We start from the raw sequence: 115343 nt of genomic DNA on the forward strand, positions 1-115343 counted from the left end.
GGACGTGCAGGCCATCCTGAAGAAGGCGGACGCCTTCCGCCTGCCGGACGCCTCGGCGCAGCTGGACACGCTGGTGCAGACCTTCAGGAACGGCCAGCCGGACAAGGAAAAGCGCTACCAGGTGCTGGTGCGGCCCGGCGGCAAATCGCTGGTGCTGTCGCGCTCTCCCGGCGAAGCGGGCCAGAAAGTGCTGATGTCCGGCGACGATTTCTGGCTGCTGGTGCCGGGCAGCGCGCGGCCGATGCGCATTACTCCGATGCAGAAGCTGCTCGGCGAGGCCTCCACCGGCGACATCGCCAACATGACCTGGGCCGGCGACTACGCGGGCAGCGTGGTGCGCGAACTGGAAATGGACGGCGTTCCGTGCCTGGAGCTGGACCTGGCGGCGCAGCGCAAGTCGCTCAGCTACCAGCGCATCGTACTGCATGTGGCCAGGAGCGACTACCGGCCGGTGCACGCCGACCTGTTCGCGGCCTCTGACCGCAAGATCAAGCAGGCGCGCTTCAGCGTGGAGACGCGCAACGGTCGCGCATCGGTGACGCGCATGACGCTGATCGACGAGATCCAGACCAGCCGTGAAACCCAGGTTCACGTGCAGGGCAACAAGCCGCGCCAGTTCGGCGATGAGCTGTTCAATCCCATGTACCTGAGCCGCAACGACGTGGCGCCATGAACCTTGCACTGCCCTTCCTCGCCGGGCACACCAGCGCACCCGGCGTAGCGGCCAGCGCAAGGCCCGCCCCCATCCACGGCGCACGCTCGGGAGCGGTGGCATTCCCGCTGGCGGCCCTGGCGGCGTGCGCGCTCGCGTCCGCCGTCCTGCTTCCAGCCCCGGCCGCCGCGGAAGACAGCGCCGCGCTGAACCTGCGTGCCCAGGCGGAGTCGTTCGACACCCTTCACGGCCGCAGCACGCACACATTCGGCCATGTCGAGCTACGCTGGCAATACAACGCTTCCTGGCAAACCGCGCTGCGCTGCGCGCTGACCGCGCGCCAGGACAGCGATGGCGGCGCGCGCATGGCGGTCAATGAAATGTCCCTGGAACGCCCGCTCGCAGGCGGCTTCCTGACTGCCGGCAAGAAGGTGATGAGCTGGGACGTGGGCTACGCTTTCCGTCCGCTGGACGTGGTGCAGCAGGAAGACCGCCGTGCCCTCAATCCCGTTACGCTTGAAGGGGTTCCGATGCTGGCCTGGGAAGCGTTCGATACCGACCGCGCCCTCACGGTGGTGTTGTCGAACCCTGGCCGCAGCCGCGAAGGCCAGCCCCGCGACGACGGTTCGCTGGCCGTGCGCCTGTACCGCCAGAACGGCGCGCGCGACGAATACGCCGTGCTGCGCGTGTCGTCGCGTAACGGCATCGAAGGCGGCCTGTCGTTCTCGCAGGTGGCCTCGCTGGAACTGGAACTGCACGCCTCGGTGCTGCTTCAGCAGCGGCACGACATATGGCGCACCAGCCGCACCGCGCCGCCGCACTGGCAGCGCGGCGCGGGCGACAACGGCGGCGGCAAGGTGCTGGCCGGCTTCACCTGGACCAACGAAGCCAAGTTTTCCATGCTGGGAGAAGCGTGGCTGGACCGCACCGCGTCGGCGCGACAGCAACGCAACGTCCTGCTACGCGCAGCGCAGAACAGCGGCGACTTCGACGTGTCCGCCGACATCCTGTGGCAGCCGGAGAACGGCAGCAAGACCGCCAGCTTGGCCCTATCCTGGAAACCCGGCCCCTGGCTGTTCAGCGCCAGCGTGCGCCGCTACGGCGGCGTGCCCGGAGCCGCCGTGCGCAGCGCTGCCATCGCGACCGTGCAGCATGCCTTTTGACAAATCAGGCCGACGAGATCACCGGGCTGCTGCGCGCGGCGGCCGGTTGCCCCGTGCCAGCAGCGCTCATGGCGCTTTTTGTCACATCTGCCGGAACAGGTGGGCGTACAACGGACTGACCCGCACGCGCTCGGGCCGGTGCTTCAACTGGAGCGACAGCTTGCCCGCCTCGTCCCGCAAGGCGCTTTGCACGCAGGTGGAATTGACGATGGTGCCGCGATGGACCTGCCAGAACTGCTTATCGTCCAGTTGCGGCAGCAATTCCTTGAGACTCATGCGTATCAGCGCTTCGCTGTCCTGCGTTACCACGTTGACGTACTTGTCCAGCGCCTCGAAGTACACCACCTCGCCCACCGGGATCATGCGCACCTGGTTGCCCACCGCGGCACGGATCATGCTGAGGCGCTCGGGCGCGGGACCTGCCGAAGCGGAAGATGGCCCTGCCGGTGGCAGCAGCGCCCGCATCTGCCCCAGCAGCGCCTCCAGCCCCCCACCCGGCGCCGGCGCCGATAGCCGCGCCTTCAGGCGCTCGATGGTCTTGCCCAGCCGGGCATCGCTGATCGGCTTGAGCACATAGTCGGCCGCTTCGCGCTCGAAAGCCTGCACCGCGTACTCGTCGTAGGCGGTCACGAACACGATTTGCGGGAAGGGTTTGCCTGCCCTGCCGCTCCACTGCTCTGCCAGTTCCTCCGCCGCTTCCAGGCCGCTCATGCCGGGCATTTTTATGTCGAGGAACAGCACGTGCGGCTGCAGCGCCAGCGCCTTCTCCAGCGCGTCCGCACCGTGCGCACAGGTGGCCACCAGTTCGGCCTCCGGCCATAGCCGCTTGAGCGCATGCGCCAGCGTGGCGGCCAGGATAGGTTCGTCTTCGGCGATCAATACTTGAAGGGTCATGGTAGTCAGGCAGGAAGAGTAATGCGGGCAATGGCGCCTCGCGGCGCCGCAGGTTCCAGCGTGAGCGCGGCGCGCCCACCGTAAATGGCATGCAGGCGCTCGCGCGTATTGGCAAGGCCAACGCTGGTGCCGGCCTTGCCCGGCCCCGCGTCCAGGCCACGGCCGTTATCCTGCACGGTGAGCGCCAGCACGCCGTTTTCCAGCTGCGCGGCGATGGCCAGGTGGCCGCCTTCGATGCGGGGTTCGAGACCGTGCGCGATGGCGTTTTCCACCAGCGGCTGGAGCAGCATGGGCGGCAGCGCCACGCCGCGCAACGCCGGCGGCAGCGTGAACGCGTAGCTCAGGCGTTCGCCCATGCGGATGCGCATCAGGCCGAGGTAGGCTTCCATCAGCGCGAATTCCTGCGCCAGCGTGGTGCTCTCGGCGCGCGAGGACGTGAGCGTGGCGCGCAGGTACTGGATCAGCTGCTCCAGCATCTCCTGCGCGCGCGGCGGGTCGATGGCGATCAGCCCTTGCAGGTTGGCCAGCGTGTTGAACAGCATGTGCGGCTCGATCTGCGCCTGCAGCGACTGCAGTTGCGCCTGCACCGCCTGGCGCGCCACGGTCTCGGTGCGCGCGCGCTCCTGCGCCAGTGCCGCTTCGGCGCGCAGCACGCGGTCGCGGCTGGTGAAAAAGATGGTGGCCGCGCCTGCGGCCAGCAAGGTGAAAATCATCATCCCGGACGACATGCTGCTGCCGATGCTGCTCAGGCCGCCCATGTCGTATCCCAGCAGCCAGCCGCCCAGCCGCAGGCCCAGCACTTGCGCCACCGGCACGGAAATGGCCACGATCACGGCAAACGGCAGCCAGTGCGGACGCTGGTGCTGGCCCCACAGCGCCAGCCGCGCACCGTCGATCATCAGCAGGGCCATGCTGCCGATGCAGATGGAAATGAGCCAGTTGCCGAGAAAGCCGCCTCCCAGGCGGAGAATGTACGTGGTGGCCAGCCCGCAGACGAGGTTCAGCACCTGGCCGTACAGGAAGTCTGTCGCCAGGCGGCGATAAGGGAAGCCCGGCTTGGTGGCAATGGCGGCAGAGGTGGACATAGCGGCGCAACGTGGGGACGATGGCGCATTGTCCGGGTCTATTACGCAATTGGCAACCGCCTTGCGACGAAAGCCTTCGCGCGCGGAGCGAAAACGGACCGGGGCGGAGCCAATCACGTCAAACCACGTCGCGCGGCTTGACTAGAATTGTATTCTAGAACATTATTCTAGCCATGAACTTGACCGCCTCCCTCCCCCCCGCCGACCGCAAGTCGGCCATCCTGTGGGCCGCGCTCGCCGTGTTCTCGGAAAAAGGCATCGACGCCGCCACCATCGACGACATCCGCCAGCGCAGCCAGGCGTCGGTGGGCAGCATCTACCACCATTTCGGCACCAAGGAAGGTATCGCCGCAGCCCTGTTCATGCAGGGACTGGACGACTACTGGACGCAGCTCATCGAGCGCACCGGGCAAGCCGAGGATGCCGAGCGCGCCATCCACGCCATGATCGCCAGCCACCTGGAGTGGGTGACGGCCAGCCCTGAGCTGGCGCGCTTCCTGTTCTCGCGCCGCCAGGCTGTGGCGCCGGCGCACGAACAGGCGGTGCGGACGCTCACGTCCGGCCACTTCAAGAGCTTGCTCGATCTGCTCAAGCCCTGGTTCCGCCAAGGCATACTGCGCCGCCTGCCGCACGAGCTGTACGCCCCGCTGCTGCTGGGGCCTGCGCAGGAACTGGCGCGCCACTGGCTGAGCGGCCGCGTCACGCTGGACCCGCGCGCGGCGATAGACGAACTGGCCGGCGCCGCCTGGCGCAGCCTTGCCGCCGAACCGTCCCGCAGCTGGTAACTCTCTCCGCCCCGCTCCGCCGTTCCCCTTCCGCCTCCGCCCTTCCGCCCCGCTGCGCCCGAACGGCAATACGCTGGCGCATATCTGTTTTTCGCCTTTGCGTCCTTGTTTTTATTCGTTTTGTTTTGTTTCAGGCAACCGTACATTCACGTCAACGGCTGGCTGTTGTCTATCGCCATCAGAACAAATCATCCACGAGGTCCTTTATGTTAGTTGACGTAGTCCCGGAAGCCTTGCCCGACGAGCTGGCATCGATCAAAGAGCAAGCGGGGTCCGCAGGTTTGACGTACGCCGGCGGCGTGCCGCCGGCCTTGGCCTGGCGCCTGTTTTCCACCGGCCGCGTGCTGCTGGTGGACGTGCGCACCGCCGAAGAGCGCAAATTTGTCGGCCACGTGCCCGACAGCCTGCACGTGCCTTGGGCAACCGGCACCGCGCTGACGCGCAATCCGCGCTTTGTGCGCGAACTGGAGAGCAAGATCGGCGGCAAGGACGCCGTCGTCCTGCTGTTATGCCGCAGCGGCAAGCGTTCCGTGCTGGCTGCGGAAGCGGCCGGCAAGGCCGGCTTCACCGCCGTGTTCAATGTCCTGGAAGGCTTCGAGGGAGAAATCGACTCCCTGCAGCAGCGCGGCAAAGCCGACGGCTGGCGCTTCCATGGCCTGCCCTGGATACAGGATTAAGGGGACCGCATGAGCACCTTCGACATCTCCGGCATCGTGCAATCGCTGTATACGGCGCGCCACAGCTGGCGCCAGGCGCAAAGCGGCGCCAACGAACCCGGCGGACGGGAATTCCCGTCGCGCGATGCGCTGGCCGCCATCATCGGCTCGCTCAAGGGTGTGCTGTTTCCGATGCGCCTGGGCCCGCCCGAGCTGCGCCAGGAAAGCGAGGACTTCCACGTTGCGCACGCGCTCGACGCCGCGTTGCACGGCTTGCTGAAGCAGGTGCGCCGCGAACTCAAATACAACGCGGCGCTGACCCGCGCCACCAGCAGCGACATCGATGCCGATGCGCTGGCGGCGGTGCGCAGCTTCGCGGCGGAGCTGCCCGCCATCCGGCGGCTGCTCGACAGCGATGTGCTGGCCGCCTACCAGGGCGATCCGGCGGCGCGCAGCGTGGACGAAGTGCTGCTGTGCTATCCCGGCGTGCTGGCGATGATCCATTACCGCCTCGGGCATGCGCTTTACGCACTGGGCCTGCCGCTGCTGGCGCGCATTGTGTCCGAACTGGCGCACGGCGCCACCGGCATCGACATCCATCCCGGCGCCAGCATCGGCGCAGGTTTCTTTATCGACCACGGCACCGGCGTCGTCATCGGCGAGACTGCGGTGATCGGCCAGCGCGTGCGCGTCTACCAGGCGGTGACGCTGGGCGCCAAGCGCTTCCCCACCGATGCGGACGGCAAGCTGCAGAAAGGCCTGCCGCGCCATCCGGTGGTGGAAGACGACGTCGTCATCTACGCTGGCGCCACCATCCTGGGCCGCATCACGCTGGGCAAAGGCGCAGTCATCGGCGGCAATGTCTGGCTCACGCATGACGTGCCGCCCGGCGGACGTATTGCGCAAGCCGAATCGCGCAGCGGCGCCTTCGCCAACGGCATCGCCTCGGCATGAACACCAAGCGCCATGCCGGCCGGCCGCAAGCCGCCGCGCCCGACGACGTGCTGGCGCCGGCACCCGGCGGCGCCAGCGTACCCAGCGCGCTGGTACAGAGCTTTGGCATCGGCGTGCGGCGGCTGCGCCAACAGCGCGGCTGGTCGCAGGAACGGTTGGCCGAGAACTCGAACCTGAACCGCTCCTACATCGGTGAAATCGAGCGAGGCTGCGTCATCGCCTCGCTGCTGACTGTGGAGAAACTGGCCGCGGCGCTTGCCCTGACACCCTCGGCGCTGGTGACGCACGGCGAGGCCATCAACGAGATGAATTCACTGCCGGAAGGGAGAGTGATGGCGATAGCATGTTGAGCCGCCCGGCGAGTCACCGCACACTGTGCAAGTAACTAATTTCCTCAACTAATCTGAAATGGAGTCACGGATGTCTGCAACAATCGGCGGCACGACCGCACTGGGCGACAACGCAGCACGGCAATTGGCGAATGCAACCAAGACTGCGCCGCAGCTGGAAACCATCAGCCCGCGCTGGCTGACACACTTGCTGCAATGGGTGCCCGTGGAAGCCGGCATCTACCGCCTGAACAAGGTGAAGAACCCGGAAGCGATCAAGGTCACGTGCACCGCGCGCCAGGAAGAGAATCAGCTGCCGCGCACCTATGTCGACTATGAGGACAACCCGCGCGAGTACTTCCTCAACGCCGTCTCCACCATTCTGGACGTCCATACCCGCGTGTCCGACCTGTACAGCAGCCCGCACGACCAGATCAAGGAGCAGCTGCGCCTGACCATCGAAACCATCAAGGAGAACCAGGAAAGCGAACTGATTAACAACCCCGACTACGGCCTGCTGGCGCAGGTGACGGACGAGCAGCGCATCTTCCCGCTGACCGGTGCGCCCACGCCGGACGACCTGGACGAGCTGCTGACCAAGGTGTGGAAAGAGCCCGCGTTCTTCCTCACGCATCCGTTGGCGATTGCCGCATTCGGCCGCGAAGCGACCCGGCGCGGCACGCCGCCGCCCACCGTGAGCCTGTTCGGCTCGCAGTTCATCACCTGGCGCGGCATCCCGTTGATCCCGTCGGACAAGGTGCCCGTGGCCGACGGCAAGAGCAAGATCCTGCTGCTGCGCGTGGGCGACAAGCGCCAGGGCGTGGTGGGCCTGTTCCAGCCAGGCCTGCCGGGCGAGCAGAGCCCGGGGCTGTCGGTACGCTTCATGGGCATCAACAACCACGCGATTTCGTCCTACCTGATCTCGCTGTATTGCTCGCTCGCCGTGCTGACCACGGATGCGCTGGCCGTGCTCGACGACGTCGAAATCGGCAAGTACCACGACTATCCCGACACCTATAAATAAGGCGTCACGTGAGCTACCTTACGCCCCCCACTTCGCTGCCGGCGAACCGGCCCGCCGACGTGCCGGAACCGCCCGGCGCGCCATTCGATCCGGCCGTGCTGGCGCGCCTGGCGACCGAGTTTTTCGCCGCGCCGCCGTTCTCTCCGCGCGGCGTGCAGGCGCCCGGCAATATCGCGCCGGCCGGTTCGCCGCTGGCCAGCCCGGCAGGCTTCGGCCCGTCCGTGCCGGGCACGCCGATTCCGCAAGGGCAAATCCCGGGCGCCAACCTGATCCCGGCCTCACCCACCCAGGTGCTTTCGCTGGGCAACCGCGCGCCGGCACTGGCGCCGGCGGCGCCGGCCGGCAACGGCGTGCCGGACAAGGTGTTCAGCACCTTGCCGGCTTACGAACCGCGCATCGGCGGGGCCGCGCTCGGCGTGGCGGAAACGCTGGGCAATGCAGCGCCCGCAGCGGCTTCCGTCACCGCGCCCGCAGCGGCACCGTTTTCGGCACCGTTTTGGGCACCGGCTGCGGCGCCTGCTACGGTGCCTGTTGCCACGCCTGCCGCAGCGTTCCCGCCCCCGCCGGCGCCCTCGCAAGCGCCGCAGTACTACTTCATCGACTCGGTGGTCCTGCCCAGCGGCTACGTCACGCCCGCCAAGCCGGCGCCGCATGACGGCGTGCCGCTGGCAGGCGGCGGCCGCCACGCGCCGTTCGACGTGCACGCCGTGCGGCGCGATTTCCCCATCCTGCAGGAGCGCGTCAACGGCCGCCAGCTGGTGTGGTTCGACAACGCCGCCACCACGCACAAGCCACAGTCCGTGATCGACCGCATCAACTACTTCTACGAACACGAGAACTCCAACATTCACCGCGCCGCGCATGCGCTGGCGGCGCGCGCGACGGACGCCTACGAAGGCGCGCGCCAACGCGTGCAGCGCTTCCTGAACGCCCCGGAAGTAAACGAAGTGATCTTCGTGCGCGGCACCACCGAAGCCATCAACCTGGTGGCCAAAAGCTGGGGCGCGCAGCACGTGGGCGAAGGTGACGAGATCATCGTCTCCAACCTGGAGCACCACGCCAACATCGTTCCGTGGCAGCAGCTGGCCGCAGCCAAAGGCGCCAGGCTGCGCGTGATCCCGGTGGACGACAGCGGGCAAGTGCTGCTCGACGAATACCGCAAGCTGCTCAACGACCGCACCAAGCTGGTCGCGGTGACGCAGGTGTCAAATGCACTGGGTACCGTCACGCCGGTCAAGGAGATCGTCGAACTGGCCCACCGGGCGGGCGCGAAGGCGCTGGTGGACGGAGCGCAATCGGTGTCGCACATGCGCGTGGACGTGCAGGACCTGGGTGCGGACTTCTTCGTCTTCTCCGGCCACAAGGTGTTCGGCCCGACCGGCATCGGCGTGCTTTGGGGCAAGCGCGAAGTGCTGGAGGATATGCCGCCATGGCAAGGCGGCGGCAATATGATCGCCGACGTCACCTTCGAGAAGACCGTGTTCCAGCCCATCCCGAACAAGTTCGAAGCAGGCACCGGCAACATCGCCGACGCGGTGGGGCTGGGCGCGGCGATCGACTACGTCAACCAGATCGGCATTGAGAACATTGCCCGCTACGAGCACGACTTGCTGGTGTATGGCACGCAGCAGCTGTTGGGCATCAAGGGCGTGCGCCTGATCGGCACGGCACGCGACAAGGCCAGCGTGATGTCCTTCGTGCTGGACGGCTACAGCACCGAAGAGGTGGGCAAGGCGCTCAACGAGGAAGGCATCGCCGTGCGTACCGGGCACCATTGCGCGCAGCCGATACTGCGCCGCTTCGGCGTCGAAACCACAGTGCGGCCCTCGCTGGCGTTCTACAACACTTTCGACGAAATCGACCGCCTGGCAACCGTTGTCAGAAGGCTCGCCGGGGCCCGGGCGCACTAGTCGTACAGCGTTCCCACCGCCAGCGGCTTGCCGCGGGCAAGTACTTCGCCCTGCACTGGCCAGTCGGCAAAGCGGTAAATGGCGACCTGGTAGGTGCCCATGGTGGGATTCTCAAAGGGGTAGCCGCGCTCCACGGCGAGCGGCGTGAGCGCGCCGGCGGCATCCTTGTGCAGCACCTCGGGCACTGGACCGGACGCTGCGTACACGAACTTCACGCCTGCGCACTTCCTGCCGATCAGGCGCAGGCGGTAGCCGGACTCGCGCTGCGCGCTCAGCAACTGCTCGCAAGCGGCGCGCAGGCTGGCGCCGTCATACACGCCATCCTCGCGCTCGCGGATCGAATAGCGGCCGCTGAAGTGATAGTGGCCCTTCTGGCGGTTCAGGCGCAGCACCGCATCCTCGTCGAAGGCCTGCTTCAGCATTGGCAGCGTGAGGCGGCCGATGGCGTCCACCGGCAGCGTCATGTTCACGGTTTCCCCTGCCAATTGCACCTCCAGGCCGTCCAGTGGAAGCTCCGGGCGGTTCGGGCGAATCTGAAGGTGTGCCTGGATCAGGGGCCGCGTCTTCAGGTACGGCGCGAAAAAGCGCGCGGCCTTGTAGGCGTGGCGGTAGCTATGCCATTCGGCGTCGCGCTGGGCCGGAATCACCACCCGGGGCAAGGCCTCTTCCGCATCCGAGTCTGCATGCGCTTGCGCGGGCCACAGCGCGCAAGCCAGCAGCGGCGCCAGCATCAACATCGGCATTCTCATCGCGTCCCTCCCTTTGCATTCATTGCAGCCCGGCGGCATTCTACGGCATGGCGCGCGCGCCGCCATATGCCGGAAGTCAGGTAGGCATGACTTTCGGCACTTTGAAGCGTGGAATGGCTCAAGTAGAATGGCACCCGCTCAACCTTGCCAAATTGACAGGCCTAATGACACACATCAGCAACAGCCCACCGCGCGCCTCCAGCCGCTACCCCGCCGCCGCACTGGTCGCCAGCGTTACCCTGGCGCTGCTGGAACTGGCCCCACCATGGGCTGCGGGCCCCGGCCGCGCCGAACTGCACAATGCCGTCGGCCAATTGGCACGCTATCTGGCCAGCCTGTTCACGCCCGCGCCGTCGCTGTTGCGGGCTGGCTCCGACCGCGCGCGCATGGCCTACGAGCTGTTCCTGTGCGGCGAAGCGCTTCTGATGGCTGCGTTCATCTGCCTGCTGTGGTGGCGCATCCGCCCCGCAATCCGGGCGGCTACGTGGCTGGATACGCGGCTGCTGTCAATCCCGCTGCTGACCGTCCAGCTGCTGATTGGCGTGGCGCTCGATTCGCTGGCCTTCCACCTGATCTTCGCCATGCAGCTGGCAGCGCTGCTGCCGCTGCGCCGTGCGCTGGCCTGGCTGGCGCTGCAGCTGCTGCTTGGCATAGCCATGGACGCATGGGTACTGGCTCGCGCCGGCATCTACCTGAGCGACAACGGCATCGGCACCACGCTGGCCATACTCACCTCCGAACGCTGCGTGCTGCTGCTGGGCTTCGCCCTTGCCTACATGGTGCTGCAGGAGCAGCAAGGCCGCATGCGGCTGGCCGCCAGCAACGCGCAACTGCGCGCCACGCAGTCGCTGCTGGGCGACACGGTGCGCGCATCCGAACGCATGCGCATCGCGCGCGACCTGCACGACGCCGTCGGCCACCATCTGACCGCGCTCAACCTGCACCTGGACCTGGCGCTGCGCCAGTCCGCAAGCCAACTCGCTGGCCAGCCCGCCACCGCGCTCGCCACCGCCCGTGAGCTGTCGCTATCGCTGCTGGCGGAAGTGCGCGGCGTGGTCAGCACCGAACGCCAGGAAAGCGGAATCAAGGTGCGGCAAGCCTTACAGCTGCTGTGCGCCGGCATCCCCTCGCCCGCCATAGAACTGGCCATGGACAGCCGGGTGGACGAATGCCCGCCCGCCGCCGCGCACACCTTGCTGTGCTGCGTGCAGGAAGCCGTCACCAACACCGTGCGCCATGCGCGCGCCACGCTGCTGACGATAGACATCCAGGCCGACAGCCATGGCCTGCTGGCACGCATTGCCGACAATGGCCAGGGCAGCGGCGGTGCGCCGGAAGGCAACGGCCTGGCCGGCATGCGCGAGCGGCTGTCCGAACATGGCGGCATGCTGTGCACAGGCCGTAGCGATGGCAACGCAGGCGCCGTCCGGCACGGCTATTGCCTTGAATTCTCGCTGCCGCTCGCCGGAGCGCGCGCATGATCCGCGTGGTGCTGGTGGACGACCAGATGCTGGTGCGCAGCGGCATACGCGGCCTGCTCGACCTCACGCCGGACATCCGCGTAGTGGCAGAAGCAGCCGACGGCGCCGAAGCGGCCGCCGTGATCGCACAAGCGAACGCCGACGTGCTGCTGCTCGACGTACGCATGCCCCATTGCAGCGGCATCGAACTGCTGCGGCGCGAACAGGGCCGCCTGCCGCCCACCATCCTGCTCACCACCTTCGACGACGACGACGCGCTGTTCGACGGCATGCGCGCCGGCGCACGCGGCTTCCTGCTCAAGGATATTTCGCTGGAGCGCCTGGCCGAGGGCATCCGCAGCGTGGCCGCAGGCGCCACGCTGTTCCGCCCCGCTCTCACCGAACGCACCCGCGCGGCCTACCAAAAGCCGGCTGCAGCGCCGTCGGCCATGGCGCTGTGCGCCCCGCTCACCAGCCGCGAAACGGAAATCCTCGCGCTGATGGCGGCAGGCTTCAATAACGCCGAAATCGCCCAGGCGCTCGGCCCCAGCGAAGGCACCATCAAGAACCATGTCTCAAGCATCCTTTCCAAACTGGGCGTGCGCGACCGCGTGCGCGCCGTCCTGCGCGGCCTCGAACTGGGACATATCTGAGATGGCGGTGAAGATGGCGTCGAAGTTCGTAGCAGCAAGCTCGCTTGCCGTGGCCCTGGCGCCCGCGCTGGCGCAATCGGACCTGAGCCTGCTGCCGGAAGGATCGAAAGAACTGACGCTGGGCGCTACGCTGGGCAGCTCGCCCAGCCGCTACGGCAGCGCGGCGCGCTCCACCTATCTGCTGCCGCAGTTTTCCGTGGAATGGAGCAATGGCATTTTCGTGGAAGGTCTGGTGCTCGGCATGCATATGTCGGACGCGCCGCTGCTGCGCTATGGCCCGCTGTTGGCGCTGGACTTCGGCACGCAGCTCGCCGACGGCAGCACGGGCAAGTTCCGGCCGGTAGCCGGAGGCTTCATCAACTACGTGCCAGTGCAGGAGTTGTCGCTGCACGCGCACGTGTTCACACCGCTTGGCGACGCCGGGCGCGTGCGGCTCAACGCGCGAGCCGGCACGCAAGCGACGCTGGCGCCGCGCCACCAACTGTTCGCCGGCGTGGGCGCCAACCTGCTCGGCGGCGGCGCCATGCAGGCGGACTTCGGCACCGCAAACTACCGCCCATCCGGCGGCGTGCGCGACGTGTACGCGGACCTGCGCTGGCAATGGCAGTTCAGTGCCAAGTACACCCTGATCAGCGCGGTGCAGGCCAGCCGCCTGCTTGGCGACGCCGCCGCCAGCCCGCGCACCAGCGAGCGCACCGGCGTCACCACCTCCGTCACGCTCAGGTATGGCTACTGAAGCTCAGAAGCCCATCTTCACGCCCAGCTGCAAGGCGTTGTGCTTGACGTTCACGCCGTCCTTGCGGGTGCGGCCCAGGTTCTCGTATTCCACCGTCAGCGCAGCCTCTTTGGTGATGTTGTAGGCCATGCCCACACCGAGCAGAGGCTTGGTGGACGACACACTGCCGGAAGCGGCCGTGCCCTCGTAGCGGTTTCGCGTCACGCCCAGCTTGCCGAACACCGACCAGTCGTCGTTGAAATGATGCGTGGCGCGGCCGGCCAGGTAGAAATTGCTGGCCTTGAAGGTTGGTTCGCTGGCCATACCCAGCAGCGCCTTGTCGAAGCGCGCCTTGCCGCCCTGCGCATACCCCGCCTCCAGCGCCAGGTAGTCCGTCAGCGCAAAGCCTCCGTACACCTTGAAGATGGTCCCGGCGTCGTCGCTGGCGGTTTTGCCGTTGGCGGGATTGCGGTACGTCAGCGTGCCGCCCCTGGACGCGGTAACGCCAGCGTAATAGTTCTCTTCGGGAGCTGCCGCCGAAGCAGCGAACGGAGCCAGTCCGGCAGCGGCCAGCAAGGTGGAGATCAGTAATTTGGTCATACGGTTCCTTAAATTGAGAGCTGATTCCGGCAAGCTCGGAAGGCCGAATCAGTGCTGCAATTTTAGGAAGGCGCCGACAATGGCGCATGTGCCATCAGGCACAAAGCAGAACCATGACTTTAGACACGGTGCAGGCATGCGGCCGATGCGGCTGCGCGTGCCCGCAACGTGCATCAGCGGACAGTATGCACCGGATCGACGTGCGCGCGGATGGAAAGGAAGAATGCCTGCACCTCCGGCAGCGCATGCTGCAAATGGCGTTCGGTCAGTTCCGCTTGACGCGCCGGTCGAAGGTGCGGGGCTCGCTGGGGAGCCCGACGTTGGCAGCAACAGGAGGACTGGACCGTTTATGCATAAGCCCAACAATACGGCAAGCTTAGCGCGGCAGCGTTCGTTCGACGTTGATGCGGGCCAGCGCGAAGGCCTGCCGCAACACCGCCAGGTCGCCGATGTGGTTCGCCAGCAGCAGGATCAGCTGGGCGCTCAGCATCTTGCTTTGGCTCTCGTCCAGGCCATTGTGCGAGTCGCTCAGCATGTCATAGAAGTCGTCGAAGTCGTCGAGGTTGGAGCCCAGGGTGAGCGGCGCGTTGTGCATATGCCCTCCTTCAAGCGGTCAGGATGCGGCCGGTGGCCAGTCCATGCACGGTGCGGATGGCCAGCACGGCGACCGATACCGTCAGCAGGGCAAGCAGCAGCACCGCAATCCATTCCAGGCCTTGGCTGCCGGCCGACGCGGAGTACAGCAGCGCGGAGTTGCTCAGTGCCGCCATCGGGAAGCCGATGGCCCACCACGACGGCGAAAACGGCGCCGGCTTGGCGGCCAGGCGGTAGCAGACGATGACAAACAGGAACAGAGCGAAGTAGAACAGCAGCGCTGCGAACATGTCCACCTGCTGCACCAGGTTGACGTAAGCAATAAAACCCACCGCGAACGGCGCGACCAGGATCATTTTGGACGGGCGCATGCCGTCCGCCATGGGCGCGTGATGCACCAGCCGCGAGAAAATCAGGATGAAGAACACCACCGCGCTGACGCCGCCAACGGCTGCGGCAAGCAGGTTCACTTCGTGCGTCCAGCCAGCCGTCAGCGTGCTGCCGGTGACCATGATGTCGAGGCTGCCGACGCCTGCGATCAGCCACGCCGGCACCGCGCTCGCGGCGGCGGCATTGCCGTTCAGGAGGCGCGCAATCATCACCACGGCCAGCGCCAGCGTGACCGCCGCGCCGAAGGCCCAGACCACCAGCTGCGCATCGGCGCTATAGGCGCCTATCACGCTGGACAACAGCAAGATGCTGATGCCGACGGTGCCGAAAAAGCTGCCGATGACGGGATGCGAGAATTCGTCCCTCACCAGCTCGGGATGCCTGACCAGCTTGCCCAGGTAGGACAGGCTCAGCACCGCGAACACGGCCAGGGCGACCACGCCGATGGCGTTCGATACGGCGATATCGGCGCCATAGGCCTTGCTGGCAACGCGCCAGGCGAGAGACAGGCCGGCGATGCTCATGACCGAGCCGAACAGGCTCACGGGCAGGTAACGGATAGACGGACGTGCTTGGGCGGATTCCATGATGATGACTCCAGTTGTGATTGCGTGGAGGCATTGTGCATGAGCAAAACGGGTCCGTGAGCGGGGTTCCCCCGGCTTGGCCCAAAACCCGTTCCGCTTGTCCCAAAAGCGGCTATCGGGCTGCTACCTGGCCCTCGTCGGCAGCGCGAAAACGCTCGCGGTACAGCTTGGGCGTGGTGCCCATCTGGCGTGAAAAGCTCATGCGCATCTGCGTCGCGTTATTAAAGCCGCAACGGAACGCCACTGTTTTCAGCGGCACGTCCGTCTCTTCCAGCAGCTTGCGGGCGAAGTCGATGCGCACCTGGTCCACAAACACGGACGGCGTAACGTGGGCGTGCTTGGCGAAGGCGCGCGAGAACGTGCGGCGGCTCACGCCGACCGCATCGGCAATGTCCTCGATGGTCAGCGCATCGCCGATGTGGTCGGTTACATAGCGCAGCACTTTCGACACCAGCGAGTCCTCGTCCGCCCCTACTGCGAGATAGGGGCTGTATTGCGACTGGCCGCCATCCCGGCGTATGTAGACGATGAGGCGCTTGGCCACCTTCATCGCCAGCTCGTGTCCCCAGTCCTCGGCAATCAGCGCCAGGCACAGGTCGATGCCGGCGGTCACGCCGCCGCAGGTGAACAAATTGCCGTCGCGGACGAAGATTTTATCGGGCCGCACGTTGGCGTCCGGGAATTGCATGGATAGCCGTTCGGCGTGGTCCCAGTGCGTGGTGATTTCCCGGCCGGCGAGCAAGCCGGCATGCGCCAGCAGAAAGACGCCGTTGCACACGGCGCCGAAGCGGCCGGCGGCGAGCGCCCGGTCGTTCAGCCAGGCCAGGAAGGCCGGCTCCGGCTGGTATTCCGGATACCGGGGGCCGCCCGCAACCAGCAGCAAATCGCTCTCAGTGTGGAAATTGGAGTAGTCGCAATGGACTTTGAATTCCATCCCGCTCGAGCACATCACGCTATCCGGGCGGCCGCCCACCATCGTGGTGTGATAGTGGTCCTTCTCCGGCAGCAGGCGGTTAGCCTCCGCGAACACATCCAGCGGACCTGCCACGTCAAGCGCCTGCACGCCATCCAGTACAACCAAAGTCAATTTCATCGGATACTCACCTTTCAATGATGAGCATAATGCAAAAAAGCCCAACCGGTGAAGGCTGGGCTTTTTTATGTATTTTGGCTCCCCGACCTGGACTCGAACCAGGGACCTGCGGATTAACAGTCCGTCGCTCTACCGACTGAGCTATCAGGGATTAGAAGAAAGATTATATACGGGCCGAACGGATCTCACAAGTGCCGTTCGGCAAGTCGCGTTGACGGGAAACGGATCAAGCGAGTGGAATCTCACGTAGCGCGGAAGTGTCCGTGCCGCCTGAACAGCTCGGCTGCCTGCAGCAACACCTCCTGCATGCCGGGCTCGAAGGCGGTGTGACAGCCGTCTTCAATGATGCGCAACGCAGCGCCCGGCCACGTGCCGGCCACCCGAAAGGCCGTCAGCGGCACGCTAAGCGTATCGTGCCGTCCCTGAATCACCATGGCAGGCAGGTGGGCGATGCGGTGCATATTCCGCAGCAACTGGCCATCCTCAAAAAAGCCGCGGTTGCGGAAGTAGTGGACCTCCAGGCGCGCCAAATTGACGGCCAGCGCGTCCGATTGCGGCAAACCTGAGGCTGCGCCGCCGCGCAGCGAAGCGCGTGCCATCTCAAACCGGCACCAGCGCTGCGCTGCGGGGAGATACGTCGCCTCGTCTTCGCACAGCAACCGGCGCGCGTAAGCGCCCAGCAAATCTCCCCGCTCTTCAGCCGGAATAGGACCAGCCAGCTCCGCGTACAGTTCGGGATGGAACAGCCGCGCCCCCTCGAAAAACCACGCAATCTCCTCGCGCGTGCACAGGAAGGGGCTGCGCAGGATGAAGCCCAGGCAGCTTGCCGGATGCGCCTGGCCATAGGCCAGCGTCAGGGTGGCGCCCCATGAGCCGCCAAACAGCAGCCATTGCTCAATGCCGAGCAGCGCGCGCAGCGCTTCGATATCGGCCACCAGCAGCGGCGTGGTATTGGCGCGCCATTCGCCTGGCGGCGTCGAGTTGCCCGCGCCGCGCTGGTCGAACTGCACGATGCGGTAATGATCCGGGTCAAACAACTGCCTCCAGACAGGCGAACTCCCGGCGCCCGGCCCGCCATGCAGCACCAGCACCGGCGCGCCGTTCGGATTGCCGGATTCTTCCCAGTAAATGGCGTGCAGCGCGTCGACCGGCAGCATGCCGTGGCGGTACGGTGCGAGCGGAGGAAAAAAAGGCATCAGTTTGACCGTTTAAGACGTTGCCGAAATCACACTTACTTCGCCCTGCTTCGTACCCGGCCTTCCATCAGGTAGCCAAACAGAGGGCCGTTAGGATCCTGTCCGTGATAATGCGTGCATTTTTTATCTGGGCACAATGCTATCCTGAGTGCCGACGGCCGGGTTCGGCAAAATGCGGATCTTCGGCGACACACTCGCATCAGTGGGCAGCAAGCGGCCCCAATTCTCGCGTGCCCAATAAAATGAAAGAGAGTTTGCATGACTTCAGGCAGTCCAGCTACTAAATTTGCGCGCGTTGGCATACTTGCGTTGTTGGCTTGTGTTGCTTGCTCTACGATGAGTACGGCTGTCGCGGGAACATCTTCCAAGGAACTAATGGAGTGTATGGTCAGCAACGCTAGTCCGGCGGAACGCTTCGATACCGCTCTAGTGACTTGGGTCGCCGCTTCTTACCATCCATCGATGCCACCGGAGCTTAGGGTGCCGGAGCAGTCCAAGGAACTGATTTACCGCCGCGTGGGGAAGTTGCTAGACCGACTGCTGTTGGAAGTGTGCACTGACAAGGCACGAGCCACCATCCGTACTGAAGGAACAACAGGTTTGGCTGCGGCGCTGCATGCCTTTTGGGCGTCCGGCACCGTGGAGCTCAATCAAAGCAAGGAAGCCACGTCTGTTTTTGGGGAAATCTGGGGCTACGCGGACGGGAAGAAAATTTCGGGTGCTCTGCAGGGGAAGTAGCTGCTCGCCAGACATGCTGATGGCCGAAGTCGGCCGGGAGCTGCCGTTCGTACATTTCGGCTTACCCATCGACATGGAGAAATGGCAACGCTCCAACGCGTTCCCAGCGGCCCAATAAACTGGTCCTAAAACGCAAAAAGCCCAACCGGTTAAGGCTGGGCTTTTCTGTGTTCTGGCTCCCCGACCTGGACTCGAACCAGGGACCTGCGGATTAACAGTCCGTCGCTCTACCGACTGAGCTATCAGGGATCAATCGAACCAAGCTTTCGCTTAGCTCGAAGAAACAAGATTTTAGAGGACTTTGGCGATGGCGTCAACCACCTTGTCGATATTGGTCGAGTTCAGCGCGGCCACGCAGATGCGGCCGGTGTCCACGGCGTAGATCGATTCGGCGCGCAGCGCGTCCACTTGCGCCTTGGTCAGGCCCGAGTAGGAGAACATGCCCACCTGCTCGCGCACGAATTCGAAGTCGTGCGCCGGCGCTTTTTCCTTCAGCTTCTTGACGAAAGCATCACGCATTTCCTTGATGCGCACACGCATGGCGGCCAGCTCGTCTTCCCACAGCTGGCGCAGTTCCGGCGTGGTCAGCACGGTGGCCACCACCTTGCCGCCGTGGACCGGCGGGTTGGAGTAGTTGGTGCGCACCACGCGCTTGAGCTGCGACATCAGGCGCGCGGCTTCGTCGGCCGATGCGGCCACCACGCTCAGTGCGCCCACGCGCTCACCGTACAGCGAGAACGACTTGGAGAACGAGTTCGACACCAGCAGCGGGCCGCCGGTGGCTGCAAAGCGGCGCACCACGGCGCCGTCTTCGGCGATGCCGGAGCCGAAGCCCTGGTAGGCCATGTCCAGGAACGGCACCAGGCCGTTGGCGGCCACGACGGCGATAATCTCGTCCCACTGGGCCGAGGTCAGGTCGGCGCCGGTCGGGTTGTGGCAGCAGGCGTGCAGCAGCACGATGGAGCCGGCGGGCATGGCCTTGATGTCGGCCAGCATGCCGGCGAAGTTCACGCCGTGGGTGCCCGCGTCATAGTAGGTGTAGTTGTTGACCTTGAAGCCGGCGCTCTCAAACAGGGCGCGGTGGTTTTCCCAGCTCGGATCGCTGATGTAGACCTGCGCACCGGGGGCGAAGCGCTGCAGGAAGTCGGCGCCGATTTTCAGCGCGCCGGTGCCGCCGATGGCCTGCACGGTCACAGCACGTTTCTCTTGAATTACGGCGCTGTCGGCGCCAAATACCAGCTCTTGCACTGCCTTGTCGTAAGCGGCCAGGCCTTCGATCGGCAGATAAGTGCGCGGGGTGGGCTGGGCGATCAGCGCCGCTTCCGCCTTCTGCACGCACGACAGCAGCGGAACCTTGCCATTGTTGTCATAATAGACGCCTACGCCAAGATTGATCTTGGCCGGGTTGGTGTCGGCATTGAAGGCCTCGGTAATGCCGAGGATCGGGTCGCGCGGGGCCATCTCGATGGCGCTGAAAACGGAAGGGTTCGTCATGATAAGATTGGATTCGATTAGAAGCGGTTCGCAGCGGATACGTGTCAGCGCCCGAACAAAATCCGGTTTTAAGCGCCAACAATCGCATATTCTATCAAAGGTCTGACCTCATGGCTGATTCGCAACCTAATAATTCTGCAGCACCCACCGTCGTCACCTTCCCGGATTCGCCCTTCAAGCTGCACCAGCCCTTCCCTCCGGCAGGCGACCAGCCAACCGCGATCGACGGTTTGTGCGAGGGCATCAGCGACGGCTTGTTCTTCCAGACGCTGCTCGGCGTGACCGGTTCGGGCAAGACCTACACCATGGCCAACGTGATCGCCCGCATGGGCCGTCCCGCCATCGTGTTCGCGCCCAACAAGACGCTGGCCGCGCAGCTCTACAGCGAGTTCCGCGAGTTCTTCCCGGAGAACGCGGTCGAATACTTCGTGTCCTACTACGATTACTACCAGCCGGAAGCGTACGTGCCGCAGCGCGACCTGTTCATTGAAAAGGACTCGTCCATCAATGAGCACATCGAGCAGATGCGCCTGTCCTGCACCAAGTCGCTGATGGAGCGGCGCGACGTGGTGATCGTGGCCACCGTGTCGGCCATCTACGGTATCGGTAATCCGAACGAGTACCACCAGATGATCCTGACGCTGCGCCAGAAGGACCGCGTGGCCCAGCGCGACATCATCGCGCGCCTGATCCAGATGCAGTACACCCGCAACGAAGTGGACTTCGGGCGCGGCACCTTCCGCGTGCGCGGCGACACCATCGACATCTTCCCGGCCGAACACGCCGAACTGGCGGTGCGCCTGGAGATGTTCGACGACGAGCTGGAATCGATCCAGCTGTTCGATCCGCTGACCGGCCGCGTCAAGCAGAAGATCCCGCGCTTCACCGTCTACCCGGGTTCGCATTACGTGACGCCGCGCTCCACCGTGCTGCGCGCCATCGAGACCATCAAGGATGAACTGCGCGAACGGCTGGAGTTCTTCCGCAAGGAGACCAAGCTGATTGAAGAGCAGCGCCTGGAACAGCGCACCCGCTTCGACCTGGAGATGATGGCCGAAATCGGCTTCACCAAGGGCATCGAGAACTACTCGCGCCACCTGAGCGGCGCCAAGGCCGGCGAACCGCCGCCGACCTTGGTGGACTACCTGCCGCCGGACGCGCTGATGTTCCTGGACGAGTCGCACGTGCTGATCGGCCAGCTGTCGGCCATGTACAACGGCGACCGTTCGCGCAAGACCAATTTGGTGGACTACGGCTTCCGCCTGCCCTCGGCGCTGGACAACCGCCCACTCAAGTTCGAGGAGTTCGAAGCGAAGATGCGGCAAACCGTGTTCGTGTCGGCCACTCCGGCGGACTACGAGAACAAACGCGCCGACCAGGTGGTGGAACAGGTGGTGCGTCCCACCGGCCTGGTGGACCCGCTGGTCATCGTGCGCCCTGCCCGCACCCAGGTGGACGATCTGATGTCCGAGATCCAGGACCGCATCGCCAAGAACGAGCGGGTACTGGTGACCACGCTGACCAAGCGCATGTCCGAGCAGCTCACCGAATATCTGGGCGACCACGGCATCAAGGTGCGCTATCTGCACAGCGATATCGAAACGGTGGAACGGGTGGAGATCCTGCGCGACCTGCGCATCGGCACCTTCGACGTGCTGGTGGGGATCAACCTGCTGCGCGAAGGCCTGGACTTGCCGGAAGTGTCACTGGTGGCGATCCTGGACGCGGACAAGGAAGGCTTCCTGCGCTCCGAGCGTTCGCTGATCCAGACCATAGGCCGCGCGGCGCGCAATCTGAACGGCGTGGCGCTGCTGTACGCGGACCGCATGACCGATTCGATGGAGCGCGCCATCGGCGAGACCGAGCGCCGGCGCGCCAAGCAGATCGCCTTCAACGCGGCCAACGGCATCGTGCCGCGCGGCGTGCACAAGGTGATCAAGGACATGATCGACGGCGTTTACAGCCCGCAGGACGCGCGCGAGCAGCTGGAAGTGGCGCAGGAGGCGGCCAAGTACGAATCCATGAGCGAGAAGCAGATCAGCAAGGAGATCAAGCGCCTGGAGAAGGCCATGCTGGACCACGCCAAGAACCTGGAGTTCGAAAAGGCCGCGCAGGTGCGCGACCAGTTGCATGTGCTCAAGCAGCAGCTGTTCGGCGCGCCAGGGGCGGACGTGATCAGCTAATCAACTCATCCGATCAACTCCGCCAGTCAAAAAAGGCCGATCCGCGATCGGCCTTTTTGCTTACAGCGTCTTGACGAATTCCCGGATGCCGCCCAGCAGCATCTCGATCGACATGGCAGCCAGGATCAGGCCCATGAGGCGTTCGAAGGCCGTCATCACCTGCGGGCCGAGCACCTTCTGCAGGCGCTCGGCGCCCAGGAACACCGCCAGCCACACCACCACCACGGCGGCCAGCGCGGCCACGTGGATCAGCACTTCGCCGGTGCTCTCGCGCGAGAACAGCAGCACCGTGGCCAGCGCCGAAGGGCCGGCCAGCGCGGGGATCGCGAGCGGCACGATGAATGGCTCGCCGCCCTCATTCCGGCCCAGCACCCCATCCGGGTGCGGGAAGATCATGCGGATGGCGATCAGCAGCAGGATCACGCTGCCGGCGATGCGCAGCGACGCTTCGGACAGCTGCAGCGCCACCAGGAAGTGGCGGCCGAAGAACATGAAGACCAACAGCACCACGAAGGCGATCATGCATTCGCGGACCACGATGCGCGGCCGGCGCGCGGGCGGCACCGGGCCAAGCGCAGTGGCGAACAACGGGACGTTGCCGAAGGGGTCAGTCACCAGCAATAGCAGGATGAAAGTCTGGAAAAAATTCTGGGTCATTAAGGGCTTTCGGGTATGGGCAGGCCGGTCCGTGCGGCGCGCCAGGCCGGAGTTTACTACACGGCAAGGCCTTGGCCGCGAATGCCGCTCGATAATGCTGCTAGAATTAGGCCATGCGTAAATTGTTCCTGATTCTGCTGCTTGCCGTTCTGCCGCTCCAGTATGCCTGGTCTGCGGCAGCGGCCTATTGCGGGCATGAACAGGAACAAAGCCAGCATTTCGGCCACCACGCGCACCAGCACAACGCGCAAGCCGGCGCGCACGACGGCGACGACGCCAGCGGCGACGGCGATGGGGCCGCCGATGGCGGCGGGCATAGCGGCAAGCCGCCCGGCAACGCCAAAGTGCACGCCGATTGCGCCGTGTGCCACCACGCAGTACAGGCTTCCATCCTGGCAGGCATGGCCACGCCGCCGGATACGGCCAGCGCCGGCTATCCGCCCTCGTCCGATCTCCGCTTCACATCCCACATCGCCGACGGGCCGAAAAAGCCCGATTGGCATCCCGCTGCCTAGCGCGGCGGGACTCTTTCCAACTTACTGAAGTCCCGTCGAATTTCTTTTCCCGATACTGGAGAATTCGATGGTCAAATTCCTTTGGCCGCTAGCCATGGCAGCGCTTGTCGCGCCCATGCATGCGGCCGCACAACAAGCGGAGCCGGAGCAGCGGCCGGCCCTCACCTTGCGCGCCGCCCTGGCGCTGGCCGCGCAAGCCAATCCCGTGCTGGCGGCGGCCCGCTACGAAGCCGAGGCACAGGAGGGCCTGGTGATACAGGCGGCCGCCCGCCCCAATCCCACGCTGTCGTTTGAACGCGTGGGCCGCAGCGGAGGCGGCGAATCCGACGGCGAAAAAACCTGGCAGCTCAGCCAGCAGCTGGAACTCGGCGGCAAGCGTTCGGCGCGCTTGGCCGCCGCCGAACGCGGACGCGACGCCGCCGGCGCGGCGCTGGAAGCGCAGCGCATGGAACTGCACGCAAGCGTGGTGACTGCCTTTTACGACGTGCTGGTGGCACAGGAACGCCTGCGCCTGGCGCAAGATGGCAGCGAACTGGCGCGGCGCGCGACCGAGGCCGCCAACAAGCGCGTCGCCGCCGGCAAAGTGTCGCCGGTCGATGAAACCAAGGCGCGGCTGGCGGAAGCCAATGTGCAGCTGGAGCAGTCCAATGCGACGGCGGCGCTGGCCTCTGCGCGCCAGCGGCTTGCCGCGCACTGGCAGCAGCCTGGCGCCAGCGGTTCGCGCGGCGCTGAGCGCGCTGAGCGTGTGGAAGGCGATATCGGCTTGCTGCCGGAGCCGCCGTCGGCGTCGGCCATGGAAAGCTGGCGCGCGCAGTCGCCGGCGCTGATGCCGGCCCGGCTGGAGCTGGAGCGCCGCAAGGCGGTGTCGCAGCTTGAACTGGCCAACCGCGCACCGGACCTGACGCTCAGCGTCGGCAGCAAGCGCATGGCGGACCCGTCGCGCAGCCAGACCGTGCTGGGATTGTCGCTGCCCCTGCCCCTGTTCGACCGCAACCAGGGCAACGTCCTGGCGGCGCAGAGGCAGGCTGACAAGGCCGGCGCCGAACTGGCCGCCGCCGCCGTCAGGCTGGAATCCGAACTGGCGCAAGCGGTGCAGGAGCTGCGCGCGGCACGCCAGGCACTGGCGCTGCTGCGCGGCGAAATCCTGCCGGGAGCGCAGCAAGCGAGCGAAGCGGCCCGCAAGGGTTTCGAATTCGGCAAACACAATTTTATCGACGTGCTCGACGCGCAGCGCACGCTGCTGCAGGCGCGCGCGCAGTATCTGACGACGCTGTCGGACGGACACCGCGCTGCTGCCGCCATCGAACGCATCCTCGGCCACGGCACGCCGTACAACCAACACTGAACCATCATGAAACTGACTAGAAAACAAACCATCGCCATCGCAGCCATCGTGCTGTCGGGCGCGGTGCTCGCGGCCGCCATCGTGCTGCCGGGCGCGCAGAGGGCTGGCACGCAGGAAACGGCGCAAGGCGGCAAAGAGGAACACGGCGAAGAACACAGCGACAAGCACGGGCCCGCCGAAGCGGACGCCAAGGGCGGCGCCGCCGGCGGCAAGCCGGGCCAGGCCGCGCATGCGGAAGACGGGGACACTGCCGGGCGCGCGGACCATGCGGACGAGGCGCCGCAGGCAGCATTCAGCGACGCACAGATCAAGACCGCCGGCATCACGCTGGCGGTGGCGGGACCGGCGCCGATTGAACCGGCCATCGCCCTGTCGGGAGAAATCCGCTACGACGGCGACCGCACTGCGCACGTGGTGCCGCGCCTGGCGGGCATGGTGGAAACAGTGAACGCCGAACTGGGACAGCAGGTCAAAAAGGGGCAAGTGCTGGCCGTGCTGTCCAGCCGCGAACTGTCCGAACTGCGCAGCGAACTGCTGTCCGCCCGCCAGCGGCTGTCGCTGGCGCAAACGCTGCTGGCGCGCGAGCGCAAGTTGTGGGAAGAGCGCATCTCGGCCGAACAGGACTACCTGCAGGCGCAACAGCAAGCCAACGAGGCCGGCATCGCCGTGCGCAACGCGCAGCAAAAACTGGAAGCGCTGGGCGCCGCCTCCTCGGCCACCGTGCAGTCCGCGTCCGGTCCCCTGAACCGCTACGAAGTGCGCGCGCCGTTCGACGGCACGGTGCTTGAGAAGCACATCGCCGCCGGTGAAGCGGTCAAGGAAGACGCCAACATCTTCACGCTGTCCGACCTGTCGAGCGTGTGGGCCGAGTTCGCCGTCACTGCGCCCCACCTGGACGCGGTGCGCGTCGGCCAGCAGGCCTCCGTGCAGTCGGTGTCTTCCGGCGCCAGCGCCATGGGCACGGTGGCCTATGTGGGTGCGCTGCTGGGTGAGCAGACGCGCGCGGCCACCGCCCGCATCCGGCTCAAGAATCCAGGCACGGCCTGGCGTCCAGGCCTGTTCGTCAACGTGCGCGTGTTCCCGCCCGCCGCCGACGCGGCCAACGCGGTCACGGCGGCGGTGGCGGTGCAAAGCAGCGCGGTGCAGACGCTGGAAGGCAAATCCACCGTCTTCGTGCGCACGCCAACCGGCTTCACGGCGCGCGCCGTGGCACTCGGGCGCAGCGACGGCAAGCTGGTGGAAGTGCTGTCCGGCCTGGCGCCGGGCGCGCGCTACGCGGCGGACGGCAGCTTCGCCATCAAGGCCGAACTGGGCAAGTCCGGCAACGAACACGCCCACTGACGCGAGGGCCGACCATCATGTTTGAACGATTGATACGCGCCTCGATCGCGCAGCGCTGGCTGGTCATGCTGCTGGTGCTGGGCATGGCCGCCCTGGGGGTCTACAACTACCAGCGCCTGCCTGTCGACGCGGTGCCGGACATCACCAATGTACAAGTGCAGATCAACACGGCGGCGCCCGGCTACTCGCCGCTGGAAACCGAGCAGCGCATCTCGCTGCCGCTGGAAACGGCCATGGCCGGGCTGCCGCAGCTGGACCAGACCCGCTCCCTGTCGCGCTACGGCCTGTCGCAGATCACCGTCACCTTCAAGGACGGCACCGACATCTACTTCGCGCGCCAGCTGGTGAGCGAACGCCTGCAGGAAGCGCGCGGACGGCTGCCGAAGGACGTCTACCCTGCCCTCGGTCCCATCTCCACCGGCCTGGGCGAAATCTACCTGTGGACGGTGGAAACCAAGGAAGGCGCCAAGAAGCCGGACGGCACGCCGTACACGCCGACCGACCTGCGCGACATCCAGGACTGGATCATCAAGCCGCAACTGCGCACCGTGCCGGGCGTGACCGAAATCAATTCGATCGGCGGCTACGCCCGCGAATACCAGGTGGCGCCGCACCCGGACAAGCTGGCGTCCTACGGCCTGACCGTGCGCGACCTGGTGGGCGCGCTGGAGCGCAACAACGGCAACAGCGGCGCCGGCTATATCGAGCGCAACGGCGAGCAGCTGCTGGTGCGCGCGCCCGGCCAGCTGGCCACCATGGACGACATCGCCAACGTCGTGCTCACCACCGCCGACGGCATACCGGTGCGCGTGCGCGACATCGGCGAGGTGCTCGAAGGGCGCGAACTGCGCACCGGCGCCGCCACCGAGAACGGCCGCGAAGTGGTGCTCGGCACCGTGTTCATGCTGATCGGCCAGAACAGCCGCACCGTGTCGCGCGCGGTGGACCAGCGCATGGAGCAGATCAACCGCAGCCTGCCGCCGGGCGTGCACGCGGTCACCGTGTACGACCGCACCACCCTGGTCGACAAGGCCATCGCCACCGTGCGCACCAACCTGCTGGAAGGGGCGGTGCTGGTGATCGCGGTGCTGTTCGCCTTCCTCGGCAACCTGCGCGCCGCGCTGATCACCGCCATGGTGATTCCGCTGTCGATGCTGTTCACCTTCACCGGCATGGTGTCGTACAAGGTGAGCGCCAACCTGCTCAGCCTTGGGGCGCTCGACTTCGGCATCATCGTCGACGGCGCGGTGGTCATCGTGGAGAACTGCGTGCGGCGGCTGGCACACGCGCAGGCCGCGCTGGGCCGCCCGCTCACGCGCAGCGAGCGGATGGACGAAGTGTTCGCCGCCGCGCGCGAGTCACGCCGCCCGCTGCTGTTCGGGCAGCTCATCATCATGGCCGTGTACCTGCCCATCTTCGCCTTCAGCGGCGTGGAGGGACGCATGTTCCACCCGATGGCGCTCACCGTGGTGATCGCGCTGTTCGGCGCCATGGTGCTGTCGATGACCTTTGTGCCGGCCGCCGTGGCGCTGTTCATCGGCGAGCGCGTCAGCGAGAAGGAGAACGCGGTGATGCGCGCGGCCTCGCGCTGGTACGCGCCGGCGCTGGACCGGGCCATGGCCAACAAGCCGGTGGTGCTGGCCTTCGCGGCGGTGGCGGTGCTGCTGTCCGCGCTGCTGGCCACGCGCATGGGCAGCGAGTTCGTGCCCAGCCTGGACGAAGGCGACATCGCGCTGCAGACGCTGCGCATCCCCGGCACCAGCCTGACCCAGTCGGTGACGATGCAGCAGCAGCTGGAGCGCAAGCTGATGAAGGAGTTTCCCGAGATCGAGCGCGTGTTCGCCCGCATCGGCACCGCAGAGGTGGCCTCCGACCCGATGCCGCCCAACAGCGCGGACGGCTTCATCATGTTCAAGCCGCAACACCAGTGGCCCAAGCCGCGCAAGACGCGCCAACAGCTGGAGGCGGCCATCCGCGCCAGCGTGGAGCAGCTGCCCGGCAACAGCTACGAGTTCTCGCAGCCCATCCAGCTGCGCTTCAACGAGCTGATCTCGGGCGTGCGCAGCGACGTGGCGGTCAAGGTGTTCGGCGACGACATGGCGGTGCTGAACGGCACGGCGGAACGGATTTCGTCCGTACTGGAAAAGGTGCCGGGCGCCAGTGAAGTGAAGGTGGAGCAGACCAGCGGCCTGCCTGTGCTCACGGTGGCCGTGGACCGCGCCAGGCTGGCGCGCTACGGCCTGAACTCGGCCGACGTGCAGGAGACGGTGGCGGCGGCCGTGGGCGGCCAGCAGGCCGGCGACGTGTTCCAGGGCGACCGCCGCTTCGACATCGTGGTGCGGCTGCCGGAGCAGATGCGCAGCGACCTCGATGCCATCCGGCGCCTGCCGATCGCGCTGCCGGGCAAGGGTTTCATTGCGCTGGGCGAAGTGGCGGCGCTCGACATTGCGCCGGGACCGAACCAGGTCAGCCGCGAACAGGGCAAGCGGCGCGTGGTGGTCAGCGCGAACGTGCGCGGGCGCGACATCGGCTCCTTCGTGGCGGAGGCCGGGCAGGCCATACGGGAGCAGGTGAAGCTGCCGCCGGCCTACTGGATCACCTGGGGCGGGCAGTTCGAGCAGCTGCAGTCGGCCGTGCAGCGCCTGAAGCTGGTGGTGCCGGCGGCGCTGCTGCTGGTGCTCGGACTGCTGTTCGCCATGTTCGGCAACCTGAAGGACGGCCTGCTGGTGTTCAGCGGCATTCCATTCGCGCTCACCGGCGGCATCGCGGCGCTGGCCATGCGCGGGCTGCCGCTGTCGATTTCGGCAGCGGTCGGATTCATCGCGCTGTCCGGAGTGGCGGTGCTGAACGGGCTGGTGCTGATTTCCTTCATCCGCAGCCTGCGCGAGGAAGGCAGGACGCTGGACCAGGCGGTGCGCGAAGGCGCACTGGGGCGCTTGCGGCCGGTGCTGATGACGGCGCTGGTGGCCGCACTGGGCTTCGTGCCGATGGCGCTGGCCACCGGCACCGGTGCCGAGGTCCAGCGGCCGCTGGCCACGGTGGTCATCGGCGGCATCCTGTCCTCCACCGCGCTGACCATGCTGGTGCTGCCGCTGCTGTATCGGCTCGCGCACGGCGGCAAGGCGGGCGGGCCGAAGGCCGCCGCCGAGGCTTAGGCAGGCTTGCCAAAGCGCCTGTCGCACACGTCCATGGAGTAGGACGCGGGCCACAGCGCTTCGTAGACTGCGCCCTGCAGTGCGGTGCGCAGTTTCAGGTAAGTTTCCTTGTCATTCGCGCGACAGGCGAAGGAAGCGAATTTATTGGCGTTCCACGTGCTGTTCGGATAGCGCTTCAACAAGTCCTCGAAGCCGGCCTTCATCACCTTCCATTCCGGGCCGGTACCGTCGCTAGCGAAGGGCGGCGCCGAGTCGCAGTTGCAGTCCTCGCCCCAATACAGGCGCGCGTACATGCCCTGCCCTTCGGCACTGCGCGTGATGGCGGCGGCACGTCGCGCGAAGGCATCGAACTCGCGCGCGCTGCCGCCCCAGCGCGGGCTGTAGACGCGCGCCATTTGCGCATGGATCTGCAGGTCGAATGGGAAAGCGGCCACGGCCTGCTTGTAGGCAGCCTCGATGACCGCGCGCGGCGCGCCCGTTTCCATCAGATTGGCGATGCGCAGGCTGTGCCACAGCGGACAACTGTTCGATAGCGCCTTGCTCTCTTCCAGCCGCGCGCTGGCCATGGCCATGCGCTCATGGAACAGCTGCCAGGCTTCCTGCGGCACCCTGTGCGCGTAACCGCCACCGCGCGCTTTCCACGCGTAGGCACTCCAGTACATGGTTTCCGCCAAGGCCTGCGCCAGCGAATCGGGATACTGTGTGCGCCACTCCTGAAGCTGCCTGGGATACGCGTCCCAGGCGTTCCACGCGCCGAAATAGTGGTTCAGCGCCGATTCGTAGATCATTATTTTCGGCTGGCCGTCAGAGAAGCGCTCGCTGGCGCCGCACAGCGACTTGAAGCTGGCCTCCAGGCCACCATAGTCGCGTTCCTGCCATTGCGCCTCGATCGGCAGCACGGCCAGGTTCACGATCGTCTGCATGTTCTGCGACGCCGCATCCGGCAGCGGCGCCGGCCGCTGCCCTGCGGCCCCGGCGCTGCAGGCCGCTCCAAGCAAGCCCGCAATCGCACCCGCCCGCCACACGTTCATCCAGTCCATGCGCTCTCCCTGTGGCGGCACAGCGCCGCGTCAGGAGCAGTATAGGATAATTTCCCTTCTGCAATATACCCAATTGTCACGGGCGAAAAAAAACCGCCGCAAGCGCCGTGCGGCGAAACACCATCCCGGAAATCCGCGATGAACCAAAAAAAAAGCGGCCCGCAGGCCGCTTTGTACCGGGAACGCCGATTACTTCGACGCTTCGCCCTTCTTGATCCAGGCCGCCAGCTGGTGCGGGCGGATGCCGTCGTAGTCTTCGAACGGCTGGTGGATCCATGGATTGTGCGGCAGTTCTTCCATCTGGTAGTCCGGACGGAATGCCGAGCTGCCCTTGGTCCAGATCACAGCCGACTTCACCTCGGTCACGCCTTCGAAGTTCTGCTTCAGGTGCTCCATGACCTTGATCAGGGTCACGCCCGAATCGGCCAGGTCGTCCACCAGCAGGATGCGGCCCGACAGCGGGCCCTTGGTCATCGTCATGTATTTGGCAATGTCCAGGTCGCCCTGCACGGTGCCCTTGTCGGCGCGGTAGGAGCTGGTCGACAGGATCGCCAGCGGCACGTCGAAAATACGCGAGAACACGTCGCCGGGACGCACGCCGCCGCGCGCCAGGCACAGGACCATGTCGAACTTCCAGCCCGATTCATGCACCTTGAGCGCCAGGCGCTCGATCAGGCGGTGGTATTCATCCCAGGACACCCACAGGTGCTTGTCATCGGATTGAGGGGTGTTCATCAGTTCTATCCTTCTTACTCGTACGGATGGCGCAGTACGATGGTCTCTTCGCGGTCCGGGCCGGTCGACACCATATCCACTGGCACGCCAACCAGTTCTTCGATGCGCTTGATATAAGCGCGCGCGTTTGCAGGCAGCGCGGCCAGCGATTTTGCGCCGACCGTGCTTTCGCTCCAACCAGCCATCTCTTCGTAGATAGGCTGGCAGCGGGCCGCGTCCTCTGCGCCGACCGGGAAGATGTCCACGGTGCGGCCGTCCAGCGTGTAGCTGGTGCAGATTTTGATGGTTTCCAGGCCGTCCATGACGTCCAGTTTGGTGATGCACATGCCCGACACGCCGTTGATCTGGACCGAGCGGCGCAGCAGCGCGGCGTCGAACCAGCCGCAGCGGCGGGCGCGGCCCGTCACGGTGCCGAACTCGTGGCCGACCGACGACAGGTGGTGGCCAACGCCGGCATCGGTAGGCAGTTCCGACGGGAACGGGCCGGAGCCGACGCGGGTGGTGTAGGCCTTGGTGATGCCCAGGATGTAGTGCAGCATGCCGGGACCGACGCCGGCGCCGGCGGCGGCGTTACCGGCCACGCAGTTCGACGAGGTGACGAACGGATAGGTGCCGTGGTCCACGTCCAGCAGCGAGCCTTGCGCGCCTTCGAACAGCAAGTTGCCGCCGGCCTTGTGCGCGGCGTACAGGGCGCTCGACACGTCGGTGACCATCGGGCGCAGGCGCGGCACGTAGGCCAGCGCATCGTCCAGGGTCTTCTGGTACTCGATCTTCGGCGCCTTGAGGTAGTTCTCCAGCACGAAGTTGTGGTAATCCAGGTTTTCCTTCAGCTTCTCCGCGAAACGCTCTTCGTTCAGCAGGTCGGCGATGCGGATGGCGCGGCGCGCCACTTTGTCTTCATAGGCCGGGCCGATGCCCTTGCCGGTGGTGCCGATCTTGGCGGCGCCGCGGGCCGCTTCGCGGGCCGCGTCGAGCGCGCTGTGGTACGGCAGGATGACCGGGCAAGCCTCGGAGATCTTCAGGCGCGAAGCCACTTCCACGCCGACCGCTTCGAGCTTGTCGATTTCGCGCAGCACGTCCGGCACCGACACCACCACACCGTTGCCGATGTAGCAGGCCACGCCTGGACGCATGATGCCCGACGGGATCAGCTGCAGCGCGGTCTTCACGCCGCCGATGACCAGCGTGTGGCCGGCGTTGTGGCCGCCCTGGAAGCGCACCACGCCCTGGGCGTGATCGGTCAGCCAATCAACGATTTTACCTTTGCCTTCATCGCCCCATTGGGTGCCGATGACAACCACGTTCTTTGCCATATTTTTTTTCGACATCACACTAACCTAAGTTTTTAAGAATCCAGTTGCTACCACTATCGTCGAGCACCAGCGCGCGGTCGCACTCGAACTCGTCCTGTTCATTGCTGTGACCCGGCAGGCTCTGGATCACAACTTCGCCGGCTTTGCGCAGCTCGGCAATCTTGTCTTTCAGTTCAGGCGCATTGCCCCACGGCGCGCGGATCGAGTGCTTGCGCTCGGCCGTGGGCAGCAGGCGCGCCAGTTCGCGCAAGTCCATCGAGAAGCCGGTGGCGGGACGGGCCCGGCCAAACGCTTCGCCGACGTGGTCGTAGCGGCCGCCGCGCAGCACCGCGTTCGGCAGGCCCGGTACGTAGACGGCGAACATGGCGCCGCTTTCGTACTGGTAGCCGCGCAGGTCGGCCAGGTCGATCGCCACTTCGCGGCCGGTGGCCGGGTTGTCGGCGGTGGCGGCCAGGGCGGCCAGCTCGGCCAGCGCCTTGCTGATGCCCGGCAGTTCCGGCAGCACTTCGCGGGCGCGCTTGAGCACGTCCACGTCGCCGTACAGGTTCGGCAGGGCCAGCAACGCGGCGCGCACGGCCGGCGCGTAGCCGGCGGTTTGCAGCTCCAGGCCGGGCACGTCCTTGGCGCGCAGCAGCAGGTACAGCGCGGCCTCGTCCTTGGCCGCGTTGGCGTCCTCGGCCAGGATGGCGCGCAGCACGCCCACGTGGGACAGGTCCAGGCGCACGTCGGTGAAACCGGCCAGCGCCAGCGAGGCCAGCGCCAGTTCCTGGATCTCGGCGTCCGCTTCCAGGCCGGCGTGGCCATAGATTTCGGCGCCGATCTGCAGCGGCTCGCGGGTGGTGTGCAGACCCGACGGACGGGTATGCAGCACGCTGCCGGCGTAGCACAGGCGGGTGACGCTGGCGCGGTTGAGCAGGTGCGCGTCGATGCGGGCCACTTGCGTGGTCATGTCGGCGCGCAGGCCCAGCATGCGGCCGGAAATCTGGTCGACCAGCTTGAAGGTGCGCAGCTCGGTATCCTGGCCGGCGCCGGTCATCAGGGACTCGACGTATTCCAGCAGGGGCGGCATGACGAGTTCGTAGCCGTACAAGCGGAAGTTATCCAGCATCAGGCGGCGCAATTCTTCAATCTTGCGCGCTTCGGACGGCAAAACGTCCGCAATATGTTCGGGCAATAGCCAATTCGGCATGGAGAAAACCGGAAACGGTGTTGTTGAGATATCGATCATGCGTCCCGGCGGGAACGCACACGGCAATCGGAGGGCCGAACCGCATATTTTACGCGAAAATGCGGGCGGATGGAAATAAAAGCTGGTCGGGCGGCGCTGGCGGGTTACGCGGGCAGGCCGCCAACCCGCCCTGCGGGGTGTGCAGGGCGGGTGGCGTGGGACAGCTTACTTTTTGGCGGGCGCCGGAGCGGCAGCGCCGCCGGTGCCGCCTTTGAAGTACTTGAAGAACTCCGAGCTCGGGTCGAGCACCAGCACGTCGCTGCGGTTCTTGAAGGACTCGCGGTAGGCGCTCAGGCTGCGGTAGAACTTGTAGAACTCCGGATTGCGGCCAAACGCGTCGGCATAGATCTGGCTGGCCTTGGCGTCGCCCTCGCCCTTGATGGTTTCGGCGGCGCGGTAGGCTTCGGCCAGGATCACGGTGCGCTGGCGGTCGGCGTCGGCGCGGATTTTCTCCGAGTCGGCGGTACCGGTGGAGCGCAGTTCGTTGGCCACGCGCACGCGCTCGGCCTTCATGCGTTCGTACACGGAGTTGTTGATCTGCTCCACATAGTCCACGCGCTTCAGGCGCACGTCGATGATCTCGACGCCGATCTGCTTGGCTTCCACGATCACCTTGGTGCGCAGCGCTTCCATGACCTTGCCGCGCTGGCCGGAGATCACTTCGCGCACGGTGCGCTTGGTGATCTCGTCGTTCAGCGCCGCTTTCACGATCTGGTACATGCGGTCGCGGGCGCGGCTCTCGTCGCCGCCGAAGGACACGAAGTACAGGCGCGGCTCGACGATGCGCCATTTGACGAAGGCGTCGACCAGGATGTTCATCTTCTCGGCCGTGATGAAACGGTCGGCATCCGGCGAATCGATGGTCATGATGCGCTTTTCCAGGTACAGCACGTTCTGGAACGGCGGCGGCAGCTTGAAGTGCAGGCCGGGCTCGGAAATCACCTGCTTGACTTCACCCAGCGCGAACACGATGGCGTACTTGCGCTGGTCGACCACGAACACGGTCGAGGACAGCAGCATCAATGCGATGAAGCCGCCGATCAGGATGGTAACTATGCGATTCATTAACGGCTCTCCCGATCACGTGAGGACTCGCGCGTACGGCTGTCGCGCGGGCGGGTATCGACCGGCGGCAAGCCATCGGATGGCAGCATCACGGCGGTGGGCGGCGGCGGCGTCGCATTCGCTTTCGCGGCAGCGTCGGCGGCGGCCGACTGGGCGATCAGTTTATCGAGCGGCAAATACAGCAGGTTGTTGCCGGCGCGGGAATCGATCATCACCTTGCTGGTGCTGCTGAAGATCTGCTGCATGGTGTCGATGTACATGCGGTCGCGCGTGACGCCGGGCGCCTTCGCGTACTCGGCCTGCACCGACTTGAAGCGCGCCGCGTTACCCTCGGCGTTCTCCACCACCTGCGAGCGGTACGCCTCGGCGTCCTGGGTCAGGCGCGAGGCGGCGCCGCGCGACTCGGGAATGACCTTGTTGGCGTAAGCCTGGCCTTCGTTCTTCAGGCGCTCGCGGTCCTGCCCTGCCTTGACGGCGTCGTCGAAGGCCGCTTGCACCTGCTCCGGCGGCTGCACGCCCTGCATGGTCACGTTGGTGATCTGGGCGCCGGACGCGTAGCGGTCCAGGATCTGCTGCATCAGCTGCTGGGTTTCAAAAGCCACCTTCTCGCGGCCCTCGTACAGCACGAAGTCCATCTTGCTCTTGCCGACGATTTCGCGGATGGCCGTCTCGGCCACCTGCATCACCGTCTCCTCGGGATTGGTGTTGCTGGTGATCCAGGACACCGGGTTCTTCAGCGTGTACTGCACCGCGAACTGGATGTCGATGATGTTCTCGTCGTCGGTCAGCATCAGCGATTCGCGCAGCTGCTTGTTCTTGACGTTGTTGCGGTAACCCACTTCCACCGTGCGCACCTGCGACACATTGACGGTGACGTCGCTCTGGAAGGGATACGGCCAGCGCCAGTTCAAGCCGGCGGGCGTCACGTGCGAGACTTTGCCGAAGGTGAACACCACCCCGGTCTGGCCTTCCTGCACGATGAAGGCGCCACTGGCCAGCCACACCAGCGCGGCGATCGCACCGACCGCGCCCATGGTGAAGCCGGCGCCGCGCATGTCGCCGCCGCCGCTGCTGCCGCCACCGCCGCTGCCGTTGTTGTTATTGCGCTTCTGGCCGAACAGGCCGTTCAGGCGCTGGTTGAAGTCGCGCCAAAGCTGGTCCAGGTCCGGCGGACCTTCACCGGGTTTCTTGCCTTCTTGGGCCTGCTTGTTGCCGTCCTTGTTGTCCGAGCCCCAGCGGGGATCGTTCAAGTTCAGCTTCAAGCCTATTCTTTTTTTTAAGGAGGAGAAAGGCATACTAATGTGATCCAACTTGGGTGAAAGTGGAATGGCCATCGGAGTCCGGGTCCTGATCTTCATCGTGCAGATCCGGTTCCTCGTCGGGCGCCTCGTACAGATAAGCCTTGCCGGGTGCGGCCTTGGCCGCTTCGGTGATCGCGCTGCGCAGCAGGTCCAGCCCAGCGCCGGTGCGGGCGCTGGTGAAAACGCGAGAAATTTTAGCATATTCATCACGCTCGACCGCCGGCTCCAGGCCGGCCGCATCGATCTTGTTCCAGACCAGGATCTGGGGAATATGATCGGCGCCGATTTCGCGCAGCACCAGGTTGACCTGCTCGATCTGCTCCATGCGCACCGGGCTGGCCGCATCGACCACGTGCAGCAGCAGGTCGGCATGGATGGTTTCTTCCAGCGTGGCGCGGAATGCCGCCACCAGCTGGTGCGGCAGTTCCCGCACGAAACCGACCGTGTCGGAGACCACCACATTGCCCACTTCCTCGCCCATGTAGACGCGGCGCGAGGTGGTGTCCAGCGTGGCAAACAGCTGGTCGGCGACATACACGCCGGCCTTGGTCATCGCATTGAACAGGGTGGACTTGCCGGCATTGGTGTAGCCGACCAGGGACACGGAAAACGTCTGGCTGCGCCCGCGCGAACGGCGCTGGGTTTCATGCTGCTTGCGCAGCTTGGCCAGGCGGGCCCGCAGCGCCTTGACGCGCTCGCCGATCAGGCGGCGGTCGGTCTCGAGCTGGGTCTCACCCGGACCGCGCAAGCCGATACCGCCTTTCTGGCGTTCCAGGTGGGTCCAGCCGCGTATCAGGCGGGTGGCCAGGTGCTGCAGCTGGGCCAGCTCGACCTGCAGCTTGCCCTCGTGGCTTTGCGCGCGCTGCGCGAAGATATCCAGGATCAGGCTGGTGCGGTCCAGCACGCGGACCTGCAGGCGCTTTTCCAGGTTGCGCTGCTGCGCTGGCGACAAGGCGTGATTGAAGATGACGATCTCAAGCTTGAGATCCTGGACGGCAAAGCCGATCTCGTCGGCCTTGCCGCTGCCGACGAAATACGCTGCGTCCGGACTGGAGCGCTTGCCGGTAATCGTGGTCACCGGGTCCGCTCCCGCCGAACGCGCGAGCAGCATCAGTTCCTCGACGCTGGCGGCAAAATCGCCCTGACCGAAGTCGACCCCGACTAAAGCTGCGCGCATGCGACCGCCAGGCAAGGTGGGAGGCGAAAATCAATACTCAATGATTATTCCGCTTCGGATTCGATGTTCAGGTTGACGGCACGGGCCGGCACCACGGTCGAAATGGCGTGCTTGTACACCATCTGGGTCACGGTATTGCGCAGCAATACCACGTATTGGTCGAACGATTCGATATGTCCCTGCAGCTTGATGCCGTTGACCAGGTAGATCGAGACAGGAACGTGTTCCTTGCGCAGCGCGTTCAGGAATGGGTCTTGTAACAGTTGCCCTTTGTTGCTCATAACAGCTCCGTTTTATGTTGTTGTGTGTGAATTGGAGGCGACTCGCTGTATTTCAAGTGCCAAGCATCAATCTCTGCCTGGAGAATGATGCCTTCAAGCTACTGTAACCTGTTTTTGACATTCGTGCAGGGCGTACCGTGCAGAAATGTCAACGAATCAGCAATAAGCGGCCTTTTATTTTTCGCGCTTGTCGAACGGGTTTTTACCGGTGCGCAATTCAATGCGCAGCGGCGTGCCGACCAGGTTGAAGGTATCGCGGAAATGCTTTTCCAGGTAACGCTTGTACGGGTCCGAGACCGCGTCCAGCGCATTGCCGTGGATCACGATCACCGGCGGGTTCATGCCGCCCTGGTGCGCATAGCGCATCTTCGGACGGATCGAGCCCTTGCGCTTCGGCTCCTGCTTCTCCACCGCCTCCTGCAGCGCGCGGGTCAGCTTCGGGGTGGACATGTCGGCCATGGCGGCGGCGTAAGCCTGGTCCACCGACTTCATCAGCGGGCCGATGCCGGACGCCTTCAGCGCCGAGATGAAGTGCATCTTGGCGAAGGACAGGAAGTCCAGCTTGCGGTCCAGGTCGATCTTGATCTCGTCGCGGTCGTCCGACTGCAGGCCGTCCCACTTGTTGACGGCCACCACCAGCGCGCGGCCCGTTTCCAGCACGAAGCCGGCGATGTGGGCGTCCTGCTCGGAGATGTCCTGCTGGGCGTCCAGCATCAGGATCACGACGTTCGCTTCCGAAATCGACTGCAAGGTCTTGACCACCGAGAATTTCTCGATGGCTTCGAACACGCGGCCGCGGCGGCGGATACCGGCCGTGTCGATCAGCGTGTACTGCTTGCCGTCGCGCTCGAACGGGATCTCGATCGAGTCGCGCGTGGTGCCCGGCATGTCGAAGGCGATCACGCGCTCTTCGCCCAGCAGGGTATTGATCAGGGTCGACTTGCCGACGTTGGGACGGCCCACCAGCGCGATTTTCACGCCGCGCTCGGCCGGCTCCAGTTCCTCGGCATCTTCCGGACGCTGCTCGAAAGCCTTGTCCAGCGCTTCCTGCACCAGGTCGTGCACGCCGTCGCCGTGGGCGGCGGAAATCACATACGGGTCGCCCATGCCCAGTTCGTAGAAGTCGGACACCACGGCGGTGTAGCGCATGCCTTCCGACTTGTTTACCACCAGCAGCACGGGGCGGCCGGTCTTGCGCAGGAAGTCCGTGATGGTCTTGTCGTGCGGCGTCAGGCCTTGGCGGCCGTCGACCAGGAACACCACGATGTCGGCCTCCGCGACAGCCTGCTTGGTCTGCAGCGCCATCTGGTACATGATGCCTTCCTTGGCGACCGGCTCGAAACCGCCGGTGTCGACCACCAGGAAGGGGCGTTCGCCGACGCGGCCCTCGCCATAGTGGCGATCGCGCGTCAGGCCTGGCAAGTCCGCCACCAGCGCGTCGCGCGAGCGGGTCAGACGATTGAATAAGGTCGATTTCCCGACGTTCGGGCGACCTACGAGTGCTATTACCGGCTTCATTGTATTACTCGACCGCGAGCGCGGTCACTGTCCCTGATTGGGTTTGGAAAATCAAATTCGGACCAGCGATGACCGGCGACGATTTGATCGCCGAGCCGTCGGTGCTGACCCGACCTATTAGTGCGCCATCTTCGCGCGACAGGAAATGGATGTAGCCCTGCATGTCGCCCACGGCCACGCTGCGGCCGACCGAGGCCGGCGTGGACAGGCGGCGGAATGCCAGCTTGTCGTTCTTCCAGGCGCTTTGGCCGCCTTCGCGCGAGAAGGCCGCCACGGCGCCCTTCTCGTCGGCCGTGAACACGAAACGCTGGTCCACCGCCACGCCGACGTCGGAAGACACTTCCTTGGTCCAGCGCGCCTGGCCGGTGGCCAGGTCGAAGCAGCCCACGCGGCCCTGGTAGGTCACGGCGCAGATGTCTTTCTCGAACACCACCGGCGAGCCGGCCACGTCGGCCACGCGCTCCAGTTCGGTGGCGCCCTTCGGCTCGCCCACCGACACTTCGAAACGCGGCACGCCGGTGGCCAGGGTCAGCGCCAGCAGCTTGCCGCCGGGCTGGCCGACGTAGACATTGCTGCCGTTGATGACCATGCCCGGCGCATTGCGCAGGGTCAGGGCTGGCGTGGTGCGCAGCACCGACCAGCGCTTGGCGCCGGTCTTGGCTTCGAAGGCCGTGATGCGGTTATCCACCGACCGCACCACCACCACGTCGTCCGCCGCCACCGGCGAGGACAGCACTTCGCTCGAGGCTTGCGCCTTCCACAGCTGCTTGCCGCTGCCGTCGAAGGCGATGATGTTGCCCTTGACGCCGCCCACCACGACGATTTCGCCGTTCGGGCTGGCGCCCACGCCGGCGGTCAGGTCGCTGCCGGCCTTGACGCGCCACAGCTGCTTGCCGCTGGCCGCGTCCAGGCGCGCCACGCCGCCGTCGGCGTCGGCTACGAACACGCTGCCGGCCGCAGCCGCAGGGCTGAAGCTGTTGGCGCCGGATTTGCCCAGCGAGTACTTCCACGCGGTTTTCACCGCCATCGGGTTTTTCAGTTCCACCAGCGCGGCTGGCTTGTCCTTCGGCTCATCCGCGAACGGATTGATCTTGTCCAGGGTGCTGCAACCCGCGGCCAGGGCCAGCAGGCTAACTCCAACAACTTTTCCGGCAATACGCATAAATGTCCTTAAACCCGTAGGGCGGGTCAGCGCTTGCGCGCAACCCGCCATGCATGCATTGCGGCGGCGCCAGCGGGTTGCGCGCCATGCGCCAGCCCGCCCTGCCACCCCCGATTCCCTTCGTTACGCGGCGGCCTTAGGCTCGGCCGGCACGGTGCCGCCGATCGCCTCGAGCTTGAGCTGGATCAGCTGGCGGCCCGGGTTCTTCTTGTCGATGGCGTTCAGCGCGGCCAGGTAGGCGGTGCGCGCTTCGGCCAGCTTGTTCTGCGCCGCCAGCACGTCGCCCTTGCGGTCGGCCACGGAACCTTCGAACTGCTTCGGCACGGCCACGGCCAGCACCTTCAGCGCCTCGTCGTAGGCTTTCTCGTCCAGCAGCACGCCAGCCAGGCGCACGCGCGCGATCGCCTTGTGCTCTTCCTCGCCGTGCTCGATGGCCCAGTTCAGCTGGGCCTTGGCGGTCTTCAGGTCGTTCGCGTCGAAGGCATGCTTGGCGGCCGCCAGCGCCGCCATGGTGGCGTAGCTGGTGCTGGCGAACTTGCTCTGCATGTCGGCGGTGGCGCGCTGCACCTTGGCCGCGTCCTTGGCGGCGACGGCGGTCTGCAGCTCGTCGTACAGGGCCGAGGCCGACGCGGCCTGGGTGCGCTGGTAATACTGCCAGCCGTTCCAGCCGGAATACGCCGCCAGGCCCGCGATCAGTACCCACGACGTCAGGTTGCCGTACTTGGCCCACCAGGCCTTGAAGTTAGCTAGTTGTTCTTGTTCTTCGAGATCGTATGCCATGAGATTCGGTCAGGTTAAAAAGGTTGATCGGTTACGGTACGGATTAGTGCTTGCAGTTTTCATCGTGCACGTGGAAATGGTGGTGCTCCTCGCCATCGCCCGTGATGTGGTCCACGATGTAGTCCACCACGTCGTCGAACGCAACGGTGGCTTGCTGGTGCTCGCCCTCTTCGCCGCGCATGGCTTTCACGTTGGCGGTGGCGTTGGCCACCTCCGACTCGCCGATGATGACGGCGAACGACGCGCCGCTGCCGTCGGCCTTCTTCATCTGGCTCTTGAAGGAGCCGGCGCCGCTCAGCGCGGCGCAGTGCAGCACCACGTCCAGGCCGGCGTCGCGCAGGCGCTCGGCCAGCACGAAGGCTTGCATCTGGGCTGGCTCGCCCTGGTGCACCATGTACACGTCGCACTGGTTGGGCTCGGCCGGTTCGCCGGCCACCTTCATCAGTTCCACCAGGCGCTCGATGCCCATGGCGAAGCCCACCGCAGGGGTAGGCTTGCCGCCGAAGGTTTCGATCAGCGGGTCGTAGCGGCCGCCGGCGCACACCGTGCCTTGCGTGCCCAGTTCGTCCGTCACCCACTCGAACACGGTGCGGTTGTAGTAGTCCAGGCCGCGCACCAGGCGGGTGTTGATGGTGAACGGAATGTTGTTATGGTTCAGGATCTTCTGCACGCCGTTGAAGTGCGCCAGCGACGCTTCGCCCAGGTAGTCCAGCAGCTTGGGCGCCTGGTTTACCAGTTCCTGCATGGCCGGATTCTTGGTGTCCAGAATGCGCAGCGGATTGCTGTGCAGGCGGCGCTGGGCTTCCGCATCCAGCAGCTCGCTGTGCGACTCCAGGTAGGCGATCAGGTCCACGCGGTGCGCCGCGCGCTCGGCCGCGTCGCCGATGGAGTTCAGTTCCAGGCGGATGTTTTCCAGGCCCAGGTCGTCCCACAGGCGGCGGCACATCATGATCATTTCAGCGTCCACGTCCGGGCCGGTGAAGCCCACCGCTTCGCAGCCGAACTGGTGGAACTGGCGGTAGCGGCCGCGCTGCGGCTTCTCGTGGCGGAACATCTGGCCCTTGTACCACAGGCGCTTCGGGCCTTCGTACACCAGGTTGTTCTCGATCACCGAACGCACCACGCCGGCCGTGCCTTCCGGGCGCAGGGTCAGCGCGTCGCCGTTCATCGAATCGGTGAAGGAGTACATTTCCTTCTCGACGATGTCGGTGACGGCGCCGATGGCGCGCGCGAACAGGCTGGTGTTCTCGACGATGGGGGTGCGGATCTGCTGGAAGCCGTAGCTCTGCACCACGGATTGTGCGGTGTTCTCAAACAGTTCCCACAGGTGCGCGTCCTGCGGCAGCAGGTCGTTCATGCCCTTGATGGCGGTGATTTTTTCAGCTTTTTTATTGTCAGACATATGCTTTGCCGTAGTTCTTTTTAACGTAATCCAGCACGATGGCCTGGAATTCCTGGACGATATTGTCGCCGCGCAAGGTGGCGAATTTCTGGCCGTCGACAAACACCGGCGCGGCCGGCGATTCGCCGGTGCCGGGCAGGCTGATGCCGATATTGGCGTGCTTGGACTCGCCGGGGCCGTTGACGATGCAGCCCATGACCGCCACATTCATCGCTTCTACGCCCGGGTAGTCCTTCTTCCATTCCGGCATCGAGTCGCGCAGATAGGTCTGGATGTCGTCGGCCAGCTCCTGGAAGGTGGTGGAGGTGGTGCGGCCGCAGCCCGGGCAGGCGATCACCATGGGGGTGAACTTGCGCAAGCCCATGGTCTGCAGGATTTCCTGGCCGACCACCACTTCCTTGGTGCGGTCGCCGCCCGGTTCCGGGGTCAGCGAAATGCGGATGGTGTCGCCGATGCCTTCCTGCAGCAGCACCGACAGCGCGGCGGTCGAGGCCACGATGCCCTTGCTGCCCATGCCCGCTTCGGTCAGGCCCAGGTGCAGCGGGTAGTCGCAGCGCTTGCCCAGCTCGCGGTACACGGCGATCAGGTCCTGCACGCCGGAGACCTTGCAGGACAGGATGATCTTGTCGCGCCCCATGCCCAGTTCCTCGGCGCGCACCGCGTTTTCGATGGCGGACGTGATCAGCGCCTCGTACATGACGGCTTGCGCCGACCACGGGTTCTCGCGGGCCGCGTTCTCGTCCATGATGCGCGCCAGCAGCGCCTGGTCCAGGCTGCCCCAGTTGACGCCGATGCGCACCGGCTTGTCGTACTTGACGGCCACTTCTATCATCTGCGCGAACTGCGTGTCGCGCTTGGCGCCCTTGCCCACGTTGCCGGGGTTGATGCGGTACTTGGACAAGGCCTGGGCGCAGTCCGGGTAGTCGGTCAGCAGGGTGTGGCCGTTGTAATGGAAATCGCCCACCAGCGGCACGTCGACGCCCATCTTGTCCAGCTGGTCGCGGATGTAGGGCACGGCGGCGGCCGCCTCGGGGCGGTCCACCGTCAGGCGCACCAGCTCGGAACCGGCGCGCGCCAGTTCCTTGATCTGGATCGCGGTCGCCACGGCGTCGGCCGTGTCGGTGTTGGTCATCGACTGCACCACCACGGGCGCGTCGCCGCCGACCCAGATCTTGCGGTCGCCATGGGCCACCAGCACGCTGCGGCTGCCACGGCGCGCTTGCGGGCCTGAAGGGATTGCGGTGTTCGACATCGGGACGTCCATGTTGTTCAATGAGCTTTACTTAACTTATTTACTTGATATTTACGCGTGCAATTGTACCGCCTGGCACTTCCGGCAAGGCCAGCGGCTGGCCGCGCAGCGTGGCTTGCACGTGGCCGGGCTTGCCGACGATCAGCAGCGCCGCGTCGTTGATCTCGAACTGCTCGGTGCTGCCGGCCTTGACCAGGCGCGCGATCAGCGACGGCTTGCCGGGGCGGCGGATTTCCACCCACGAGTCGTCCGTAAACTTGAGCACCAGCGTGGCCGCGCCGCTTGCCGCGGCCGGGGCAGCCGGAGCCGCCGCCGGCGCAGGCACGGCGGCCGCCGGGGCCGGGGCCGGAACGGCCGGCGCCGGAGCGGCGGCGGCCTGGGCCGCTGCGGTGCCGGCCGGCGCGCCGCCTGCCGGTGCGGCGCCCGGCACGACCGGATTGACGCCGGCCGTGGTGCTGGCGCCGGCGGCGCTATCGGCCGGCGGCACGGAAACCAGCGGCACGTTCGGCGAAATCAGCGGCGCGGTATCGGCGCCCGGCTTGGCCACCGTCTCCAGCGCAGGCGTGGCGGCGGCTGGCGCGCTGGCCGCCGACGTACCATCCTTCACGGCGTTCAGCACGTTCGGCAGCAGGCCGGCCTGGTAAGCGCCGGCCACGGCCACCACCACCGCCACCACGGCGGCGCCCATCAGCCAGCCCGCAGGCTTGGACGAGCGCTCCGTCAGCGACGGGAAGCGCGACTCCGAGAACGTGGCCGAGATTTTCTCGCGGCGCGCCGGCGCGGCCGTCTCATGGGTGGGGGCCGGGTTCACTTCTATCATGGCCACCAGCGGCGCGGCGTCCAGCTTCACCACCTTGGCGTAGGCGCGCACGAAACCGCGCGTGACCGCCATATTCGGCAGCGCGGCGTAGTCGCCCGCTTCCAGCGCCGCCACCTGGCGCGGGGCCAGCTTGAGCTGGTCCGCAATCTGGTCCACCGTCAGGCCCATTGCCTCGCGCTGCGCTTTCAGCTGCGCACCGGGCGTGCCCTGCTGCTGTTGCTTCTCAGGCTGATCCGCCCGTTCTGAATTCATAGGTATACCTGTCTCACTCATCAAACGCCCCACGTTGATAGGCAGCATACTCCGGCGAGCCGGAATGGTGGCGGCGCAATTGCGTCACCCAGGCCGATTCCGCGCCCGTGTCGCCGAGTTTATGCTGCACCCTGATTGCAAGCCACAGCACGTCAGCCGACAGGCTGTCCATCTTGGCCAGCTTGCTCAGCCGGGTAATGAAAAAACCGGCGCGCACATAGTCGCGCCGCTCGTAATAGATGCGCGCCAGGTTGGCGCTGGTAGCCGGCACGTCCGGCGCAATCTTCAATGCCGGCAGCAAATACTTCTCTGCCGTGTCGTAATCTTTCTGTTTCAGCGCGCAACTGCCCGCGTTGTTGTAGGCATCGGCCGGCGACTGGTAGGAGCGCACGGCCAGCGCCGCGTCGAAATACTTGAACGACTCGGCCACGCGGCCATGGCGGCACAGGAAGGAGCCGTAGTTGTTGTTCACTTCCGGGCTGTTCGGCGCCAGCTTCAGGGCGCGCACGAAGTTGTCCTCGGCCAGCTCGCGCTCGTCCATGGCCATATAGGTCAGGGCGCGCATGCTGTAGGCGTCGGCCAGTTCGGGATCGGCCGCCAGCGCCTTCTTGATTTCGTCCAGCGCCACCGCGTACTGGCCCTGCTGGTAGTAGCCGATGGCCAGCTGCATGCGGATTTCGGCGCGCTTTTGCGCCGCCGTCTGGTCCGACGCCGTGGCCAGCTCGGCCTTGCCGCTGTGGCCCGGCGTGCTGCCCGGCGCCGACGCGCAGCCGCACAGCAGCCCGGCCAGGCCGAGGGCGGCCAGGCGCAGCAGGCAGCGGTGGGCTAGCACGGTCATCAGGAACGGATCTCCACGATCTTGCCGAACTCGGGGCCGAATTTCTTCTGGTATTCGGCCATCTTGCCCATGCGCTCCTGCACCTTGGTGCGGTCCTGCACTTCGCCGGCCAGCTGGCCGCAGGCCGCGTCGATGTCGTCGCCGCGCGTCTTGCGGATGGTGGTGACGATGCCGGCGTCCATCAGGATCTGGGCGAATTGCTTGATGCGCTCGTTCTTGGAACGGAACAGGCCCGATTCCGGGAAGGGATTGAACGGGATCAGGTTGAACTTGCAGTTCACGCCGAATTCGCGGTGCTTGACCAGCGCCACCAGCTCGCGCGCGTTCTCGTCGCTGTCGTTGAAGCCGTCCAGCATGCAGTACTCGAAGGTGATGAAGTCGCGCGGGGCGAACTCGAGATAGCGCTTGCAGGCGGCCATCAGCTCGGCCAGCGGGTATTTTTTGTTCAGCGGCACCAGGCCGTCGCGCAGCGCGTCGTTCGACGCGTGCAGCGACACGGCCAGCGCCACCGGCACCACCTGGGACAGCTTGTCCATCATCGGCACCACGCCGGAGGTGGACAGGGTGACGCGGCGGCGCGACAGGCCGTAGGCGTTGTCGTCCAGCATGAGTTTCAGCGCGGTGGCGGTCGGCTCGAAGTTCAGCAGCGGTTCGCCCATACCCATCATCACCACATTGGTGATCTGGCGCTCGCCTTTCGGACCGGGCTCGATGCCCTTGGTGCGGCGCAGTTCGAATTCGGCCATCCACAGCTGGCCGATGATCTCGCCCACCGTCAGGTTGCGCGAGAAGCCCTGCTTGCCGGTGGAGCAGAAGCGGCAGTTCACGGCGCAGCCGGCCTGGGTGGAGATGCACAGCGTGCCGCGGTTTTCTTCCGGGATGAACACGGTTTCGACGGCGTTGCCGTTGCCGACGTCGACCAGCCATTTGCGGGTGCCGTCGGTGGACGTATGGTCGCTGATGATGGCCGGCGCCGTGATGTGGGCGCGGGTTTTCAGCTTGTCGCGCAGCGACTTGGCCAGGTCGGTCATCGAATCGAAGTCCGACGCGCCGAACTGGTGGATCCAGCGCTGCAGCTGCTTGGCACGGAACGGTTTCTCACCCAACTCCGCACAGTAGGCGATCAGCTGTTCCGGATCGAAGTCCAGAAGGTTGGTGAGGGTCGTGTCCATACTTGTACTCAATTCATTCTAAAAAAAGGCTGCGCCCCGGACGAGGCCGGGGCAACAGGTACAGCTCAAATCAACGTGCTACCGTGCTTCGCCGAAGCGAAGATTAACGGGAGTAAACGTTCAGTGCTGGGAAGTAGTAAGCGATTTCCACAGCAGCGGTTTCAGCGGCGTCGGAGCCGTGCACGGCGTTGGCGTCGATGGAGTCAGCGAAATCGGCGCGGATGGTGCCGGCTTCTGCTTTCTTAGGATCGGTAGCGCCCATCAGATCGCGGTTCTTGGCAATGGCGCCTTCGCCTTCCAGAACCTGGATCATGACTGGACCGGAGACCATGAAGTCAACCAGGTCTTTGAAGAATGGACGGGCAGCGTGCACAGCGTAGAAGCCTTCGGCTTCAGCGCGCGACAGTTGAGCCATACGCGCAGCGACGATCTTCAGGCCAGCGCCTTCAAAACGGCTGTAGATCTGGCCGATAACGTTTTTAGCGACTGCGTCTGGTTTGATGATCGACAGGGTGCGTTCGATTGCCATGTAAAAAACTCCAATAAAAAGAAAGGTTTAAAACGAAATTGATGATTCAATCAACCCTTGATTTTACCATAGAACCCCATTCCGGACCGAGATTCGGTGCCATGGGCCGATTTTAAGGCCCCTCTAAGCCGGTTTTTGCTCCTTTTACGCAGAGCATGCTATGCTTTTAGCAAGCGGTGCTCCGCACCTATCCTTTGGAGGCAACATCATGAGCAACTTGCAGCAAACCTACGACTATTCAGGCAAGGGCGTAGCGGTACGCCACAATGTCCTGCGCAACACCTACTGGCTGCTGGCGCTGTCGATGATCCCGACCGTGCTGGGCGCGGCCGCCGGCGTGGCTTTGCACGTGCCGGTGCCGACCGGCATCATGGGCTTCATCGTCTTCATGGCGATCGCCTACGGCTTTATCTGGGGCATTGAAAAGAACAAGAACAGCGGCCTGGGCGTAGGCCTGCTGCTGGGCTTCACTTTCTTCATGGGCCTGATGCTGACGCCCTTGCTGACGCGTACCCTGGGCTTTTCCAACGGCGGCTCGCTGATCATGCTGGCCTTCAGCGGCACGGCGGCCGTGTTTGCCACGCTGGCCAGTATCGCCACCGTGTCCAAGCGCGACTTCTCGGCCATGGGCAAGTGGCTGTTCGCCGGCGTGATCGTGGTGATCGTGGCCAGCGTCGCCAACATCTTCTTCCAGATGCCGGCGCTGCACATCGCCATCTGCGTGATGGTGATCGGCATCTTCTCCGCCTACATCCTGCATGACGTACAGCAGATCGTCAACGGCGGCGAAACCAACTACGTGAGCGCCACGCTGTCGCTGTACCTGAACGTGTACAACATCTTCAGCAGCCTGCTGAGCCTGCTGGGCATCGCCGGCGGCGACCGCGACTAAGCTAAGCAACCTCCCTGAAAAAGCCGGCGCATGCCGGCTTTTTTTTCGCCGGCTGGTTTATTGCGCGTTCCCGCGCACCTGGAAACGGGTGGTGGCCACGGGGGCGCCGGCGGCGTCGACCAGGGCCAGTTCGTGCTGGCCCGGCTCCGGGCGCCAGGCCAGGCTGCCGGCGGCCGGGCCGAGGGTGGCGCCGTCCAGCTGCCAGCGCAGGCCCTGCCCGGCCTGCGCCTGGAAGAACACGCGCTGGCGGGCGTCCGGGATGTCGGGGTCGATGGCGATGATGCTGGCGTCGGCCGGGTACAGGATGCGCGGAACGCGGCGGGTTTCCTGCAGCAGCGCCACTTCGGCGCTCTCCGTGCCGGCGATGAACCATTCCGCGCGCGGCGGCTCGAAGGCCGGCTGCCAGGCCACGTCGCGCCGCAGCACGCCCGGCGGCGCGGCCGGGGCGCGGCTGGGCACGTGCTGGTGCAGGTAGTCCATCACGTCGCGCCAGACCGGGGCGGCGCCGGTGACGCCGGACACGTCCCACATCGAACCGCCGTCGAAATTGCCGACCCACACCCCCACCGTGTAGCGCTCGCTGTAGCCCACGCACCAGTTGTCGCGCATGTCCTTGCTGGTGCCGGTCTTGACCGCCGCCCAGAAGGTGGTGGCCAGCTCGTTCTTCAGGCCGAAGGTGACGCTGCGCGCGGCGCGGTCGGACAGGATGTCGCCGACGATGAAGGCGGCGCGCGCATCGAGCACGCGGCGCCGGGCCTCGGGCGCGCGCGGCAGCAAGGTGGCGCTGCCATGCAGGCCGCCGCTGGCCAGTGTGCGGTAGGCGTTGGCCAGGTCCAGCAGGCTGACATCGGCCGAGCCGAGCGCCAGCGAATAGCCGTAGTAGTCGGCCGGCTCGGTGAGGCTGTCCAGGCCCAGCTCACGCAGGCGGCCGTGAAAACGGTCCAGGCCCACCATCATCAGCGTGCGCACGGCGGGAACGTTGAGCGAACCGGCCAGGCTGGTGCGGGCGCTGACATAGCCCTTGAATTCCTTGTCGTAGTTCTGCGGCACGTACAGGCCGGTGGCGGTGGAGATGTCGACCGCCGTGTCGTCCAGCAGCGAGGCGGCGGTAAGCTGCTTGCGCTCCAGCGCCAGCTCGAACAGGAAAGGCTTGAGCGTCGAGCCGGCCTGGCGCAGCGCCGCCACGCCATCGACTTCGCTGCCGCCGGCGTTGCCGACATAGGCCAGGATCTCGCCGCTGGCATTGTCCAGCACCACCAGGGCGCCATCCTTCACGTTGCGCTCGCGCAGCGAAATGATCTGCTGCCGCAGCACCGCCTGCGCGTGGCGCTGCAAACCGGCGTCCAGCGTGCTGCGCACTTGCTGCGACGGCGCCGTCAGCAGCTTCTGCGCTACCTGCGGCGCCGGCGCCAGCACGGCCATGGCGGCCGAGCGCGTGAAAGCGTTGGCGGCGGTGGTCTCGATGGCCGCGCAGTTCGCGTGGGCCTTCAATTCCCTGGCCAGTGCGCAGGCCCGCCGCGCCACCAGCTTGGGCGCGGCCGAAGGCGCGCGCAGCAGGCTGGCCAGCACCGCCGATTCGGCCACGTTCAGGCCGGACGGCGCCTTGCCGAACAGGCCGCGCGCGGCCGCCCCCACGCCTTGCAGCTCGCCCCGGAAGGTCACCAGGTTCAGATAGGCTTCCATGATCTGCGGCTTGCTCCATGTCTGGTCCAGCGCCCTGGCCGCTTTCACCTGGTCCCATTTCTGGGTCCAGCTGCGGCCTGCCGCCGCCGGCTGCAGGGCCGGGTCCAGCTGGGCCGCCAGTTGCATGGTGATGGTGGAGGCGCCGCGCGGGCGGCGGCGGAACAGGTTGTCCCAGGCCGCCTTGCCGAGCGCTTCCAGGTCCACGCCGTCGTGCTGCATGAAGCGCTGGTCCTCGGCCTGCATCACCGCCGCCCCCAGGGCCGGCGAAATGTCGTCCAGCTTTACCCACGGCAGGCGCCGCGCAGCCAGGTCAACGCGCATCGATTGGATCGGCGCACCGTTCCGGTCCAGCAGTGTCGACTCGGAAGCGCGGTAGGCCGCCTGCACCTGCTCCGGCGTGGGCGTCGCGCCGGGCGCAGGCGCGGCTGCGGCGGCAGCCGGGCCGCCCACCACCAGGACGGCGATACCCAGCGCCAGCATCGGCATCGCCACGGGGCGTGGATGCGGCGCGGAGTGGATCGGGACAACGCTCATTTCACGCTCACGGCGGCATTCGGCAGCTCGGCGAAGGCTTCGGGGCTGTACATGGCTTCAACGCGCGTAGGCGGCAACTGGAACTGGCCGGCGTTGTTCAGCCGGACCGTATACTCGACGCTCCACTTCCCTTTCGGCACGAACTCGTAGTAGGAACGGAACGCCTCGAAAGTGCGCTCCTGGAAGGCGGGCCACACCCAGCCCTGGCTCTTCTCGCCCGCCGTCAGCAGTTGCGAATCCTTGCCCAGCCCCGTGCCGAGCACGGAGGCGCTGGCGGGGATGGGGTCGTCCACCACCACCCAGGTCATGTCGGCCTGCGCTTCCAGGTCGAGCCGCACGCGGTAGACGTCGCCGCGCGTCCAGGCGCCCTTGACGGCCTGCTCGACCGGCGTGATGGTCTTGACGATCTTGTAGCCGGACGACACCGGCGCCTTGAGCGGAATGGCCGCCAGGCTCTGCACCGTCACCCAGGGCTTGCCGCTGCCCGCATGCTTGAGCGAGAGCTCGGCGGCCCCGCGCGGCCAGGCCAGCAGCGCGCTGCCGCTGGTCGCCTTGGCGTCCAGCGCCACGCTCTTGCTGGCATTGCCGATCGACGCCGTGCTGCTGCCGGCCACAGGTTCGCGCTCGAACTTGTCGGAGAATTTGTCCAGCGCCAGCACGCCCCAGGCGTTGGCCACCGTGGTGTTCCAGCGCCCCTTGTGCTGGCGCCCCAGCGCGCCGCGCGCGAGGCGCCCGATGTCGGACTGCCAGGACGGGTTGTAGGTCATGGCCAGCAGCAGGCGGTTGGCGTTGACGTCGCCGGACACCATCAGCCACCACCAGTTGTCATTGCGCTCGGTGGAGAAGCCCATGGTGGTGCCCTGCAGGTTCAGGCGCGAACGCAGGATCTGCTGCGCCTGCGCCAGCCGCTTGTCGCGCTCGGGCAGCCCCTGGACGCGCTGGTGGATCAGGTACCAGTCGATGACGGCCGAGGTCGGCCACAAGTTGGGCTCGGGCGAGAATGATTCCAGCTCGGCGCCGGTGACGCGGTTGACGCGCGACAGCGCTTCCAGCGCGGCCACCTTGCGCACCGCCAGATCGGCCGTGGCCAGCGGCGAGCCGCGCGTGATGCGGCCCTGCACGAAGTTGAGCAGCGCCTCTTCCATGCGCGCCTTGGCGTCGCCCGGAATCGGGAAGCCGGCTTCCTGGACGGCGGACAGCACATAGGCGGTCAGCGTATCGCTGCCCTGCTCCATGACGGGGAAGTACTTCAGCAGGCCGTCGTGGTCCAGATAGGCGGGCAATTGCGCAGCCAGATGCTGCCAGCGCTCGCGGTCGCGCAGCGCGATGGCGCGCGAGGTGTTCTGCTCGAAGCAGGTGTAGGGATAGGCCTGCATGTAGTCGCGCACGCCCGGCAGTTCGCTGCCCAGCCGCGCGGCGAACAGCGTCCGCACCCCGCCGCGTCCCGGCAGCGCGTCGGCGGGAATTTCCACTTTCATCGTTTGCGGCTGGTCGAGCTGCAGCAGCGTGGCCTGCAGGGTGCGCACCGGCACCGCCGTCCTGACGGCCTGCTTCACGCGCAGCCGGTCCGACGACGCGGCCGGCGCAGCGCCGGGTTCCGCGGCCAATGCCCCGGCTGCCGGCATGCCGCTGGTGTGCGCGGTCACGTCCCATGCCAGTTCGCTGGCGCCGGAGGGCACCTGGTAGTCCCAGCCGATTTCCTGCGCCATGCCGGCCGCGATGGCCACGCTCTGGCGCGGCAAGGCCTTGCCGGACACCTGCGCGCCCAGCTCCACCTTCAAGTCGCCCGCCGTGGCATTGCGCAGCGTGAAGCCGGCGCGGAACTTGTCGCCTTCGCGCACCACGGCTGGCAGGCCGGACAGCAGCATCAGGTCTTGCGTGCTGCGGATCTCGGCGCGGCCGCTGCCGAACAGGCCGGTATTGGCGCTGGCGATGGCGACGATGCGGAACGCGGTCAGCGAGTCGTTCAGCGGCACCTGCACGCTGGCTTCGCCGTTGGCGTCCAGCTTGACGCGGCCCTTCCAGAACAGCAGCGTGTCGAACAGTTCGCGCCCGCCGCCCTTGCCGCCGCCGCCGCCGTGCGGCACCGCCTTGCGCCCGAAATGGCGCTTGCCGACCACCTGCATCTGCGCGGTCGAGGTCTCCACCTGCAGCCCGCGCTGGCGCATCATCGTTTCCAGCAAGTCCCAGCTGGCGTTCGGCATCAGCTCCAGCAGGCCGACATCGACCGCCGCCAGCGCCACTTCGGCGCCGGCCGGCGCGGGCGTGCCGTCGGCCCGCGTGACCTTCACCGACACTTGCGCCTTCTGGCGCACCTTGTAGGTCTGCTGGTCGGTGTTCACCGCCACCTTCAGCTCGTGCGCGGCCCAGCCCACCTTCAGCTGCGCCACGCCCATCTTGTAGGCCGGTTTGCCCAAATCGACCAGCGCGGTCGGCTGCACGCCGGCCACGCGGCCGCGCACCACCAGAGCGGAAACGAACATATTTGGCGCGTAGTTCGGCTTGACGGGGATGCTGAACACCGGCGAGGCGCCCGACAGGTGCTTCACATACGTGTCGAGTATGCCCTCGCGCTCCACGGTCACCAGCGCGGTCGCTTCGCGGAAAGGCATGCGCAGCTGGAAGCTGGCCGTTTCGCCCGGCTCATAGCGCTTGCGCTCGGGCAGCAGGTCGATGCGGTCGTCGTCGCTGGCCTTGAACCACCAGGCGTCGCCGTCGGCCACCCAGGTTTCGCGGCTGGTGACGGCCGCGCGCTGTTCGCCGTCCTGCGTGCGGGCGCGCAGGATCAGGTTGCCCGCCTCCGGCGCCGCCACTTCGCAGATCAAGAGGCCCTTGGCGTCGGTCTTGCCTTCGCAGGCCTTGCCGAGCGCCTTGATCTCGCTGTTGTTCTCATAGGCGTAGAAACCGCCGACCAGGCGCCGCCGGTGCGAATAGTTCAGGCGCTGGAAGAAGTCCACGTCCACCGGCGCGCCGGCCACCGGCTTGCCTTGCGTGTCCAGCACGGCCACCTGGAACTTGAGGGCGGTCTTGCTCAGCACCCAGTTGTCCGGCTTGATGCCGATCACATAGTTCGATGGCCACAGCGCTATGGTGGTGGCCGAGGACAGCGTTTCGCCGTTGGCATCCTGGTAGGACATCTCGGCCAGCAAGGTGGCCGGCTGCTCCAGTTTGGGCAGCTTGTCGACCACGAAGCGCGCGCCGCCGGCACGGTCCAGGGTCAGATTGCGGGTCTGCACCGGCGCGCCAGCCTCGCCCTGCCCTTCCTCTTCGGCCATGCCCGGCTCTTCGCCGTCATCGCCGTCGCCCTCGAAGGACGCGGACTGCTCCACCTTGCCGGCCCGCACGTCGCCCATGGCAAAGGCGAAATCGTCGTAGTCCTCGAAATGCACGCCGCGGGGCTGCTGCGTGGTACGCAGCTTGACCTGGGCGCCGGCCGCACCACCGCCCGACAGATAGCTGAGCTGCAGGTCGAGCGCCACCTGCTCGGCCTGCACCACCGGCGCCGGCGGGCCTTGCAGCAAGGCCTTCATGGTCGGGACGCGGAACTGTTCGACCCGGAACACGCCGCCGACGCGGCCTTCATACAGCACGTCGTACTCGCCCTGCTTGGCATCGGCCGGTATGGTCCAGCTGCTCTCCGCCACCCCGCCGCTGGACCAGACCAGCGGCAGCTCGTATTTCTGCGCGCTGCCCTGGTGCGTGATCACCAGCCGCGTCTCCTTGCCCGGCTGCGTGGCATAGGCAAAGCCGTCCGAACTGCGGCGGCGGATGAAATGCTTCATGTGCACCGTTTCGCCGGCGCGCAGCAAGGTGCGGTCGAACACGGTGGTGGCGATGGTCTTGTCGGCGCGCAGATCGTCGGTGGGCACGTTGAAGCGCCACGGTTCGATGCCCTCGGACCAGTTGGACAGGGTGAATGTCATGTCGGCGCCGCTGCGGGCGCTGACGAAATAGCCTTCGCTGTACGGGCAGCCGTCGTGGAACAGTTCCTCGCGGATGCTGGCCACGCCGTTGGCGTCGGTCTTGCCCTGCCAGAGCAGCTTGCCGGAGCAGGCGCGCACCGCCACCTGCGCGTTGGGCACCGGCAGCCCCTTGTCGAGCGAGGTGACCCACACCAGCGAGGACTCGGCGCCGTGCTTGAAATGGGCCACCATATTGGTGACCAGGGCTGCCGCGCTGACATAAGCCATGCTGGGCTTGCCCTGCAGCGCCAGCCCGAGCTTGGGGCTGGCCAGTTCCACCACGTGGAAGCCGGGCTTGCGCAGCGGGATGCCGATCACCTCGAAGGCCTTGCCCCCGCCCGGCTTGGGCAGCGTGAAGCGCTCGGTTTTCGGTTTCGGGCTGCCTTTCGGCTCCGTGAAGACCGATTCCTTCAGGCCCCACAGCTCGCCCGGCACCCAGCCCGCGCTGCGCTTGGCGCCATGCAGGCGGCGCAGCCAGTCCATCACTTGCCGGTCCTGCTGTTCGTCCGGGCCTTCCACGGTCAGCATGGCGCCGGCCGCACCGCTGGCCTTGGCCATGCGCCCGGCGATGCCCGCTTCCACATTGCGCACCGTGACCGGCAGCAGCCTGTCGCCGCGCGCCTCGATGATGCCGAAGCGGGCCGGAAATTTCACCAGCGGCGGCATTTCGCCGGTCTGCACGGCCAGCGGGAAGCGGGCCTGGTTCAGCAGGCTGCGGCCGGCGTCGTCCTTGAGCGCGTCCGGCAGCACCAGGCGCAGCCTGGCTTTCTCGGGGAAGGGGCCGACGATCAGCACCCCGCTCACGTACTCGGCCCGCTCGTCCTCCTTCGACAGTTTCGGCCCCCAGCGCTTGCCGCCCGGGCCGGTGATGGCAATGGCGCGCGCGTCCGCCGTGCGCACCATGGCGCTGAAACTCACGCGCACCGGCTGGAACGGAATGCAGTGGCCCTTGGCGGAGGGACGCTCGCAATGGAAGGTGGCGGTGAAGTCGGGGCGCGTCTTGAAGCTCAGCACCTGGTCGTGCGCGTTGGCCAGGCCGCCGGGCGTGGCGATGGCGGCGCCCCACACCAGCGTCACCTTGGCGTTCTGCGGCAGGCTGCGCTTGCACTGCACAACGCTGACCGGGGTTTTCCCGTCCCGGCCGGCGCGCATTTTGCGTCCGTCCAGCACCTGCTGGCGCTCCTTGCCCGTCAACAGCCGCACCGCGATTTTTTCGTTGATGCCCTCCGCCGTGCAGTAGGCGTGCTGCGCGATATCCGCCTCGCGCGCCGGCGCGTCGAGGGTCAGCACGAATATCTGGTTCTCGTCGAGATACCCGGCCCCTTCGTGCGGCAGCGAGGTCACGATGGACGGCCCGCCGGTGTTGAAGCTGTAGCTGCGCGCACCGCCCAGCCGCCTGCCTTCCACGTCCGCCAGCCCGGCCTTGAGCGTAAAGCGGCAGGCCACGCCGGCCGGCAGATCGCGCTCGAAGTCATACACCCAGTTGCGCCCATCGACCCAGCGCCCTTTGCCGGCCGCCACCGGCGCCGGCTCGCCCGCACCCGTGCCGGCGCCCTGCCCCGCGCCGCAATCGGCGTCGAAGGGATCGCTCAGGCGCAGGTCGCCGAACGGCACCATCTGGGCGCTGAAGCGCGCCTTCACCTGCCGCACGCCTTTCACGGCATCCTGCGGTGAAAAAGCTTCCACCAGCGTCTGCGCCTGCACGGCAACAGGCAGCAGGCACAGCAGGGCTAAGGTCGATATGGCGCGCATTTGAACTCCCGGGGCTGGATACAGCCCCCAGTGTTGCAAAGAGAATAATAGTTGTCAACCAGCGAGCGGCAATACCACTCACAAAACGCATATCGAAGCGCGAATCCATTCGTTCCCGGCATGAGGGTGCGCTTGCTATGGTGCCAACTCTTTCAAAAAAAGAGATAACGCAATGACCACTACCCGATGCAAATTGAAACCGTTGACGGCCTGCCTGCTGGCAGCGCTGGGCAGCGCATCCTGGCAGGCGAACGCGCAAACCACGGCGGCTGAACCGGCTGCCGTGATCGTGACCGGCTCGCGTATCCCGCGCGCCAGCCTGGAAGGACCGTCCGCCGTGACCGTCATCAGCGGCGAGGACATCACCCGGCAAGGCTACAAAAACGTCTTCGACGCCCTCAGCAATCAGGTGCAGAACAGCGGCTTCGTGCAAGGCGCCGACTTCGGCAACACCTTCACGCCGTCCGCCAACGCCCTCAGCCTGCGCGGCCTGGGCCCCAACCACACGCTGGTGCTGCTCAACGGGCGCCGCCTGGCCGACTTCCCGATCGCCTACGAAGGCACGGTCAACTTCACCAACCTGGCCAACATCCCCTCCTCCATCGTCGAACGCATCGAAATCCTGAACGGCGGCGCCTCGGCCATCTATGGATCGGACGCCATCGCCGGCGTGATCAACGTGGTACTGAAGAAAAAGAGCGACGGCTTCGACGTCAACCTGAAGGCCGGCAGCACCGAGCGCGGCGGCGGCGGCGACAAGCGCGTGCAGTTTAGCGGCGGCAGCAGCGGCGAGCGGCTCAATACCGTGTTCAGCCTGGAGCTGAGCAAGCGCGATCCCTTGTGGAGCAAACAGCGCGACTTCATGGCCAGCAAGGCCGGCACGCCCTCCACCGTGCTGGCGCGCAAGGACGTCAAGACCGGCAACTACCTCAGCCTGGGCGACGCCTGCGCCGCTTTGGGCGACCTGTTCGACGGCAGCACCATCACCTACACGGTGAAGAAAGGCAGCTACTGCGCCAGCCCGCAAGTGGGCCCGACCCACTGGACCGTGCAGACCGAAAACGTCAGCAAGAACGCCTTCGGCAGCGCCACCTATGCGCTGGCCGGCGACACCACGCTGTTTGCCGACGTGCTGGTGGGCCGCAACGGGAGCGAAAACAACACGCGCGGCCCGTCGTGGGCGGCCAACGCCACCGGCGTGTCCTACTTCGCCAACCAGCACACCGGCGCCTACGAGGCCTGGAACAAGTTCATCGCACCGGAAGAATACGGCGGCGTCTCGCGCTTCAACCGCAGCTGGGAAGACACGGCGGTGGCCACCACCCTGGGCCTGAAGGGCCGCCTGCCCGGCACGCAGTGGGACTACGAAGCCGCCTACAACGCCTCCTTCTACCAGAGCAAGAACCAGGTGCCGCGCGCGCTGGCCAATATCGACAGCTTCTTCCTCGGCCCCAAGCTGGGCGTGGATGCGGCCGGCGTGCCGATCTATGCGCCCGATCCGGCGCGCCTGGCCAGGCGGCTGACGCCGGCCGAGTTCGACAGCATCATCGGCGCCTCGCACAGCGACGACGAATCGTGGACCAACACGCTGAGCTTTACCGCCAACGGCGAACTGCTGCAGCTGCCGGCCGGCGCGGTCAAGCTCGCCACCGTGGCCGAAGCGGGCCGCCAGGGCTACACCAACACGCCGGACGCGGGCATCAACGCGGGCCTGTTCAACACTGCCGCGCGCTCGGACCCGAACGGCGGCACGCGCACCCGCTACGCGCTGGGCGTGGAGGCCAGCATCCCGCTGCTCAAGCAGCTCAGCTCCACCGTGGCGGGGCGTTACGACCGCTACAGCTTCGCCGGCCGCAACGAGGGCAAGTTCACCTACAACGGCGGGCTGGAGATCCGGCCCGCGCGCGACGTCCTGGTGCGCGGCAACTACGCCACCAGCTTCCGCGCGCCGGACATGAACTACATCTACAAGTCGCGCGGCACCGGCTACTACTCGTCCACCACCGACTACTACCGCTGCCAGCTGGCCGGCCAGAAGATCGAGGACTGCGACTACGCCAATGTGTCGCCGGGAGCCGACTACGTGCAGCTGGGCAGCAAGGACCTCAGTTCCGAGAAAGGCAAATCGTGGGGCGTGGGCGTGGTGTGGTCGCCCAGCGCCAGCTTCGACGCCTCGGCCGACTACTGGAACGTGAAGATCGACGACCTGGTGACCAACCTGAGCGCGGGCAAGCTGCTGCGCGACGAGGCGGCCTGCCGGCTGGGCGGCGCGGACATCAGCTCGCCCAGCTGCGTGGACACCATCAACCGCATCAAGCGCTATCCGCTGACGGCGCTGAACAAGCCGGGCGAGATCCAGGAAATCACGGTCAACCCGATCAACGCGGCGCACCAGAGCACCAGCGGCTTCGACCTGACGGCGCGCTACGCCTTGCGCGGCACGCGCTACGGCGACTTCGTGCTGCGCGGCAGCTACGCCAAGACGCTGACCAAGCGCTACAAGCAGTTCGAGGGGGACGAGGTGCAGGACGAGCTGCATGCACTGGACAACACCGACTGGCCGGACAAGCTGAACGCCAGCCTGGCCTGGACCATCCGCGACTGGACCAGCACGCTATCGGTGAACCGCTACGGCAAGCTGCCGAACGGCGCGCAGGACGGCTACCTGACGCCGACCGCGCTGGTGAATTTGAGCACCGTGTACCGCCTGAACAAGCGCACCACGCTGTCACTGATCGTCAACAACGTGTTCGACAAGATCAAGCACGACAGCACGGGCGGCTGGCCGAACTACCCGGTGGGCAGCTACAGCCCGGCCGGGCGCGCCGGCTGGGTGGAGCTAAACTACCACTTCGGTTCTTGACGTAAACAGCAGCTTAAGCGGCGGCGCCGAGCGGGTTGACGGCGCCGTCCGGCTCCACGGCGGCCGGCATGTCGCGGCCGTCGGCCAGCTGGGTCACCGGCGCGTCGATGTTCAGGTCGAACACCGCCATCGATTCCACGTGCGAGGTGTGCGGGAACATGTTCACCACGCCGGCCTTGTTCAGCACATAGCCGCACAGGTGCACCAGCACGCCGGCGTCGCGCGCCAGCGTGGACGGGCTGCACGAGACGTACACGATGCGCTTCGGCAGCAGCGCCGGGTTGGTCTTCTTCAGTTCCGCCAGCGCCAGCGACAGGGCCAGCGCGCCGTCGCGCGGCGGATCGATCAGCATGCGGTCGAACTTGCCGAGCGCGATCAGGTCTTCCTTGCTTACCTCGAACAGGTTGCGCGTCATGAAGCTGGTCTTTTGCGACACGCCGTTGACGACGGCGTTCGACAGCGCGCGCTCGGTCAGCGCGGTGCTGCCTTCGATGCCGACCACTTCGCGCGCCTGGGTGGCCAGCGGCAGGGTGAAGTTGCCCAGGCCGCAGAACAGGTCGGCCACGCGGTCCTGCGGCTGCACTTCCAGCAGACGCAGCGCCTTCGACACCAGCACGCGGTTGATGTGGTGGTTCACCTGCGTGAAGTCGACCGGCTTGAACGGCATGCGCACGTTGAACTCGGGCAGCAAATAATGCAGCTGCTTGTCCAGCGGGTAGAACGGATAGGCGGTGTCCGGGCCTTTCGGCTGCAGCCACCACTGGATCCGGTACTGGTCGGCGAAGGCCTTCACCTTGGCTTCGTCATCGGCCGTCAGCGCCTCCATATTGCGCAGCACCAGCACGGTCAGGTCTTCGCCGATGGCCAGCTCGATCTGCGGCACCTTGTCGAAGATGCTCAGCGAGCCGACCAGCGCGCGCAGCGGCATCATCATGTCCGACACGTGCGGCGGCAGGATCTGGCAGCTCTGGATGTCGGCAACGTAGGACGATTTCTTTTCGTGGAAGCCCACCAGCACCGTGTTCTTCTTGGCCACGTGGCGCACCGACAGGCGCGCGCGGTAGCGGTAGCCCCAGGTCGGGCCGTACATCGGGCGCATCACGTTGCCGGCCTTGACCTTGCTCAAGTGCCACAGGTTGTCCTCCAGCGTGCGCTGCTTGATGGCCACCTGCGCGCTCGGCTCCAGGTGCTGCATGGAGCAGCCGCCGCAATAGTCGAAGTGCACGCACTTGGGCTGGATGCGCATGGCCGACTCCTTGCGGATCTCGACCAGGCGGGCCGCTTCCCAGTTTTTCTTTTTCTTGAACGTTTCAAAGGTGACGCGCTCGCCCGGCAACGCGCCTTCCACAAATATCACCTTGCCCGGCGTACCGTCTTCGTTTTCAAGGTGGCCGACGCCGCGGGCGTCCATGTCGAGCGATTTGATGTCGATGATAGTGTCTTGCATAACGTTCAAGAGTATGGGGAAACGAAGCAAGGCTGCCGGGCGCGAGGCCGGCAGCCTTTCGGAAGGGCGTTATGATAGCAGATCGGCGGGTGAGCCTTGCCTGCCCCGCCCTACAACAGCGAGTCGCGCACCACGCCGCGCGCGGCCATCGCGCGTTTCAGCTTGACCAGCGCTTCCTGCTGGATCTGGCGCACCCGCTCGCGCGTGACGCCCATCTCCTCGGCCAGCGTTTCCAGCGTGGCAGGATCGTCGTTGTCCAGCCCGAAGCGGCGCATGATGACGATGCGCTGCTTGTCCGGCAGCTTGGTGAGCCAGTCGCGCACCAGCACCGTCATTTCGTGGTGCTCGGCGCGCGCGTCCGGCGCATCCTCGCTGTCGCCGGGCAGCATGTCCATCAGCGACGACTGCGGGTCGTTGTCGAGCGGCGCGTCGAGCGAGGTGGCGTGCTCGGACAGCGCCAGGATGTCCTGCACCTCCTCCACCGGCCGGCCCACCAGTTCGGCGATATCCTCGGCGGTGGCGTCCTTGCCGTTGTGGTGCTGCGCTTCCAGGTGGTATTTGCCGCGCAGGATCTGGTTCAGTTCCCGCACCATGTGCACCGGCAGGCGCACCGTGCGGGCCTGGTTCATGATGGCGCGCTCAATGCTCTGGCGTATCCACCAGGTGGCGTAGGTCGAGAAGCGGAAGCCGCGCTCCGGCTCGAACTTGTCGATGGCGCGCATCAGGCCGATGTTGCCCTCCTCGATCATGTCGAGCAGGACCACGCCGCGGTTGATGTAATGCTTGGCGATGGACACCACCAGCCGCAGATTGTGCTCGATCATGGTCTGGCGGGCGGAGAAGTCGCCGGCCTTGGCCAGGGTGGCGAAATGCACCTCCTGCGGCGCGGTCAGCAGCGGCCGGGTGCCGATCTGGTTCAGATAGTGCTGGGTGGTGTCGGTGGACAGTTCGGCGGCCAGCACCTTTTTCAGTTCATCGACGCTTTCCAGCACCGCGCCCACTTCCGGCGCGGCCGCGCCCTCGCCGCCTTCGCCCTCACCCTCGCCGTCGACAACTGCATCGTCGATCTGCTCGTCCGGAAAATCGTCCGGCAGGGCATCGTCATCCAGGCGGTCGTGCGGCGAGTGTGTCATGGTAGCTAGCGGTTAGGCAAAAACTTCGATGGATCGACCGGTTTGCCCTGCTGCCTGATTTCGAAGTGCAGCTTGACGGCGTCCGTGTCCGAATCCCCCATTTCTGCAATCATCTGGCCCTTGTTCACGCTCTGCCCTTCCTTTACCAGGATGGTCCGGTTGTGCGCATAGGCCGACAGCAGGCTATTACTGTGCTTCACAATAACGAGATTACCATATCCACGGATGCCGCTGCCGGCATACATCACTTTTCCTGCACCGGCGGCCATCACCTGTTGCCCGGCTTTCCCGGCGATGTCGATGCCCTTGTTCTTGCCTTCGTCGAAGGTGGCGATGACGCGGCCTTCGGACGGCCAGGCCCAGCTCAGTTCACGGTCCTCGGCGCTCAGCTGCACGGCGGCGGCGGCGGGCGCCGCAGGCGCGGCCGCCGGGGCGGCGGCCTGGGCCGGACGCTCGCTGCGCGCCGGCGGCGGCTTGACCGCGCCGTTGACGGCGCCGCCCTCGTCGCCGCGCTGCAGCTCGGCCAGCGCCCCCTCGCTCCACGGCCTCTTCTCGCCGCGCGGGCCAGTCTTCTTGGGCACCGGCTCGGGTTTCACTTCGGTGGTGCCCGGCTGGGGCACGGCCACGGTCTGCACGCCGCCCACCGATTCGGGCGGCTGCACGCGCAGCACCTGGTCCACCTTGATGTCGTTCGGGTTGGTCAGGTTGTTCCAGGTCACCAGGTCGCGGTAATTCTGGCCATGGTCGAGCGCGATGCGGATCAGGGTGTCGCCTTTTTTCACGGTATACAGGCCGCGCTCCTCGCGCTCCTTCTGCGCGTCTTCGCTGGGCGAAGGCGGCCTGGCGGGCGGCGACGTCACCATGGGCGTGGTGCGGTCGATCACGGGCGCCTGGTTCGGCACGGTGGTACAGGCGCTCAGCACGCACAGGGAAATGCTCAGCAGTAACAGGGAACTCTTATTCGTCATACTCATCTTAGTTTGTCTTCTTCAGCCGGACCTTACACGGTTCCGGAGCGCAGGGGCACGAAATGGCAGTCTTCCAGCGTCTGGCTGGTCCATTCGGCCTTGCCCAGCCGCGTCACCAGCTCCAGGTGCTGGGCGCGGGCGCCCACCGGGGCGACCAGGCGGCCGCCGATGGCGAGCTGTTCAAGCAGCGCTTGCGGCACTTCCAGGCCGGCTGCGGCCAGGATAATACCGTCGAACGGGGCGGCCTGAGGCAGCCCTAGCATACCATCTCCGTAATGCAAGCGTAGATTCGGTAGCCGCAGCGGCCGCAAATTGCCCTTGGCAAGCTCGTGCAGCGGCTTGATGCGCTCGATGGAAAACACCTCCTGCGCCAGGCAGGACAACACCGCCGCCTGGTAACCGCAGCCGGTGCCGATCTCCAGCACGCGCTTGAGCTGGCCGCCGTTGCGCATCACCTCGATCATGCGCGCCACGATGTAGGGCTGGGAGATGGTCTGGTGGTGGCCGATCGGCAGGGAAGCGTCGATATAGGCTTGCGCAGCGAGCGCCTCGTCCATGAACATATGGCGCGGCACCGCTTCCAGCGCGCCCAGCACCACCGGGTCCTTCACGCCCTGCTTGGCCACGCGCGCCACCATGGCGCGCCGCACCGCGTCCGACACCAGCGGATTCTGGCGCGGCGCGGCGGCCGGCGCGGCCTGCGCGCGCTCCAGCGCATAGGTGTGCGAGCGCGACGGCATGGCCGTGGGCGCACTGCCCGGGCGCACCGGCGTCCCCGGCACCGCCCCTACCCGCACGCCCGGATGCGTGCCGCCCAGCGCTGCGTTGCGGGCGGCGTTCTGCGTGGCCGTCTGCGGCGTGGCCACAGGCGAGAACACGGCGGGCTTTTTCTGCGCCTTGTCCACGACAGAGGACAGCGGCAGCGGGAAGGTGCGGTGTTTATCGGTCATGCCAGGCCCTTTGCCAGCGTCTCGAGTTGGGTACGGTGCGTCAGGTCCACCTGCAGCGGCGTCAGCGACACCTGGCCGTGGGACACCGCGTGGAAATCGGTGCCCGCGCCGGCGTCCTTGCAGGCGCCGGGCGGGCCGATCCAGAAAATTTCGCGGCCGCGCGGATCCTGCGAGCGGATCACCGGTTCGGCCTGGTGACGCCGGCCCAGCCGGGTTGCCGTGAATGGCCCCATGTCGGCATACGGCCGGTTCGGGATATTGACGTTGAGCAAGTACGGCTTGGCCAGCGCATCGACATAGCGCTGCACGATGTCGCGCGCCACTTTGGCCGCGTCCTCGATGTGTTCCCAGCCGTAGGCGCCCTGCGAAAAGGCGATGGCGGGAATACCGAACAGATAACCCTCGGTGGCGGCCGCCACGGTGCCGGAGTACAGGGTGTCGTCGCCCATATTGGGGCCGTTGTTGATGCCGGACACCACCAGGTCGGGCTGTTCGGCCAGCATGCCGGTCAGCGCGATGTGGACGCAGTCGGTCGGCGTTCCGTTGACAAAATAGAATCCATTGGCCGCCTGCTGCACCGACAGCGGCCGGTCCAGCGACAGCGAATTGGAGGCGCCGGAGCGGTTGCCTTCGGGCGCGACGACCACGATGTCCGCTATGGGCGCGAGCGCTTCCGCCAGGGCGTTGATGCCGGGCGCCAGATAGCCATCGTCATTACTAATTAGGATACGCATGGCTGGGATTTTACCCGAAGCAACGGCACGCCAGCACATGCCGGCGGCCGCCCGGGTCAAATTTAGTGCCCCTGCCGCGACGCCGGGCGGCGCTCCCGCGCGCGGTCCGCAGGCCGCGCCGGTCCGCTAGCCGCGCGGCGCGGAGGACGCCTCCGGCAGCGGCTCGCCGCAGGGCGCGTCGGCGCGCTGCAGCAAGTAAGGCTCCGCATGGCAGGCCTGCACTTGCTGCTCCACGCCGGGCGTGCGAACTGCCGGGTCCGCCGCCGGCCCGGCGGCCAGCTCGGCCGGCATGGCGGCCGGCCGCGCCGCGCCGCGCCGGCGGACCTGGGCCGGCGCCAGCGGCGGCGACCCGTAGTGCGCCGCCTCCTGCTGCGCGCCGCGCTGGCCGGGCAAGCCCGGCTGCGCCAGCGGTCCACGCTGGCCGGCCGCGCACGCCTGCTGTCCGCTGCCCTCCATTTTGGCCAGGGTCTGGCCCAGCGCCGCCGCCACGCGCAGCGTGTCTTCGTGCTCGGCGCCCAGCAGCCGCGCGCGCACCGCCAGCACCTGCTCCTGCGCCTGCCGCGCCAGTTCCAGCTCGCCCGACAAATAATGCATGCCGGCCCGCGCCGCCAGGCTGGCCAGGGTCAGCACATGCTCCGGTCCCAGCAGCCGCATCTGGATCTGCAGCACTTCTTCCTGCCGGTCCAGCGCGGCCTCGAAATAGCCCTGCCGCGCCAGCGCGCCGGCCTGCGCCGAGCACGCCTCCAGCACGTCCGGATGCTCGCCGCCCAGCAGCCGCGTGCGCGTTTCAACCACGCAGCGCAGCAGCATGCGCGCCTGGTCCAGCTCGCCTTCCAGCAACAGCACGCGCGCCAGTTGCGCCTTGACGGCAGCCGTCTCCAGATGCGCCTCCCCCACCACCTTCACATGCAGCGCCAGGCTCTCGCGCAGGGCCAGCACGGCGGCGGCGCTGCGGCCCTCGTCCGCGTACAGCAGGCCCAGCCGGAACAGGTCGCGCGCCAGCGTCATGCTGTAAGCGCTGCCGCCCTCCAGGGCCCGGCGCGACTGCGCCACCGCCGCCAGCAGCGGTATCTCGCGCCGCGAGTGCCAGGGCGGATGGCCGCCGGCCAGCCAGCCCAGCAGCGCCTCGTACGAGCGCGTGACGGAATAGCGGTCGGCCAGCGGCTCGCCGCGCACCGCCAGGCGCTCGCCGCGCGCCAGGCTGCGCGACTGCGGCAGCTGCACCTCGTCGAAGTAGCTTTCCAGCGACAGTTGCTGCAAACCGTAGGCCTCGCCCAGCGCCTGCTCGAACACCGGCTGGTAGCCCGGCAAGCCGGTGGCCGGGTCGCCGCGCCGGCACAGGGCGCGCTGCGCGCTGTTTTCCATGTCGGTGCGGGTCGGCAAGGGGTAGATCAGCAGCGGACGCTGCTCGTCCTCGTGGCTGCGGCGGTAGGTGGTGGCGCGCTGCACCAGTGCCTGCAGCCCGTCCAGGCTCTGGCGGTTCGCTTCGAACAGCAACACCAGCCGGGTCGGCAGCAAGGTGGTGCAAATACCGCTGATGTCGTTGCGGCCGCTGCGCGCATCCACCAGCACGTGGCGGAACTGGCGCGCCAGCATGTCCGCGAAGCTGCGGAACAGGGCCGGGCACAGGTGGAACAGCGCCTCCCAGTTGAACGCGGCCACGCGCTCGGCGTAGCCGGCATCGAGGCAGCCGGCGCGCATCAGGTACAGCGGGCGGCTCTGGTCCACCCGCACCACGTAGCGCTCCCAGCCCACCGCGTCGAGCACCTGCCTGGCCAGCGCCGCGTCGTCCAGCGCGGCGCCGCGGCGGCTGCGGCGCTGCAGCTGGTCGCGGCAGGCGGTAAACAGTTCCAGCACTCCCGGCCCGTCCGCCGCCGGTGCGACATACTGGTGCAGGCCGGGAGCGTCCAGGTCCCAGTCCACCATCAGCACCGGCACCGTGGCCTGGCTGCGCCCGGCCAGCAACATGGCCAGGTTGGCCACCGCCATGCTGCGGCCGGCGCCGCCCTTATGCGAGTGAAAGGTAATGACGTCGCCGGGCGTGGCCAGCGGCAGCAGCAGGTGCGGAAGTTCCATGGTTCACCTTAGCGGGGAAAGTGGGGCGGCGGAGTGGCGCGCCACTCCTCGGGGATGGGCGGCAGCACGAAGCGGCTGCAATCATGGCCGGGCGGGATGCTGGACTTCAGGTAATGGTAGTGGGCGGCGATGCGCTGGACGATTTTTTCGATGTCGGGCAGGAAGTCGGGATTGGTCTTCAGGTCGCCGCTGGCCAGCGTGTAGCGCGAAAAGTCCACATACATGCCGGGGTCCGTGATCTGCGGCGGCAGGCTGAATGGGTGGCGCGTCATGATCACGGGGATGATCAGGTGGCTGGGCAGCGGATACCACAGGCGGCGCTCGCTCTCGATCTGCTGCATGGCGGCGAACTCGCGCCGGGTATAGCCGTGCGCCTCGTACTTGGGTGTATAAATGACGATCATGCACACGCTTTCGCACAGCGCGGTGGCGATGCGCCGGTCCAGGTCGTCTCCGCCGCCGAGTTGCTCGGTGTCGATGAACAGTTCGCTTTCGTTGTCAAAATGCGGCTCCAGGTAGCACTTGAGGGCCTCGGCCAGATCGTTCTTGAAGCGGATCATATGGGGGTGACGCCCGTGCGCGTAACTGAAGAAACAGCCGTAGCGGATAGTCGACATGGCAGCCTCCTGCTTGCTCATTGAATCCACTGTAGCGCGCTGGCCGCACCGCGCTTTGCGAAAACGCAAACGCGCATCCCGCCGTGTCAGCTCCGGGTAAGCAAGCGCGCGGCGGCAAAGTAAGCGCCACGGCCGCGCGGAACCGGCGTAGAATAAAACGACCGTACTATTTAATAACGATTACACACTGGAGACCGCATGAAAGCCATCGTATGCAAAGCCTGGGGCCTGCCCGACACCCTGGTTGTGGAAGCGTTGCCGGACCCGCAAGCGGCGCCAGGCCACGTGGTGCTGGACGTGCAAGCGGCCGGCGTCAACTTCCCGGACGTGCTCATCATCCAGGGCAAGTACCAGTACAAGCCGGCCCTGCCCTTCACGCCCGGCAACGAAGTGTCGGGCGTGGTGCGCGCGGTGGGCGAAGGCGTGAGCGGCTACCGGGTGGGCGACAAGGTGATTGCGTTCGCGGCGCACGGTGCCTTCGCCGAGCAGCTGGCGGTGCCGGCGCAGGCCTTGATGCCGATGCCGCCCGGCATGGACTTCGACACGGCGGCGGCCATCACCCTCACCTACGGCACCTCGCACCACGCGGTGGTGGACCGCGCCGCGCTGCGGGCGGGCGAAACCATGCTGGTGCTGGGCGCGGCCGGCGGCGTGGGGCTGGCGGCGATCGAGATTGGCAAGGCGCTGGGCGCGCGCGTGATCGCGGCCGCCTCCACGGACGACAAGCTGGCCGTGTGCAAGGCGCACGGCGCCGACGCGCTGATCAACTACAGCAAGGAAGACTTGCGCGAGGCAGTCAAGGCGGCCACCGGCGGCAAGGGGCCGGACGTGGTGTACGACCCGGTGGGCGGCGACTACGCCGAGGCCGCGTTCCGCTCCATCGCCTGGCGCGGGCGCTACCTGGTGGTGGGCTTCGCCAACGGCGAAATCCCCAAGCTGCCGCTCAACCTGGCGCTGCTGAAAGGGGCGTCGCTGGTGGGCGTGTTCTGGGGCGAGTTCGCCAAGCGCGAGCCGCAGGCCAACCTGGCCGGCATGATGCAGCTGCTGGGCTGGCTGGCCGAAGGCAAGATCAAGCCCCACATCTCGGCCCGCTACGCGCTGGCCGACACGGCGCAGGCGCTGAACGACATGGCCGCCCGCAAAGTCACCGGCAAGGTCGTCATCAATCCCCAGGCCTGACCAGCCTGAGCCGCACACCCCAAAATCGGGGTCAGACCCCGATTGAGGCTGCGTGCGGCAGAGGCTGCTTGTAAGCATCGCGGCAACTGGGAAGGAATTGACTGACGCCGATTGCGGACAAGGCTGATTGCAAGCGCACGGTGTGCCATGCCGCATCGAATCCGCCATCCTGGACGCCGCGCTTCGCTGCCTGCCGGCCTGAGCCGCAATCCCGTCCATTCGGGGTCTGACCCCGAATGAGGGAAAATGCGGCTCAGGTGGCTTGCGGGGTTGGCGGGAGGGATGTCAGGAGGGGCTGGCTTGGGCGTCGGCGGGCGGGACGCCTTTGAAGAAGTCGATCACGACTTGGGCTTCGCGGGTGCGCTTGAAGGGGGGCAGACTTTGCCAGACGCGGCGGCCGTAGGGCTTGGTGATCACGCGCGGGTCGCACAGCATCAGCACGCCGCGGTCGCCTTCGTCGCGGATCAGGCGGCCGGCGCCCTGCTTGAGGTTGATGATCGCTTCCGGCAGCGTGTGGTGCATGAAGCCGTTCAGCCCCTGCTTTTCCATCACTTCGATGCGCGCGGCCAGCACCGGGTCGTCCGGCGGGGCGAACGGCATCTTGTCGATAATCACCAGCGACAGCGCTTCGCCGCGCACGTCCACCCCTTCCCAGAAACTCTGGCTGCCGATCAGCACGCCGTTGCCGGATTTGCGGAACTGGTCCAGCAGCTCGGTGCGGCCCTTGTCGCCCTGCACGAACAGCGGATACGGCAGGCCGCGCTGCTCGAATTCGCCGCGCAGCCGTTCGGCGGCGCGCTTGACGGCGCGCAAGGTGGTGCACAGCAGGAAGGCCCGCCCCTGCGACGCTTCGATGATCGGCAGCGCCGCGTCCAGCACGGCGTCGGTGTAGCCCATGGAATTTGGGTCCGGCAAGCCCTGCGGCACGTACAGGATGCCCTGCTGCTCGTAGTTGAACGGGCTGGGCCAGGTGCGGGCCGGCTCGCCGGTCAGCCCCATCTGCTCGGCGAAGTGCTTGAAGTCGTTCTTCACGGCCAGCGTGGCCGAGGTGAAGATCCAGCTGCGCGGCACGCCTTCGCGCTGGCCGTTGAAGATGGGCGCGATGGACAGCGGCGTCTTGTGCAGCTGTAGCGAACTGGTGTAGGCCTCCACCCAGTAGACCGCTTCCTCGCCCTTGTCCACCTTGGCCTTGGGATCGAATTTCCAGTCGCGCAGCGCGGTCATCAGCTCGATGCCGCGCATGCGGCACTGGTCCAGCGTCTCGGCCCGCTCGCCCTGCTTTTCCAGCACGGCCAGCATGCCGTCCAGCTCGTCCTTCAGGGTTTCCAGCGCCGGGAAGAAGCCGCTCGACGGGGCGATCTGCGGCAGCGACAGGCGCACGATATCCTGCGGGAAGGTCAGGCGCAGGTCGCGCGCGGCCTTCTCCACCACCGTCACCACCTTGCCCCAGTCGGCGCCGTCGCGCGCGTGCGCCAGGCCTTCTGCCAGCACGTCGCGGCACAGCTCCAGCACCTGCGAAGTGGAAAACGTGTCGCCGAAGAACAGGGTGGCGGTGTCGGGCAGCTGGTGCGCCTCGTCGAAGATGATGGTGTTGGCCGACGGCAGCAGTTCGGCCACGCCGGTGTCCTTCAGCGCCACGTCGGCGAAGAACAGGTGGTGGTTGACCACCACCACGTCGGCCTGCTGCGCTTCCTTGCGCGCCTTCATCACGAAGCAGTCCTGGTAGTACTGGCACTCGGCGCCCATGCAGTTGTCGCGGGTCGAGGTGACCAGGTTCCAGATGGTGGCGTTTTCCGGCACCCGCGCCAGCTCGGCCTTGTCGCCGGACGTCGTCATTTTCAGGAAGCGCGAGATCTCGCGCAGATAGCCGACATCCTCGCGCGAGGTCATGCGGCCGTTCTGCAGCGTGCGTTCCAGGTGGTAGTGGCACAGGTAGTTGCCGCGCCCCTTGAGCAGCGCCACCGACACCGGCGCCTGCAAGGCCGCGCGCACGGTGGGGATGTCGCGCAGGAACAGCTGGTCCTGCAGGTTCTTGGTGCCGGTCGAGACGATGGTCTTGCCGCCCCACATCAGCGCCGGCACCAGGTAGGCGAAGGTCTTGCCGGTGCCGGTGCCGGCCTCGGCCATCAAGGTGCTGCGCCCGTCGATGGCGGCCGCGATGGCCTTCGCCATCTCGGTTTGCGAACGGCGCGGCCGGAAGCCGCCCACTGCCGGGCTGAGCGGTCCGCCGGGACCGAACAGGCGGTCGATCTCGGCGTCGTGCTTGCCGGGTTCGGCGTGCTGGTCGGTGGCGGGCGGGGCGCCGGGCGCGGATGCGTCAGCCGTGAGTCGGGGATCGGTCAAAATAAGCTAAGATGGGGCTGCCGCACGCGATACAGTGCGGTTCAGGCGGGTACGTCGGGCACCAATTGCATTTTCAGCAAGGTGATGTAGTCTTTGAGCTGCAGCTTGCGTTTCTTCAGGCGGCGCAACTGGAGCTGGTCGTGGTGGCCGTCCAGGGTCAGCATGTCGATGACCGCGTCCAGGTCGCGGTGTTCCACGTCGAGCTCGATAATGCGGCGCTTGATTTCTTCTACGTCTGTCATAGGGTACAGGATCTCGGTTCTGCTCAGTTCTGTTATATTTCCCAACAGTTTCGCCTGGTCAACAACCCTACGCTTGCAACAAAACTGCTTACCGGTGCATAGTTTAACTCAGCGCACAGATGCAGGCTAGCCAGTCCATATGAGCAATTACAAAATCGAAGCCGGTACCGCCCAGCATCTGGGCAACCGGCCGCAACAGAATGACCGCGCCGCGCTCTACACGGCGCCGAGGGCACCGGGCTACGTGATGGCGGTGCTGGCCGACGGCATGGGCAGCGGGGCCACGGCGCCCGAGCAGGTGCTGCACACCAGCAAACAGCTGTTCGACGACTACCGCGCCGGCGACACGGCCAACCTGGGCCGCCTACAGGAACTGCTGCGCAGCATTGCGCAGGAGACCCACGAAGTGCTGGCCATGAATCCGCTGGGCGCCAGCGGCGAGCCGCAAACCACGCTGGTGCTGCTGGTGCTCACGCCGCAGGGCCAGGCCGTGTGGGCCCACGTGGGCGACTCGCGCCTGTACCGCTTCGCCGGCGCGCAGTGCGCCGAGCGCAGCGGCGACGCGGCCTATATCGAGCACCTGGTAAACGTCGACCGGCTGCCGCCCGAGGCGGCCAAGAAACACCGCAGCGCGCGCCTGCTGGTCAACGTGCTGGGCAACCGGCAGAAGGCGCCGTTTGTCACGCTGGGCGTGTACGAGGGGCTGCAGCCGGGCGATGCCTTCCTGCTGTGCTCGGACGGGCTGTGGCAGTACTTCACCGAGACGGAAATGGCCACCGTGGTGGCGCGCGGCACGCCGCGCAAGGCCGCGGAAATGCTGATCAACAAGGCCATCGAACGCGCCAAGGGCCAGGGCGACAACTGCAGCATGGCCATCATCAAGCTGGTGGCGCCGCCCACCGAGGCGCCCTCGTATACCGTGCAGAAGATGGGCAAGGCGGTTTAAAGCCGGCCTGGCGTGGCCGCTTACCTGGCTTTGGCGGCCTTGGCCGCAGCCGCCTCGGCATCCTTGGCGGCCTGGGCGGCCGCATCGGCCTCGCGCTTGCGGGCTTTTTCCGCCTTGGCGGCCTTCTTGGCCGCAACCTCGGCCTGGCGTTTCTCGGATTCGGCCTTTTTCTTCTCGAACGCGGCCACGCTGGCGGCGCGTTTCGGCGCCTCGGCCGCGTCCCTGGCCGCCTGCGCCTTCAGCTTGGCGTCGTGCCCGGCCTGGCGCTGCTCCTGGCTGGGGCCCGGCTTGGCGGCCGGCTTGGCCGGCTCGCGCTCGGCCGGCGGCGCGGGCGGGTTGGCGAGCCGGCCGGCCAGTTCTTCCTGGTCCTTCTTCATGCGTTCGGCCAGCTCGGCGTCGCGCTTGTCCACGGCGGCCTTGCGCTTGTACTGGTTGGCCTCCACTTCGACCGCGCGCAGCCCGGCCAGCGCCACGCGGCGCTTTTCCTTGACCGCATCCAGGCAGTAATTGACGAAGAACTTGGCGTTGCAGACCTGCTCGGCGGCGTCGTATTCGGCCTGCACGGCGGCACGGCCCTTGGCCACCTCGGCCAGGCGCGCGTCGGCCTGCTCGACCGAGTGCGACTGCGGGACGGCCGGTTCGCCCAGCGGCGCCTGCCCGATTTTCTGGGCCTGTGCCGGCAGCGCCGCCGCCAGGGCGGCGCTTGCGAGCAGCGCCGCCAGATTGAAGTACTTTGCCATGTTCATCCTGTCGTTACGACAGCGCTTCGGCTGCGCCGCGCTGTTCCTTGTCCATGTACTCGCGCGACTGCATCTCCACGATGCGCGACACGGTACGGTGAAATTCATTGGCCAGCATGCCGCTGGTGTACAGCTCCTCCGGCTCGACTTCGGCCGACATGATGAGCTTGACCTTCTGGTCGTAGAAGACGTCGATCAGCCAGGTGAAGCGGCGCGCTTCGGACGACTGGCCGGCCGACATCATCGGTATGCCGGACAATATCACGGTATGGAACTGGCTGGCGATCTCCAGATAGTCGTTCTGCGAGCGCGGGCCGCCGCACAGGGTGGCGAAGTCGAACCAGATGATGGTGCCGGCGCGGCGCAGCGCGCGGATCTGGCGGCTTTCAATGGTCACGTGCGGATCGTCGTCGGCGGTTTCGGCGATGCGGGCGTAGGCTTCGCGCAGCTTGCGGTCGGTCTCGGCGCCCAGCGGCGTGTAGTAGGAATCGACCTGTTCCAGCGCGCGGCCGCGATAGTCCACGCCGGCGTCCACGTTCATCACGTCCATCTTCTGCTTGAGCAGGGCGATGGTGGGCAGGATGCGGTCGCGGTGCAGGCCGTCCGGGTACAGCAGCTCCGGGTCGTAGTTGGAGGTCATGATGAAGGACACGCCGTTGTCGAACAGGGCCGACAGCAGGTTGTACATGATCATGGCGTCGGCCACGTCGGAAATGTGGAATTCGTCGAAGCAGATCAGGCGGTACTTCTTGGCCACCTTGCGCGCCACTTCCTCCAGCGGATTGGCCACGCCCTTGAGCTCGTCGAGCTGGCGGTGGATGTCGCGCATGAATTCGTGGAAGTGCAGGCGCGTCTTGCGCACCAGCGGCACCACCGAATAGAAGCTGTCCATCAGGAAGGACTTGCCGCGCCCCACCCCGCCCCACATGTACACGCCGCGCGGCACGTCGGGACGGTTGATGAAGCGCTTGAAGCTGTTCGAGCGCCGGGCCTTGTAGTCAACCCACTCGTCGTAGCAAAGCTGCAGGCGGTCGACGGCGCGCTGCTGGGCGGCGTCGGCCTTGAAGTCGCGCTGCGTCAGCGCGTGCTGGTAGAACTCTTGGACATTCATGATGGTGTCGCTTTAATCGGCCGCCTAAAACGGCAAAAGGCCGGACGGCGCGTGCGCGCCCGTCCGGCCGTGGAAGCACTACCTTAGAAGTTCAGCGTGCGCTTGTCGATGGCCAGCGCGGCTTCTTTGGTTGCTTCGGACAGCGATGGGTGGGCGTGGCAGATGCGGGCGATGTCTTCGGCCGAGGCCTTGAACTCCATCGCCACCACGGCTTCGGAGATCAGCTCGGAAGCCATCGGGCCGATGATGTGCACGCCCAGGATTTCGTCGGTCTCGGCGTGCGCCAGGAACTTGACCATGCCCGAGGTGTCGCCCAGCGCGCGTGCGCGGCCGTTGGCCAGGAACGGGAAGGTGCCTGCCTTGTACGGCGTGCCGTCGGCCTTGAGTTGCTGCTCGGTGCGGCCTACCCACGCGATCTCCGGCGAGGTGTAGATCACCCAGGGAATGGTGTCGAAGTTGGTGTGGCCGTGCTGGCCGGCGATGCGCTCGGCAACGGCAACGCCTTCTTCTTCGGCCTTGTGCGCCAGCATCGGGCCGCGCACCACGTCGCCAATCGCCCATACGTTCGGCAGGTTGGTCTTGCAGTCGCCATCGACGGCGACGAAGCCGCGCTCGTCCAGCGCCAGGCCGGCCTTGTCGGCGCCCAGGCCGTTGGTGTTCGGGGTGCGGCCGATCGACACGATCAGCTTGTCGAACACGGCGGTCACGGCTTCGCCCTTGGCGTCGTTGTACTCGACGGTGACGTTGTCGGCGCCCTTGGTGACCGAGTTGATCTTGCAGCCCAGGGAGATTTTCAGGCCCTGCTTGGTAAACAGCTTGTTGGCTTCCTTGGCGATCTGCTCGTCCACGGCGCCCAGGAAGCTCGGCAGGCCTTCCAGCACGGTCACTTCGGAACCCAGGCGGCGCCATACGGAACCCATTTCCAGGCCGATCACGCCGGCGCCGATCACGCCCAGCTTGGCCGGCACGGCGTCGATTGCCAGGGCGCCGGTGTTCGACAGGATCAGTTTCTCGTCGAAGTCCGCACCCGGCAGCGCGCGCGCGTTGGAGCCGGTGGCGACGATGACTTGCTTGGCGTTGATGGTCTCGGGCGCCTTGCCGGTGATGGCGATCGGGTAGCCGTCGGCGGTCGCTGCACCTTCGAAGGCGGCACGGCCGTGGAAGAAGGTGACCTTGTTTTTCTTGAACAGGAACAGGATGCCGTCGTTGTTCTGCTTGACCACGGTGTCCTTGCGCTTGACCATCTGGCCCAGGTTCAGCGACAGGCCGGAGACGTCGATGCCGTGTTCCTTGAAGGAATGGCCGGCGTGCTCGTAGTGCTCGGACGACTGCAGCAGCGCCTTCGACGGGATGCAGCCGACGTTGGTGCAGGTGCCGCCAGGTGCCGGGCCGCCCTTTTCGTTGCTCCACTCGTCCACGCAAGCGACCGAGAAGCCCAGCTGCGCTGCGCGGATTGCGGCGATGTAGCCGCCAGGGCCGGCGCCGATGACGACGACGTCAAATTGTTTGTTGCTCATATTTATTCCTAATGAATTGGCTTGTTAGCGCTTTTTCAGGACTCGTCCGGGACGAAGATCCAAAGCAGCAGGTAAATCACCAGCCCGAAGCCGAAGCAGATCGTAAACAGCGTGAACACCAGGCGCCAGATCCACGACTCCATGCCGGACACCTTGCCCAGCCCGCCGCACACGCCGCCCAGCCAGCGGTCGCTGCGCGAGCGCCGGAAGCGGTTGAATTCGCTGGCGAAGTCGCTGGCGCCGCTGTCCTTGCTGAGCGACACCGGCGTGGTGTCGAGCAGCTTCTGTTTGGCGCGGGCGAATTCTTCGTCGCTCAGCGCGCCAGCCTGGTTGAGTTCGTGCAAACGCTTGATTTCTTCGGAAACGCTCATCGACACCTCGGGCTAAGGACTCCCCGGCCTCGAACGAGGCCGGGGGCATTACCAGTGAATTACAGGTCCAGCAGCAGGCGCGCCGGATCTTCCAGTGCTTCCTTCATGGCCACCAGGCCCAGCACGGCTTCGCGGCCGTCGATGATGCGGTGGTCGTAGGACATGGCCAGGTAGTTCATAGGACGGATCACGATCTGGCCGTTTTCCACCACGGCGCGGTCCTTGGTGGCGTGCACGCCCAGGATGGCCGACTGCGGCGGGTTGATGATCGGGGTCGACAGCATGGAGCCGAAGGTGCCGCCGTTCGAGATCGAGAAGGTGCCGCCGGTCAGGTCTTCCAGGGTCAGCTTGCCTTCCTTGGCTTTGGCGCCGAATTCGCCGATTTTCTTCTCGATGTCGGCAATGCTCATCTGATCCGCGTTGCGCAGGATAGGCACCACCAGGCCGCGCGGCGAACCGACTGCGATACCGATGTCGAAGTAGCCGTGGTAGACGATGTCGTTGCCATCAACCGACGCGTTGATGATCGGGTACTTTTTCAGGGCGGCCACGGCGGCCTTGACGAAGAAGGACATGAAGCCCAGCTTGACGCCGTGCTCTTTCTCGAACTTGTCTTTGTACTTGTTGCGCAGGTCCATCACCGGCGCCATGTTCACTTCGTTGAACGTGGTCAGGATGGCGTTGGTCGACTGCGATTCCACCAGGCGCTCGGCGATACGTGCGCGCAGACGGCTCATCGGCACGCGCTCTTCCGGGCGCTCGCCCAGGTTAGGCGCGGCTGGCGCGGCGACTTTCTGCAGCGCAGGCTTGGCGGCGGCCGGCGCCAGCGGGGCCGGTGCGGCAGGCTTCGGTGCGGAGGCGGCTGCCAGGGCGTCGCCCTTGGTCACGCGGCCGTCTTTGCCGGAACCGGCAACGTCGGAAGCGGACAGGCCGGCTTCGGACAGGATCTTGGCGGCGGCCGGCATGGCCACGTCGCCTTTCGAACCGCCGGCAGCGGCAGCGGCCGGAGCAGCGGCGGCGGCCGGCGCGGCGGCAGCGGCGGCAGGTGCCGATGGGGTGGCGCCGGCGGTAGCTTCGGTATCAATGATGGCGATAACCTGGTCGGCAACCACGGTGGCGCCGTCCGGCTGGATGATCTGCACGATCACGCCGGCGGCTGGTGCTGGCAGTTCCAGTACCACTTTGTCGGTTTCGATGTCGATCAGGTTCTCGTCGCGCGCGACGGCTTCGCCGACTTTCTTGTGCCAGGTGAGCATGGTCGCTTCAGCGACGGATTCCGACAGTTGTGGGACTTTAACTTCGATTTGTGCCATGAAAAAACTCCGTATTTTGTATTCTTTGATGCCCTCTGCCTGGGCCACATGCCTTAGCAGAGGGCGGGCCTATTACTTGGTGAGGATGAAGCCCTTCAGCTTCGAGAACGCGGTTTCCAGCAGGTCTTTTTGCTGCGCGTAGTGCTTGTCGTAGTAACCGACGGCTGGCGATGCCGAGGCCGGACGGCCTGCATATGCCAGGCGCTGGCCTGCGTCCATGCTTTCGAAGATGTTGTGCTGGATCTGGAACCAAGGGCCTTGATTCTGCGGCTCGTCCTGGGCCCATACCACTTCCGCCAGGTTCGGGAACTTCTTCAGTTCGGCAGCGAACGATTTGTGCGGGAACGGATACAGCTGTTCCACGCGCACGATGGCGGTGTCGGTCTGGCCGCGCGTTTTGCGCGCGTTGACCAGATCGTAGTAAACCTTGCCCGAGCAGGCGATCACGCGCTTGACCTTCTTGGCGTCGATCTTCTCGTCCACTTCGCCGATCACGGTCTGGAACGCGCCTTTCGACAGTTCGGTCAGCGGCGAGCCGGCGTCCTTGTTGCGCAGCAGCGATTTCGGCGTCAGGATGACCAGCGGCTTGCGGAACTGGCGCACCATCTGGCGGCGCAGCAGGTGGAAGATCTGCGACGCGGTGGTGGGCTGCACCACTTGCATGTTGTTGTCTGCGCACAGCTGCAGGAAGCGCTCCGGACGCGCGGACGAGTGCTCGGGACCCTGGCCTTCGTAACCGTGCGGCAGCATCATCACCAGGCCGGAAGCACGGCCCCACTTCACTTCGCCGGAGCTGATGAACTGGTCGATCACCACTTGGGCGCCGTTGACGAAGTCGCCGAACTGGGCTTCCCAGATGGTCAGCGTGTTTGGCTCGGCGGTCGAGTAGCCGTATTCGAAGCCCAGGACGGCTTCTTCGGACAGCACGGAGTCGATCACGGTAAACGGCGCCTGCGATTCGGACACGTTCTGCAGCGGCACGTAGGTGCCGGCGTCCCAACGCTCGCGGTTCTGGTCGTGCAGCACGGCGTGGCGGTGCACGAAGGTGCCGCGGCCGGCGTCCTGGCCGGTCAGGCGCACGGCGTAGCCGGACGATACCAGCGAGGCGTAGGCCAGGTGTTCACCCATGCCCCAGTCCAGGTTCACTTCGCCACGGCCCATGGCGGCGCGGTCGGCCAGTACCTTCTCGACCAGCGAGTGCACTTTGAAGCCTTCCGGCACGGTGGTGACGCGGGTGGCCAGGCGTTTCAGTTCGGTCGACGGCACGGCGGTGTCGGCCGAATCGGTCCACTTGCGGTTCAGGAACGGCAGCCAGTCGACGGCGTACTTGTTCTTGAAGTTGGAGATCACTGGATCGACGGTGTGCTTGCCGGCGTCCATGGCGTCGCGGTAGGCGGCCACCATCTTGTCGCCGCCGTCGGCAGCAATCACGCCTTGTGCGCTCAGCTTGTCGGCGTACAGGCGGCGGGTGCCCGGGTGGGTGGCGATCTTCTTGTACATCAGCGGCTGGGTCAGCGCTGGCGTATCCTGCTCGTTGTGGCCCAGCTTGCGGTAGCAGATGATGTCGACCACGATATCTTTCTGGAACTGCAGGCGGTAGTCCATGGCGATCTGCGATGCCAGGACCACGGCTTCAGGATCGTCGGCGTTCACGTGCAGCACCGGCGCTTCGATCATCTTGACGACGTCCGAGCAGTAGATGGTGGAGCGCGCGTCGCGCGGATCGGAGGTGGTGAAGCCGATCTGGTTGTTGATCACGATGTGAACCGTGCCGCCGGTGCCGTAGCCGCGGGTTTGCGCCAGGTTCAGCGTTTCCATCACGACGCCCTGGCCTGCGAAGGCGGCGTCGCCGTGCACCAGGATAGGCAGCACTTGCGCGCCGGCCGCGTCGCCGCGGCGGTCCATGCGGGCCTTGACCGAGCCTTCAACCACCGGGTTGACGATTTCCAGGTGCGACGGGTTGAACGCCAGCGACAGGTGGACCGGGCCGCCTGCGGTGGAGATATCGGACGAGAAGCCCTGGTGGTATTTCACGTCGCCGGCCGGCAGGTCGTCGCCATGCTTGCCTTCGAATTCTTCGAACAGGTCTTTGGGTGCTTTGCCCAGGGTGTTGACCAGCACGTTCAGGCGGCCGCGGTGGGCCATGCCGATAACGATCTCCTGCACGCCTTTTTCGCCGGCGCGCTGGATGATTTCATCGATCGAGGCGATGAACGTTTCGCCGCCTTCCAGCGAGAAGCGCTTCTGGCCGACGTACTTGGTGTGCAGATAGCGTTCCAGGCCTTCAGCAGCGGTCAGGCGCTCCAGGATGTGCTTCTTCTTCTCTGCGGTGAAACTCGGGGTGGAGCGGATCGATTCCAGGCGCTCCTGCAGCCAGCGCTTTTCGGCCGGGTCGGAGATGTACATGTATTCCGCGCCGATGGAGCGGGTGTAGGTGTCGCGCAGGAAGTTGGTCAGATCGCGCAGGGTCGCGGTTTCAGGACCGAAGTAGGTGTTGCTGATGTTGAAGACGGTGTCCAGGTCGGCGTCGGTGAAGCCGTAGAAGCTCGGTTCCAGTTCCGGGATCGACGGACGTTCCTGGCGCTGCAGCGGGTCCAGGTTGGCCCAGCGGGAACCCAGGTAGCGGTAGGCGGCGATCAGCTGGGTGGCTGCCACGCGCTTGCGGCCCATTTCAGCGTCGGCGGAAGCGACCACGGTGCGGATCGGGCCGGCTTTGGCGCGTTCTGCGAAGGAGGCGATCACGGAGGCGTGGGCGACGTCCGGCTTGTTGGAGCCGTCGACTGCTGGCACGTGCTGCATGGAATCGAAGTACGCGCGCCAGTTATCGGGCACGGAACCTGGGTTGTCGAGATAGGCCTCGTACAGTTCTTCAACGTACGGTGCATTCCCACCGAACAGGTAGGAGTTGGACGACTGCTGCTGCATCATATTGCTCACCTTTCTTCGCGCTTCGCGAGATTAGCGGGTTAATCTAACCTTCCGCGACACGGCCTGACCGGTTAGCGGATTGCACATCAAGTTGTGGGGAAGGACTCGGTAATACGGTAGTTAAAAAAAAACGGTCGCTAAGGATAGCACGCGGTATTGTGTTCGAACAACCATACAAACACGAAAAATTGCGGGATAGGCAGGGTGTCAATCATGTCTTTTCCATAATTGGTATGCTGGCGGCGAGCCACGCCGGGTCGTGGGCGAACCAGCCCAGCAGGTGGTCGATCATGGCGCGCAGGGCCGGCGGCATGTGCTCGCGCGAAGTGTAAATGCCGTAAATCCCCATGCGTTGCGGACGCCAGCCCGGCAGCAGTTCCACCAGCCGGCCCGATGCCAGCAGCGGCGCGGCGGCAAAGCGCGGCTGCAGGGCAACGCCGGCGCCCTCCACCGCCGCCGCCAGCAGCGCCATCGACTCGTTGGCGGACAGATTCCCGCCAACGGGGACCTGCAGTCCGGCCCCGCCACCCTCGATGGGCCCGCCGGCCGGATCGAAGCGCCACACGCTCTTGCCGAAATAGCTATATGTCAGACAGTTGTGCTGCGCCAGCCCGGCCGGCTGCTGCGGCGCTGGCCGCTCAGCCAGGTAGGATGGCGCCGCCACCACCACGGAATCGCAGTCGCCCAGGCGGCGCGCGATCATATTGGCTTCCAGGCCGTTGGTGATGCGGATGGCCAGGTCGATGCGCTGCTCGACCAGGTTGACGGCGCGGTTGTCCACCTGCAAATCGATGGCGGTGCGCGGGTAGCGGCGCAGGAAATCGGTCACCGCCCCGGCAAGGGCGGCCTGGGCCAGCGAGTGCGAACTGGCCAGGCGCAGCAGGCCGTGCGGCGTTTCCGGCTCGCCGGCTGCGCTCATGCCGGCCGCCAGGGCCAGCATCTCGCGGCACCGCGCCAGCGTGACCTCTCCGGCCGCCGTCAAACTGACGCGCCGCGTGGTGCGGTGCAGCAGGCGCGCGCCGCACCATTCTTCCATTTCCGCCAGGTAGCGCGTGACCATGGCGCGCGACATGTCCAGCGCGTCCGCCGCCGCAATCATGCTGCCCCGTTCCGCGATCTCCTTGAATACCTGCGCCGCCGTCAGCCTGTCCATCATTGGTCCGATCCATGCAATTGAGAGTTGCAATTTACACTGTTTTTCAGACGAATGGATGGGCTTACACTGGCCTCATCAACTTCCCAACAAGGACTCCACCATGTTCAAGCAGACCATCGCCGCCACCGCCATCGCGACCGCAAGCGCCGCCGTTTCCGCCGCGCCATTAACGCTGGAGGTATTCAATCCGGGCGAAGCCGCCATTTTCCCGGTTGCCTCCGTGCTGGTAAAAGGCCAGCAGGACGCGGTATTAATCGATGCCCAGTTTTCACGTGGCGAAGCGCAAAAACTGGTGCAGCAGATTAAAGCCAGCGGCAAGCGCCTGACCACCGTTTATGTCAGCCACGGCGATCCGGATTTCTATTTCGGCCTGGACGTGATTAAAGCCGCCTTCCCCGACGCGAAGATTATCGCCACGCCCGGCACCATAGCCGCCATGGAGAAAAAGGCCGCAGCCAAGGTTGCATATTGGGGCCCCATCCTGAAACAGCATGCCCCGCAATCCATTGTCATGCCGCAAGCGCTGCAGGGCGATACGATTAAACTGGAAGGCGAAAGCCTGAAAATCGAAGGCTTGACAGGCGCCACGCCCGACCGGACTTTCGTCTGGATACCTGCGATTAAAGCGGTGGCCGGCGGCGTTGTATTATTTAACGGCTTGCACGTCTGGACCGCCGATACGCAAACCGTTGAATCACGCAAGCAGTGGCTTTCCACGCTGGACCGCATCGCTGCACTGAAACCGGCGACAGTCGTGCCCGGCCATTTCGCGCCCGGCGTAGCAATGACCCCGGACAGCATAGCTTACACGGCGGATTATTTGCGCAAGTTCGAAACCGCCATTTCCCAATCCGCCGACTCCGCCGCATTAATCGCAGCAATGAAAACCGCCTACCCTGCCGCTGGCCTGGAAAGCGCCCTGGCCATCAGCGCCAAGGTCGCCAAAGGGGAGATGAAGTGGTGATTTGACGCAGTTCGTGCCAGCTTCTGGCTTGATCATGCCAGAGCTGTGCATGGACCGGCGTGCCGGGCCAGGCGCCGAGGTGGTAAACTCGGCGTTTCACCTGCACGAGTGCACCACATGCAAACCCTGGAACAGCTGCGCGCCGGCGAATTGCACGGCGCCAGGCGCCTGAAACTGGCCTGCGGCCTGACTGAATTCCCCACTGAGATTTTTGACCTGGCCGATACGCTGGAGATTCTCGATCTGTCCGGCAACGCCCTCTCCTCGCTGCCTGCCGATTTGCCGCGCCTTGCCCGCCTCCGGATTATCTTTTGCTCGAACAATCAATTTGCCGAACTGCCGGAAATATTAGGCGCTTGCCCGGAACTGCGCATGGTCGGATTCAAGGCCAACCGAATCAATTCAATTTCCTGCCACGCGCTGCCTGCGAAACTGCGCTGGCTGATATTGACGGATAATCGGATCGCCGATTTACCGTCCGAACTGGGCAACCGGCCTTTGCAGAAATTGATGCTGGCGGGGAATCAATTGCGCACGCTGCCTGCGACTATGGCCGCTTGCACCACATTGGAACTGCTGCGTATTTCGGCCAACAATTTTTCCGCGCTCCCGCCATGGCTGCTGGCATTGCCGCGCCTGAGCTGGCTCGGCTATGCCGGCAATCCTTTCAGCGCCGGGGCCGAAAAGGAAGCGGAAGATAATCCGATTGCGCACATCCCCTGGAATCAACTGGCATTGGAGAATAGGCTCGGCGAAGGGGCCTCGGGCCAGATCTATCGTGCGACGCACCTCGGCAAACCCGTTGCCGTCAAACTCTATAAAAGCGCGCTCACCAGCGATGGCTTGCCGGACTGCGAAATGGCGGCCTGTATCCGCGCCGGCACGCACCCGAGCCTGGTGCCGGTGCTAGGCAAGGTGCCCGATCACCCGCAAGGAATCGCGGCCCTGGTGATGCCGCTGATCGCCCCCGAATTCACCAACCTGGCCGGCCCGCCCAGCTTCGACAGTTGCACGCGCGACGTCTACCCGGCCGACCAGCGTTTCCTCCTGGGCCACGCGCTCGGCATCGCCCAGGGCGTGGCCGCGTCCGCGCGCCATTTGCACGCGCGCGGCATCATGCACGGCGACCTGTACGGGCACAACGTGCTGCATTGCGGCGAAGGATCTGCCCTGCTGGGCGACTTCGGCGCGGCCAGCTTCCATGAGCCCGGTTCGCCGCTGGCTGGCGCCCTGGAACGTCTCGAAGTCCGCGCTTTCGGCTGCCTGCTCGAGGAACTGCTGCAGCGCTGCGATGGCGCCGTGCCGGAGCAGCTGGCCCGGTTGCGGGATGACTGCCTGCAGCCCGCGCCGGCGCTCCGGCCGCCGTTCCACGAGATCGCGCAGCGCCTGCAATCGCTACCGGACAATCACTACTAGACAATCCGTTCTAGATATTTTATTCTAGACCGCATGACGACCACCGCCCCACCCAAACCGACCGCCTCCGAACTGGAGATGCTGCGCCTGCTGTATGCGCTCGGCCCGGCCACCGCCAAGCAAGTGCATGCCGCCGCCCTTGAAACGCGGCCGGACATGAACTACGCCACCGTGCTGCGCCTGTTGCAGGTAATGCACACCAAGGGCCTGCTGGCGCGCGACGAGAACCAGCGCGCCCACATCTACGCGCCGGTGCAGGAACAGGAATCGGTGCAGACCAGCCTGCTGAAAGAGCTGATCCAGAAAGCCTTCTCCGGTTCCGGCAAGGCCCTGGTGCTGGCGGCACTGCGGGGCGGCCACGTCACGCCGCAAGAACGCCAGGAAATCCAGGACTTGCTGGACAAGGAAGACTAGGCGTCACCGCAACACCCCCGGGCCGGATTTGCGAAAGCGTGCGCCATCGGCCTCTGCCTGAGCTAAACTACCTTATTGCAAGAGACTCAGGCCCAGGCTCGCCGGCAGCCCGGCCGCCCACATTGCCGGCCAACAATAACAAGGCAATGGGGGCGATATGAACAATGGCGGGCAGGTGGCGGCCCAACAGGTCGCCGCCGCTTCCTTGCACGACGTGATCGAGCTGCTGGCCGATGCGTTCTACGTGCTTGACGACGCGGGGCAGTTTGTACTCTGGAACCATCGCGTCGAACTGGCCACCGGCCTGGCGCCGCAGCTCTTGCGGTCGATCCACATGCTGGACCTGTTCCATCCCGACGACCGGCCCGCTGTGTCGCGCGCCTTCTGCAGCGCACTCCAGGACGACGCCCCGGTCCACATCGAAGCCCGCCTGCTGTGCGGCGCCGCCGTCCTGCCCTACCTGTTCTGCGCCGCCCGCATGCAGGCGGCCGGCGGCAACTACCTGCTCGGCACCGCCGTCAACCTGTCCCACCTGCAGCAACGCGGCGAACTGGCGGAGCTGCGCGACCGGGCCTTGCACGCGGCCAACAACGGCATCGTCATCACGCGTAGCAGCGGCAAGGACAATCTCATTGAATACGTCAACCCGGCGTTCGAGCGCATCACCGGCTACAGCCGCGAGGAAATGCTGGGACAGGATTCCCGCTTCATGGCCGCCGACGAGCAGGATGCGGCGCAGCGCGCCGAACTGGCTGCCGCGATCGCGGCCAACCGGCCCGTCACGGTGGTGCTGCACAATGTGCGCAAGAACGGCGAACGGTTCTGGAACCGGCTGTCGGTGACGCCGGTGTCCGACGTCCAGGGCCACGTGACGCACTTCATCGGCATCATCGAGGACATCACCGAGCTGAAGGAGCGCACCGCCCAGCTGGAGCATCAGGTCACGCACGACCCGCTGACCGGCGTGGCCAACCGCACCTTGCTGCGCGACCGCCTGGAACATGCGCTGCACGCGGCGCGCCGCAGCGGCCACCTGGTGGCGGTGGTGCTGCTCGATCTGAACAAGTTCAAGGAAATCAACGACACCATGGGCCACGACGCCGGCGACCACGTGCTGTGCATGGTGGCGCAGCGCCTGCAGTCCGCGCTGCGCGACAGCGACACGGTGGCCCGCCTGGGGGGCGACGAGTTCGTGCTGGTGCTGGCCGAACAGCCCTCGCTGCGCTTCACGCTGCGCATGATAGAACGCATCCGCGCCGCCCTGGCCGACGAACTGCAATTCGAAACCCAAAGCCTGCCGGTCGGCGCCAGCATGGGTGTGGCGGTCTACCCCAACGACGGCGACAGCTTCAGCGTGCTGCTGCGCGCTGCGGACGCCGCCATGTACAAGAGCAAGAGCGGCAGCCCGAACGCGGTGCACTTCCACTCGCCCGACATGGCCAGCGCCTCGGAGGCGCGGCGCCGCATGGAGCAGGCGCTGCGCGACGCGCTCACTGGCGACAGCCTGTATCTGAAATACCAGCCCAATGTGTGCGTGCAGACCGGGCGCGTGGTGGGCGTGGAAGCGCTGCTGCGCTGGCGCCATCCGCAGCTGGGCGAACTGCTGCCGGCCATGTTCCTGAACGAAGCCGAGGAGAACGGCCTGATCGTGCCGCTGGGACGGCGCGTGCTGGAGGAAGTCTGCGCCACCATCAAGCGGCTGCACCAGCTGGGCTACGCCGGCCTGCCGGTCACGATGAACGCCTCCTACCGCGAGTTCGGCCAGCGCGACTACCTGCCGCACATTGCGCGCACGCTGGCGCACCACGGCATCGAGCCGGCCAGCCTGGAACTGGAACTGCGCGAAACGCAGCTGATGCGCAATCCGGACGTGGCGCGGCGCCTCAGCGCGGGGGTGCATGAAATGGGCTTGCGGATGGCGATGGACGAATTCGGCGGCGGCGCCTCCAACCTGACCTGCTTGCGCGCCTTGCGGCTGGACCAGCTGAAGATGGCGCCGGCCCCGGTGCGCGAGATCGGCGCGCAAGGACTCAGCGGCGCCCTGGCCAAGACCATGCTCGACATCGGCCGCAACCTGGAAATCAAGGTGGTGGCCACCGGCGTGGAAACCCGCGCCCAGCGCGACTTCCTGGCCCAGCACGGCTGCGCGGGCATGCAAGGGCATTACGTCAGCCAGCCCCTGACGCGCCCCAACTTCGAACAGTGGTTGCAGCGCCGCGCATGACCTGTGGACTGCTTGCCACGTTGCGTGCGTGCCGTGGAATCCGGTTTTGCGATAGTGCGGAAGGGATCGTGCGGACACGGCATTGAACAGCAGCCTGTCCGCATACTTTTGCAGCCTGCGCCGCGTCAAGCCCCGCGGTCGCGACCGGACATAAAAAAAGCGGGCCGAAGCCCGCTTTCTGTTGTGCTGCTACCGGCCGGCGATTAACGCTTGTCCAGCGGCGGCACGTCGCGGTTGGTGGCGCCGACGAACAGCTGGCGCGGACGGCCGATCTTCTGCTCTGGATCGGCAATCATTTCGTTCCACTGCGCGATCCAGCCGATGGTACGGGCCATGGCGAAGATACCGGTGAACAGCGACACTGGGATGCCCAGCGCGGACTGCACGATGCCCGAGTAGAAGTCCACGTTCGGGTACAGCTTGCGCGACACGAAGTATTCGTCGTTCAGTGCAATCTTTTCCAGTTCCATGGCCAGCTTGAACAGCGGGTCGTCCTGCAGGCCCAGCTCTTCCAGCACTTCGTGGCAGGTTTCGCGCATCAGCTTGGCGCGCGGGTCGAAGTTCTTGTACACGCGGTGACCGAAGCCCATCAGCTTGACGCCGGAGTTCTTGTCTTTCACTTGCGCGATGAAGGCAGGGATGTTCTCGACCGAGCCGATTTCCTTCAGCATGGTCAGTGCCGCTTCGTTGGCGCCGCCGTGGGCAGGGCCCCACAGGCAGGCGATACCGGCAGCGATACAGGCGAACGGGTTGGCGCCCGACGAACCGGCCAGGCGGACGGTCGAGGTCGATGCGTTCTGCTCATGGTCCGCGTGCAGGATCAGGATGCGGTCCAGCGCGCGCACCAGCACGTCGTTGACCTTGTATTCTTCGCAAGGATTGCCGAACATCATGCGCATGAAGTTGGCGCTGTACGACAGGTCGTTGCGCGGGTACACGAACGGCTGGCCGATCGAGTATTTGTAGGCCATGGCGACCAGGGTCGGCATCTTGGCGATCAGGCGGATGGCCGATACTTCACGGTGCTTGGCATCGTTGATGTCCAGCGAGTCGTGGTAGAACGAGGCCAGCGCGCCGACGGTGCCGACCAGCACCGACATCGGGTGCGCGTCGCGGCGGAAGCCGCGGAAGAAGAATTGCATCTGCTCGTGGACCATGGTGTGCTTGGTCACGGTGTCGACGAATTTGGCCTTCTGCTCGACATTCGGCAGTTCGCCGTTCAGCAGCAGGTAGCACGACTCCATGAAGTCGGCGTTCACGGCCAGCTGTTCGATCGGGTAGCCGCGGTACTGCAGCTCGCCCTTGTCGCCGTCGATGTAGGTGATCGACGAGTTGCACGCTGCGGTGGACATGAAGCCCGGGTCGTAGGTGAACTTGCCGGTGCCGGCGTACAGTTTGCGGATGTCGATGACGTCCGGGCCGACCGTGCCCTTGTAGATAGGGAACTCGACCGATGGGCTGCCGTCAGAGAACGACAGTGTAGCTTTGTTGTCAGAGATGTTCATGGACTCTTCCTTCTTGGAGAGATGCGGCTTATAAAAAAAACTTCTAAACTTCCGGCGGCGCGGGCGGCCCGCCCAGCATATGGGCCGCCCTGGCGCAGATCAGGCGAGACGCAGACGTTGCAGCAGTGCGCGCACATGCGGCAGATCGATCTCGCCTTCCGGCTCTGCGCGAGCCAGCACCAGATCCATCAGCGCATTGTCCGACAAGTCGAGGAGCCGCGTGAACGCGTCCACTTCCTCGTCGGTCAATTCAGTTTCATGCGCATCGAGGAAACGAGTCAGGATGATATCGTTTTCCAGCAAACCCCGGCGTGCGCGCCAGCGCAGGCGCGCACGGTTTGCCGGGTCGGCCTGATGCGCAGGCTTTTCCATGTCGCTCATATCAAATCGAGCGGCGAACCATCAGTTCCTTGATCTTGCCGATCGCCTTGTTCGGGTTCAGGCCTTTAGGGCAGACGTCGACGCAATTCATGATCGAGTGGCAGCGGAACAGGCGGTACGGGTCTTCCAGGTTGTCCAGGCGCTGGCCGGTCGCTTCGTCGCGCGAGTCGGCGATGAAGCGGTAGGCTTGCAGCAGGCCGGCAGGACCGACGAACTTGTCCGGATTCCACCAGAACGACGGGCACGAGGTCGAGCAGCACGCGCACAGGATGCATTCGTACAGGCCGTCGAGTTCTTCGCGTTCGGCAGGCGACTGCAGGCGCTCTTTCTCCGGCGGGATCGAATCGTTGATCAGGAACGGCTTGATCGAATCGTACTGCTTGAAGAACTGGGTCATGTCGACGATCAGGTCGCGGATCACCGGCAGGCCTGGCAGAGGACGCAGCACGATAGGCTCGGTCAGCTCGTTCAGGTTGGTGGTGCAGGCCAGGCCGTTCTTGCCGTTGATGTTCATGGCGTCCGAACCGCACACGCCTTCGCGGCACGAGCGGCGCAGGGCCAGCGAGTCATCGACGTCGGACTTGATGCGCTGCAGCGCGTCCAGCAGCATCTTGTCGGTGTCTTTCAGTTCAACCGTCAGGTCCTGCATGTACGGCTTGGCATCCTGGTCCGGATCGTAGCGGTAAATCTTGAATTTGAGAGTGCGTGGCATGGTAATGAGCCCTACTTAGAAAGTACGTGGTTTCGGCTTGAAGGTATCGACCGTCAGCGGCTTGGTGACGACAGCCTTGTATTCCAGGCGGTTGCCTTCCGAATACCACAGGGTGTGCTTCATCCAGTTGTCGTCGTCGCGGTTCGGGAAATCGCTGTGCGCGTGGGCGCCGCGCGATTCCTTGCGCGCTACTGCCGAAGTGATGGTCGCTTTCGCCGTTTCGATCAGGTTGTCCAGTTCCAGCGCTTCCACGCGGGCGGTGTTGAACACCTTGGACTTGTCCTTGAACGACACGTGCTTGCGGCGCTCGTCGAGCACCATGATTTCCTTGGCGCCCTGGGTCAGCAGGTCGTCGGTACGGAACACGCCGCAGTACTTCTGCATCGTGGCGCGGATGTCGTTGGCGACGCCCTGCACTTTTTCCGAGCCGGTCGAGGTTTCCAGCTTGTTCAGGCGGCCCATTGCGAAGTCGGCGGCGTCCTTCGGCAGAGGCTTGTTCTCTTTCTGCTTCAGGTTCTGCGCCACCACGTGGTTGCCGGCCGCGCGGCCGAACACCACCAGGTCGAGCAGCGAGTTGGTGCCCAGGCGGTTGGCGCCGTGCACCGATACGCAGGCGCATTCGCCGATCGCGTACAGGCCGTTGACCACTTTCTGGCTGCCGTCGCCGTTCGGCGTGACCACCTGGCCGTGGATGTTGGTCGGGATGCCGCCCATCTGGTAGTGGATGGTCGGCACGACCGGGATCGGCTCCTTGGTGGCGTCCACGTTGGCGAACTTGTGGCCGATTTCCAGGATCGACGGCAGGCGCTTGGCGATGGTGTCGGCGCCGATATGGCGCAGGTCCAGCATCACGTGGTCCTTGTTCGGACCGCAGCCGCGGCCTTCCTTGATCTCCTGGTCCATCGAGCGCGACACGAAGTCGCGCGGCGCCAGATCCTTCAGGGTCGGCGCATAGCGCTCCATGAAGCGTTCGCCTTCCGAGTTGATCAGGATACCGCCTTCGCCGCGCACGCCTTCGGTGATCAGCACGCCCGCGCCGGCCACGCCGGTCGGGTGGAACTGCCAGAATTCCATGTCCTGCAGCGGCAGGCCGGCACGCGCCGCCATGCCCATGCCGTCACCGGTGTTGATGAAGGCGTTGGTCGATGCGGCGAAGATGCGGCCTGCGCCGCCGGTGGCGAAGATGGTGGTCTTCGCTTCCAGGATCATGCATTCGCCGGTTTCCATTTCCAGTGCCACCACGCCCACCACGTCGCCTTCGGCGTCGCGGATGATGTCGAGCGCCATCCACTCCACGAAGAAGTGGGTGCGGGCGCGCACATTGCGCTGGTACAGCGTGTGCAGCAGCGCGTGGCCGGTGCGGTCGGCCGCGGCGCAGGCGCGCTGCACGGCTTTTTCACCGAAGTTGGCGGTGTGGCCGCCGAACGGACGCTGGTAGATGGTGCCGTCCGGATTGCGGTCGAACGGCATGCCGAAGTGTTCCAGCTCGTACACGACCTTCGGTGCTTCGCGGCACATGAATTCAATCGCGTCCTGGTCGCCCAGGTAGTCGCCGCCCTTGACGGTGTCGAACATGTGCCAGAACCAGTTGTCCTCGGCCATGTTGCCCAGCGAGGCGCCGATGCCGCCCTGCGCCGCCACGGTGTGCGAGCGGGTCGGGAACACTTTCGACAGCACGGCCACGTTCAGGCCGGCTTCCGCCAGTTGCAGGGAGGCGCGCATGCCGGAACCGCCGGCGCCGACGATGACCGCGTCAAAGCGGCGGGTAGGGATTGCAGATTTGATTGCTGCCACGATTACACACTCCAGAGTATTTGTACCGACCAGACGGCGCAGCCAACCAGCCAGCCGATGGTGATGATTTGCAGCGTCAGACGGAGGCCCACGGCTTTCACGTAGTCCATCCAGATGTCGCGCACGCCTACCCATGCGTGGTAGAACAGGCCGAACAGGGTCACGGCGGTAAACAGCTTGAACCACTGCTGGGCGAACAGGCCGGCCCAGCCTTCGTAGGAGAAGTTGCTGCCGGTGAGGAAGCAGATCAGCAGCACGGCGGTGTAGATCACCATCAGTACCGCGGTCACGCGCTGGGCCAGCCAGTCGCGCATGCCGTAGCCGGCGCCGACGACCAGGCGCTTAGGTCCGATATTGTTGTTTGCCATGTCAGAATACTCCAAACAGTTTCAGTGCGACCAGGGCGGTCAGCGCCAGGCTGATGACCAGCACAGTGGCTGCCGACTTGCGCGCCGAGTCTTTATCCAGGCCCACGTGGGTGTCCATGATCAGGTGGCGTACGCCAGCGCAGAAATGCTGCATGTAGCCCCATACCAGCGCCAGGATCACCAGCTTGACGAACCAATGCGACGCGATGCCCTTGAAATGCTCGAAAGAGATCTCAGATAGCAGGCTCTTCTCCAGCAGGTACAGCACCACGGGCAGCAGCGCGAACATCAGGAAACCGGAAATGCGGTGCAGGATGGACACTACGCCGGCCAGCGGCAGGCGGTAGTTGGACAATTCAGTGACGTGGATATTGCGAAATTGCGGCCGTTCTTTTTTTGGTGCTTCTCTTACGGCTTCTGACATGACGAGACCTCCCTATACGTGATGCTAAATTTGTGAGACTGCGATTTTCGCCGATTTTCGCAGTCCAGACCAATATGTATTGTTACATATAACCAAAATTATGTTTTGTCGTAGCCAGCCTTTGCAAAATATGCAAGGTAGCGTGTTGTTAGCGCAACATGGCCCGGCCGGCGTCCGGGCAGCGCGTCTCCCTTATTTGGTCACTGCCTAGTTCAAGTCATTCTGGTAATGATGCCGTTCGGTCGAATAGAGGCCACGGCGCAGCTCCACCGGCTTGTCGCCGTAGGTGAAGGACACGCGTTCGGCCATCAGCAAGGGTGTGCCTTGCGCGACCTGCAGCAGTGCGGCAGCGCCCTCGTCGGCGCTGCAGGCACGGATTTTCTCGGCGGCGCGGATCATGCGGGTGCCGAACTCGGATTCGAACAGGCCGTACATCGGCCCCTTGTACTCGACCAGCCGCTCGGCGGTCAGTCCCTTGAAGATCAGCCCGGGCAGCCACAGCTCCTCGACGATGGTGGGCATGCCGTCGAAGGACTGCACGCGCTTGATGAACACCACGGCGTCGCCGGACTTGAGCTCCAGCAGGCGCGCCACGTCGGCCGGCGCGCGGGTGCGCTTGACTTCAATGAACTTCGATTCTGGGTAGTGCGGCACGCCCTCGTCGGGCATCAGGCGCAGGAAACGGAAATGGGCGCGCGCCTCGTGGTGGGTGGACACAAAGGTGCCCTTGCCCTGCTTGCGCATCACCAGGTTTTCCGCCGCCAGCTCGTCGATGGCCTTGCGCACCGTGCCCTGGCTCACCTTGAAGCGCGCCGCCAGCTCCACTTCGCTCGGGATCAGCTCGCCCGGCTTCCACTCGCCCGATTGCAGGCTTTGCGTGATCAGGGCCTTGATCTGCTGGTACAGCGGGGAGAAGGTGGGCGAGGGAGCGGCCGATGGGGCTGCGGCGGGCGCTGCGGACGGGGCAGCGGAGGCTGCCGGCGCCGGCGTCGGGCTGACCGTGCCGCTCGCGGCGGCGCCATTGTTGGTCAGATTGGACGAGGCGGAATTCATAGACCCGGATTTCACCACAAAAGCCCGATCCCGTCCAGCAAAACCCGACAACTTATCTGTCTTATATAAGACATAAGATATGATTGACAGAAGCGACATACCAGCCTACACTCGGCGGCGATGTCCCTCTTGGCCTTCGCGCGCCCGCGCGCGCCGGAACAAGAAGAGCATAGTCGCTGTACCGGTCAAAGGCAATCAATAAACCCGGCCGGTTTTGGTATCATTACAGTTTTCCGCAAGCGTAGGCCCAGCTTCAAGATCGTTTTCTATTCCACTTTGGAGATTCATCATGGCTAAAACCCCAATGCGTGTTGCCGTTACCGGCGCCGCCGGCCAGATCGGCTATTCCCTGCTGTTCCGCATCGCCAACGGCGACATGCTGGGCAAAGACCAGCCGGTCATTCTGCAACTGCTTGAAATCGCTGACGAAAAAGCGCAAAAAGCGCTCAAAGGCGTCATGATGGAAATCGACGACTGCGCATTCCCGCTGCTGGCCGGCATGAGCGCCCACTCCGACCCGATGACCGCCTTCAAGGACGCCGACGTGGCCCTGCTGGTGGGCGCACGCCCACGCGGCCCGGGCATGGAACGCAAGGACCTGCTGGAAGCGAACGCGCAGATCTTCACCGTGCAGGGCAAGGCGCTGGACGCGGTCGCTTCGCGCAACGTGAAAGTGCTGGTGGTGGGCAACCCGGCCAACACCAACGCCTACATCGCCATGAAATCGGCGCCGTCGCTGCCGGCCAAGAACTTCACCGCCATGCTGCGCCTGGACCACAACCGCGCGCTGTCGCAAGTGGCCGCCAAGACCGGCACCCAGGTGAAAGACATCGAGAAGCTGTGCGTCTGGGGCAACCACTCGCCAACCATGTACGCCGACTACCGCTTCGCCACCGTTGACGGCAAATCCGTCAAAGAGCTGATCAACGACCAGGAATGGAACGCCAACACCTTCCTGCCGACCGTGGGCAAGCGCGGCGCCGCCATCATCGAAGCGCGCGGCCTGTCGTCGGCTGCTTCGGCCGCCAACGCCGCCATCGACCACGTGCGCGACTGGGTACTGGGCACCAACGGCAAGTGGACCACCATGGGCATCCCATCGGACGGCTCCTACGGCATCCCGGAAGGCACCATGTTCGGTTTCCCTGTGACCACCGCGAACGGCGAATACACCATCGTTCAAGGCCTGGAAATCGACGCTTTCTCGCAAGAGCGCATCAACATCACGCTGAAGGAACTGACCGAAGAGCGTGAAGGCGTGAAACACCTGCTGCCATAACCGGCCAGCCTGGCTATGGAACCGGTTAAGCCGACCATACGCCGCACCCGCCGCACTGCCGAGAGCAGTGCGGCGGTTCCGTCTGCGCCCGCCGCAGCACCCGCTTCCCCCGCAGCAAGCCCTTCTGCACCTTCCGCACCAACAACTCCTACTTCCCGCATGCATCCATCCGAGGTTTTATTCCAGGGCACGCGCCAGCCGCTGCTTTTGCCGGCCTGCGACCACTACGCCGGCTCCGAAAAGCTGATGCGCAAATCGATTGCCTTGCAACAAGAACTTGGCCCCCTGTTCGACATCACCTTCGACTGCGAAGACGGCGCCTCCGCCGGCAACGAGGAAGCGCATGCGCGCCTGGTGGCCGCATTGCTGCTCAGCGAAGACAACAAGTTCAACCGCGTCGGCGCGCGCGTGCACGACCTGCACAGCCCGCACTTCGAGCGCGACGTCGACATCATCTGCGGCGCGGCCGCGCACAAGCTGGCCTACGTGGTGCTGCCCAAGCCGGACAGCGTGCAGCAGGTCATGCGCGCCATCGACGTCATCAACGCCTACGCGCAGAAAGCCGGCCGCACCAACCTGCCGGTGCACGTGCTGATCGAAACCCACGGCGCGCTGCACGACGTGTACGCCATTGCCGCCCTGCCCCAGGTCGAGTGCCTGTCGTTCGGCATCATGGACTTCGTGTCCGGCCACTACGGCGCCGTGCCGGGCAACGCCATGCGCACGCCGGGCCAGTTCACGCATCCGCTGGTGGTGCGCGCCAAGCTGGAGATTGCCGCCGCCTGCCACGCGCACGGCAAGGTGCCCTCGCATAACGTGACCACCGAAATCAAAGACCCCGCCGTGGTGGCCAACGACGCCCAGCGCGCCGCCGCCGAGTTCGGCTACACGCGCATGTGGAGCATCCACCCGAACCAGATCAAGCCGGTGATCAAGGCCTTCACGCCGCGCCTGTCCGAAGTCAACGAAGCCACCCACATCCTGCAGGACGCCGAACGCGCCCAGTGGGGTCCGATCTCGCAAAACGGCCGCCTGCACGACCGCGCCAGCTACCGCTACTACTGGACCGTGCTGCAGCGCGCGCGCCTGGCGGGCCTGGCCCTGCCGGAAGCGGCGGCCGCCCTCATCACCCCTGTCGAACCCGCAACGGAAGGCAAGTAATGTCCATCTCCAAACTATTCGTGGCCTGCAGCTTCGCGCTCGGCTCGCTCTCGCTGTGCCTGGCGCCCGCCGCCCAGGCCGAAGTCAACACCGTCGCCAAGAAGACCGCCAAGGGCGCCAAGAAAGCGGCCAAGCCGTCCGAAACGGGCGCCGCCCCGCCGGTGTCGCCGGAAGACGCGGAAGAAGCCGCCGAACCGGGCGTGGAAGGCTCGGCCGTGGTCGACTTCCACTGCGAGCTGGGCAACAAGATCACCATCTACCAGAACGCCGGCGACGACAACTTCATTGCCCTGCGCTGGAAGAAGCGCCTGCACCGCCTGAAACGCGTGGGCACCACCACCGGCGCGCTGCGCTTCGAAAACAAGCTGTATGGCCTGATCTGGATCGGCATTCCCGCCAAGGGCATGCTGCTGGACTCCAAGCAGAACCGCCAGCTGGCCAACGAATGCCGCAACGCCGAGCAGCTGCAGCCGGCAGCGGCTACCGAACCGGCGGCGCAAGGCTGAGTTTTTAGTCCAAGGCAGTACTCGTAAATTAATAACAGACGATACCCACTGAAGGAGAGGTCATGTCCCGCAACACACTGAACACGCTGAAGGATTTCAACATTGCTGGCAAGAAGGGGAAGTTCTACTCCCTGCCGGCGCTGGAAAAGAGCCTGGGCATCAACGTCTCCCGCCTGCCGGTATCGATCCGCGTGGTGCTGGAGTCCGTCCTGCGCAACTGCGACGGTAAGAAGGTCACCGAAGAGCACGTCAAACAGCTGGCCGGCTGGGGCGCGACCGCAGAACGCACCGACGAGATTCCATTCGTTGTGGCCCGCGTGGTGCTGCAGGACTTCACCGGCGTGCCGCTGCTGGCCGACCTGGCCGCGATGCGCAACGTGGCCTCGAAAATGGGCGTCAACCCGAAGAAGATCGAGCCGCTGGTGCCGGTTGACCTGGTGGTCGACCACTCCGTCACCATCGACCACTTCCGCGAGCCGAAGGCGCTGGACCTGAACATGAAGCTGGAATTCTCGCGCAACAATGAGCGCTACCAGTTCATGAAGTGGGGCATGCAAGCTTTCGACACCTTCGGCGTGGTGCCGCCGGGCTTCGGCATCGTGCACCAGGTGAACCTGGAGTATCTGGCGCGCGGCGTGCACAAGGCCGCCGACGGCGTGTACTACCCGGACACCCTGGTGGGCACCGACTCGCACACCACCATGATCAACGGCATCGGCGTGGTGGGCTGGGGCGTGGGCGGCATCGAGGCGGAAGCCGGCATGCTGGGCCAGCCGGTCTACTTCCTGACCCCGGACGTGATCGGCGTAAACCTGACCGGCGCGCTGCGCGAAGGCTGCACCGCGACCGACCTGGTGCTGACCATCACCGAACTGCTGCGCAAGGAGAAAGTGGTGGGCAAATTCGTCGAGTTCTTCGGCGAAGGCACCGCGACGCTGTCGCTGACCGACCGCGCCACCATCGCCAACATGGCCCCGGAATACGGCGCCACCATGGGCTTCTTCCCGGTCGACGACGCCACCATCGACTACTTCAAGGGCACCGGCCGCACCAAGGCCGAGATCGACGCCTTCGAAGCCTACTTCAAGGCCCAGAACCTGTTCGGCGTGCCGAAAGCGGGCGAAATCGACTACACCCGCGTGGTGGCGCTGGACCTGACCAGCGTGACGCCATCCCTGGCCGGTCCCAAGCGCCCGCAGGACCGCATCGAAATCGGCAACGTGAAGAACAACTTCACCGAACTGTTCTCGAAACCGACCACCGAAAACGGCTTCAACAAGAATCCGGCCGATCTGACCTGCGAATACACCACGTCGAACGGCGTCAAGGTGCACAACGGCGACGTGCTCATTGCCGCCATCACCTCCTGCACCAACACCTCGAACCCGTCGGTACTGCTGGCGGCCGGCTTGCTGGCCAAGAAGGCGGTGGAAGCCGGCCTGACCGTGGCGCCGCACATCAAGACCTCGCTGGCCCCCGGCTCGCGCGTGGTGACCGAGTACCTGACCGCCGCCGGCCTGCTGCCCTACCTGGAACAACTGGGCTTCGGCGTCACCGCCTATGGCTGCACCACCTGCATCGGCAACGCCGGCGACCTGACGCCGGAACTGAACGCGGCCATCGCCACCCACGACATCGTGGCCTCGGCCGTGCTGTCGGGCAACCGCAACTTCGAAGCGCGCATCCACCCGAACATCCGCTCCAACTTCCTGGCCTCGCCGCCGCTGGTGGTGGCCTACGCCATCGCCGGCAACATGACGCGCGACCTGATGACCGAACCGGTCGGCAAGGGCAAGGACGGCAAGGACGTGTACCTGGGCGACATCTGGCCGACCTCGCAGGAAATCGGCAAGCTGATGAAGTTCGCCATGAACTCGAAAGTGTTCAAGGACAATTACGCCGACGTCAAGGGCGCACCGGGCGAGCTGTGGGAAGCCGTGTCGACCACCGAAGGCCAGGTCTACAACTGGCCTGACTCGACCTACATCGCCGAGCCGCCGTTCTTCGACGGCTTCGAGATGACCCCGAAAGCGGCCGCCTCCGGCATCACCGGCGCGCGCGCACTGGGCGTGTTCGGCGACTCGATCACCACCGACCACATCTCCCCGGCCGGCTCGATCAAGGAAGACGGCCCGGCCGGCAAATGGCTGAAGGACAACGGCGTGCTGAAAGCCGACTTCAACTCCTACGGTTCGCGCCGCGGCAACCACGAGATCATGATGCGCGGCACCTTCGCCAACGTGCGCATCAAGAACAAGATGATCCCGGCCAAGGCGGACGGTTCGGCGGTGGAAGGCGGCATCACCATCCACCAGCCATCGGGCGAACAGCTGTCGATCTACGACGCGGCCATGAAGTACGTGGCCGAAGGCACCCCGACCATGATTTTCGGCGGCGAAGAGTACGGCACCGGCTCCTCGCGCGACTGGGCCGCCAAGGGCACCCAGCTGCTGGGCGTGAAGGCCGTGATCACCCGCTCGTTCGAGCGCATCCACCGCTCCAACCTGGTCGGCATGGGCGTGCTGCCGCTGCAATTCATCGGCACCGATTCGGTTGAATCGCTGGGCATCACCGGCAAGGAAGTGTACGACCTGAAGGGCCTGGAAGGCGAGATCAAGCCGCAACAGCTGGCCACCCTGGTGATCCACCGCGCCGACGGCTCGTCGCAGGAAGTCACGGTCCTGCTGCGCATCGACACGCCGATCGAGGTGGACTACTACAAGCACGGCGGCATCCTGCCGTTCGTGCTGCGCCAGCTGCTGGCCGCGTAACCGGCCCGCCCTGCTGTCAAAAACGCCGGATTCGTCCGGCGTTTTTTATTTGGGCCGCCTCCCCGGCCCGAATCCACTACAATACGGATAACAGAACTTTCCAGAGACTAGTACAGCGCTATGCGTCGCCCATCCAAAGAATCGCCACACAAACTCACTGCCGACAGCCAGCGCCTCGTCACCCTAGCCCAGGCCGTCGGCCAGGCCGCCAGCCGCCTCGAAGAGCGCAGCTGGGAACACAGCCTGGACGCCCAGCTGCAGAAGCTGCTCAAGACCGGCCACCAGGACACCATCGACGCCGCCTTGAACGGCCTGTTCCGGGAAGACCTGAACGCCTACGACGTGCTGATGGACGGCGTGGAAGCGGTCAGCGAGTCCAGCACCATCACGGTGGAGGCGGACGGCGCCAGCACGCAGTACGACGTGCTGCTGGTGGCCGCGCCGATCCTGGCCTGGACCCGTTTCGCCATCGCTTCCGGCCCGATCCCGGCCGACGTGCTGAACACCTTGTCGGCGCACTTCTCGGCCCACCTGCTGGCCGACGGCACGCACATGGCCATGGCCTCGATGCTGTATTCCATCGACCAGCTGCCGCGCAGCCACGCCGAGGCCTACAGCAAGACCCACAAGCTGGCCCAGGCCGCGCTGAAGGGCGTGGCCTTCAAATCGGAAGCCAAGGCGCCGGACACCGCGCCCTTCCTGGCCGACACGCGCTATCTGCTGGTAGCCGTGGTGGCGCCGCACGGCGGCCCGATATTCCGCTGGCAGATGCCGGCGCTGCAGTCGAACTTCGCCGAAGAGCGCAAGGCCGCGCTGGAGCAGTGGCGCATCCAGGCGCTGCCGACCGTCAACCGCCTGCTGCCGGGCTGCGGCGTCGAGCTGCTGCTGCCGGAAGCGTACTACATGGCCTGCCGCGAAGCGGACAAGCTGATCCGTCCGGTATCGATCCGCGCCGCGGTGCACTACCTGACGCACACCCTGTCGGTGGAACCGTCCGAGCTGCGCGCCGTGATTGCCGGCTTCGGCGAGGAAGCGGCCGACGGCCAGATCGACGAATACCGCGTCGCCTTCACCCCGCGCCAGAGCGCGGACGTGGTGTACGGCGTGGTGTGGCCGCTGTACGGCCAGGAGGACGAGGAAGGCACGCCGCCGGAAGGGCCGATCTCGGGCAGCATCGCCGAGCTGCTCAAGCCGCGCACGCCGGTGGAAGAGATCGTCGAGCACCTGAACGCGCTGGGCGTGACGCAAGTGAAGAAGCTGGGCGAGCGCTACGTGTCCGAATACTGCGACGACTGCGGCGCGCCGCTGTTCGCCGACCCGACCGGCGAGCTGGTGCACGCCGAAATGCCGGAAGACACCCCGGCCGGGAACGAGCACTTCCATTAAGCGTTCATCGGCGGGTTACGCAGGGCAAGCCCTGCTAACCCGCCCTGCGCAAAAAGCCCTCGCGAGAGGGCTTTATTTTTTCGGCTGCGGCTGGGGCCGCTGTTCCGGCGGCGCGGCCGGAACATAGATGACTATGGGCTGCTGAGCCTGCTGCCCTGGCTGCGCGGCCGGCGGCGACGCCGGTTTCAACGTATTCGTTATTCCCACGAACAGCCCGCCAAAACCGATAAACAGGCCTATCACCGTTGCCAGCGTCCAGCGCGCGAAATCAGCGCGCAAGGCCTCCACGTCGGCCTTGGTCGCCAAGGTCGGCAAGATCGCGTCGATACGCGCGGCGAACTCTTTCCAGTCGTCTTCCATCCTGTCAGTCTAGGATGGAAGACGGCATTTACCAAGCGGAGTACGGGTGCTTGATCAGGTTGGAGTTGAGGTAGCGCATATCGTGCGTGACTTCTTCCCCGGCCCAGTCCGGCTTGTCGAAGGCCTGGTCTTCGGATGGCAGCTCGATTTCGGCCACCACCAGCCCGGCGTTCACGCCGAGGAACTCGTCCACTTCCCACACGAAGCCCGCGTGCGGAATGCGGCGGCGGTATTTCTCGATGATGGGCTGCTCGCACAGCTTGTCGAGAAACTCCTGCGCGTCCGCCATCGGGATCTCGTACTCCCACTCGCCCCGGCTGGCGCCCACGTTCTTGCCCTTGATGGTCATCACCGCGCGCTCGCCTTCGATGCGCACGCGCACCACGCGCTGCGCGTGCGAGGACAGGTAGCCCTGGCGCAGCAGCACGGGTTCGCCCTGCTGCATCCAGGCGTCGCTGGTGACCAGGAACTTGCGTTCGATCTCGACGCCCATGCTCAGTCGTCCAGCGACAGCAGGATGGGCTGCAGGATGGCGCGGCCCAGCGCGGCGCTGCGGGCGCCGTTCCAGCCCACGTAGGCGTCCGGCAGGTCGGCGTTGTCCTTGAACGGCATCTCCAGGGTCAGCGCCAGGCACTTGAAATGGTGGCCGATGTACTTGGAGGCCAGGGTCAGCATGTCTTCCTTGTACTTGCTGGCGGCGTAGCCGTATTTGTCCTGGAAGTCCGGGCTGGCGTTCTTGTAGCGCTCGATGAAGGCATTCTGCGACGCGGCCTGTTCGGGCGTGAAGTTTTCCAGCATCTCGTTGCCGGCCACGAAGTTGTACGGCAGCGCCTCGTCGCCGTGGATGTCGAAGAACATGTCGACGCCGGTTTCGTGGATCTTGTTCTTCACGTACAGCACTTCCGGCGAGCGCTCCAGCGATGGCGTCATCCACTCGCGGTTCAGGTTGGCGCCGGCGGCGTTGGTGCGCAGGTTGCCGCGCACCGAGCCGTCCGGGTTCATGTTCGGCACGATGTAGAAGCAGCAGCGCTGCAGCAGCTTGCGCGCGATCGGATTGGCATCGTCCAGCAGCGCATCGACCAGGCCTTCGACGAACCACTCGGCCATCGATTCGCCCGGGTGCTGGCGCGCGATGACCCACACTTTCTTCTCCGCCTCCGGTTCGCCGATGACGACCAGGTTCATGTCGCGCCCGTCCACCGTGCTGCCCAGGTCCAGCACGCGCGCGGCCGGATTCTCGGCCACTTCGCCCAGCAGGCGCAGGTGGCGTTCCCACGAATACGGCTCGAAGTAGGCGTAGTAGACGCTGTCCAGGTCCGGCGTGTGCTTGATGGTCATCACCTCGCCGTCGAAGGAGGTCGGCACGCGGAACCAGTTCTCGCTGTCGTAGCTGGCCACGGCGTTGTAGCCCTCGTAGCCCTTGGCGTAGGTGGCCTGGCCCGCATTCAGGAAACGCATGGTGACGGCCTGGCCGCGCGCGCCCTGCAGGCGGAAGTGGAACCACTGGCGGATGTCGGCAGCGTTGTCGTCGCGCAGGTTCAGTTCTATGGTGGCGGCGCTATCGGCGCGCAGCACCTCGATGGCGCCGGAGTCGAAGTTCTGGCTGATTTTGATGGTCATGGCGGTCCCGTGTAGATAGATCCAAGACCGTCATTTTAACCGCAGCGGGGCGGGGGCGCAGCGCCCCCTTGCCCTCGCCTTAGTCCACGTTGCACCCGCGCGCCTTCAGGGCCGCGCGCACGCCGGCGCCGTAGGCCGGGTCGGCCTTGTCGAAATGCCCCAGCTGGCGCTGGATAATCTCGTCGCTGACCTGGCTCATGGGACCGGCCAGGTTGTTGAACAGGTTTTGCCGCTCCTGGGCCGGCATCAGCCGGAACAGGTTGCCGGCCTGGGTGTAGTCATCCTCGTGCCCACGGCCGTCGTAGCGCGCCGCCGCGCCGGCCAGCGCCAGCTCCGGTTCGCCGTTGCCCAGCCCCTTGCCATGGATGCCGCCCGCCTCCACCGCCGCGTAGTTCTGCGCCGCGCCGCCGTTGCTGACGGCCATGGCGCCGTCGCGCTGCTGGTTGTGGAAGGGGCAGCGCGGCGCGTTCACCGGCAGGTGCTGGTGGTTGGTGCCCACGCGGTACAGCTGCGCGTCGTGGTAGGCGAACAGGCGTGCCTGCAGCATCTTGTCCGGCGAATAGCCCATGCCCGGCACCGCGTTCGACGGCGACAGCGCGGCCTGCTCCACTTCGGCGTGGTAGTTGACCGGGTTGCGGTTCAATTCGAACAGGCCCACCGGCTGCAGCGGGAAGTCGCCATGCGGCCAGACCTTGGTCAGGTCGAACGGATTCCAGCCGGTGCGCTCGCCCCACGCCGCCAGCTCGGCGTCGGTGGCGACCTGGATTTTCACATCCCACTGCGGGAAATCGCCGGCGGCGATGGCGCCGAACAGGTCGCGTTGCGCGTAGTCCGGGTCTTCGCCGGCGATGCGGGTCGCCTCTGCCGCGCTCAGGTTCTTGATGCCCTGGCGGGTCTTGAAGTGCCACTTCACGTACACACGCTCGCCCGCCTCGTTGATCAGGCTATAGGTGTGGCTGCCGAAGCCGTCCATGTGGCGGTAGCCGTCCGGGGTGCCGCGGTCCGAGAACAGCATGGTCACCTGGTGCAGGCTTTCCGGCGCCTTGCTCCAGAAGTCGAACATCATGGCGGGCGATTTCAGGTTGGTCTGCGGATCGCGCTTCTGGGTATGGATGAAGTCCGGGAACTTGATGCCATCCTTGATGAAGAACATCGGGGTGTTGTTGCCCACCAGGTCCCAGTTGCCTTCCTCGGTGTAGAAGCGCACCGCGAAGCCGCGCGGATCGCGCTCGGTGTCGGCGCTGCCCTTCTCGCCACCCACGGTGGAAAAGCGCACAAAGGTTGCCGTCTGCTTGCCGATGGCCGAGAACAGCTTGGCCTTGGTGTAGCGGCTGATGTCGTGCGTGACAGTGAACGTGCCGTAGGCGCCGGAACCTTTGGCGTGCACCACGCGCTCCGGAATGCGCTCGCGGTTGAAATGCTGCAGCTTCTCGATCAGGTGGAAGTCCTGCAGCAACACCGGCCCGCGCGGGCCGGCGGTGATGGAATTCTGGTTGTCGGCGACGGGGATGCCGGACGCGGTCGTAATTGGTGGCTGCTGGCTCATTGCTTGCTCCTCAAGAATATTGTTCGGTGTGAATTCATTCTAGAGAAGCAGGCAACATTTACAAAGACAATTGATTTTATTGGTTCAATAGTTTTTTATAATTACCACCCTGCCACAGCTCGCGCATCGTGCCCTGCTCGCGGTAGCGCGTGTGCCAGCTATAGGCTTTCTCCAGCACGTGCGGAGTCTGGCCGCCGCGCGGCAGCGCTTCTTCCAGATAGGCGCGCAGCTGCGGGCGGTAGTCCGGATGCGCGCAACGCTCGATGATGAGCGGCGCGCGTTCGCGCGGTGCCAGCCCGCGCAGGTCCGCCAGGCCCCATTCGGTGACCAGCACGTCCACGTCGTGTTCGGTGTGGTCGACGTGCGGCGTCATCGGCACCACGCTGGAGATTGCGCCGTCCTTGGCCACCGATTTGCTGACGAAGAAGGACAATTGGCCGTTGCGGGCAAAGTCGCCCGAGCCGCCGATGCCGTTCATCATGTGGGTGCCGCCCACGTGGGTGGAATTCACGTTGCCGTAAATGTCGAACTCCAGCGCCGTATTGAGCGCGATGACGCCCAGGCGCTTGACCAGCTCCGGGTGGTTGCTGATCTCTTGCGGGCGCAGCACGACGCGGTCGCGGTAGCGGCCGATGTCGCGCAGGAAGCGCTCATGCATCGCTGCCGACAGGGTGATCGAGGAGGCGGACGCCATGCCCAGCTGGCCCGAATCCAGCAATTCGATGGCGCTGTCCTGCAGCACTTCCGAATACATGGACAGGTTGCGGAAAGACGAGCCGGTGAGACCGTGCAGCACGGCGTTGGCGATGGTGCCGATGCCCGCCTGCAGCGGCAGCAGCTCCGGTCCCATGCGCCCCGCCGCCACTTCCGCCTCCAGGAAGGCGATGATGTGGCCGGCGATGGCCTGGGTTTCCGCGTCCGGCGGCAGCACGTTGGAGGGGCTGTCCGGGCTATCGGTGATAACGATGGCGGCAATGCGCGCCGGGTCGATATCGATGGTGGCGGCGCCGATGCGCTGGCCGGTGTGCGTGAGCGGAATCGGCTCGCGGCCGGGCCGCTGCGCGGGCAGGTAGATGTCGTGCAGGCCTTCCAGCGCCAGCGGCGCGCTCAGGTTGATTTCGATGACGACTTGCGCAGCCTGCGCGGCGAAGCTGGCCGAATTCCCGACCGACATGGTGGGCACGATGCCGGCGGCATCGCCCTGCCGCGTGATGGCCACCGCTTCGATCACCGCGATGTCGACCGGCGTCAGGCTGCCGCCGCGCAGCTGCTCGGCGGTTTCGGACAGGTGCTGGTCGATGAACATCACCTCGCCGCTGTTGATCTTCCTGCGCAGCGCGGCGTCGGACTGGAACGGCATGCGGCGCGCCACCACGCCCGCATTGGCCATCAGGCCGTCGCTGTCGCTGCCCAGCGATGCGCCGGTGATCAGCGTGAGCGCCAGCGGTTCGCTGCGGGCGCGCTCCACCAGCGCCAGCGGCAGCGCCTTGGCGTCGCCGGCGCGGGTGAAACCGCTCATGCCGACCGTCATGCCGCTGCGGAACAGCCGCGCGGCGTCGGCCGCCGTCATTACCTTGTCCATCAGCGCCGGCAGGCGGATACGGTCTTCATGCATGATGTGCTCCAGGTCATTATGTTTTGGTGGGACCAGTATAAAATCGGGCATTCATGCATTGCATGACTTAATTTCCTCAACTCCAGTCGGAAAACTCATGGATATCCGTTCGCTGCGCTACTTCATCGAAACCGCCCGCCTGAGCAGCTTCACGCAAGCCGCCGAAGCGCTGCACGTCACCCAGTCCACCATCAGCAAGATGGTGCGCCAGCTGGAGCATGAAGTGGGCGCGCCGCTGCTGGTGCGCGACGGCCGGCGCCTGACGCTGACCGACACCGGCGCCGTGGTCTACGCGCGCGGCGAGGAAATGCTGGCCACCTTGCGCCGGCTGCAGCTGGAAGTGCGCGACACGCAGGCGCGCCAGCGCGGCACGCTGGCGATCGGCATTCCGCCCATGATCAACCTGCTGTTCACGCCGGTGCTGAAAGCCTTCCGCGAGCGCCATCCCGGCATTGCGCTGGCGCTCAGCGAGGACACCGGCCAGGCCATCGAGCGGCAGGTGGCGGCGGGCGAACTGGAGCTCGGCATGACGGTGCTGCCGGCCGACGCCACGCTGGCCCTGCAGGCCGAGCCCATCGCCAGCTATCCGCTGTACGCGCTGGCGGCCGCCGGCACCTTCCAGCGCAGCCGCCGCACGCTGCGGCTGAAGGAGCTGGCCGCGCTGCCGCTGGTGTTACTGAAAGACGATTTCGCCTTGACGCGCGCGCTGCGCAATGCCTTCGCGCAGGCCGGCATCACGCCAGCCATCGCGGCGCAAAGCGGCCAATGGGACTGGCTGGTGGAAATGGCATCGGTCGGCATCGGCGTGGCGCTGGTGCCGGAGCCCTTTGTGCACCGGCTGGCCGACGAGCGCCTGCACGCGGTGCGCATCGTGGAGCCGGCGCTGGCCTGGGATGTGGCGCATGTCTGGAACGGCCGCTACCTGTCGCACGCGGCGCGCGCGTGGCTGGCGGTATGCCAGGACGTGCTGGGCCTTAAAAGTCCTCGTGGATCGCCACGCCCTCGATAGGATCGACCACGCTGTCCCACGGGCGGGCCGCCAGCGCGCGCCGGGTATCCTCGTAGCCGGCCTTCCAGCGGTGGTGGATGCCGGCGGCGGTGAAGTCGATGTCCTTGGTGTGGTCTTCGCTGTCCAGGCGCGGCGCCTTCAGCATCACGATGTGCATGCGGCTGCCGCACCCCCAGCCGGCCAGTTCGCGCGCTTCCGGGCTGCGCCGCATCTCGGGCGGCAGCTGCAGGGTGAGCTGGCGTATCACGTGCCGCAGGCGGTGCATGCGGCGCTGCTGCTCGATGTTGGCGACGCGGCTGGCGTACTGGATTTCCTTGTGCTTCTCAAGCACGTCAAGCACGCTTTGCGGCTCCTTGCCGTCCGGGTTCCATACCTGCACCGAGAAGATCACCGAGTCGAGCCGGGGCTCGTCATCCAGCACCGCTTCGATCGGCGTGTTGGAATAAATGCCGCCGTCCCAGTATGGCTCGCCGTCGATGCGCACTGCGGGAAACGCGGGCGGGATCGCCCCGGAGGCCATCACGTGTTCCACGCTCAGCGCCTCCTTCTTGCTGTCGAAGTAGCGCATCTCGCCGTTGCGCGCATTGACGGCGCCCACCGTGAAGCGGGTGCCGTTGCTGTTCAGGTAGTCGAAATCGACCAGCATGGCGAGCGTCTTGTGCAGCGGGCCGGTACGGTAGAAGGACGCGTTCTCCACGCCGACCTTGGCGTTCGGGTTCCACCAGGTTGCCGGGTTCAGCGCAAAGAAGGCCGGGATGCCCTGCGACAGCGTAAGCGCGTTGGCGAACTCGCGCGGCATGCCTGGATACAGGGCCGAATGCTGCTCCATCATGGTCCAGAATTGGCGCAAGCGCTCCACCCGCCGCGCCGGCGGATTGCCGGCGATAATGGCGCCATTGAGCGCGCCGATGGAGGTGCCGATCACCCAGTCCGGCTCGATGCCAGCTTCGTTCATGGCCTGGTACACGCCCAGCTGATAGGCGCCCAGCGCGCCGCCGCCCTGCAGTACGAGCACCACTTGTCCCGGCATTGCCGCTGCGTTGGGTTTCACTTGCTCTCCGAGTAAGGGGGTATAAGCTGATTGTACCCAAAGTCAACCGAACGCTGGTTCGCGGCGGAAATCGCTATCATTGCAGTGCACAAAAACAGGAGCCGCCATGCACACTCAACAGCCCCAACGCAGCAACCAGGTCCTGGCGCGCCACGTCGATGAAGGACTGACCATCGACCGCCGCATCGGCGCCGCCAATGCCTGGGCCTACATGCTGCACAAGGCGGTGCCGGCCGGCGTCATCACGCGCGTGCTGGCCTATCCCGAACAGCGCCGCCGCAGCTGAGCGGCAAGGGTAAACCAAGGCCAAGGAAACTTTTGCATCGCAGCAGAAACATTGCAAATTTGAAATTATTAATCAAGCGACATCCCGTCCGATTTCGTGCTAAGGTGGCCGCAGATACGCAATCGCTCTGGGAGTCACCATGCAAAATGTATTGAAGAAAAGCCTGCTCGCACTACTGCTGGCAGGCGCCGCCACCGGCACCGCACGCGCTGCCGATATTTTGTACCAAGCAAGCAACAAGGCCCTGCTGCCGCCGGTCCCCGGCGAAGTCAACTATCTGAATGAAGCGGATTTGATCAGCCTGGCCAACGCGGCGCCCGCCGCCAGTGCGGCGCAAGCGCAGCTGCCGGCCGTCAGCCCGATTCCGGAACCCCCCATGTATATCATGCTGCTGATAGGCGTAGGCCTGGTCAGCCTGGTAGCGCGACGATCGGCGCCGCCGCCAAAATTCAGCACAGAAACATAAGCTCCCCCGGCCCGCCCCGGCCTGCCCCGGTTCGCCCCATTTCCTTCGATTCCGCGCGCACTTTGCACTAATCTGGCCTCCGTCATGAACTGCCGGAGGCCGGCCCGATGAAAAGAAGAACCTTGCTGAAACTGGCGGCGCTGCCCCTGGCACTGTCCGCGCTGCGCCCTGCGTTTGCCGGCGCTATCGCCCCGCTGACCGGCCTGCGCGCACGGGTCCGCCCCGGCGATCGGGGCTGGCCGTCAGCCTCCAGCTGGGCCGGCTTGCGCCGTAGCGTGACCGGCAAGCTAAGCAAACTTGAACCCTTCTTTGCCGCCTGCCAGGCTGGCCAGACCAGCCCCGCCTGCACCACCGCGCTGGCCCACCTGGCCAATACTTTCGAGATTGGCGACCAGCCCGCCCTGACGCAAACCAGCGGCTGGATCGACGCGTGGACGTCGCAGCCCAGCGCCTATGCGCTGGCCGCCGCCAACACGGCCGACGTGGTTGCCGCCGTCAATTTCGCCCGTACACACAAGCTGCGCCTGGTGGTCAAAGGCGGCGGCCACAGCTACCAGGGCACGTCCGATGCGCCCGATTCGCTGCTGGTGTGGACCCGCCGCATGAACGAGGTGCACCTGCACGAGGCCTTCGTGGCGCAAGGCTGTGCGGACGCGCCCCAGCCCGCCGTCAGCATGGGCGCCGGCGCCATGTGGATGGACGCCTACGATGCCGTCACCACGCGCGGCGGCCGCTATGTGCAGGGCGGCGGCTGCACCACGGTGGGCGTGGCCGGACTGGTGCAAAGCGGAGGCTTCAGCAATTTCTCCAAGAACTACGGCACGGCAGCGGCCGGGCTGCTGGAAGCGGAAGTCGTCACCGCCGACGGCCAGGTACGCATCGCCAACGCCTGCACCAACCCGGACCTGTTCTGGGCGCTCAAGGGCGGTGGAGGCGGCAGCGTCGGCGTGATCACGCGGCTGACCTTGCGCACGCGCGAACTGCCGGCCACGTTCGGCGCCGTGTTCTTCAAGGTCAAAGCGCTGTCGGCATCCGCGTACCGCGAACTGATCGCCCGCCTGGTCGCCTTTTACGCCAGCGCGCTGTTCAATCCGCACTGGGGCGAGCAGATCTGCTTCAACGCAGACTCGGTCGACGTCTCGCTGGTGTTCCAGGGACTCAGCCAGCAGCAGGCCGATGCCGTCTGGGCGCCGCTGCTTGATTGGCTGCGCGCCCGGCCCGAGTACATTGTCGACAAGCCCTATCAGTCGCTCGCCCTGCCGGCCCGGCATTTCTGGGACGCGGAATTCTTCCGGAAAAATGCGCCCGGCTATATGGTGCCCGACGGGCGCCCCGGCGCGCCGCCCCACCACGCGCTATGGAAAGGCGACCTGGAGCAAGCCGGCTGGTACATCCACGGCTACCAGTCCGCGTGGATGCCCGCGTCGCTGCTGGATACGGAGCGGCAAGCCGCACTGGCCGAGGCCATCTTCCGCGGCAGCCGCCTCTGGCAGCTGGGCTTCCACTTCAACAAAGGCCTGGCCGGGGCGCCGGCGGCGGAAATCGCAGCGGCGCGCGACACGGCCATGCACCCCGGCGCGCTGAACGCATTCGCCCTGCTCATCATTGCCGGCGGCGAAGGGCCGCAATTCCCCGGCATGCCGGGCAGCGGCCCGGACCGGGCGCACGCAAGAAACCGTGCCCGCCAGATCGGCAAGGCCATGGACGAGATGCTGACAGTGGCGCCCGGCGCCGGCGCCTACGTGTCCGAAAGCGACTACTTCCAGCGCGACTGGCAGACCGCTTTCTGGGGCAGCAACTACCGGCGGCTGGCGCAGATCAAGCAGAAATACGATCCGCAAGGCCTGTTCTTCGTCCACCACGGCGTGGGCAGCGAACGCTGGAGCAGCGACGGTTTCACGCCGGCCAAGGCCGCGCCGAACACCTGAAGCCCGGATCGTGGCAGAGCTAATCGGCGTGAAGACGACGACGTCCCGGGTGCCCATGGGCGCCGCGAAGGTAGGCATCTGGACCGCAGAATAGAAAAAGCCGGCGACTGCCGGCTTTCAATGAAAAATTAGTTGTTGGTCGGGGCGAGAAGATTCGAACTTCCGACCCCTTGCACCCCATGCAAGTACGCTACCAGGCTGCGCTACGCCCCGACGAACGAAAGCATTATAGCAGCAGGTTTGGGATTTTGGTAAGAGTGCTTTATGCTTAACATATGATTAATTCCATCAACCTTGCCGCCGAGCTGATTGCCCAGGCCGATGCGCTCATCGTAGCTGCCGGCGCCGGCATGGGCGTCGATTCGGGGCTGCCGGATTTTCGCGGCAACGAGGGCTTCTGGAATGCCTACCCTGCGCTGGGCCGCGCGCGGCTGGACTTCAGCAGCATCGCATCGCCGCAGGCGTTCCGGGACGATCCGGCGCTGGCCTGGGGCTTTTACGGGCACCGGCTGGCGCTGTACCGCGCCACCGTGCCGCACCAAGGCTTCGCGCTGCTGCGCGAATGGGGAGTCCGCATGGAACACGGGGCCAGCGTCTTCACCAGCAATGTGGACGGGCAGTTCCAGTTGGCGGGCTTCGATCCGCAGCGGGTGCTGGAGTGCCACGGCTCCATCCACCATTTGCAATGCATGCGGCCCCGCAGCGGCCGTGGCTGCGGCGGTATCTGGCGCGCGGACGGCTTCGTGCCGGAAGTGGACACCGATGCCTGCCGCCTGCGCAATGCGCCGCCCGCCTGCCCCCACTGCGGCGCGCTGGCGCGGCCGAATATCCTCATGTTCGGCGATGGCGAGTGGCTGGAGGACCGCACGGCGGCACAGGAGGCACGCATGCATGCCTGGCTGGCGCGCGTGCGCCGGCCGGTGGTGGTGGAACTGGGCGCGGGCACGGCGATTCCGTCGGTGCGCCACTTCAGCCACAGCGTGGTGCAGCACTACGGCGGGCGGCTGGTGCGCATCAATCCGCGCGCGCCGCAGGTGCCAGGCCCGCGCGACGCCGGCATTGCCATGGGCGCGCTCGACGGCCTGCGGGCCATCGCCGCCGCCCTCGATAAGCTTTAGACCACCTTCAGCGCGATCGGCGCCAGGCCTTCGATCTTCGCCACCATGGTCTGGCCGCGCGTGACCGCGCCGACGCCTTCGGGCGTGCCGCTGAAAATCAGGTCGCCCGGCTGCAGGGTGAACAAGGTGGACAGGTTGGCGATGGTTTCGCTGATGGACCAGATCAGGTGCGTGATGTGGCTGGACTGCCTGACCGCGCCATCGACCTCCAGCGTGATGGCGGCCTGCGCGATGCCGTCCGCCTGCGCTGCGGGCGTGATCACGCCGATGGGCGCCGAGTAGTCGAAGGCCTTGCCGATTTCCCACGGCCGTCCGGCATCCTTCATCTGGCCTTGCAGGTCGCGCCGGGTCATGTCGAGGCCGACCGCGTAGCCGAATACGTGCTGCAGCGCGTCCTCCACGGCGATATCGCTGCCGCCCTTGCCGATGGCCACCACCAGTTCGCACTCGTAGTGGTAATTGCTGGTCTTCGGCGGATACCGCAGCTCGGACACGCCCTGCGGCGGCACCGGCAGCACGGCCATGGCGTCGCCCGGCTTGCAGAAGAAGAACGGCGGTTCGCGGCTGGGATCGGAGCCCATTTCGCGGGCGTGGCCGGCGTAGTTGCGGCCGACGCAGTAAATGCGGCGCACCGGGAACCGCGCGTCCGTGCCGGCCACCTGCAGCCCGGCGATGTCGTGGGCGGGGAAGATGTAGGAAGTGGTCATCATGTCCTTTATGAGAACAGCATGGCCTTCATGGCGATGCTCATATAGCGCGACAGCGCCGGCTCGTTCAGTTTCGGATTATGCACCACACGCACGTCCAGCCCCTGGAACAGGCAGATCATGGCTTCGACCAGGCCGTCCATGGTGAAGTCGTCGGTGGGCAAGCCGTGCCGCTCGCGGGCGGCCTTGAGGATGGCGCGAAACTGCAGGCGCGCACGCACGTCGGCATCGTGCACCACTTCAGCGATCTTGGGATTGCGCGCCGATTCGGCCGATATCTCCAGCGCCAGCGGCCAGGTATTCGGGTCGAGGTGCTCGTTCACGTGGCGCGGCGCGTCGTCCACCATCGACTGCAGCGGGTCGGCCTGCTGCTCCAGGTCGCGCATCAGCTGCGACACCCGTTCCACGTTCTGTTCGACGAAGGCGGCAATGATGGCGTCCTTGCTGTCGAAGTAGTTATAGATATGGCCTGCGCTCATGCCGGCCGCCTTGGAAATTTCGGCCATGCTGGCGCCGTGAAAGCCGCTGCGCCCGAAACAGGCCGCCGCCGCGTCCAGCACCTGCTTGCGGCGCACCAGCGCGCGCTCCGGGTCGATATGGCGTTTTTCGGTGGTGCTCATGCTGGATTCCTCGTGTTCGATGCGGTACTGTGGCCAACACCGCGCATTTTGTCAATTTGGCGTGTAACAGCGAGCCGGATTGGTGATACCATAAAGACAACATAAACCAGCACAGGGTGTCGTCCATGATGACCTACAAGACCGCGCCATCGATTGAGCTACGCCCAGCCACGCCGGCCGACCAGCCCTTCCTGCAGCGCCTCTACGCCAGCACGCGCGGCATGGAATTCCGCCTGCACGGCTGCGACGCGGCCACCGAGGCGATGTTGCAAAATGTCCAATTCAAGGCGCAGCAGACCGATTTCCAGCTGCAATACCCGGACGCCGAAGCCACCATCATCGTCGAGCGCGAACGCCCGATCGGCCGCCTGTATGTGCAGTACAGCGACGACGAGGTGCGGCTGATCGACATCACCCTGCTGCCCGAGTACCGGGGCCGCGGCATCGGCAAGGGCTTGCTGCGCGGCCTGCAGGCGCACGGCCAGCGCCTGCACCTGCCGGTGCGGCTCAATGTCCTGATCGGCAATCCGGCGCAGCGGCTGTGCCAGCGCTGCGACTTCATCATGCAAGGCCTGGACGGCCTGCACGCCGCCATGGAATGGCGGCCGTCCTAGCCGCAGCCCCCATCGTTACCGGTAACCGCCGCCCAGCACCTTGTACAAGGTGACCTGGTTGTCGGCGCGCGCCAGGCGGGCCGAGATCAGGCTTTGCTGGGCCGCGTACAGCGCGCGCTGCGACACCAGCGCGTTCAGGTAGGACTCGGAGCCTTTCTGGTAGCGCGCTTCATGGATGCGGAAGCTCTTTTGCGACGCGTCCGCCAGCGCCACCTGCGAGGCCAGGCGCTCGTCCAGCGTGCCGCGCTGGGCCAGCGCATCCGCCACTTCGCGGAAGGCCGACTGGATGGCCTGCTCGTAGCGCGCCACGGCGATGTCGCGCTCCACCTTGGCCACGGTCAGGTTGGCCGTGTTGGCGCCGCCGTTGAAGATGGGCAGATGAATCTGCGGCAGGAAGCTCCAGGTGCCCGAACCGGCCTTGAACAGCCCGGACAGGTTGCCGCTGGCGCTGCCGGCCGTGCCGGTCAGCGAAATGCTGGGGAAGAAGGCCGCGCGCGCCGCGCCGATATTGGCGTTGGCCGCTTGCAGCGTGCGCTCGGCGCCCAGCACGTCCGGACGGCGCTGCAGCACTTCGGACGGCAGGCCGGCCGGCAGCTCGGCCATCGCCGCCACGCTGGCCAGCGGCGCCTGCTGCTGTTGCAGCTCGGCCGGCACGGCCGCGCCCACCACCAGCGCCAGCGCATTCTCGCCCTGCGCCACCTGCGCGGTGTATACCGCCATGTCGTTGCGGGCCGCTTCCACGCTGGTCTGCGCTTCGTACATGTCCAGCCCGGAGGTGGCGCCCGCCGCAAAGCGGCGCTTGCTCAGCTCATAGGTGATCTGCTGGCTTTTCAGCGTGTCCGCCGCCAGGCGCAGGCGCTCGCGGTCCGCTTGCAGCGCCAGCCAGGTGCTGGCCGTTTCGGCCACCAGGCTGATTTGCTGCGCGCGGCGCGCTTCCTCGGTGCCCAGGTACTGCTGCAGGGCCGCCTCCGACAGGCTGCGCACCTTGCCGAAGAAGTCCAGCTCGTAGGACACGCCCAGGTTGGCCGTGTACTGGCGGTTGATTTGCCCTTGGCCGCCGGCGCTCATATTGTCCGCGGTGCGGGTGGCGCTCTGGCCGCCGGAGGCGGTTACGCTGGGCACCAGCGCGGCGCGCTGGATGCCGTACTGCGCGCGCGCCTTCTCGATGTTGAGCGCCGAAACGCGCAGGTCGCGGTTGTTGGCCAGCGCCAGCGCGATCACCTGGCGCAGGCGCTCGTCGGCAAAGTAGTCGCGCCAGGCGATGTCGGCGGCCGGCTTGGCGTCCGCCGCCACCGGGGCCGGCCGGTAGGCATCGCCTTGCGGCCAGCCCGCCGTCACCGGCGCGGCCGGGCGTTGGTACACCGGGGCCAGGCTGCACGCGCTCAGGAAGGTCGCCGCGCAAGCCGCGGCGGCCAGGGAAAGTAAAGTCTTTTGCATATCAATGCACTCCTGCTACGGTGCTGGCAGCGGCGGCGGGCTCGTGTTTCTGGAACAGGCCGCGCACCAGCACGAAGAATACCGGCACGAAGAAGATGCCGAGGAAGGTGGCCGTCAGCATGCCGCCCAACACGCCAACGCCGATGGCGTTCTGGCTGCCCGAACCGGCGCCGCTCGCGATGGCCAGGGGCAGCACGCCCAGGCCGAAGGCGATCGAGGTCATCAGGATGGGACGCAGGCGCAGGCGCACCGCTTTCAGCGTGGCCGCCTTCAGTTCCATACCCTGCTCCTCCAGCTCCTTGGCGAATTCCACGATCAGGATGGCGTTCTTTGCCGCCAGGCCGACCACGGTCAGCAGGCCGACCTGGAAGTACACGTCGTTCGCCAGGTGGAAGCCCCAGGTGGCCAGCACCGTGCCGATCACGCCCAGCGGCACCACCAGCAGCACCGAGAACGGCACCGACCAGCTTTCGTACAACGCGGCCAGGCACAGGAACACCATCAGCAGCGACAAGGTGTACAGCACCGTGGTCTGGGAACCCGAATCGCGCTCCTCCACCGACAGGCCATTCCACTCGAAGCCGATGCCGGCCGGCAGCTGGGCCGCCAGCTTTTCGATTTCGGCCATGGCCGCGCCCGAACTGACGCCCGGCGCCGGCATGCCCTGCACGTTCACCGACGACAGGCCGTTGAAGCGTTCCAGGCGCGGCGAGGCGTAGATCCACTGGCCGCTGGCGAAGGCGGAGAACGGCACCATCTCGCCGGCGTTATTGCGGACGAACCACTTGCCCAGGTCTTCCGGCGCCATGCGCGAATCCGGCTGGCCTTGCAGGTACACCTTCTTCACGCGGCCGCGGTCGACGAAGTCGTTCACATAGGACGAGCCCCAGCCCGTGCTCAGCACGCGGTTCACGTCGGCGATGGACAAGCCCAGCGCGGTGGCCTTCTGCTGGTCCACGGTGATCTTGTACTGCGGCGTATCGTCCTGGCCGTTGGGGCGCACACCCACCAGCAGCGGGCTCTTGGAAGCCATGCCCAGCAGCTGGTTGCGCGCGCCCATCAGGGCTTCGTGCCCCAGCCCGGCCTGGTCCTGCAGCTGCAGGTCGAAGCCGCTGGCGTTGCCCAGCTCCAGCACCGCAGGCGGCGCGAAAGCGAACACGAAGGCGTCGCGGATCTGCGAGAAGCTGCCCATGGCGCGGCCGACGATGGCTTTCACGTTGGCTTCCGCGCCCGGACGCTCGGCCCAGTCCTTCATGCGCACGAAGGCGATGCCGGTGTTCTGGCCGTTGCCGCCGAAGCTGAAGCCGGCCACGGTGAAGATGGAGGCCACGTTCTGCTTTTCATTGGTCAGGAAATGCTGCTCCACCTGTTCGATCACTTTCAGGGTGCGCTGCTGCGTGGCGCCGGCCGGCAGCTGGATCTGCGCGAACAGCACGCCCTGGTCCTCTTCCGGCAGGAAGGAAGTGGGCAGGCGCATGAACACCACCGCCAGGATGGCGATCAGCACGCCGTACAGCAGCATGGAGCGCTTGCCGCGCTTGAGCATGCCGCCCACCCAGCCTTCGTACTTGCTGCTGCCGCGCTCGAACGTACGGTTGAACCAGCCGAAGAAACCGGTGCTGGCAGGCTGGTGGCCCTTGGCCACAGGCTTGAGCAAGGTGGCGCACAGCGCCGGAGTAAACACCATGGCCACCAGTACCGACAGCGTCATGGCCGACACGATGGTGACGGCGAACTGGCGGTAGATCACGCCGGTGGAGCCGCCGAAGAAGGCCATCGGCACGAACACGGCCGACAGCACCAGCGCGATGCCCACCAGCGCGCCGGTGATCTGGCTCATGGACTTGGTGGTCGCCTCTTTCGGCGGCAAGCCTTCTTCCGTCATCACGCGCTCGACGTTTTCCACCACCACGATGGCGTCGTCGACCAGCAGGCCGATCGCCAGCACCATGGCGAACATGGTCAGGGTGTTGATGGAGTAGCCCAGCACCGACAGCACGCCGAAGGTCCCCAGCAGCACCACCGGCACGGCCATGGTCGGGATCAGCGTGGCGCGGAAATTCTGCAGGAACAGATACATCACCAGGAACACCAGGATCACCGCCTCCACCAGCGTCTTCACCACTTCTTCGATGGACAGCTTGACGAAGGGCGTGGTGTCGAAGGCCACTTCGGCCTTCATGCCGGCCGGGAACTGCTTGGACAGCTGCTCGATCTTGGCATTGACGGCCTTGGCCGTGTCCAGCGCGTTGGCGCCGGTGGCCAGCTTGATGGCCACGCCGGTGGCGGCGTTGCCGTTAAAGCGGGCCACGGTGTTGTAGCTCTCGCTGCCCAGCTCCATGCGGGCCACATCGCGCAGGTGCACGGTG

Annotated in this window: 98 protein-coding genes and 3 tRNA genes (1 of these 101 running past the window's edge); 36 read left to right on the plus strand and 65 right to left on the minus strand. The window is 65.7% G+C overall.

Translation table 11 applies throughout. The annotated features are described in order from the left end of the window. Both AC6H42_RS22865 and AC6H42_RS22870 read left to right on the plus strand, forming a co-directional pair. On the plus strand, window positions 1-673 hold a 673-nt coding region (locus AC6H42_RS22865), incomplete at its 5' end, for an outer membrane lipoprotein-sorting protein (RefSeq protein WP_497549020.1). After that, window positions 670-1815: a hypothetical protein gene (locus AC6H42_RS22870; RefSeq protein ID WP_497549021.1), complete on the plus strand. Its 1146-nt coding sequence runs from the start codon at window positions 670-672 to the stop codon at window positions 1813-1815. The genes AC6H42_RS22865 and AC6H42_RS22870, both read left to right, overlap by 4 nt. An 81-nt stretch (window positions 1816-1896) precedes the next feature. On the opposite strand, the gene AC6H42_RS22875 is transcribed toward AC6H42_RS22870, so the two are convergent. Both AC6H42_RS22875 and AC6H42_RS22880 read right to left on the minus strand, forming a co-directional pair. Next, on the minus strand, window positions 1897-2709 hold the full coding sequence (locus tag AC6H42_RS22875; RefSeq protein ID WP_057155915.1) for a LytR/AlgR family response regulator transcription factor: 813 nt from the start codon (window positions 2707-2709) through the stop codon (window positions 1897-1899). A 5-nt stretch (window positions 2710-2714) separates the two neighbouring features. Next, complete coding sequence (locus AC6H42_RS22880; protein ID WP_057155916.1) at window positions 2715-3794, minus strand: sensor histidine kinase; 1080 nt, start codon at window positions 3792-3794, stop codon at window positions 2715-2717. Between the two features lie 173 nt (window positions 3795-3967). On the opposite strand from AC6H42_RS22880, the gene AC6H42_RS22885 reads away from it, so the two are divergent. From AC6H42_RS22885 to AC6H42_RS22910, 6 genes are all read left to right on the plus strand, one after another. After that, window positions 3968-4579: a TetR/AcrR family transcriptional regulator gene (locus AC6H42_RS22885; protein ID WP_057155917.1), complete on the plus strand. Its 612-nt coding sequence runs from the start codon at window positions 3968-3970 to the stop codon at window positions 4577-4579. Window positions 4580-4785: 206 nt separating this feature from the next. Next, entirely contained in the window at window positions 4786-5256 is a 471-nt protein-coding gene (locus AC6H42_RS22890; protein WP_497549022.1) for a rhodanese-like domain-containing protein, read from the plus strand. A gap of 9 nt (window positions 5257-5265) precedes the next feature. After that, window positions 5266-6189, plus strand: a complete 924-nt coding sequence (gene epsC, locus AC6H42_RS22895) for a serine O-acetyltransferase EpsC (RefSeq protein WP_057155919.1) — start codon at window positions 5266-5268, stop codon at window positions 6187-6189. Between the two features lie 47 nt (window positions 6190-6236). After that, window positions 6237-6539 (plus strand): helix-turn-helix domain-containing protein, encoded by a 303-nt coding sequence (locus AC6H42_RS22900; RefSeq protein WP_229418225.1) that lies wholly within the window; start codon window positions 6237-6239, stop codon window positions 6537-6539. Between the two features lie 70 nt (window positions 6540-6609). Beyond that, window positions 6610-7542 (plus strand): family 2A encapsulin nanocompartment shell protein, encoded by a 933-nt coding sequence (locus tag AC6H42_RS22905; protein WP_497549023.1) that lies wholly within the window; start codon window positions 6610-6612, stop codon window positions 7540-7542. 59 nt (window positions 7543-7601) lie between these two features. Next, entirely contained in the window at window positions 7602-9452 is a 1851-nt protein-coding gene (locus tag AC6H42_RS22910; protein ID WP_229418226.1) for a family 2A encapsulin nanocompartment cargo protein cysteine desulfurase, read from the plus strand. Here the strand turns inward: AC6H42_RS22910 and AC6H42_RS22915 are convergent. Next, window positions 9449-10201 (minus strand): hypothetical protein, encoded by a 753-nt coding sequence (locus AC6H42_RS22915; protein WP_157200966.1) that lies wholly within the window; start codon window positions 10199-10201, stop codon window positions 9449-9451. The genes AC6H42_RS22910 and AC6H42_RS22915 overlap by 4 nt on opposite strands. A gap of 164 nt (window positions 10202-10365) precedes the next feature. Here AC6H42_RS22915 and AC6H42_RS22920 point away from each other — a divergent pair, with 164 nt between their 5' ends. From AC6H42_RS22920 to AC6H42_RS22930, 3 genes are read left to right on the plus strand one after another with little or no spacing between them, the layout of a single operon-like run. After that, window positions 10366-11682: a sensor histidine kinase gene (locus AC6H42_RS22920; protein ID WP_497549024.1), complete on the plus strand. Its 1317-nt coding sequence runs from the start codon at window positions 10366-10368 to the stop codon at window positions 11680-11682. Beyond that, window positions 11679-12314: a response regulator gene (locus AC6H42_RS22925; protein WP_057155923.1), complete on the plus strand. Its 636-nt coding sequence runs from the start codon at window positions 11679-11681 to the stop codon at window positions 12312-12314. Before AC6H42_RS22920 ends, AC6H42_RS22925 begins: the two co-directional genes overlap by 4 nt. Window positions 12315-12327: 13 nt before the next feature. Further along, window positions 12328-13050: a MipA/OmpV family protein gene (locus tag AC6H42_RS22930; protein WP_162249905.1), complete on the plus strand. Its 723-nt coding sequence runs from the start codon at window positions 12328-12330 to the stop codon at window positions 13048-13050. A 3-nt stretch (window positions 13051-13053) separates the two neighbouring features. On the opposite strand, the gene AC6H42_RS22935 is transcribed toward AC6H42_RS22930, so the two are convergent. From AC6H42_RS22935 to pip, 6 genes are all read right to left on the minus strand, one after another. Beyond that, a complete protein-coding gene (locus AC6H42_RS22935; RefSeq protein WP_057155925.1) occupies window positions 13054-13629 on the minus strand; it encodes an outer membrane beta-barrel protein in 576 nt (191 codons plus the stop codon). 376 nt (window positions 13630-14005) lie between these two features. Continuing rightward, window positions 14006-14224 (minus strand): DUF2783 domain-containing protein, encoded by a 219-nt coding sequence (locus tag AC6H42_RS22940; protein WP_057155926.1) that lies wholly within the window; start codon window positions 14222-14224, stop codon window positions 14006-14008. Between the two features lie 10 nt (window positions 14225-14234). Continuing rightward, entirely contained in the window at window positions 14235-15200 is a 966-nt protein-coding gene (locus tag AC6H42_RS22945; protein ID WP_497549025.1) for an SLAC1 anion channel family protein, read from the minus strand. Window positions 15201-15312: 112 nt separating this feature from the next. Next, window positions 15313-16293: a GlxA family transcriptional regulator gene (locus tag AC6H42_RS22950; protein WP_057155928.1), complete on the minus strand. Its 981-nt coding sequence runs from the start codon at window positions 16291-16293 to the stop codon at window positions 15313-15315. Window positions 16294-16368: 75 nt separating this feature from the next. Further along, window positions 16369-16444: transfer RNA gene (locus tag AC6H42_RS22955), tRNA-Asn, on the minus strand. A gap of 91 nt (window positions 16445-16535) precedes the next feature. Further along, a complete protein-coding gene (gene pip / locus AC6H42_RS22960) occupies window positions 16536-17489 on the minus strand; it encodes a prolyl aminopeptidase (RefSeq protein ID WP_497549026.1) in 954 nt (317 codons plus the stop codon). A gap of 384 nt (window positions 17490-17873) precedes the next feature. On the opposite strand from pip, the gene AC6H42_RS22965 reads away from it, so the two are divergent. Further along, window positions 17874-18227, plus strand: coding sequence for a hypothetical protein (locus AC6H42_RS22965; protein WP_497549027.1), 354 nt, complete (start codon window positions 17874-17876; stop codon window positions 18225-18227). 173 nt (window positions 18228-18400) lie between these two features. Here AC6H42_RS22965 and AC6H42_RS22970 read toward each other — a convergent pair. Together AC6H42_RS22970 and AC6H42_RS22975 are read right to left on the minus strand one after the other, a co-directional pair. After that, a tRNA-Asn gene (locus tag AC6H42_RS22970) sits at window positions 18401-18476 on the minus strand. Between the two features lie 42 nt (window positions 18477-18518). Next, on the minus strand, window positions 18519-19721 hold the full coding sequence (locus tag AC6H42_RS22975; RefSeq protein WP_497549028.1) for an amino acid aminotransferase: 1203 nt from the start codon (window positions 19719-19721) through the stop codon (window positions 18519-18521). 110 nt (window positions 19722-19831) lie between these two features. Between AC6H42_RS22975 and uvrB the strand changes: the two genes are divergently transcribed. Then, window positions 19832-21904, plus strand: a complete 2073-nt coding sequence (gene uvrB, locus AC6H42_RS22980) for an excinuclease ABC subunit UvrB (RefSeq protein WP_497549029.1) — start codon at window positions 19832-19834, stop codon at window positions 21902-21904. 60 nt (window positions 21905-21964) lie between these two features. Here the strand turns inward: uvrB and AC6H42_RS22985 are convergent, their stop codons facing one another. Continuing rightward, window positions 21965-22561, minus strand: coding sequence for a MarC family protein (locus AC6H42_RS22985; protein ID WP_057155932.1), 597 nt, complete (start codon window positions 22559-22561; stop codon window positions 21965-21967). 113 nt (window positions 22562-22674) lie between these two features. On the opposite strand from AC6H42_RS22985, the gene AC6H42_RS22990 reads away from it, so the two are divergent. From AC6H42_RS22990 to AC6H42_RS23005, 4 genes are all read left to right on the plus strand, one after another. Beyond that, window positions 22675-23076 carry a hypothetical protein gene (locus AC6H42_RS22990; protein WP_057155933.1) on the plus strand — a complete coding sequence of 134 codons (402 nt, stop codon included), beginning with the start codon at window positions 22675-22677 and terminating at the stop codon, window positions 23074-23076. A gap of 94 nt (window positions 23077-23170) precedes the next feature. After that, window positions 23171-24421, plus strand: coding sequence for a TolC family protein (locus AC6H42_RS22995; protein WP_497549030.1), 1251 nt, complete (start codon window positions 23171-23173; stop codon window positions 24419-24421). Window positions 24422-24427: 6 nt separating this feature from the next. After that, the gene (locus AC6H42_RS23000) at window positions 24428-25762 is read left to right on the plus strand and encodes an efflux RND transporter periplasmic adaptor subunit (protein WP_497549031.1); all 1335 of its coding nucleotides are present in this window, start codon (window positions 24428-24430) and stop codon (window positions 25760-25762) included. A gap of 17 nt (window positions 25763-25779) precedes the next feature. Next, window positions 25780-28917, plus strand: a complete 3138-nt coding sequence (locus AC6H42_RS23005; protein ID WP_057155936.1) for an efflux RND transporter permease subunit — start codon at window positions 25780-25782, stop codon at window positions 28915-28917. On the opposite strand, the gene AC6H42_RS23010 is transcribed toward AC6H42_RS23005, so the two are convergent. The 17 genes from AC6H42_RS23010 to ndk form a co-directional block, all read right to left on the minus strand. Then, window positions 28914-29957 carry a hypothetical protein gene (locus AC6H42_RS23010; RefSeq protein WP_497549032.1) on the minus strand — a complete coding sequence of 348 codons (1044 nt, stop codon included), beginning with the start codon at window positions 29955-29957 and terminating at the stop codon, window positions 28914-28916. The two genes, AC6H42_RS23005 and AC6H42_RS23010, sit on opposite strands and share 4 nt — an antisense overlap. 189 nt (window positions 29958-30146) lie before the next feature. Next, window positions 30147-30692, minus strand: coding sequence for a phosphoribosyltransferase (locus AC6H42_RS23015; RefSeq protein ID WP_057155938.1), 546 nt, complete (start codon window positions 30690-30692; stop codon window positions 30147-30149). Window positions 30693-30706: 14 nt separating this feature from the next. Continuing rightward, window positions 30707-32020: an adenylosuccinate synthase gene (locus AC6H42_RS23020; RefSeq protein WP_057156118.1), complete on the minus strand. Its 1314-nt coding sequence runs from the start codon at window positions 32018-32020 to the stop codon at window positions 30707-30709. 4 nt (window positions 32021-32024) lie between these two features. After that, window positions 32025-33194, minus strand: a complete 1170-nt coding sequence (locus tag AC6H42_RS23025) for an ATP phosphoribosyltransferase regulatory subunit (RefSeq protein ID WP_497549033.1) — start codon at window positions 33192-33194, stop codon at window positions 32025-32027. Window positions 33195-33398: 204 nt separating this feature from the next. Next, window positions 33399-34298, minus strand: coding sequence for a protease modulator HflC (hflC, locus tag AC6H42_RS23030; protein WP_057155940.1), 900 nt, complete (start codon window positions 34296-34298; stop codon window positions 33399-33401). After that, window positions 34298-35593 carry an FtsH protease activity modulator HflK gene (gene hflK / locus AC6H42_RS23035; RefSeq protein ID WP_497549034.1) on the minus strand — a complete coding sequence of 432 codons (1296 nt, stop codon included), beginning with the start codon at window positions 35591-35593 and terminating at the stop codon, window positions 34298-34300. Before hflK ends, hflC begins: the two co-directional genes overlap by 1 nt. 1 nt (window position 35594) lies before the next feature. Then, window positions 35595-36776 (minus strand): GTPase HflX, encoded by a 1182-nt coding sequence (gene hflX / locus AC6H42_RS23040; protein ID WP_057155942.1) that lies wholly within the window; start codon window positions 36774-36776, stop codon window positions 35595-35597. A 44-nt stretch (window positions 36777-36820) separates the two neighbouring features. Further along, entirely contained in the window at window positions 36821-37057 is a 237-nt protein-coding gene (hfq, locus tag AC6H42_RS23045) for an RNA chaperone Hfq (RefSeq protein WP_008450615.1), read from the minus strand. A gap of 174 nt (window positions 37058-37231) precedes the next feature. Beyond that, window positions 37232-38575: a ribosome biogenesis GTPase Der gene (gene der, locus AC6H42_RS23050; protein ID WP_057155943.1), complete on the minus strand. Its 1344-nt coding sequence runs from the start codon at window positions 38573-38575 to the stop codon at window positions 37232-37234. Between the two features lie 4 nt (window positions 38576-38579). After that, on the minus strand, window positions 38580-39737 hold the full coding sequence (bamB, locus tag AC6H42_RS23055; protein WP_057155944.1) for an outer membrane protein assembly factor BamB: 1158 nt from the start codon (window positions 39735-39737) through the stop codon (window positions 38580-38582). A 123-nt stretch (window positions 39738-39860) separates the two neighbouring features. Then, complete coding sequence (locus tag AC6H42_RS23060) at window positions 39861-40517, minus strand: YfgM family protein (protein ID WP_057155945.1); 657 nt, start codon at window positions 40515-40517, stop codon at window positions 39861-39863. Between the two features lie 43 nt (window positions 40518-40560). Then, window positions 40561-41919, minus strand: coding sequence for a histidine--tRNA ligase (hisS, locus tag AC6H42_RS23065; protein WP_057155946.1), 1359 nt, complete (start codon window positions 41917-41919; stop codon window positions 40561-40563). Beyond that, on the minus strand, window positions 41912-43171 hold the full coding sequence (ispG, locus tag AC6H42_RS23070; protein WP_057156119.1) for a flavodoxin-dependent (E)-4-hydroxy-3-methylbut-2-enyl-diphosphate synthase: 1260 nt from the start codon (window positions 43169-43171) through the stop codon (window positions 41912-41914). Before ispG ends, hisS begins: the two co-directional genes overlap by 8 nt. Window positions 43172-43211: 40 nt before the next feature. Beyond that, the gene (locus AC6H42_RS23075; protein ID WP_497549035.1) at window positions 43212-44243 is read right to left on the minus strand and encodes a RodZ domain-containing protein; all 1032 of its coding nucleotides are present in this window, start codon (window positions 44241-44243) and stop codon (window positions 43212-43214) included. A gap of 13 nt (window positions 44244-44256) precedes the next feature. Further along, window positions 44257-45081, minus strand: a complete 825-nt coding sequence (pilW, locus tag AC6H42_RS23080; protein WP_057155948.1) for a type IV pilus biogenesis/stability protein PilW — start codon at window positions 45079-45081, stop codon at window positions 44257-44259. Further along, window positions 45081-46253, minus strand: coding sequence for a dual-specificity RNA methyltransferase RlmN (gene rlmN / locus AC6H42_RS23085; RefSeq protein WP_057155949.1), 1173 nt, complete (start codon window positions 46251-46253; stop codon window positions 45081-45083). The genes pilW and rlmN overlap by 1 nt, the downstream gene beginning before the upstream one ends. Window positions 46254-46356: 103 nt before the next feature. After that, window positions 46357-46782 carry a nucleoside-diphosphate kinase gene (gene ndk / locus AC6H42_RS23090; RefSeq protein ID WP_057155950.1) on the minus strand — a complete coding sequence of 142 codons (426 nt, stop codon included), beginning with the start codon at window positions 46780-46782 and terminating at the stop codon, window positions 46357-46359. Between the two features lie 208 nt (window positions 46783-46990). Between ndk and AC6H42_RS23095 the strand changes: the two genes are divergently transcribed. Next, complete coding sequence (locus AC6H42_RS23095) at window positions 46991-47674, plus strand: Bax inhibitor-1/YccA family protein (protein ID WP_057155951.1); 684 nt, start codon at window positions 46991-46993, stop codon at window positions 47672-47674. Between the two features lie 57 nt (window positions 47675-47731). Here AC6H42_RS23095 and pbpC read toward each other — a convergent pair whose 3' ends face one another. Both pbpC and AC6H42_RS23105 read right to left on the minus strand, forming a co-directional pair. After that, on the minus strand, window positions 47732-49891 hold the full coding sequence (gene pbpC / locus AC6H42_RS23100) for a penicillin-binding protein 1C (protein WP_497549036.1): 2160 nt from the start codon (window positions 49889-49891) through the stop codon (window positions 47732-47734). Further along, on the minus strand, window positions 49888-55605 hold the full coding sequence (locus AC6H42_RS23105; RefSeq protein WP_497549037.1) for an alpha-2-macroglobulin family protein: 5718 nt from the start codon (window positions 55603-55605) through the stop codon (window positions 49888-49890). The genes pbpC and AC6H42_RS23105 overlap by 4 nt, the downstream gene beginning before the upstream one ends. Before the next feature lie 172 nt (window positions 55606-55777). Here AC6H42_RS23105 and AC6H42_RS23110 point away from each other — a divergent pair, with 172 nt between their 5' ends. After that, window positions 55778-58468: a TonB-dependent receptor plug domain-containing protein gene (locus AC6H42_RS23110; protein ID WP_497549038.1), complete on the plus strand. Its 2691-nt coding sequence runs from the start codon at window positions 55778-55780 to the stop codon at window positions 58466-58468. Between the two features lie 13 nt (window positions 58469-58481). On the opposite strand, the gene rlmD is transcribed toward AC6H42_RS23110, so the two are convergent. From rlmD to AC6H42_RS23145, 7 genes are all read right to left on the minus strand, one after another. Then, a complete protein-coding gene (rlmD, locus tag AC6H42_RS23115; RefSeq protein ID WP_082551870.1) occupies window positions 58482-59915 on the minus strand; it encodes a 23S rRNA (uracil(1939)-C(5))-methyltransferase RlmD in 1434 nt (477 codons plus the stop codon). A 110-nt stretch (window positions 59916-60025) separates the two neighbouring features. Beyond that, window positions 60026-61048 carry an RNA polymerase sigma factor RpoS gene (gene rpoS / locus AC6H42_RS23120; protein WP_057155955.1) on the minus strand — a complete coding sequence of 341 codons (1023 nt, stop codon included), beginning with the start codon at window positions 61046-61048 and terminating at the stop codon, window positions 60026-60028. Between the two features lie 5 nt (window positions 61049-61053). After that, the gene (locus AC6H42_RS23125; protein ID WP_057155956.1) at window positions 61054-62016 is read right to left on the minus strand and encodes a peptidoglycan DD-metalloendopeptidase family protein; all 963 of its coding nucleotides are present in this window, start codon (window positions 62014-62016) and stop codon (window positions 61054-61056) included. Between the two features lie 32 nt (window positions 62017-62048). After that, window positions 62049-62966, minus strand: a complete 918-nt coding sequence (locus AC6H42_RS23130) for a protein-L-isoaspartate(D-aspartate) O-methyltransferase (RefSeq protein ID WP_057155957.1) — start codon at window positions 62964-62966, stop codon at window positions 62049-62051. Next, complete coding sequence (gene surE, locus AC6H42_RS23135; protein WP_497549039.1) at window positions 62963-63700, minus strand: 5'/3'-nucleotidase SurE; 738 nt, start codon at window positions 63698-63700, stop codon at window positions 62963-62965. Before surE ends, AC6H42_RS23130 begins: the two co-directional genes overlap by 4 nt. Before the next feature lie 126 nt (window positions 63701-63826). Further along, window positions 63827-65776 (minus strand): KGGVGR-motif variant AAA ATPase, encoded by a 1950-nt coding sequence (locus AC6H42_RS23140; RefSeq protein WP_497549040.1) that lies wholly within the window; start codon window positions 65774-65776, stop codon window positions 63827-63829. An 8-nt stretch (window positions 65777-65784) separates the two neighbouring features. Beyond that, entirely contained in the window at window positions 65785-66393 is a 609-nt protein-coding gene (locus AC6H42_RS23145) for a toll/interleukin-1 receptor domain-containing protein (RefSeq protein WP_497549041.1), read from the minus strand. Between the two features lie 198 nt (window positions 66394-66591). Between AC6H42_RS23145 and AC6H42_RS23150 the strand changes: the two genes are divergently transcribed. Further along, on the plus strand, window positions 66592-67572 hold the full coding sequence (locus AC6H42_RS23150; protein WP_057155960.1) for an NADPH:quinone oxidoreductase family protein: 981 nt from the start codon (window positions 66592-66594) through the stop codon (window positions 67570-67572). Window positions 67573-67857: 285 nt separating this feature from the next. Here AC6H42_RS23150 and yoaA read toward each other — a convergent pair whose 3' ends face one another. Continuing rightward, the gene (yoaA, locus tag AC6H42_RS23155) at window positions 67858-69915 is read right to left on the minus strand and encodes a DNA repair helicase YoaA (RefSeq protein ID WP_057155961.1); all 2058 of its coding nucleotides are present in this window, start codon (window positions 69913-69915) and stop codon (window positions 67858-67860) included. Window positions 69916-69956: 41 nt separating this feature from the next. Then, window positions 69957-70157 carry a YdcH family protein gene (locus AC6H42_RS23160; RefSeq protein WP_056394845.1) on the minus strand — a complete coding sequence of 67 codons (201 nt, stop codon included), beginning with the start codon at window positions 70155-70157 and terminating at the stop codon, window positions 69957-69959. Between the two features lie 139 nt (window positions 70158-70296). On the opposite strand from AC6H42_RS23160, the gene AC6H42_RS23165 reads away from it, so the two are divergent. Beyond that, the gene (locus AC6H42_RS23165) at window positions 70297-71103 is read left to right on the plus strand and encodes a PP2C family protein-serine/threonine phosphatase (protein ID WP_057155962.1); all 807 of its coding nucleotides are present in this window, start codon (window positions 70297-70299) and stop codon (window positions 71101-71103) included. A gap of 20 nt (window positions 71104-71123) precedes the next feature. Here AC6H42_RS23165 and AC6H42_RS23170 read toward each other — a convergent pair whose 3' ends face one another. The 7 genes from AC6H42_RS23170 to AC6H42_RS23200 form a co-directional block, all read right to left on the minus strand. Continuing rightward, window positions 71124-71843: a hypothetical protein gene (locus AC6H42_RS23170; RefSeq protein ID WP_082551888.1), complete on the minus strand. Its 720-nt coding sequence runs from the start codon at window positions 71841-71843 to the stop codon at window positions 71124-71126. Window positions 71844-71856: 13 nt separating this feature from the next. Continuing rightward, the gene (gene zapE / locus AC6H42_RS23175; RefSeq protein WP_057155963.1) at window positions 71857-72954 is read right to left on the minus strand and encodes a cell division protein ZapE; all 1098 of its coding nucleotides are present in this window, start codon (window positions 72952-72954) and stop codon (window positions 71857-71859) included. 83 nt (window positions 72955-73037) lie between these two features. Further along, window positions 73038-74471 carry a dihydrolipoyl dehydrogenase gene (lpdA, locus tag AC6H42_RS23180; RefSeq protein ID WP_497549042.1) on the minus strand — a complete coding sequence of 478 codons (1434 nt, stop codon included), beginning with the start codon at window positions 74469-74471 and terminating at the stop codon, window positions 73038-73040. A 35-nt stretch (window positions 74472-74506) separates the two neighbouring features. Then, window positions 74507-74842 (minus strand): PspC domain-containing protein, encoded by a 336-nt coding sequence (locus tag AC6H42_RS23185; RefSeq protein ID WP_057155965.1) that lies wholly within the window; start codon window positions 74840-74842, stop codon window positions 74507-74509. 59 nt (window positions 74843-74901) lie between these two features. Beyond that, on the minus strand, window positions 74902-76155 hold the full coding sequence (gene odhB, locus AC6H42_RS23190) for a 2-oxoglutarate dehydrogenase complex dihydrolipoyllysine-residue succinyltransferase (RefSeq protein ID WP_057155966.1): 1254 nt from the start codon (window positions 76153-76155) through the stop codon (window positions 74902-74904). A 72-nt stretch (window positions 76156-76227) separates the two neighbouring features. Further along, window positions 76228-79083, minus strand: a complete 2856-nt coding sequence (locus tag AC6H42_RS23195; protein ID WP_497549043.1) for a 2-oxoglutarate dehydrogenase E1 component — start codon at window positions 79081-79083, stop codon at window positions 76228-76230. Between the two features lie 211 nt (window positions 79084-79294). Further along, window positions 79295-80236: a LysR family transcriptional regulator gene (locus AC6H42_RS23200; protein WP_057156122.1), complete on the minus strand. Its 942-nt coding sequence runs from the start codon at window positions 80234-80236 to the stop codon at window positions 79295-79297. A gap of 103 nt (window positions 80237-80339) precedes the next feature. Between AC6H42_RS23200 and AC6H42_RS23205 the strand changes: the two genes are divergently transcribed. The 4 genes from AC6H42_RS23205 (at window position 80340) to AC6H42_RS23220 (ending at window position 85257) form a co-directional block, all read left to right on the plus strand. Continuing rightward, window positions 80340-81203, plus strand: a complete 864-nt coding sequence (locus AC6H42_RS23205; RefSeq protein WP_497549044.1) for an MBL fold metallo-hydrolase — start codon at window positions 80340-80342, stop codon at window positions 81201-81203. Window positions 81204-81320: 117 nt separating this feature from the next. Then, a complete protein-coding gene (locus AC6H42_RS23210) occupies window positions 81321-82619 on the plus strand; it encodes a leucine-rich repeat-containing protein kinase family protein (RefSeq protein WP_497549064.1) in 1299 nt (432 codons plus the stop codon). Between the two features lie 33 nt (window positions 82620-82652). Then, complete coding sequence (locus AC6H42_RS23215) at window positions 82653-83033, plus strand: BlaI/MecI/CopY family transcriptional regulator (RefSeq protein WP_082551871.1); 381 nt, start codon at window positions 82653-82655, stop codon at window positions 83031-83033. Window positions 83034-83190: 157 nt separating this feature from the next. Further along, the gene (locus AC6H42_RS23220; RefSeq protein WP_497549045.1) at window positions 83191-85257 is read left to right on the plus strand and encodes a putative bifunctional diguanylate cyclase/phosphodiesterase; all 2067 of its coding nucleotides are present in this window, start codon (window positions 83191-83193) and stop codon (window positions 85255-85257) included. A gap of 203 nt (window positions 85258-85460) precedes the next feature. Here the strand turns inward: AC6H42_RS23220 and gltA are convergent, their stop codons facing one another. The 7 genes from gltA to AC6H42_RS23255 form a co-directional block, all read right to left on the minus strand. Beyond that, window positions 85461-86762, minus strand: a complete 1302-nt coding sequence (gltA, locus tag AC6H42_RS23225; RefSeq protein ID WP_057155971.1) for a citrate synthase — start codon at window positions 86760-86762, stop codon at window positions 85461-85463. Window positions 86763-86861: 99 nt separating this feature from the next. Next, entirely contained in the window at window positions 86862-87134 is a 273-nt protein-coding gene (locus AC6H42_RS23230) for an FAD assembly factor SdhE (protein ID WP_373888185.1), read from the minus strand. 10 nt (window positions 87135-87144) lie between these two features. Continuing rightward, entirely contained in the window at window positions 87145-87855 is a 711-nt protein-coding gene (locus tag AC6H42_RS23235) for a succinate dehydrogenase iron-sulfur subunit (protein ID WP_057155973.1), read from the minus strand. Between the two features lie 15 nt (window positions 87856-87870). Beyond that, complete coding sequence (sdhA, locus tag AC6H42_RS23240; RefSeq protein WP_057155974.1) at window positions 87871-89649, minus strand: succinate dehydrogenase flavoprotein subunit; 1779 nt, start codon at window positions 89647-89649, stop codon at window positions 87871-87873. Window positions 89650-89651: 2 nt separating this feature from the next. Next, a complete protein-coding gene (sdhD, locus tag AC6H42_RS23245; protein WP_057155975.1) occupies window positions 89652-90017 on the minus strand; it encodes a succinate dehydrogenase, hydrophobic membrane anchor protein in 366 nt (121 codons plus the stop codon). Between the two features lies 1 nt (window position 90018). Continuing rightward, window positions 90019-90441, minus strand: a complete 423-nt coding sequence (gene sdhC / locus AC6H42_RS23250) for a succinate dehydrogenase, cytochrome b556 subunit (RefSeq protein ID WP_057155976.1) — start codon at window positions 90439-90441, stop codon at window positions 90019-90021. 207 nt (window positions 90442-90648) lie between these two features. After that, on the minus strand, window positions 90649-91494 hold the full coding sequence (locus AC6H42_RS23255) for a GntR family transcriptional regulator (RefSeq protein WP_057155977.1): 846 nt from the start codon (window positions 91492-91494) through the stop codon (window positions 90649-90651). Between the two features lie 289 nt (window positions 91495-91783). On the opposite strand from AC6H42_RS23255, the gene AC6H42_RS23260 reads away from it, so the two are divergent. The 5 genes from AC6H42_RS23260 (at window position 91784) to AC6H42_RS23280 (ending at window position 98597) form a co-directional block, all read left to right on the plus strand. Then, entirely contained in the window at window positions 91784-92773 is a 990-nt protein-coding gene (locus AC6H42_RS23260) for a malate dehydrogenase (protein ID WP_057155978.1), read from the plus strand. A gap of 159 nt (window positions 92774-92932) precedes the next feature. Further along, window positions 92933-93934, plus strand: a complete 1002-nt coding sequence (locus AC6H42_RS23265) for an HpcH/HpaI aldolase/citrate lyase family protein (protein ID WP_057155979.1) — start codon at window positions 92933-92935, stop codon at window positions 93932-93934. After that, window positions 93934-94440: a hypothetical protein gene (locus AC6H42_RS23270; protein WP_057155980.1), complete on the plus strand. Its 507-nt coding sequence runs from the start codon at window positions 93934-93936 to the stop codon at window positions 94438-94440. Before AC6H42_RS23265 ends, AC6H42_RS23270 begins: the two co-directional genes overlap by 1 nt. Window positions 94441-94502: 62 nt before the next feature. Then, window positions 94503-97211: an aconitate hydratase AcnA gene (acnA, locus tag AC6H42_RS23275; RefSeq protein ID WP_497549046.1), complete on the plus strand. Its 2709-nt coding sequence runs from the start codon at window positions 94503-94505 to the stop codon at window positions 97209-97211. A gap of 120 nt (window positions 97212-97331) precedes the next feature. After that, window positions 97332-98597: a DUF2863 family protein gene (locus tag AC6H42_RS23280; RefSeq protein ID WP_497549047.1), complete on the plus strand. Its 1266-nt coding sequence runs from the start codon at window positions 97332-97334 to the stop codon at window positions 98595-98597. A 72-nt stretch (window positions 98598-98669) separates the two neighbouring features. On the opposite strand, the gene AC6H42_RS23285 is transcribed toward AC6H42_RS23280, so the two are convergent. The 5 genes from AC6H42_RS23285 to scpC form a co-directional block, all read right to left on the minus strand. After that, the gene (locus AC6H42_RS23285; protein WP_497549048.1) at window positions 98670-98957 is read right to left on the minus strand and encodes a hypothetical protein; all 288 of its coding nucleotides are present in this window, start codon (window positions 98955-98957) and stop codon (window positions 98670-98672) included. 28 nt (window positions 98958-98985) lie between these two features. After that, window positions 98986-99450, minus strand: a complete 465-nt coding sequence (locus tag AC6H42_RS23290) for a CYTH domain-containing protein (protein WP_497549049.1) — start codon at window positions 99448-99450, stop codon at window positions 98986-98988. 2 nt (window positions 99451-99452) lie between these two features. Further along, entirely contained in the window at window positions 99453-100577 is a 1125-nt protein-coding gene (locus tag AC6H42_RS23295; RefSeq protein WP_497549050.1) for a M14 family metallopeptidase, read from the minus strand. Window positions 100578-100656: 79 nt separating this feature from the next. After that, window positions 100657-102123, minus strand: a complete 1467-nt coding sequence (locus AC6H42_RS23300) for a catalase (protein WP_057155986.1) — start codon at window positions 102121-102123, stop codon at window positions 100657-100659. 76 nt (window positions 102124-102199) lie between these two features. Next, complete coding sequence (scpC, locus tag AC6H42_RS23305; protein ID WP_057155987.1) at window positions 102200-103738, minus strand: succinyl-CoA:acetate CoA-transferase ScpC; 1539 nt, start codon at window positions 103736-103738, stop codon at window positions 102200-102202. A 97-nt stretch (window positions 103739-103835) separates the two neighbouring features. Here scpC and AC6H42_RS23310 point away from each other — a divergent pair, with 97 nt between their 5' ends. After that, entirely contained in the window at window positions 103836-104747 is a 912-nt protein-coding gene (locus AC6H42_RS23310) for a LysR family transcriptional regulator (RefSeq protein ID WP_057155988.1), read from the plus strand. Here the strand turns inward: AC6H42_RS23310 and AC6H42_RS23315 are convergent. Further along, on the minus strand, window positions 104713-105777 hold the full coding sequence (locus AC6H42_RS23315) for a patatin-like phospholipase family protein (protein WP_057155989.1): 1065 nt from the start codon (window positions 105775-105777) through the stop codon (window positions 104713-104715). The two genes, AC6H42_RS23310 and AC6H42_RS23315, sit on opposite strands and share 35 nt — an antisense overlap. Before the next feature lie 127 nt (window positions 105778-105904). On the opposite strand from AC6H42_RS23315, the gene AC6H42_RS23320 reads away from it, so the two are divergent. From AC6H42_RS23320 to AC6H42_RS23330, 3 genes are all read left to right on the plus strand, one after another. After that, the gene (locus AC6H42_RS23320; protein ID WP_057155990.1) at window positions 105905-106084 is read left to right on the plus strand and encodes a hypothetical protein; all 180 of its coding nucleotides are present in this window, start codon (window positions 105905-105907) and stop codon (window positions 106082-106084) included. Window positions 106085-106223: 139 nt separating this feature from the next. Then, complete coding sequence (locus AC6H42_RS23325) at window positions 106224-106550, plus strand: PEP-CTERM sorting domain-containing protein (RefSeq protein ID WP_157200969.1); 327 nt, start codon at window positions 106224-106226, stop codon at window positions 106548-106550. A gap of 107 nt (window positions 106551-106657) precedes the next feature. Continuing rightward, entirely contained in the window at window positions 106658-108478 is a 1821-nt protein-coding gene (locus AC6H42_RS23330; RefSeq protein WP_497549051.1) for an FAD-binding oxidoreductase, read from the plus strand. A 136-nt stretch (window positions 108479-108614) separates the two neighbouring features. Here AC6H42_RS23330 and AC6H42_RS23335 read toward each other — a convergent pair. Then, window positions 108615-108691: transfer RNA gene (locus AC6H42_RS23335), tRNA-Pro, on the minus strand. A gap of 62 nt (window positions 108692-108753) precedes the next feature. Between AC6H42_RS23335 and AC6H42_RS23340 the strand changes: the two genes are divergently transcribed. Further along, window positions 108754-109596: an SIR2 family NAD-dependent protein deacylase gene (locus AC6H42_RS23340; protein WP_057155993.1), complete on the plus strand. Its 843-nt coding sequence runs from the start codon at window positions 108754-108756 to the stop codon at window positions 109594-109596. Here AC6H42_RS23340 and AC6H42_RS23345 read toward each other — a convergent pair. Both AC6H42_RS23345 and AC6H42_RS23350 read right to left on the minus strand, forming a co-directional pair. Next, the gene (locus AC6H42_RS23345) at window positions 109593-110306 is read right to left on the minus strand and encodes a fumarylacetoacetate hydrolase family protein (protein WP_373888179.1); all 714 of its coding nucleotides are present in this window, start codon (window positions 110304-110306) and stop codon (window positions 109593-109595) included. The genes AC6H42_RS23340 and AC6H42_RS23345 overlap by 4 nt on opposite strands. Before the next feature lie 5 nt (window positions 110307-110311). After that, window positions 110312-110923, minus strand: coding sequence for a TetR/AcrR family transcriptional regulator (locus tag AC6H42_RS23350; protein ID WP_057155994.1), 612 nt, complete (start codon window positions 110921-110923; stop codon window positions 110312-110314). A gap of 125 nt (window positions 110924-111048) precedes the next feature. Here AC6H42_RS23350 and AC6H42_RS23355 point away from each other — a divergent pair, with 125 nt between their 5' ends. Beyond that, window positions 111049-111537: a GNAT family N-acetyltransferase gene (locus AC6H42_RS23355; protein WP_082551872.1), complete on the plus strand. Its 489-nt coding sequence runs from the start codon at window positions 111049-111051 to the stop codon at window positions 111535-111537. A gap of 15 nt (window positions 111538-111552) precedes the next feature. Here the strand turns inward: AC6H42_RS23355 and AC6H42_RS23360 are convergent, their stop codons facing one another. Next, window positions 111553-112974: an efflux transporter outer membrane subunit gene (locus AC6H42_RS23360; protein WP_497549052.1), complete on the minus strand. Its 1422-nt coding sequence runs from the start codon at window positions 112972-112974 to the stop codon at window positions 111553-111555. A gap of 1 nt (window position 112975) precedes the next feature. Next, window positions 112976-115343 carry the 3' portion of an efflux RND transporter permease subunit gene (locus AC6H42_RS23365; RefSeq protein WP_497549053.1) on the minus strand. The gene runs 773 nt beyond the window's last position, so the window shows 2368 of its 3141 coding nt (coding positions 774-3141); its start codon lies off the right edge, out of view; the stop codon is at window positions 112976-112978.

It is taken from the genome of Massilia sp. NBRC 108631 (genome assembly GCF_059704565.1).

Coding starts and splice junctions, on each gene's coding strand:
- AC6H42_RS23005 (WP_057155936.1), top strand. CDS start 25,780: ATGTTTGAACGATTGATACGCGCCTCGATCGCGCAGCGCTGGCTGGTC.
- AC6H42_RS23060 (WP_057155945.1), bottom strand. CDS start 40,517: ATGGCATACGATCTCGAAGAACAAGAACAACTAGCTAACTTCAAGGCC.
- AC6H42_RS23150 (WP_057155960.1), top strand. CDS start 66,592: ATGAAAGCCATCGTATGCAAAGCCTGGGGCCTGCCCGACACCCTGGTT.
- AC6H42_RS23320 (WP_057155990.1), top strand. CDS start 105,905: ATGCACACTCAACAGCCCCAACGCAGCAACCAGGTCCTGGCGCGCCAC.
- AC6H42_RS22945 (WP_497549025.1), bottom strand. CDS start 15,200: ATGGAATCCGCCCAAGCACGTCCGTCTATCCGTTACCTGCCCGTGAGC.
- pip (WP_497549026.1), bottom strand. CDS start 17,489: ATGCCTTTTTTTCCTCCGCTCGCACCGTACCGCCACGGCATGCTGCCG.
- AC6H42_RS23350 (WP_057155994.1), bottom strand. CDS start 110,923: ATGAGCACCACCGAAAAACGCCATATCGACCCGGAGCGCGCGCTGGTG.
- AC6H42_RS23235 (WP_057155973.1), bottom strand. CDS start 87,855: ATGCCACGCACTCTCAAATTCAAGATTTACCGCTACGATCCGGACCAG.
- AC6H42_RS22985 (WP_057155932.1), bottom strand. CDS start 22,561: ATGACCCAGAATTTTTTCCAGACTTTCATCCTGCTATTGCTGGTGACT.
- gltA (WP_057155971.1), bottom strand. CDS start 86,762: ATGAACATCTCTGACAACAAAGCTACACTGTCGTTCTCTGACGGCAGC.
- AC6H42_RS23260 (WP_057155978.1), top strand. CDS start 91,784: ATGGCTAAAACCCCAATGCGTGTTGCCGTTACCGGCGCCGCCGGCCAG.
- AC6H42_RS22940 (WP_057155926.1), bottom strand. CDS start 14,224: ATGCACAACGCGCCGCTCACCCTGGGCTCCAACCTCGACGACTTCGAC.
- AC6H42_RS23355 (WP_082551872.1), top strand. CDS start 111,049: ATGATGACCTACAAGACCGCGCCATCGATTGAGCTACGCCCAGCCACG.
- AC6H42_RS22870 (WP_497549021.1), top strand. CDS start 670: ATGAACCTTGCACTGCCCTTCCTCGCCGGGCACACCAGCGCACCCGGC.
- AC6H42_RS23345 (WP_373888179.1), bottom strand. CDS start 110,306: ATGATGACCACTTCCTACATCTTCCCCGCCCACGACATCGCCGGGCTG.
- AC6H42_RS23000 (WP_497549031.1), top strand. CDS start 24,428: ATGAAACTGACTAGAAAACAAACCATCGCCATCGCAGCCATCGTGCTG.
- AC6H42_RS22930 (WP_162249905.1), top strand. CDS start 12,328: ATGGCGTCGAAGTTCGTAGCAGCAAGCTCGCTTGCCGTGGCCCTGGCG.
- AC6H42_RS23025 (WP_497549033.1), bottom strand. CDS start 33,194: ATGCCGAATTGGCTATTGCCCGAACATATTGCGGACGTTTTGCCGTCC.
- rpoS (WP_057155955.1), bottom strand. CDS start 61,048: ATGACACACTCGCCGCACGACCGCCTGGATGACGATGCCCTGCCGGAC.
- scpC (WP_057155987.1), bottom strand. CDS start 103,738: ATGCATGAAGACCGTATCCGCCTGCCGGCGCTGATGGACAAGGTAATG.
- AC6H42_RS23210 (WP_497549064.1), top strand. CDS start 81,321: ATGCAAACCCTGGAACAGCTGCGCGCCGGCGAATTGCACGGCGCCAGG.
- AC6H42_RS23285 (WP_497549048.1), bottom strand. CDS start 98,957: ATGGAAGACGACTGGAAAGAGTTCGCCGCGCGTATCGACGCGATCTTG.
- AC6H42_RS23220 (WP_497549045.1), top strand. CDS start 83,191: ATGAACAATGGCGGGCAGGTGGCGGCCCAACAGGTCGCCGCCGCTTCC.
- AC6H42_RS23160 (WP_056394845.1), bottom strand. CDS start 70,157: ATGACAGACGTAGAAGAAATCAAGCGCCGCATTATCGAGCTCGACGTG.
- AC6H42_RS22950 (WP_057155928.1), bottom strand. CDS start 16,293: ATGAAATTGACTTTGGTTGTACTGGATGGCGTGCAGGCGCTTGACGTG.
- AC6H42_RS23185 (WP_057155965.1), bottom strand. CDS start 74,842: ATGAGCGTTTCCGAAGAAATCAAGCGTTTGCACGAACTCAACCAGGCT.
- hflC (WP_057155940.1), bottom strand. CDS start 34,298: ATGAATCGCATAGTTACCATCCTGATCGGCGGCTTCATCGCATTGATG.
- AC6H42_RS23010 (WP_497549032.1), bottom strand. CDS start 29,957: ATGGACTGGATGAACGTGTGGCGGGCGGGTGCGATTGCGGGCTTGCTT.
- AC6H42_RS22935 (WP_057155925.1), bottom strand. CDS start 13,629: ATGACCAAATTACTGATCTCCACCTTGCTGGCCGCTGCCGGACTGGCT.
- AC6H42_RS23015 (WP_057155938.1), bottom strand. CDS start 30,692: ATGAACACCCCTCAATCCGATGACAAGCACCTGTGGGTGTCCTGGGAT.
- AC6H42_RS22920 (WP_497549024.1), top strand. CDS start 10,366: ATGACACACATCAGCAACAGCCCACCGCGCGCCTCCAGCCGCTACCCC.
- AC6H42_RS23095 (WP_057155951.1), top strand. CDS start 46,991: ATGAGCAACTTGCAGCAAACCTACGACTATTCAGGCAAGGGCGTAGCG.
- AC6H42_RS22915 (WP_157200966.1), bottom strand. CDS start 10,201: ATGAGAATGCCGATGTTGATGCTGGCGCCGCTGCTGGCTTGCGCGCTG.
- AC6H42_RS23200 (WP_057156122.1), bottom strand. CDS start 80,236: ATGGACAGGCTGACGGCGGCGCAGGTATTCAAGGAGATCGCGGAACGG.
- hflX (WP_057155942.1), bottom strand. CDS start 36,776: ATGCGCGCAGCTTTAGTCGGGGTCGACTTCGGTCAGGGCGATTTTGCC.
- AC6H42_RS23075 (WP_497549035.1), bottom strand. CDS start 44,243: ATGAATTCAGAACGGGCGGATCAGCCTGAGAAGCAACAGCAGCAGGGC.
- AC6H42_RS23195 (WP_497549043.1), bottom strand. CDS start 79,083: ATGATGCAGCAGCAGTCGTCCAACTCCTACCTGTTCGGTGGGAATGCA.
- epsC (WP_057155919.1), top strand. CDS start 5,266: ATGAGCACCTTCGACATCTCCGGCATCGTGCAATCGCTGTATACGGCG.
- AC6H42_RS23145 (WP_497549041.1), bottom strand. CDS start 66,393: ATGTCGACTATCCGCTACGGCTGTTTCTTCAGTTACGCGCACGGGCGT.
- AC6H42_RS23310 (WP_057155988.1), top strand. CDS start 103,836: ATGGATATCCGTTCGCTGCGCTACTTCATCGAAACCGCCCGCCTGAGC.
- AC6H42_RS23205 (WP_497549044.1), top strand. CDS start 80,340: ATGTTCAAGCAGACCATCGCCGCCACCGCCATCGCGACCGCAAGCGCC.
- AC6H42_RS23215 (WP_082551871.1), top strand. CDS start 82,653: ATGACGACCACCGCCCCACCCAAACCGACCGCCTCCGAACTGGAGATG.
- AC6H42_RS23270 (WP_057155980.1), top strand. CDS start 93,934: ATGTCCATCTCCAAACTATTCGTGGCCTGCAGCTTCGCGCTCGGCTCG.
- AC6H42_RS22905 (WP_497549023.1), top strand. CDS start 6,610: ATGTCTGCAACAATCGGCGGCACGACCGCACTGGGCGACAACGCAGCA.
- AC6H42_RS23325 (WP_157200969.1), top strand. CDS start 106,224: ATGCAAAATGTATTGAAGAAAAGCCTGCTCGCACTACTGCTGGCAGGC.
- AC6H42_RS23265 (WP_057155979.1), top strand. CDS start 92,933: ATGCATCCATCCGAGGTTTTATTCCAGGGCACGCGCCAGCCGCTGCTT.
- zapE (WP_057155963.1), bottom strand. CDS start 72,954: ATGAATGTCCAAGAGTTCTACCAGCACGCGCTGACGCAGCGCGACTTC.
- hflK (WP_497549034.1), bottom strand. CDS start 35,593: ATGCCTTTCTCCTCCTTAAAAAAAAGAATAGGCTTGAAGCTGAACTTG.
- AC6H42_RS22890 (WP_497549022.1), top strand. CDS start 4,786: ATGTTAGTTGACGTAGTCCCGGAAGCCTTGCCCGACGAGCTGGCATCG.
- AC6H42_RS23230 (WP_373888185.1), bottom strand. CDS start 87,134: ATGGAAAAGCCTGCGCATCAGGCCGACCCGGCAAACCGTGCGCGCCTG.
- AC6H42_RS23295 (WP_497549050.1), bottom strand. CDS start 100,577: ATGACCATCAAAATCAGCCAGAACTTCGACTCCGGCGCCATCGAGGTG.
- lpdA (WP_497549042.1), bottom strand. CDS start 74,471: ATGAGCAACAAACAATTTGACGTCGTCGTCATCGGCGCCGGCCCTGGC.
- ndk (WP_057155950.1), bottom strand. CDS start 46,782: ATGGCAATCGAACGCACCCTGTCGATCATCAAACCAGACGCAGTCGCT.
- rlmD (WP_082551870.1), bottom strand. CDS start 59,915: ATGCAAGACACTATCATCGACATCAAATCGCTCGACATGGACGCCCGC.
- ispG (WP_057156119.1), bottom strand. CDS start 43,171: ATGTCGAACACCGCAATCCCTTCAGGCCCGCAAGCGCGCCGTGGCAGC.
- AC6H42_RS22885 (WP_057155917.1), top strand. CDS start 3,968: ATGAACTTGACCGCCTCCCTCCCCCCCGCCGACCGCAAGTCGGCCATC.
- pilW (WP_057155948.1), bottom strand. CDS start 45,081: ATGACCGTGCTAGCCCACCGCTGCCTGCTGCGCCTGGCCGCCCTCGGC.
- der (WP_057155943.1), bottom strand. CDS start 38,575: ATGAAGCCGGTAATAGCACTCGTAGGTCGCCCGAACGTCGGGAAATCG.
- AC6H42_RS22875 (WP_057155915.1), bottom strand. CDS start 2,709: ATGACCCTTCAAGTATTGATCGCCGAAGACGAACCTATCCTGGCCGCC.
- AC6H42_RS23105 (WP_497549037.1), bottom strand. CDS start 55,605: ATGCGCGCCATATCGACCTTAGCCCTGCTGTGCCTGCTGCCTGTTGCC.
- surE (WP_497549039.1), bottom strand. CDS start 63,700: ATGCGTATCCTAATTAGTAATGACGATGGCTATCTGGCGCCCGGCATC.
- AC6H42_RS23255 (WP_057155977.1), bottom strand. CDS start 91,494: ATGAATTCCGCCTCGTCCAATCTGACCAACAATGGCGCCGCCGCGAGC.
- AC6H42_RS23140 (WP_497549040.1), bottom strand. CDS start 65,776: ATGGAACTTCCGCACCTGCTGCTGCCGCTGGCCACGCCCGGCGACGTC.
- bamB (WP_057155944.1), bottom strand. CDS start 39,737: ATGCGTATTGCCGGAAAAGTTGTTGGAGTTAGCCTGCTGGCCCTGGCC.
- rlmN (WP_057155949.1), bottom strand. CDS start 46,253: ATGGACACGACCCTCACCAACCTTCTGGACTTCGATCCGGAACAGCTG.
- AC6H42_RS23330 (WP_497549051.1), top strand. CDS start 106,658: ATGAAAAGAAGAACCTTGCTGAAACTGGCGGCGCTGCCCCTGGCACTG.
- AC6H42_RS23315 (WP_057155989.1), bottom strand. CDS start 105,777: ATGCCGGGACAAGTGGTGCTCGTACTGCAGGGCGGCGGCGCGCTGGGC.
- AC6H42_RS23110 (WP_497549038.1), top strand. CDS start 55,778: ATGACCACTACCCGATGCAAATTGAAACCGTTGACGGCCTGCCTGCTG.
- pbpC (WP_497549036.1), bottom strand. CDS start 49,891: ATGAGCGTTGTCCCGATCCACTCCGCGCCGCATCCACGCCCCGTGGCG.
- AC6H42_RS23300 (WP_057155986.1), bottom strand. CDS start 102,123: ATGAGCCAGCAGCCACCAATTACGACCGCGTCCGGCATCCCCGTCGCC.
- AC6H42_RS22880 (WP_057155916.1), bottom strand. CDS start 3,794: ATGTCCACCTCTGCCGCCATTGCCACCAAGCCGGGCTTCCCTTATCGC.
- AC6H42_RS22995 (WP_497549030.1), top strand. CDS start 23,171: ATGGCAGCGCTTGTCGCGCCCATGCATGCGGCCGCACAACAAGCGGAG.
- acnA (WP_497549046.1), top strand. CDS start 94,503: ATGTCCCGCAACACACTGAACACGCTGAAGGATTTCAACATTGCTGGC.
- hisS (WP_057155946.1), bottom strand. CDS start 41,919: ATGTCTGACAATAAAAAAGCTGAAAAAATCACCGCCATCAAGGGCATG.
- AC6H42_RS23020 (WP_057156118.1), bottom strand. CDS start 32,020: ATGTCGAAAAAAAATATGGCAAAGAACGTGGTTGTCATCGGCACCCAA.
- AC6H42_RS23360 (WP_497549052.1), bottom strand. CDS start 112,974: ATGCAAAAGACTTTACTTTCCCTGGCCGCCGCGGCTTGCGCGGCGACC.
- sdhD (WP_057155975.1), bottom strand. CDS start 90,017: ATGGCAAACAACAATATCGGACCTAAGCGCCTGGTCGTCGGCGCCGGC.
- AC6H42_RS23290 (WP_497549049.1), bottom strand. CDS start 99,450: ATGGGCGTCGAGATCGAACGCAAGTTCCTGGTCACCAGCGACGCCTGG.
- odhB (WP_057155966.1), bottom strand. CDS start 76,155: ATGGCACAAATCGAAGTTAAAGTCCCACAACTGTCGGAATCCGTCGCT.
- AC6H42_RS22990 (WP_057155933.1), top strand. CDS start 22,675: ATGCGTAAATTGTTCCTGATTCTGCTGCTTGCCGTTCTGCCGCTCCAG.
- AC6H42_RS22965 (WP_497549027.1), top strand. CDS start 17,874: ATGGTCAGCAACGCTAGTCCGGCGGAACGCTTCGATACCGCTCTAGTG.
- hfq (WP_008450615.1), bottom strand. CDS start 37,057: ATGAGCAACAAAGGGCAACTGTTACAAGACCCATTCCTGAACGCGCTG.
- AC6H42_RS23130 (WP_057155957.1), bottom strand. CDS start 62,966: ATGACCGATAAACACCGCACCTTCCCGCTGCCGCTGTCCTCTGTCGTG.
- sdhC (WP_057155976.1), bottom strand. CDS start 90,441: ATGTCAGAAGCCGTAAGAGAAGCACCAAAAAAAGAACGGCCGCAATTT.
- AC6H42_RS22975 (WP_497549028.1), bottom strand. CDS start 19,721: ATGACGAACCCTTCCGTTTTCAGCGCCATCGAGATGGCCCCGCGCGAC.
- uvrB (WP_497549029.1), top strand. CDS start 19,832: ATGGCTGATTCGCAACCTAATAATTCTGCAGCACCCACCGTCGTCACC.
- AC6H42_RS22925 (WP_057155923.1), top strand. CDS start 11,679: ATGATCCGCGTGGTGCTGGTGGACGACCAGATGCTGGTGCGCAGCGGC.
- AC6H42_RS23280 (WP_497549047.1), top strand. CDS start 97,332: ATGCGTCGCCCATCCAAAGAATCGCCACACAAACTCACTGCCGACAGC.
- AC6H42_RS23340 (WP_057155993.1), top strand. CDS start 108,754: ATGATTAATTCCATCAACCTTGCCGCCGAGCTGATTGCCCAGGCCGAT.
- AC6H42_RS23170 (WP_082551888.1), bottom strand. CDS start 71,843: ATGGCAAAGTACTTCAATCTGGCGGCGCTGCTCGCAAGCGCCGCCCTG.
- AC6H42_RS23125 (WP_057155956.1), bottom strand. CDS start 62,016: ATGACGAATAAGAGTTCCCTGTTACTGCTGAGCATTTCCCTGTGCGTG.
- AC6H42_RS23165 (WP_057155962.1), top strand. CDS start 70,297: ATGAGCAATTACAAAATCGAAGCCGGTACCGCCCAGCATCTGGGCAAC.